Below are 113,193 nucleotides of genomic sequence, written 5' to 3'. Positions count from 1 at the left end.
TGCAGGGTTAACCGAAGTGTTGGTCACTGGAATACTGATCATGTGGATTAACGCCAACGCCAAGCCGATCGCAATAGGCGCAAACCCCTTTGGCGCCCGTGTCGATGTTGCACCCAGAATGACCACTATAAACATCATGGTCATCACCACCTCCGTCAGGAAGGCTCCAGCCATCGAATAACCTGCGGGGGAATGTTCAGCATAGCCGTTGGCTGCAAAACCGGAGGCGGCCAGATCAAACCCGGGCTTGGCATCGGCAATAAAATACAAAACAGTGGCTGCGGCAAAGCCCCCAATCAGTTGCGCAATAACGTAGGGCAGCAACTGCCTGCCCGGGAAACGACCTCCTACCCATAACCCGAGGGTTACAGCGGGGTTTAGATGGCAACCCGAGATATGCCCAATTGCAAACGCCATGGTCAACACACTCAGGCCAAACGCCAGTGCCACACCCAGATAGCCTATATCCGAACCCGCCAATACCGCACTGCCGCAGCCGGCCAAAACCAGCCAGAAGGTACCAAATACCTCTGCCGTACATTGCTTAAAAGCCGTGTTACCACTCATGCCTGCTTCCTTACGAACATGTCCCAAAGTTATGCGAACGAGCCGTTCGCATAAGCAATATCAATGGGAGATTAGTTAACTCAAAATAATCGATGGGAAGCACGTCCTTGTGCTATTTACCAAGCGCGGTAGTGATAGCTCACTCTTGCCGGTCAACATGCAACCGCCACGCGCTCTACATCTTCCCTGAGGCATCCATGCCCTGTAGCAATCCATGCTACAGCTCACGACCATCCGAGCACGCTCGGCAGCCAACGAGAATGTTGCTCCTGGTTGGGTCCGTCCAACCTCGACCCGCTCCTGCTGGAACCTGTACACAGGTCACAAGGTTCCTTATACCAATGAAAGCCACGTACCTAGATCACAATCAGCCAATCCTATCCGTGGTCAGCTAGATGCACAGGTCGTTGCTTAGCAACCCCTTTAAACGGTGGCTAAACTGGCCTTCATTCGCGGCTTCCATGCCGCTTGCTTCGATTCATTGCGCAATCCTTGAGCAATAGATCGAACCTCTTCACTGCCTGAGTGATCAGAACAGTTAATTACAAATACTCAGCACAACCCAAAACCTGAAAGGATGGATGGAAAGACCAGCATCCATAGCAGCATGGTTAATTGCGCGCCTACAGCAACGCAGGCTACATCAGGCAATTCTTGCTACCTTGCCTTGGATCATCAAAAGTGCTTGTATGCGATTTTTATGTGGCGTAAATCTAGCAAGCAGTGATGCTGCTTTTTGGCAAATCTCATATTTGTTCAGATTTCGCCTCACCCCCGCATCCGAGCAACAACCTTACTCATTAAACCCGCTCGTTAAGTTGATACGGATCATCCCAAGCTATGCGTGTAGCAATACTGGACGACGAACAAACCGAGGTAGACCGCATCACTCAGACTCTGCAGAACATTGCAAAGCGCAGTGAGGTGCCTTGGAGTTTGCACGGTTTTAGCCGCGGCGAAGAGTTGCTCAGACAATTGAAGCGCGAAACATTCGACCTGCTGATTCTTGACTGGCAGCTGCCGGACGTAAGTGGGCTGACAGTCTTGCGCTGGAGCCGCAAACATCTTGAGAAGCAGCCTCCGGTCATCATGTTGACCAGCCGCAATGGTGAGCAGGATGTTGTGCTGGCATTAAACGAAGGCGCCGATGACTACATCAACAAACCCTTCCGTAGCCAGGAATTGCAAGCGCGGGTTCTGGCCGTGTTGCGCCGCCAAGGCAACGTCGTACAAAACAAAAGCCCTTCGCTCAAGGTCTACGACCTGCTGTTTGATGACACCGAGCAGCAGGTCAAGCGTAACGACATGCCCGTCAACCTGACCGAGCGAGAGTACAGCTTGGCGAAATGCTTGATCAGTAATATCGACCGGCCACTTTCACGCGAATACCTCTATGAGCGTTTCTGGCCCCGCGAGGAAGTCCACTCGTCACGTCCGCTTGATACGCACATTTACCGCCTGCGCAGCAAACTCGGACTCACCCCGGAAAACGGCTGGAAACTGGCAACCATCTACGGTTACGGCTATCGCCTGGAGCGAATTGCCAGCGATTAATCCTGCCTGGATCAATACACTGAAACAGTTATGGCTGGCAGCTTCGCCTGGGTCTTGCTAAAGTCTCGGCCCGCTCGCCTCTGACGACAGAGTGCACGCCCCCATTTGGCAGTTACGACTCACCAAAAATGAGTCGCGACCGCCCCCTAAAGCCGGCCACAAGCCGGCTTTTTTTATGCCCGAAATAATCCTATCAAGTCCGAAACCCAAGCTGGTAGCCTAGACGAATCAAGGGCTACAACCATTTACCTGAACAACAGAGTCCGATCCAGTACAACCCCATCCGACGACAAAGTGGGGGGACAAGTGGGGGGACAAGCGGAAATGGCAATGCAGAGGGCACACAATGGGCAAGCTGAATCCGAAACAGGTAGAGAACCTGACAGAGCCCGGCACCTACGAAGATGGCGATGGCTTACGACTGGTCGTTAAGCCCACAGGACGCAAGTCTTGGCTACTACGCTTCCAGCTCGCTGGTCGCCGCCGGGAAATGGGCTTAGGTTCGTATCCTGAGATCAGCCTCAAGAGCGCCCGACTCGAAGCAAGCACCAAACGCCGCCATCTGATAGATGGTATCGACCCACTTGCCGCCCGAGATCAGGCGCGTGAAGCCCTACGCGAGGCTCAACGAGCCCAAGAGGCAAAACAGCTCAAGTTTGAAGTACTGGCAACAGATTACTGGATCGCCCACGGCGGGAGCTGGTCTGCGCAGTGGCGTAAAGGCTGGATGCGCAAGCTAGAGCTCTATGTATTTCCCCACATAGGCAAGCTGGCTGCCGAGCAGATCGACACAGCGCATATTCTCAAGGTTCTGCAGCCCATCTGGACCACCAAAACCCGTACAGCTGACGAGGTACGCGGACAGATCGAACAAATTCTGGATGCAGCAAAAGCGCGCGGACTTCGTGACGGAGAAAACCCAGCACGGTGGCGTGGCCACCTGGACAACTTACTCAGCCGGGCGGAAAAGAAAAAGGCTAGAAAGCGCGAGCACTTCCCTGCAATGCCGTGGCAAGACGTACCAAAGCTAATGCATCAATTGAAAGCGAACATGACAGCACCATCTCTTGCCGCACAATTGCTGATCATGACCGCTGCGCGCGCACACATGGTGCGATTCGCACGCTGGGATGAGTTTGATTTTGAAGCTCGTACGTGGTCACTTCCCGACGAGCGCATGAAAATGCGCGTCGCCTTCGTAATACCACTTGCTAACGAGGTTATTGACTGCCTGCGAGATATTCGACGTATAGAAGGCAGTCCATTTTTGTTCCCTGGTCAAGGTAAAAGCGGTGTAATGCATGTAAATGCGATCCGCACCCTACTACATGACATGGGATATAAATCCATTACGCGACATGGTTTCCGCTCATCATTTCGCGACTGGGCTGGTGAACGTACACACTACCCACGTGAAGTATGTGAAATGGCACTTGCGCATGATGAACGCGACCAAACTGAAGGAGCATACTCCAGGTCTGACTATCTAGATAAGCGCAGAGAACTAATGCAAGACTGGGCAGAATACCTGACAACAGAAACGACACATCTAGACAAGTAAGCAGATAACGACTTATTTATTTTTAAAACTCATATAAACATCCCTTACCTCACCATTATTCTTTAGCGACCTAATAATAAAATCGCCGACATCAATGCTAAATGAATTGAATGACGCATCCAGAAAGCTCTCAAGCTTCAATTCAAAATCCTTGATAACGTCCTCATAGCGTGACCACCCTGATTCTGGATTGCTCGGCCCACCCCTGACAAATTCGAGAAGCTTCGCATATAAAGCGTCCCTAATAATCTTGCCCGCTTGTGCGCCTTTAAGACGACCGTCATAAGAGATATTTACTACAGCCATAAACTGCTGCCAGCCATCAAACCGGCCTAGCTCAAGCGCAGACCTCGCAGCCAGAGATGCAGCTACATCTCCTCGCCCTTGATCATATTCATAAACCGCAGCCAAGTAATAAAGAGAAGCATAAAAAAACCTCTCTTTCAACTCAACAGGCCCACGAGCCGCCTCTTCCCTCAACCAACACCAAAGAATATTTTTCTCAGATATCTTCTTGTTTCCCTCTAGAAAGGTCGACACTCTCCTTAAGAAATCGCTAAACATCTCTTTAGGCCAGCGTTTAAAAAAAATGTAACGTAAGCCAGCACGCAGCCTGTGCAAACTATCCTCAAATGAAATTGACTTAATCTTCTCAAAAGAATCATACGCACTCATAAAAATCCAGCCATTTCAGTTAAGAATTACAACCCCTTTCTTACCTTCCAGCACAAGGCGAATCAACCCATCACAGACAAGCTTTTCATATATCTCCTCCAGCCTATCAGAGTCTCTAAGTCGATTGGGGCAATGACGCCTAATATAGGTTTTATCTATTCGCCATTCACCTTTTGACCTTATCCAAGCGTGAAGCTCACTTGCATCGTTTTCTAGAACTGTATCTGGACTAAACACCTTATTAAACTGACGCGAAAACCAATAACCTAGCTCAATTGACGCCCGCATCGTCGTCTCAGAAATATCCCCCTCGCGCCCCTCAAATACGTGGAATATAGCAGCTAGTCTAAGCATATTTTCTGCAAGCTTTGAAGCATGATCTGGCGCCCATCCATAAGCCCCCTCTTCCGAAATTTCTCTCTCTATCTGATTTCTAATATCTATCCAGACCATACTTGCGCGTTCCGACAATCGAATAACCTTGCGCGCACTTTCACCAAGACGACAACGATCAACATACTCTTTCAGAAGAACAACGGCCCTATCTCCAAATCTTTCACAAGCTTGCCATCCACGCTCAGTGCCATCATCAATTCTGGAGCCTTGAGTTGACCTAGGCCGACAAAATAAACAACGCGAAATAAATCCAGTCCCTCTAGCAACATCACCTTTTACTTCGTTGAAAGACTCAAAAACACTAGGCTGCATCATCAAAAAAAGCGTAAGTCTTGCATCAGGCACCTGATAAGACTCACTTGAGACACGACCTACACGCACGCCATCTCCACTCCAGACTGAATTAATTTTATCGAAATGCTGAAACGCTCCTCCTTTCAGAATCCCTGAGGCCTCACTGGACATCCACCCTGCCGACGACAACCCACCATTCATGGATTGAAACAAAGCCTGAACAGTCACATCATCATTAAGAAACAATAGATTCAACGGTGGTCTTGGCTCTTTTTCTTGATGCTCATAGATCAAACTAGAAATTTTTCCCGTATCTTCACCTCGCTGCACAAACTTTCTCAAGGTAGATTTATGTGCTTTTAAAATTTCAAACCAAACACCATGAGCAGCCTTATATTTAACATACTCAAGATCACGTTCTGCAAGGATCACTTCTTGATATTTAAATACACTTGCAGACAACGCACGAAACGTCGGTGTTTTTCCATCCCCAGAACCGGAAATCGCCATAATAGCCAGCGACAGCGGGCAGACATTACCGAGAGGCGACTTAACGTCATATAGCCCCTGAGAAACCAGGGACATTATCGCCAGCGCAGAACAAACACCAAGCTCCCTTGGGGCCTTTATGTTTCGCTGCACCTCATCAACCGCCTCGGTAAAAACTTCGAACGGCAAACCTGGGATAGGGTCCAGTACGTTATGTTTATTCGATGCTTCTTTTGGTTCGAGCGGCACCCTACCCCATGATGGCTGCCGCGCAGGCTTCTCGCCACGCATCATCTTCCCACCTGTTTTTTCAACTCAACAAATGCTCTTACCTCCCGCAGATCCCACCCAACTGCGTAGCTTCCGATCTTGAACGGTTTAGGAAAATCCGGATCAAACCATTTTGATCCTGGTTTAATACGCTCATATATAGTCGACCTACTGAGTCCTAGCATGACCTGAAGCCGATTAATGCGGATCACTCGCAATTCATCATCAAAACTTTCTGTTTGCATACGACCCTCCTTTTGACACCTCAACGGTACCTAGCCGGTGAAGTCGTAACAGCCAAACCACTAAACAGAAATTATTTTAAGCGGCCACCTTGACATTTTTGAAATCTCGAGAGTGGCAGTGCACGACACTTTTTAACCAACAGCCCCATCGCTACCTGCTAAAGCTGCTAAAGCTGTAGCAAAAGTAGCGGGCGCAGCGACGCCTACACTGCCTGAAAATTCCATTCGTTAATTTTTCAACCACACATAACTGCAATGACATCACCACCAAAGAGGTTCGTCCTATGTCATTGCAGTGCCCTCGTTGTCACTCCCCCAAAGTTGCGTCATTCCATCAAGCCATGAAAGTTGGCGCGGCCATTGGCACCGTAGGCGGTGTTGCGCGTGGCGTCAGCGCTGCGCTGGCTGGCGGCCAAGCAGGTGCGCTGATTGGCACCATCGCCGGACCTTTCGGCATAACGCTCGGCTATGTATCAGGTGCCATTCTCGGCGGCCTGGCCGGCGGTGTTGGGGGTTGTGCGCTCGGAGCGCAGCTTGGCGATACGCTCGACCGACACGTATTGGCCCATAACCTCTGCTTGCTCTGCGGTCATCGCTTCAACCTGCCGGCCTGATCTGGCCGCACTACACCTTTTCTATCCACATCGTCCGGACTGTGCTGCGCTGGGCGCGGCGCTTTATGCCGGCCTGCACCCAAAGGAATCTCAACCATGGCTCACCTCGTCGAAACTATGGCCTACGCTGGCGCTGCTCCGTGGCACGGCCTGGGCAATCAGCTCACGCAAAAACAACCTATCGAAGTCTGGCAACGCGAAGCCGGCATGGACTGGCAGATCCAGGAAAGTCCCGTGCATTTTAAATCGGATGCTATTGGCCACCTGGGCGCTATCCATTCGTTCCCTGAGCAGAAAGTGCTGTTCCGCTCGGACACCAAGGCACCGCTGTCGGTGGTCTCCAACCGCTACCACACCGTTCAGCCGCGTGAGGTGCTGGAGTTCTACCGGGATCTCACCGAGGTCTCCGGCTACGAGCTGGAAACCGCTGGCGTGCTCAAGGGCGGTCGCAAGTTCTGGGCGCTAGCTCGTACCGGTCAGGGCGCAGCAATAAAGGGTAATGACCAGGTGAACGGCTACTTGCTGCTTGCCACATCCTGCGACGGCACCCTGGCAACCACGGCAACCCCCACCACCGTTCGTGTGGTGTGCAACAACACCCTCACCATCGCCCTGGACGGTACCAGCCGCGCCATCAAGGTGCCGCACAACACGCGCTTTGATTCAACGGTGGTAAAGAAACAGCTCGGCATCGCCGTCTCGCAATGGGACGACTTTATGTACCGCATGCGTGCGCTGGCCGAACGCAAGGTGCAGTGGCATGAAGCGCTGGGCTTCTTTATGAACGTGCTGTGCGAGACCAATCCGACCGGTGCTCTGCCGGAGGTGCTTCCCAACGAGCGCGCCCTGCGCAAGGTCCAGGAGCTGTACGAGGGTCGTGGTCGTGGCAGTCAGTTGGACTCTGCCCGTGGCACTGCCTGGGGCCTGCTCAACTCCGTGACCGAGTTTGTCGATCACGAGCGCCGGGCACGCAGCAACGAGTACCGCATGGACTCGGCCTGGTTCGGCCAAGGAGCGCAGATCAAACAACGTGCCTTGGATACCGCTCTGCAACTGGTCGCCTGACCACTTACTTACCCACCCCATAACGCCCGATCAGCCTAGTTGCTGATCGGGCGTTTCTATTTCCGCAAGGTGAACGCTATGACAGCCACTCCGTTGAGCAGCACCAGCAAGCCGCGCCCGGCGCTGCGCTTGATCAGTACCAAAGAACTACCGCGTGAAGACTGGTTGGCGGTGCGCAAGCAGGGCATCGGCAGTTCTGATGCAGGCGCGGCCGTTGGCCTAAATCCCTATAAATCGCAGCTCGAACTATGGATGGAGAAAACCGGTCGTGACACTGCGTTACCGAAGGCAGATCCGCACGATGAAGAAAGCCCGATGTACTGGGGCAATGTACTGGAACCGGTTGTGGCCTGGCATTACAGCAAGCGCACAAAGAACAAGGTGCGACGCATCAACGCCGTGCTACAGCATCCTGATCCTGAGCTGCCCTGGATGCTCGCCAACATCGATCGCGAGGTGATCGGGGCCGACGATGTGCAGATCCTTGAATGCAAGACAGCCGGCATAAACGGCGCACGCCTTTGGAAAGAAGGCGTACCCGAGTATGTGCAGTTGCAGGTGATGCACCAGCTCGCCGTTACCGGCAAGCAAGCGGCAGATGTAGCGGTTCTACTGGGTGGCCAAACGCTGGAGATCCATCGCATTGAGCGAGACGAGCAGATGATCGCTCGCCTAATCGAGCTGGAGCGCAAGTTCTGGCATTACGTGGAAACGGACACCCCGCCACCGGCAGATGGCACCGCTTCCGCTGAGTCGGCGCTGCGCTGTCTCTATCCGGAGGACAACGGCCAGGTCGTCGACTTCAGCCAGCATGCTGGTCTGTCAGCGGCTTACATCGAGCTGAAGGCCGTTCGTCAGGCGATTGCCGACAAGGAAAAGCGCGAGGCCGAGCTCAAGCAGATGCTGCAGCAGGCCATGGGCGATGCCAGTCGTGCGGAGTTCTCCAGCGGCTATGTCAGCTGGCGCAAAGCCAAGGACAGCATCGGCCTCGATGTCGCTCACTTACTCAAAGACAAACCCTACCTGCAGGCCAAGTACCCACTGCTGAAACCGGGTGCTCGGCGCTTCCTGGTCGGCTGAAACCCAACCTTTCCCTCCCATACCTCCCTTGACCAGTCCATGCAGTTCGCGCTGCGTGGCTGGCTTTTTTTCATTTCCAGGAGATTCACCATGCTCAAAGGTCTGGCTATTACTCCGCCGGTGCTCGGACGGATTTCAATTGGCAAGGTCATCGAGAAGAACGGCAAGCGACTGCCGGAAAAGGATGACCAGTTCACCATCACGTCCCAGGTACAAGGCAAGGACGGGTGGCTGCTGCACCCGCTTAATGACGAGCTGCGCCAGGGTAAGGACGACAAGCTGCGTAGCATTCCGGTACGCCTTTTGTTCAACGAACCCGAGCTGAATTTCCGCACCGACTACAGCCTGTTCGACCGCCAGTCCGGACGCCCGCTGTGCGTCGGCAATGGCGAGACTTGCAAGCGCGTCACCCCGGACGGCATGCAGTCGCTGCCCTGCCCTTCGCCGGATGCCTGCTCGTTGGCCAAAGGCAATGCCTGCAAACCTTACGGCCGACTGAACGTGGTCATTGGCGACGACGACCCGTTGGGCAGCTTCGTGTTCCGAACCACCGGTTTCAACAGCATCCGCACCCTCGCCGCCCGGCTGCATTACTTCCAGGCCATCTCCGGAAACCGCTTGGCGTGCCTGCCGCTGGAGCTGCGCCTGCGCGGAAAGTCCACCCGGCAAAGCCATGGCACGCCGATATTCTACGTCGACCTGACGGTACGCGGCGGCATGGACATGGCCAAGGCGCTACTGGCCGCCAATGAGCTCGATGCGCAGCGGCAAGCAGCTGGCTTCGATCAGGCGGCGTTGGATGAAGCGGCGCAGCGTGGCTTCGGCAATGGCGCCTTCGAGGACAGCGAAGAAGACGCTGGCGCCGTCGCCGAGGAGTTCTACCCCACCGAGGAAAGCCCATCTCCAGCCATCAACACTCCCCAACGCTCTGCGAAACCCAGCCTGGCTGAGAAGCTGGACGCGCAAGCCCAGCGCCATACCCCACCGACCGATAACCCTCAAGGAGCCCACCATGCGCTTGCACAAGCTGAAGGCCAGTGAATCGACCGGCACCTACCTGGTCGAGTCGCCGGTCACCGAAACCGAAATCCTGCTGATGGCCCGACAGTTGGCGAATCTGCGTCTGCGCCGGGGGCGAGCACTGACTTCACCAAAGGAAGTGTTCGGCCACCTGCAGGCGCTGCTGGGCGACTACGAGCATGAGGTATTCGCCCTGCTTCTGCTCGACAGCCGGCACCGGGTGATCGTCTTTCACGAACTGTTCCGGGGCACTCTGGACAGTGCCAGCGTCTATCCCCGGGAAGTCGTCAAGACTGCTCTGGAGCACAACGCCGCGGCAACCGTGCTGGTTCACAACCACCCTTCCGGTGAGGCACTGGGTCTCAGGCAGATCCTTCTGCTACAAAGCGAAGTCCGCGTGGTAACGCTTGGCTGCATCAGTCGATGCGCTGCCAATGAAGCTTCTGCTGCTTCATTAGCAACCATCGAAACAGCGTTGTATAGATTATCCACAACCGAAAGTAGACGACCGGTCTATTTTTTTGATACGGTAAACCTATGACTCCCGATGCCCTATCATCAGTGCCTAGCAACAACCCTCGACATCGCGCGGAGCTTACGCTGCTTGGCGGCAACGCCTTTGGCTCGGGACCAGGAATGCAGACGAATGCCACACCAACTTGGTTGCCTTTAGAAGCAAGCTTCTAACCAATCTTCAGCTATTTGGTGCGCAATGCGCGCCGACGAGCTTCTGCAATAAAAATTTCACCAAAAAATATACGACTGGTCTACTTTTAAGGAATAGAGAAATCTATGCTCAATTTTGACTTCCACAACCCCACGCGAATTATCTTCGGTAACCAAACCATTGCCCGGTTGGATGAGCTGATTCCGACTGAAGCCCGCATTCTGCTGCTCTATGGTGGCCAAAGCGCTCGTGCGAGCGGGACGCTCCACGAAGTCCGAGAGGCATTAGGTTTCCGGGAGGTGCAAGAGTTCGGGGGTATAGAGCCGAACCCCAGCTACGAAACGCTAATCAGGGCCGTTGATACGGTTCGCATCCATCGCTTGGACTTTCTACTAGCCGTTGGTGGAGGCTCGGTCATTTATGGCACTAAGTTCGTTTCCGCCGCTGTTGGCTACGACGGTGATGCTTGGGACATCCTTGAAACGCGGGGCGCAAGTATTCGGCAAGCCTTGCCATTCGGTACCGTACTAACTCTGCCCGCAACTGGCTCAGAAATGAACAACGGCGGTGTGGTAACTCGCCGAGCGACACAAGACAAGTTGCCGTTTCGCAGCCCTCACGTGTTCCCGCAATTCTCGATTCTTGATCCTACTAAGACCCAGACCCTCCCTACCCGCCAACTCGCAAACGGCGTAGTAGATGCGTTCGTGCATGTCATGGAGCAGTACCTTACCTACCCAATCGATGCCCGCGTGCAAGACCGCTTCGCCGAAGGGCTGCTGCAAACACTGATCGAAATCGGTCCGCTGATGCTGGAGGAGTCTGCGGACTACAGCACCCGCGCCAACCTCATGTGGACGGCCACTCTGGCGCTTAATGGCTTGATCGGTGCGGGTGTGCCACAGGACTGGTCTACGCACATGATTGGTCATGAGCTGACCGCACAGCACGGCATCGATCACGCACGGACGCTGGCTATCGTGTTACCCGCAAATCTCGAAGTTCGCCGTGAAGCCAAGCGCGCCAAGTTGCTGCAATACGCCGAGCGGGTTTGGCATATAAGCCAAGGGGACGAAGAACAGCGCATTGATGCCGCCATACAACAGACCCGGACACTCTTCGAGAGTCTGGGCCTACCGACGCGCCTATCGGCCTACCAGCTTGGCGCTGACGGCATCGATTCGCTGATCAACCAGCTCGCCGCTCACCGCCTAACCGCACTCGGCGAACATGCCGACGTCAGCTTAGACGTCAGCCGCAGGGTGCTTGAAGCCAGCCTCTAAGCCGTGCCGCTAGCGTCGCACACCCACGCTAGCGGCGCATAACCAAACAGCCATAACTACTTTTATCCGCAAGGTAAATCACATGAAGATCCTCCTCGTTCTGACTTCCCACGAGCAACTTGGCAACACTGGTGAAAAGACCGGTTTCTGGCTCGAAGAGCTGGCCGCGCCCTACTACGCCTTTATCGACGCAGGCGCGACACTGACCCTGGCATCGCCCAATGGCGGCCAGCCACCGCTCCACCCAAAGAGCAATGAGCCTGACTTCCAGACCGACGCCACCCGCCGCTTCGAGATTGATTCAGTCGCCACGCACGCGCTGGCCAACACGCTAAAACTCAGCGACTTAAACGGCGCCGAATTTGATGCTGTGTTCTACCCCGGCGGCCATGGCCCGCTGTGGGACTTGGCCGAAGATGCCGCGTCCATCGCCTTGATTGAGCGCGCCATCGCCGCCGGCAAGCCTGTTGCGGCGGTTTGCCATGCGCCCGCGGTGCTGCGTCACGTCAAGGGCAGCGACGGCCAGCCATTGGTCGCCGGCAAGGCGGTCACCGGCTTCAGCAACAGCGAAGAGGAGGCTGTAGGCCTGACCCAGGTGGTGCCGTTCCTGGTCGAGGACATGCTCAAGGCTCAGGGCGGCCACTACAGCAAGACCGCCGACTGGCAGGGTCATGTCATCACCGACGGGCTGCTGATCACGGGCCAGAACCCGGCCTCCTCCGAAGCCACCGCCCACGCGCTGCTCAACGTGCTGAGCTAAGGAGGCCCGATGTCCGCCTACGTGGTTTTCACCCGCGAGCACACCACCGACGCTGCTGAACTGCAACGTTACGCGCAGGAGGCGCCTGCCGCACGAGAAGGGCACGACGTCACACGTCTGGCTTTCTACGGTCAACTGGAGGTGTTGGAAGGTCCATCGATCGAGGGAGCGGTCATTCTACGTTTCGAAGATATGACAGCCGCTCGAGCCTGGTATGCCAGCCCGGCTTACCAGGCGGCGCTAAAGCATCGTCTCTCCGGTGCGGAGTACCGAGTTTTTCTAATCGAAGGCACCGACACATCACCTAACTGACATGCGTGCACAAGTCGTTATGAGCGTATATCTCGGCTTTTGCATGTCATTGCACTGGAACAATCCATCATGAGCCTTCAAGACGAAGCACTCAAAGCCTGGCAAGCCCGTTATGGCGAGCCAGCTAACTTACCTGCTGCCGACACCGTGATCGCGCAGATGTTGCAGCATCGATCAGTACGTGCCTACAGCGATCTTCCTGTGGATGAGCAGATGCTGAGCTGGGCGATCGCGGCGGCCCAGTCAGCCTCGACTTCCTCGAACCTGCAAGCTTGGAGCGTGCTCGCCGTGCGGGATCGCGAGCGTCTCGCGAGGCTTGCCCGACTGTCCGGTAACCAGCGCCATGTCGAGCAGGCACCGCTGTTCCTGGTCTGGCTCGTGGACTGGTCACGCCTACGCCGACTAGCCAGAACCCTTCAGGCACCGACTGCAGGTATCGACTATTTAGAAAGCTACACCGTCGGTGTTGTAGATGCAGCTCTGGCCGCTCAGAACGCCGCACTAGCTTTCGAGGCCCAAGGACTGGGAATCGTTTACATCGGCGGAATGCGCAACCACCCGGAAGCGGTGTCCGAGGAGCTTGGCCTGCCAAACGACACTTTCGCTGTATTTGGCATGTGCGTCGGTCATCCCGATCCGGCACAGCCCGCCGAGATCAAGCCACGCCTGGCGCAATCAGTGGTGCTTCACCGTGAGCGCTATGAGGCCACCGAGGCAGAGGCGGTTTCAGTTGCTGCCTATGACCGAAGGATGAGCGACTTCCAACATCGTCAACAACGCGAAAACCGTTCCTGGTCCAGCCAGGCCGTGGAACGTGTAAAAGGAGCGGATTCACTGAGCGGAAGACACCGATTGCGAGATGCATTAAACACCCTAGGTTTCGGCCTGCGCTGAGATAGTGAGATATCCCATGCCTATTCCCGCCGCCCTGAACCGGAGCACTAATACCTGGCAACTTTGCTTTGCTGCGCTCTCGCCGTTCCTTGTTGAAACGGTAGTGATCCATTGGTCGACATTCACCCGACACTCAAGGTTCCAGTGGCCGGATAGCCGCGCACTGCAAGACTTCGGGCTTTATTCACAACCAACCAACTACACCGACAGACACCTTTCCAGAACGGCAAGGTCAAGCGAGTTAAACCGTAAATGATCTAAGGACTTTAGTTGGACGAGCCTACCTCTTGGTTTCCGGAGCCTCATTGCACGGTTCTATCCGAGCGATGTGGGTGAGTTCCTCCATAATTCAATCGGAGAACCATCGTGTCAGCGCTATTCGAACCGTTCGAACTAAAAAGTCATTGCTTACGTAACCGCATTGCCGTGCCGCCTATGTGCCAGTACATGGCCAACGAGGGGCTGGTCAGCGAGTGGCACCACATCCATTACGCGAGTATCGCGCGTGGCGGAGCAGGACTAGTGATAGTTGAAGCGACCGCAGTCTCACCTGAGGGGCGAATCACACCCAGTTGTGCTGGGTTATGGAGCGACAAGCAAGGCGAAGCCTTCATCCCCATTGCCCAGGCAATTAAGGCAGCTGGTTCCGTAGCGGGTATTCAGCTCGCTCATGCAGGTCGCAAAGCAAGCGCGAATCGGCCTTGGGAGGGCAATGGTCATATAGCCGAAGACGACCACCGTGGCTGGCAAAAAATCGCACCGTCTGCCATCGCTTTCGGAGCCCATTTATCAAAGGTCCCCAGGGCAATGTCCTTGAGCGATATCGCGCAGGTGCGTGAAGAATTTGTCATGGCTGCACGACGAGCCTTGTCAGCCGGTTTCGAATGGCTGGAACTACACTTCGCGCACGGCTATCTAGGCCAGAGTTTTCTCTCTGCGCATTCCAACCGACGCAGCGATGGCTACGGTGGCAACGTGGAAAACCGCAGGCGTTTTCTCATCGAAACCATGTCTGCAGTGCGCGAAGTATGGCCTGAGCACCTTCCGCTGACTGTACGCCTCGGCGTAATCGAGTACGACAACCAGGATGAGCAGACACTGCTCGAAGCCATTGCGCTGATACGGCAACTCAAGAACGCAGGTGCCGACCTAGTCAACGTTAGCACGGGCTTCAACATCCCGAACACTGACACTCCCTGGGCACCGGCATTCCTTGCACCAATCGCCGAACGCATACGCCATGAGGCGGGCATTCCCGTTGCTGCGGCCTGGGGTATCGAGTCGCCAGCCCTGGCCGACCGCTTGGTGCGCGATGGCCAGGCTGATCTGGTAATGGTCGGCCGGGCCCACCTCGCTGATCCACATTGGTCATACGCGGCAGCTCGCACCCTTGGCGTCGAGCGCCCCGCATGGGTACTGCCCCCCCCTTACGCCCACTGGCTCGAACGGTATACGCCGGTGGAGTAATCCGAGTTTCAGCCCCTGTCCCCACGTACGGAAAGGCCGGAGCTTTTCATGCCACCATGCCACGAGTAGGAGAATCACATGGCTTACGCCACTATCAACCCCTATAACGGGGAATTGCTCAAGACCTTCCCAGAAACCACCGACGACCAGGTCAATCAGGCGCTGGACGACGCACATAGCGCGTTCCTCGACTGGAAAGAACGCAGCTTTACCGAACGCAGTGCCATTCTCCAGCGGGCAGCTGAGCTGCTACGCGCCCAGGCCAGCGACTATGCCCACCTGCTAACCTTAGAGATGGGCAAGATCACCGCTGAAGCTTTGGGCGAAGTCGAGATTTCAGCGCGAATTTTAGAGTATTACGCTAAGCATGCGGAGGGGCTGCTAGCTCCAGAGAAACTCCCTGTTGCAGAACCGTCCGAGGGAGAGGCAACTTTAACTCACGAGCCGCTGGGAATCATTCTAGCCATCGAACCATGGAACTTCCCCTACTACCAAGTAGCACGCATCCTCGCTCCGCAATTAGCAGCCGGCAACACCCTACTGCTCAAACATGCGTCAAACGTACCGCAGTGTGCTGCAGCCTTCGAACAGTTGATGCTAGATGCGGGCTTACCCTCGGGAGCTTTCCGCAATCTCTACGCAACGCGTCAACAGATCGAAAGCATTATCAGCGATGATCGTGTTCATGGTGTCGCTCTGACTGGCTCTGAAGGAGCAGGCGCCATCATTGCTGCGCAGGCCGGCAAGGCGTTGAAGAAGTCGACCCTGGAACTAGGTGGTGCAGATGCCTTCGTGGTACTGCGCGATGCCGAGCTGGATAAGACTGTGAAGTGGGCCGTAATCGGGCGTCACTGGAACGCTGGACAGGTGTGTATTTCCTCCAAACGCATGATTGTGGTGGACGAGGTCTATGAGGAGTTTCTGAGTCGCTACACAGAAGGAGTGGCGCAGCTTAAGGCTGGTGATCCCTTTGCCCAGGAAACCACGCTGGCCCCTTTGTCATCGCAGGCCGCCGCCGACGAGATTCGTCAGAAGATCCAGGTGGCAGTCGCTCACGGCGCGAGAGCCACCGAAGTCGGCCCCAGAGTCCCTAGACTGGGGGCCTTCGTGCAACCAACTATCCTGACTGACGTAGAGCCCGATAATCCCGCCTATTACTGGGAGTTCTTCGGCCCAGTGTCGATGATCTTCCGTGCCAGGGACGAGCAGGACGCGGTGCGTATTGCCAACGATTCGCCGTTCGGTCTGGGCGGCTCGGTATTCACCGCCGATACCAAGCATGGCGCCGAGGTGGCCAAACGCATCTCCACTGGTATGGTGTTCGTCAACCATCCCAGCACCTCGAGGGCCAACCTACCCTTCGGTGGTATCAAACGCTCCGGCTACGGGCGCGAGCTAATCGGCTTGGGCATCAAGGAATTCGTCAATCACAAGCTGATTAGCGTCATCGATATTGACGCGCCGTTCTAACTTCATCTGCACATCAACGCAAACATCAATACCTGATGCAGCCAGCCTCCTTGATGAATAGATCAAGGGGGGCTGGACTACATAGGCAACCCTGGCGCGAAGCACGGCGCGCTCCCAGCTGATCGAGAAGTAGGCTGCAGGGTCCGGATATAAGCGTATCTGCAGGCACTTAAAACAGCATATTGACATATGTAGATATTACAAATAATCTAGATTCGAAAACCACCTCAGACTCCCCTAGAGGTGCTCCATGAAAAACTCTGCTAAGCGATTGTCAGAACTTCATTGCAATAAAATTTATGAAAAAGGTGCAACGATATGAAAGCGATTGTTTTACGCGCCCCCGGTGGCTTGGACCGTCTGGAACTGCATAACCTTCCTGATCCTGGTCAGCCAGGATCAGGCCAGATCCGCGTTGCACTGCATGCGTCTTCACTTAACTTCCACGATCTACTAGTCGCGAATGGAAGCATTGATACAGCCGATAGACGCATCCTCATGTCCGACGGCGCTGGCGTAGTCGAAGCTGTTGGTGAAGCAGTTAGCGAATTTAAGGTTGGCGATCACGTAGTTTCCTGCTTCTTTCCACAATGGCAGGATGGATTACCTTTCGCCGCCGTCGGAAACTTCCGGGGAACGCCAGGTGACGGCATCGATGGCTACGCCACCGAGTACACGGTACGACCGGCCAGTTATTTCACACTGGCTCCTCAGGGTTGGTCTCATGCTGAAGCCTCAACGATCACAACTGCAGGGCTTACAGCGTGGCGCGCGCTGGTGACTGATGGCCAGCTCAAAGCGGGCGCATCCGTACTCATACTTGGTACTGGAGGCGTCTCAGTGGCTGCCATCCAAATAGCCAAAGCTATGGGAGCACGTGTAATCAACACATCCTCCTCTGATAAAAAACTCGAACGAACACGACTCCTTGGCGTAGATGAGCTAATCAACTATCGGCAAACCCCTGAGTGGGGCGAGAAGGTTTTAGCACTAACAGGTGGGCACGGTGTTGATCACGTAGTTGAAGTCGGCGGCCCTGGCACTCTCGCACAATCGATAAAATCTGTTCGTGTTGGAGGTCATATTGCTTTGATCGGTGTACTAACCGGACGAGAAGGTGAAGTTCCAACTATGGAGCTCATGGCAAAGCAAGCGCGCATTCAGGGGCTGATTGTAGGAAGTCGTCGCCTACAACAGGAGTACATAACAGCGCTGGAGCAAAATAATATTCGTCCGATTATCGACCAGAGTTTCAAATTAGAACAACTGGCAGATGCTTTCCGCTTCCAAGAAAGCGGCAACCACTTCGGAAAAATCGTCATAGAATGGTAGTAAAACCTACTAAAGCTATCTCTTGATAGAGTTGCTGATCAACTCTTCTAAAATTTGGCCAGCCACATTATTAGCACAAATCAATTCCATATATAAATCCGTCCAAATAATATCAACATGCAGTACCTATAGGCGTCCTGACGTAATCATGTATTTTTGGCTAATTTAATCCTTCGCAGATTTTAAAGTGGAAAATTATTTGATTGCGACCAGAGCACTTATATCCTTCTTTTAGTTACAAAAATATATTTGCGTTAAGCGCCGCCCTGCTACGAAGCCTAACCGATCACCTGACACTGCAACGACTTAAAAACCAACCCTAGAGGATTTCCCAATGTCGATTCAAACCGTTGTTTACCGTGCCTATGCCGAAACCTTCGGTGGCCGTGACGGCCATACTGTCTCCTCCGATGGCGCGCTCGATGTCGCCCTAGCTACTCCGAAAGAACTCGGAGGTGCCGGCGGCAAAGGCACCAACCCAGAGCAGCTGTTTGCGGCGGGCTACTCGGCCTGCTTTATCGGCGCAATGAAGTTCGTTGCCGGTCGCGACAAGCTGGCTATGCCTGCAGACGCATCGGTTGAAGGAGTCATCGGCATCGGTGCTATCCCTGACGGTTTTGGCATCGAAGCTGAACTGCGCATCCGCTTGCCAGGCATGGACCGCGAGCAAGCACTGACTTTGATCGACCGCGCACACATAGTATGCCCTTATTCAAACGCTACTCGCGGCAATATCGACGTCACCCTGACGCTGATCGACTAGCCACTACTCACTCGGCCGCTGCCAGCCAGCGGCACGTCCAAGGGGGCTGAGCATTAACTTCAAACTCCCATTGTCGATCGACGTACTCGCCCCTGCCATCAACAGACCTTCGCTGTGACATCTCCGGGAGGTCAAGATTGAAGTGTCCGAAATCAAGGTAGCTGCCCAAGGGCTTCCAAGGCTGCAGCTCCTTCTTATACCGGACTCACTACAGGCCTAAAATTAGATGTGCTGATCAAAACGTGAGCGCTCTAATGTCGGTTCCTGGCCCAGGCTGTGTAAAAACGCGAGCACCCACCGCTTTGAGGGCTGCGTTGCCAAGTAAAATCTGTCTGTCCTTGGCTGGCCCGCAGACACAAAAAATTGCGTAGAAACGCAATTTCCTCCCAGATTGTGACAGTTACACCTGTTCTAAAACGTTTTAACACAGCCTGGTCCGGTAGCTACATTTTGTGGCCGGGCAATCGACAGAGTTCAACGACGAAGCCAGTTATGAGTGCCTGCCTTCGCAGGCACTCCAGCTTCGTATGACCGAGCAGTAGTTGAACCGCCTGCAGGCTCTTCGCCCGGCGATAGATCAGTTATGCCTTCGTACGTTTCATTGTGTGAGCGCCATACATTTCTGGATCAAGGCCAATAGCTTTCAACCAGCCCTCGACGGTACAAGCGTATTGACGAGTGGATAGGTGGTACATACACAGCGGTCAATCAGACCAATAAACTGACGCCAAACATGGCTATCCCCATCGTGCAGACGGTTGAGTAGCTCAGAGAGGACACGGGGTCTATCCGAACGCCCTAGCTGAATTGAGCGAAAAGTACTTGGAGCACATACCGGATGTGCGAGTGGCCATTTATCAGCCTGAAGTCTCATGCATTATTCTCCGAGACGAACACACCATGCTTAGAATTTCATCTGCGGCCGGCGATGCGTTCGCTAGTCACGAATACAGCTTCGAAGAGAAGCACTGGGCACACGACTAAGCGAATGGACTACATAGGCGCGCCTGGCGCGAAGCACGGCGCGTTCCCGGCTGATCCAGAAGTGAGCTGCAAGGGTGCGGAGATATGCATAAGTGCCGGAATACAAAGCTGCATATTGACATATGTGAATATTACGAATAGCCTGGATTCGTAAACCACCCTAGGCACCTCAGGAGGTACCCCATGAAAGATTCCAGCGATACCCATCCGAATCACCTTCCCGACAGCTGCTACGGCCTGTTTATCGACAACCAGTGGGTTACGGCCGAACACGGTGAAACCCTCGACATTATCAACCCCGCCAACGGAAAAATTCTCACCAACATTCCAAACGCCACAGCTGCCGACGTCGACCGCGCTGTGCAGGCCGCACAGCGCGCCTTCGTGACCTGGCGTACCACCTCACCAGCGGAACGCGCCAATGCGCTGTTGAAGATCGCCGACCTACTGGAAGCCGATGCCGATCGGTTCGCGGTTCTGGAAACCCTTGATGTAGGCAAACCCATTCGTGAAAGTCGCTCCGTCGACATCCCACTGGCGATTGATCACTTCCGCTACTTCGCTGGCGTAATCCGCAGCCAATCGGATGAGGCGGTCATGCTGGATGAGCAAACACTCAGCATCGCTCTCAGTGAACCCCTCGGCGTCGTGGGCCAAGTGATTCCGTGGAACTTCCCGCTTCTTATGGCCGCCTGGAAGATCGCTCCAGCCATCGCGGCGGGTAACACCGTAGTTATCAAACCTTCTGAGCTGACCCCGGTAACCATCCTTGAACTAGCGAAGATCTTCGCCAAGGTACTTCCGGCCGGCGTGGTCAACATCGTCACAGGCTTAGGCACCACAGTTGGACAGGCGTTACTGGATCATCCGGACCTACGCAAGCTTGCCTTCACCGGCTCGACGCGTGTCGGCGAACTCGTCGCCAATGCGGCAGCGAAGAAAATAATTCCCGCCACCCTTGAACTGGGCGGCAAGTCGGCCAACATCGTTTTCCCCGATGCGAACTGGGACAAGGCCGTGGAAGGCGCAGTCCTCCCCCTCCTTTGGAAACAAGGCCAAGTCTGCGAATCCGGCGCTCGGCTGGTTGTTCACGAATCCATCTACGAGCGATTCCTGGCTGAGCTCAAGCATAAGTTCGAAGCTGTGCGTGTGGGTGACCCATTGAACCCGGACACCATGATGGGCGCACAGGTCAGCAAGACCCAGATGGAACGGATCCTCGGCTACGTCGATATCGCCAAAGAGGAAGGTGCCGAGGTACTGATCGGCGGCGGTCGTCTTACAGGTGCCGATTACGATGCCGGCTTCTTCATCCAGCCAACGATTCTGGTCGGTGTTCGCAACGATATGCGCGTCGCCTACGAGGAAATTTTCGGCCCAGTTCTGTGCGTCATTCCTTTCAAGGATGAAGCGGAGGTCATCGCCATGGCCAACGACTCCGAGTACGGCCTAGCGGGTGCAGTCTGGACCCAAGACATCAACCGGGCGTTGCGTGTGGCACGCGCGGTGGAAACCGGACGTATGTGGGTAAATACCTACCATGAGATCCCTGCCCACGCCCCCTTTGGTGGCTATAAGAAATCTGGCCTGGGACGGGAAACTCACAAGTCAATGCTGGAAGCCTACAGCCAGAAGAAGAACATCTACGTCAGCCTCAACGAAGCACCGCTCGGGCTCTTCTGACCTCGTTGATCCATGTTTTTCAGCTTACAACATCGAATATTTTAGATATGCAGGTAAATGAAATGACACAATCAGAACTTTTCAAACCCACTCAGCTGGGCCCATACACCCTCAAGAACCGTATCGTACTGCCGCCACTGACGCGTTCGCGCAGCTCCCAACCCGGCAACATTGCGAACGACCTAATGGCCACCTATTACCGTCAGCGCAGCGGTGCTGGCTTCATGGTGACCGAGGGCACCCAGATCGAACCCCGGGGACAGGGTTACGCCTGGACACCAGGCATTCATAGCCCAGAACAGATACAAGGCTGGCGTAAGGTCACCGACGCTGTTCACGCCGAAGGGGGGGTGATCTTTGCTCAACTTTGGCATGTAGGCCGCGTGTCGCACACATCGCTGCAGCCCGGTGGTGAAGCGCCCGTCGCGCCATCAGCCATCCGCGCGGACAACGTCAAGGTGTTCATCGAAACTGGCCCCGGCACGGGTGCACTGGCCGACCCATCGACCCCACGTGCCCTGTCCACCAAGGAGGTAAAGGAACTGGTTAAGCTCTACGCCCAAGCAGCCCGAAATGCCTTGGACGCAGGTTTTGACGGGGTGGAGCTTCACTGCGCGAACGGGTACCTGGTAAACCAGTTCATTTCGGCCCATACCAACCAGCGTGATGATGAATATGGCGGCTCGCTGCAGAACCGTCTTCGCTTCCTGCGCGAAATCACCCTGGCCGTTGCTGGTGTCGTCGGCAAGGAGCGCATGGGCGTTCGCTTCGCCCCGCTGTTCGCGACCACAGACGAAGACCGCGTATACCTAGGTCTGGTCGAAGAAGATCCGCACCAAACCTACATCGAGGCCGTGAAGATCCTCGAGGAAGTGGGCATTGCCTACCTGTCGCTCGCCGAAGCCGATTGGGAAAACGCCCCCGAGCTGCCTGAGACGTTCCGGGAAGATGTTCGTAAGTCCTTCAGCGGCAAGATTCTCTATGCCGGCAAGTACACCGCTGAACGAGGAAATCGCGTGATAAAAGCTGGCTGGGGCGACCTGATCGCTTTTGGTCGCCCCTTCATTGCGAACCCCGACCTGCCCGCTCGTATCGCCAACAACTGGCCGCTTAACCCAGTTGATCCAAGCAGCATGTACGGCGGTACCGATAAGGGCTACACCGACTACCCGACTTACAAATCCTAAACGCTCAATGCCACGCCCCATAACTCAGGGGCGTGGCTCAGCGTTTGCTGACCGAGGAAGTTAAGCATGTACCAACCGAGCACGATCCCCTACCAAGAGCATAGGGGATTCAAACGAACCTTCAGGCAGGGTCATCTAAGCCTTGGGCTGTTCTTTCCCCTAGAGGCTTTCGAAGGTGATACACCGAGCATGCTAGATCAGGTAGCGCTGGCCAAACGTGCAGAGGCGCTTGGTTTTTCGGCGCTCTGGTTTCGCGACGTCCCACTCAGGGACCCAAGCTTCGGCGATGTCGGCCAGGTTTTCGACCCTTGGGTGTACATGGGATATATGGCCGCCCATACAACAAAAATCGCATTAGGCACGGCCTCCATCGCCCTTACACTGCGTAATCCCCTGCACACGGCAAAGGCCGCAGCAAGCATTGATCAGTTGAGCGGAGGTCGCTTGCTCCTGGGAGTAGCCTCTGGCGATCGTCCCGTGGAGTTTCCCGCATTCAGCATCGATCCCGAAAAGCGTGGCGAGACCTTTCAAGAAAACTGCGAGGTGATACGTCAAGCTCATCGAACACACTTCGAGCCCATTCGCTGGAGTGGAGGCGAGTTGTTGGGGGCCGATCTCATTCCCAAACCCACGACCCGTGAAATACCGCTATTCGTAACCGGACACAGCCGCCAGTCGCTCGATTGGATCGCGCGCGAAAGCCATGGATGGATCAACTATCCACGCCCACCGAAAATACAGCGACTGATCGTGGAGGATTGGCGACAGGAAATATTGAAACAGTGTGGTCCCACCAACAAGCCGTTCTTGCAGTCGCTTTATATCGACCTTGACGAACACCCGTCCACGCCGCCCTCGCATATCCATCTTGGATTCCGCCTGGGACGTGACCATCTTCGGGCCTTACTGGATACGCTTGAGGAAATCGGTGTGGACCACGTCATCCTGAACCTCAAGTACGGTAAACGCCCCGCAGCAGAGGTTATCGAGGAACTTGGCAAGCACATCATCCCGCACTTCGACACACAGACGCCCGATAGCCCGACCTGATAGGGCAATAGGATTTCAGTCCAGAGCAGCCAGTCTTTTTGACAGGCGGGCGCGCAGAGGTCACGGAGACGCCTTCCAATTTTCTACGCGAACTAGGAAAATATCTAAATATCGCAAAAAACAGGTATAGAAAAATCTATGACCATTGATGTCAACGAAGCCCTTAAAGCATTGGCGAACCCGATGCGCCTAGCCATCCTTAATTGGCTCAAGGATCCCAGGACAAACTTTCCCGAGCAGGAGGTAGATCCAGAGACGGTAGGTGTGTGCGTCAGTATCATCCAGGAACGCACGGGCCTCTCGCAGTCAACGACATCGCTTTATCTCGCAGCTCTACAGCGCGCGCAATTGGTGACATCGCAGCGGATCGGCCCCTGGACCTACTACAAACGCCACGATGAGAATATCGATGCCTTCTTCAAGGCGCTGCAAGAAAGAATCTAGGGCTGCACACCCTTGTATTTCTGACTGATTTCAGTCTTTGCCGATGTCAAAAACAGCAATCTGACCAAATAACGATCAGATCATCCGAAGCTTCGAGTGATCGAACAGCATTACCAGTGATGCGGTGCGCGGAAAAAACGCTCCTATAGCAAAACTGCCACTTGACAACGCTGAAACCAGGGGCTGTACACGCAAAAGACAGCACACTCCAGAGAGGGACGCGAAGCCCTTCAAGTGCTCTTCTACGGCCAACCTTCTTTAGGGGGCAACATAGATTTTCAACATGACAGAACCGCGCCGCAACCCTGAGTGTATTGGCCTGGTACTCGCCGCCGGCACCGGGCAGCGCTTCGGCAGCGACAAACGCTGCGCCAAGCTGGCCGACGGCAACAGCCTGCTACGCGCAACAGTGCTGCGCACGCAAGAAGCCTTCAGCGATGTTCGAGTCGTGCTAAAAGCCGAGGACGATGCCCAGGCCCTGGCTATACCGCCTGGCGTTCAGCTGGTACGTGCGGCCCACGCAAAAAAGGGCTTGGGCTAAAGCTTGGCTGCCGGCATCCAGAGCCTTGCACACTCGCAGGCCACTGCGGTGGCGGTGCTGCTTGGAATTATGCCGTGGATTTCGGCCGCCACCCTGCGGCAACTGCGAGCGCAGGCCGACGCTGAACATATCGTCGTGGCTTACTGCGAGGGTCAGCGCGGCCACCCGGTGTTGTTCGGCCGGCGCTTCTGGCCGGAGCTGATGCAACTGCAAGGCGAGAATGGGGCCAGGGGCTTGATCGCCAGCCATGCGCAAAAGGTGATTGCCGTGACGCTCGATGACCACGGCATTCTGCGGGACGTCGACAGGCCGGACGACCTCAGCCACCCACCGATTTCATAATCAGCGCGCTGCCGGTAAACGTAGCGTCCTGCTTGTCCGCCAGCGCACGGCCGAGCAACGCGGTGAGCTGCGGCTGTGCCTGCTCAGTCGGCAGATCCAACAGCGTGCCCATAAAGTGCCCGCGATTGGATGACAGACATCCGTATAAACTGCCGGTAGACGACAGGCGCAGACGGCTGCAGCTCCGGCAAAAGGGCGCGCTTTCGTTGGCAATGATGCCGAACGCCCCGCGCTCGCCAACGCTATAACGCAGCGCGGTGGAGTCTACCGGCGCCTCAGCCTGGGTGAAGGCATAACGCTCGCCGATAAGCTCCAGCAGCTCGCGCTGGCCGACGAACTGGGTACGAAAAGCCTCTGCATTCTGGGCCAGATGGCCCATGCGCATAAGTTCGATAAAACGCAATTCGTAGCCCTGCTGAAGGCAGAACGCCAACATGGGCAAAACTTGATCGAGGTTGCTACCACGCATCGGCACCATGTTGATCTTGATGCTCATGCCGGCTCGGCGCGCCTGCTCAATGCCGTTGAGCACCGTCTGCAGGTCGCCGCCCTTGGCGATCGTGCGGAAGGCACTCGGGTCGAGCGTATCGAGGGACACATTGAGCCGCTGGATGCCGGCGCTGCGCAATAACGGCAGTTTGCCGGCCAGCAACTGGCCATTGGTGGTCAGGCTAATGTCCTGCAACGCCAGCTTACCTACGCCCTGCAGAAAGGGCTCCAGCCGGTCACTCAGCAGCGGCTCGCCGCCGGTAATGCGCAGTTCCTCAACCCCGGCAACATCCCTGAGCAACTCGACGGCACGCAGCATCGACGCGGACGTCAGCTCATCGCGTGCGGCCACCAAGCGACGGCCATCGGCCACACAGTAGGTGCAGGCGTAATTGCATGCGGCAGTCAGACTCAGACGAAGTTTGCGAAAACGCCGACCATGTCGATCAACTATCACTCGACAACGCCCGTACGGGGATCAATGGCGGGGTCGATGTCCCCCGCCAGCGCTTCAAGCACATAAACCTGACGATCGCTTAGCAGCTCGCCCAAGGCATTGGCCATGGCCGTGTAATGTGGCATCTGCCGATGGCGCGCTATCGCCTCATGGCTGGCCCAGCGCTCGACGAAGACAAAACGCCCGGCCTGTTCAATACAGCGATTCAGGACGTAAGACAGGCAGCCGTCTTCGGCGCGCGATGGTTGCACACAGGCGCGCAGAATCTGCTCGACCTGCGACTCTTTGCCAGCCTTGGCTATCAGTATCGCTACAACGCGTATGGCTTGACTCATGCTGATGGGTTCCTCGGTTGATAAATTGTTAACGCTGCACGGCCACCAGCCGACAACCTTCTGCCGCAACATCCGTTTGATCCCGGCCAGCCATTAGCACAGGGTCGCTGTCATGGATGCTCGCAGATCTGAAGCGCAGGCTGCCGCCATTGCGGCCGTTGAGCACTGCCTGAATTTCCGCCAGCACCGCCATGGCCACGCTTTCCGGGGTGTCGCCACCCAGGTCCAGGCCGATCGGATAATGCAAACATTCCAGCCCCGGCAGCTCGTCCTGTGGTTTAGCCAATTGTTCGTGGATGCCGGCCAACAAGCGCTCGGTGCGCTCACGCGGCCCCAACTGCCCGACATAGCAGGGTTCACTGTGCAACATACCCTTTAGCCAATGCGCGTCTTGCACCAGGCTGTGGGTCATCACCGCCACCGCAGCCCCGCGCACCAGCTCGTGGTAATCGAAAGGCTGCTCTACATCGCCGACCAGCACCTGGTCAGCCTCGGCAAAACGCTCGGCCCGGGCAAAGTGCGCCCGGCCGTCGATCACCGTCACATGCCAACCCAACAGCTTGGCCATGCGCACCAGCGGCTGGGCATCATGGCCCGCGCCGAAGATCACCAGACGCCGCACCGGCGGCAAGTACTCCAGAAGCACTTCCACTTCGCCGAGACCATTCGGGTAGAGACCACGGGATGACTTGCCGCGCAGCAAGGTCTGCTGCAGGTCGGCGCTGATTTGCTCAACCAGCACCGAGCGCAGCAACTCGCCCGCGGCCTCCTGCCCAGGCATCAAGCACAAACACTCGCCTAAGCGTGGCGCAGCCGCGCCCGAGCTGGCGATTACCGTGGCGATGGCCGCAGGCTGCTGGCGGTCGCGCACGCTGAGCAAAGCATCGACCAAGGCGCAAGGGCCGGCCGGCAGGCGCTCGAACAGCACGTGAACCTTGCCGTTACAGCCCAGGCCGAAGCTCAGCGCTTCCTCGCTGGCGTCATCCGCCTCTGCGGTGCTGTAGCTGCGCAGCGCCGGCCCGGCTTCGGTCAGCCACCAAGCCTTTTTCGCCACTTCCGCCTCCAGGCAGCCGCCACTGATGGTGCCCTCGGGCCGGCCGAAGCGCGACACCAGCATGCGCGCACCGGGCCGCCGATACGCCGAACCTTCGACCTTGACTACAGTCGCAAGCACCGCTTCGCGGCCAGCCTCGCGCTCGGCCAGGAGCGCATCCAGCAATGTGTTCAGGCCCGACATGCAGAACCTCCGCTCAATGCAGGGACTCGGTCCGGCGCTTAGCCACAGCCGGCACCGAAACCTGCGCACCACTCTCGCCGAAACGCTGCAACATAAAGCTGCTCAACGCGGCCAACTCTTGATCGGTATAAATGTTGCCGAACGATGGCATACGCCGATTCACTGGGGCGTCGGCGGCGCCGTGGCCACTCAACAGAATGCCGAGCAAGTTGCTGGCGGCCGGATCGTTGACCGTCTTCAAGCCCAGCAGCATGGCCGTCTGGCTCTGGTTGCCCGTGCCGTCCCAGCGGTGGCAACTGGCGCAGGCTTCGGCGAACAGCTTGTTGCCGAGTGCGCTGCCGCTGCCCGGTTCTGCAAGCGTGACCTGCTGCGGGCGAGGCACGCCTTCACTGCGCGGTGGCGAGTCCTTGAGGAACACTGCAATCGCCTGACGGTCAGCGTCAGTCAGGTGGCGCAAGCTGTTTTCCACCACCTCCGCCATGGGCCCTGAAGACAAACCCAGGCCTGGCGCTGCGCCATCCTTCAAATAGCCAGCTAGCACGTCCGTGGGCCAGGCACCAATGCCGTGCACGGGGTCGGCACTGATGTTGTAGGCGTTCCAACCCTGGATCAGATTACCGGCCAGCGAGCGCTCGCTGCTGACAGCCTGAAACAGGTTGCGCGGTGAATGGCATTCGCCGCAGTGACCCGGCCCTTCGACGAGGTATTTGCCGCGATTCCACTCAGCAGAGCGCTGGCTGTCCGCCTGAAATGGCTCATCGTTAAGGAACAGCAAATTCCAGAAAACCATGCCCCAGCGCTGATTGAACGGGAAGCCGATGTGGTTTTCGCGCGGTGCTTGCTCGACCGGTTCCAGGCTATCGAGATAACCCTTGATCGCGAGGATGTCATCGCGCGACATCTTGCTGTAGGAGGTATAGGGAAACGCCGGGTAGTAGTGCTTGCCGTCACGGCCAATGCCGGTCTGCAGCGCACTGACGAACTCGTCATCGGTCCATGCACCGATGCCGGTTTGCGTGTCCGGGGTAATGTTGGGCGAAAACAGCGAGCCGAACGGCAGCTTGAACTCAACACCACCGGCGAAGGGTTGACCGCCAGACACGGTATGGCAAGCCACACAGTTGGCAGCGCGCGTCAGGTATTCGCCCTTAGCCAGCAAGTCCTCTTGCGCATAGGCCGCTTGCGCCAGCAGAGCCGCGCTGGCGAGCGTCAGTAGGTTGCTTATTAATTTCATCAAGTGCTCCTTAAACCGGGTAGTAGCCGAAGCGGCTCAGCGGCAGGCGACGGATGCGCTGACCCGAGGCGGCGAACAGGGCGTTGACCAGGGCCGGACCGATCAACGCAGTACCGGCCTCGCCGACGCCACCCGGCGCCTCCAAGCTAGGCAGCAGGTGCACCTCCACCGCCGGCGCTTCGCTGATGCGCAGCTGCCGGTAGTTGTGGAAGTTGGTCTGCTGCACCTGGCCGTTTTCGATGAGGATTTCGTTGAATAGCGAGGCGGACAGTCCGAACAGCGTGCCGCCCTCGATCTGCGCCTTAACCGAGGTCGGGTTAGTCGCAAAGCCGCAATCCACCACACTGACCAGCCGCTTGATGCGTATGCCCAAGTCGCCCTGCATCTCCAGTTCAACCAGGGTCGCCACATAGCTGCCGAACACCGCACTGACCGCCACACCACGGCCTTGCCCTGCGGGCAACGGCTTATTCCAGTCAGTCTTTTCGGCCAGCAAACGCAGCACCGCCTGAGCACGCGGCTGCTCCGCCATCAGTTCCAGGCGGTAGGCAACCGGGTCGGCCTTGGCGTTGTGCGCCAGCTCATCAATAAAACACTCCAGGGCATAGGTGCCGCGCAGCGGGCCCACGCCGCGCCACCAGGACACGGGCACAACGCTCGGCTCCTGGCGGATATAACGAACCTGCAAATGCGCCAGGCTGTAGATGGGGTCTACCGCCACTTCCACGGCATCACTATCCACGCCATTGGGCGGCAAGCTGCCGACATAACGGGCGAGAATCGAGGCGCCGGCGATGCGGTGCTCCCAACCCAGCGGCCGTCCCTGCTCGTCGAGGGCGGGCTGCATACGGTCGGCATACAGCGGCCGGTAAAGGTCGTGGGTCATGTCTTCCTCACGGCTCCAGATCAGCTTGATCGGGTAATCGGCCTGGCATGCGATGGCCACCGCTTGGGTGATGAAATCAAACTCCAGACGCCGGCCGAATGCGCCACCGATCAATTGGTTGTGCACCTGGATTTTTTCCACGGGCAACCCGGTGACTTGGGCGGCCGTCTGCTGGGCAAACACCGGTACTTGGGTGCCGACCCACAGCTCGCAGGCATCTTTGCGCACATGGGCCACACAACTCATGGGTTCAAGCGGCGAATGGGACAACAGCGCCTGCTCGTAAACCGCTTCGAACTGGCTGGCCGATTGCTGCTTGGCTTGCTCAATGTCGCCGCTGCGCTTGGCGACCACGCCATCACGGCTACTGGCGGCGAGCAGCTCCTGGTCCAACTGCGCTGAACCAATCGCGGCATGTGGGCCGAGGTCCCACTCGATCTTCAGCGCCCTGATGGCCTGCTGACAGGCCCAGAAGTTGCTCGCAGTGACGGCCACGGCATTGTCCAGGCGCACGATGTCGCGCACCCCAGGCACTCGTCGCGCCTGACTGTCATCAACGTTGAGCAGCCGCCCGCCATACACCGGACAGGTGATACTGGAGGCCACCAGCATGCCGGGGATTTGCAGGTCGATGGTAAAGTGCGCCTTGCCGTTGACCTTCGCAGGCGTATCCAGACGCTGCGCGGGGGTGCCCAGCAACTTGAACTGCTCGGGGGTTTTCAGCGGCACTGCGTCGGGCAATGGCAGCGTCGCAGCCGCCTCGACCAAGTCGCCATAGGCCGCCTGCAGGCCATTGGGGCCAAGCACCTGGCCGTTCTGCGCATGGCACAGGCTCGCCGCGACGCGCCATTGCAGAGCAGCCGCCTGGATCAACAGGATGCGCGCCGTAGCGCCCGCCCGACGCAGCGGCTCCCAGGGAACACGAGTAGAAGGCGAACCACCGGTGGCCTGAAACTGCATCAGGCTTTCGGTATACAGCGCCGAGTTCGGTGGCGCTTCCTGGATCACTACCTGATCCAGGGGCACTTCCAGCTCCTCGGCGACCATCATGGCAATACCGGTTTGCGCACCCTGGCCCATTTCAATTTTCGGCGAGATCACCGTGACCACGCCATCGGGGCCAACGCGGACAAAGGCACCGTAACCCTCCGCGGAGTGATCACCAAGCCGACCTGCCGCAGCCGCCTCGGCGGCTGCGCTTTTGGCCACCAGCGGCGGTAGCCAGGTACTCAACACCAAGCCACCGAGGGCGATACCGCTGCCCTGCAAGAGGCGGCGACGGGACATATCAACAGTCACTTCGTTAGGCTTTTTCATCTCACGCCTCCTCAACCTGGCCAACACTGTGAATGGCCGTGCGAATCCGGGTGTAGGTGGCGCAGCGGCACAGATTGCCCGCCATGGCGGCATCAATTGCCTGATCATCGGGCTTCGGCTGGCTCTGCAGCAGCGCCGTGGCGGCCATGATCTGCCCTGATTGGCAGTAACCGCATTGCACCACCTCATGCGCCAGCCATGCCTGCTGCACGGCTTGGCCCACGACCGTCTCACCGATGGCCTCAATGGTGGTGATCGCGCGGCCCGCCACGGCGGAAATCGGCGTCACGCACGAACGAATCGGCTGGCCATCGAGGTGCACGGTGCACACGCCGCACTGGGCAATGCCGCAGCCATACTTGGTTCCGGTTAGGCCCAGCACATCGCGCAGGACCCATAGCAGAGGCATATCGGGGGCAACGTCAACCTGCTGCGACTGTCCGTTGATGATTAACGTTTGCATGGTATTTCCTCTGCTTAAAGTGTTGATGCCGACAACCTTGGTTATCGCTTTGATCATGTGGGTGCGCGACGTGAGGCAGACTTAAACAGCGTCATGCCCTCACGAATCTATTCGCCTTAAACGGGCAACCAGCCACCCGGCCAATGGAAAGGAAATAAGCTGGGTGACAGGCACCAATACCAGCACTTCCACCAGCACCATTACCGGGAAACTCAGATCACGGGTCAGCGGGGCTAATACACTCAGCACCAACAAGAGTGTTGGGTAAAGCCCCAGACAACCAACCACTACACGCCAGAACATGGCGTTTATTTTATGCGAGCGCTTACTGGGTGTATGCATACCCCCCCCCTGCAGGCATTGCCTGTAACTTAGCAATCTGGATTTTTTAAATAAAAAAGCCCTACCAGCAAGGAGCTTGAGCTGGCAGAGCAATAACCTGTGTTATTCCAACAAGCGGCAATCAGTCCTCACTGACGCGAACCACTAACTTGCCAAAATTGCGCCCCTCGAGCAGGCCGATAAAGGCCTTAGGCGCCTCCTCCAGACCACTCACTAATTCTTCACGGTATTTAATCCGGCCCTGCGCAAACCAGCTCGACATATCGTTAAAGAACTCGTCGTAGCGGTGGCTGTAATCATCAAAAATGATGAACCCCTGCACATGAATACGCTTGCGCAGAATGCTGCCCATCAAAGCAGGCAAACGATCTGGCCCGTTGGGTAAAGCGGTATCGTTGTAGTGCGCAATAATGCCGCAGACGGGCACTCGGGCCTTGGTATTGAGCAGCGGCAGCACCGCATCGAAGACCTTGCCGCCGACATTCTCGAAGTAGATGTCGATACCTGCCGGGCAGGCCTTGGCCAGTTGCTCGGCGAAGTCCGGCGCACGGTGATCTAGACAGGCATCAAAACCCAGCACCTCGACCGCATGCCGGCATTTTTCCGCGCCACCGGCGACACCGACCACATGGCAGCCCTTGATCTTGCCGATCTGCCCCACAGTCGCGCCGACCGGCCCGGTGGCCGCCGCCACCACCAGGGTTTCACCCGCCTGCGGCCGGCCAATATCGAGCAAGCCCATATAAGCGGTGAAGCCCGGCATGCCAAAGATGCCCAAGGCATAAGAAGGATGCGCCGGCGACTCACCCAACGCGGTCAGATCGCTTCCATCGGACAGCGTGTAGTCCTGCCAGCCAGCAAAGGACAGCACCCAGTCACCGACCTTGTAGGCCGGGTTTTTCGAAGCCTCCACACGGCATACAGTGCCACCCACAATCACTCCACCGACTTCCACCGGCGCAGCATAGGACGGTGCATCACTCATGCGACCACGCATGTAAGGGTCAAGTGAGAGGTAAACGGTACGCAACAGAACCTGCCCTTCTGCTGGCTCAGGAATGGGGCTTTGCTCAATGCGAAAATTCGCTTCGAGAGGCGCACCGTGGGGACGTGAGGCCAGAACGACGCGCCGATTGATTAGCTTTGATTGGGGCATGTGCAAACTCCTGGGGTTGCTGAAGTTGGGGTTGTCTCGATCACCCGAATTAGACCAGTCGACTAGTTGGTCAGTGAAAAAAATGCCCACCAACAGGTGGGCAACCTCTCCACCAGATGTTGTCAGAGGTCAGAAGGGTCTGAGTTGTGGCCATGGCGTTTTTCAGCGGCCGACTATTAAGGTGTAGCTTGCTCAGAAGACTCGCACGGAGCCACAACTGGTAAAGGGCCGTCGCAGTGTGGAAAGCATCGCCCATTGTCAGAGAACCGTCTCGCTGCCCCTGCTCAATACATTCAGAAATCCGCGCAATGATTTGATCTGCACCATCGCGCAGCGTGAGGCGCATGGGCTCCGAAAGATCAGCTACCTCTGCGCTCAGCTTCACCACCAGGCACTTCTGGTCGTCGCAGGGCTCGCAGTAGCTGTCTAGCCACTTCTGCCAATACCCCATCAGGCGCTCGCGAGCCGTGTTGCCCGTGACGGCAAAACGCTCATCCATGCTCGCCAAATAATTGCGAAAGTAATCCTCAAGCAACGACTGGCCGTACTGCTCTTTGGACTTAAAATAATGGTAAAACGAGCCTTTCGGCACGTTAGCGGCCTGCAAAATCTCGTTAAGGCCCACACCAGTGAAGCCCTTAACCACCATCATGCGGTGGCCGGTATCGAGTAGATGCTGACGCGTATCGTCGTAACGTAGTTTCATCGGATTAATGTATCAATAAATAGACCAGTCGTCTATAGTGAATTTCTGAGAGAATTGTTAGCCATTCTTGATGACACCCAGACAGTATACAGACCAACCCACACACAGCGAGCTCATGGCGGCGCAGTACGGCGAAGCACCTACCTGAAGCTAACGGGGAACCTTCAAACCGCCCTTCGCTCGTGCCCAGAAGGAAAGCCGCTGGATAGAGACCTCAGTGGATCCGGAGGGAACCTAAAGGGCATCGCCGCACTCAGCTTGCCATGCCAGTAGACTGGTCGCTTAGTGATAGATAAAATTTTTGATCGCCGGTTGCTGGCTCCCCCCTGCCGAGATCCCTCATACAAAGCACACCTCCCCTCCCACGATAACTTACAAGGCGTAATAACGATGATAAAACTCCACCATCTAAATGATTCTAGGTCGTTTCGTATTCTGTGGCTACTGGAAGAAATAGGCCAACCATATGAAATCATTCGGTATCAGCGTGATAAAGAAACCCATCTGGCCCCCGAAACCCTGAAGGACATTCACCCGCTAGGCAAATCTCCGGTTATTGAGCTCGACGGCAAGATAATTGCGGAGTCAGGGTCGATTACAGAAGTTTTGATTAAAGAATTCGCCCCCCATCTAGCACCAAACGAAAAAAGTCCAGAATATATTGACTACCTACAATGGATACACTTCTCAGAGAGCTCAGCGATGCTCCCGCTCCTACTTAAAATATTCAATGAGTTCGAAACACGATCCGGAACCGACCTAAAATTCCTCAAGAACTATGCAGAAATTGAATTCAACAAAGTTTTTTCATACCTAAACAATCACTTGAATAATAAAAAATTTTTAGTCGAAGACAGACTCACAGGAGCAGACTTCATGCTGGGTTTTGTAGTGAAAGGCGCACTTAATCTGCTCAAGTCTAGCGGTGCATTTCCACATATCGAAAGCTATATTACTAATATTGAAAATCAGATAAGTTACAAGCGAGCACTGGATATAGATGCCAATTAAACCTGGCTTCGCAAAAAAAGCCTCAAAGAAACCAACGCCGGTCTGAGAGCAGCATTGCTCAATTCATACCCCAAAAGGACTCAACCGAGTGACTCAACCGAAAACCCGGGTTCGACCCGGGTTTTTGCTTTTTACAGACGCACTTTCTCTATATCAGCCAGCAAATAGCCCAACTTCTAGCTCACGGACCACCGATCATGGGATATATCTGACCCACGAGGAGAAACTTTCGAACTAACCCCTGGGCATCCCTTCAATAACACCGACGAGCATTTCAACGATATTCTGCGTTGCCACTCAGACCGTAGAATCGACACTGTTGCCCTGAGGCTAGCAGCAATATTTCAAGAACCGAATGGAGAAGGCTGAATAAAATTCTTGCGTCCCAGTTCAACACCTTCGAGGGGTGATATATCAAGCGGAAGCGGCACTAGGGCTATTTTGATGGCACCACGCATAGGTGTCGAGGCCCGTAGCTTTCATACCAGCTCAGCAAGCAGCACCGAACCATCACCGACGAGAACGACTAAGAGTCCCCTTGCGCAGACAGCGAGCCCCCGCAGGCTTCAAGCGCAGGTGCTGATCGTCCTTGACCAGGTACCTCATTGCCTCGTGGGTATTAGGCCGCTTCGACTGATCCTCCCTATGGATCTGGCCGATGCCTAGCTTGTCGCCGTACTGTTCCTTATCATGGTTGCAGCTGTGGGCATAGCCCTGACGACGAGTGATCTCCTCCCACAGCTTGCCAATCCTAGTTGCCTTACAGACATCCCGGCACACTATGTTACCATTGAAGAAGTAGGCTGCATGGATGTGGTAACCCTGACCATCATTCCGGTCACCTTGCTCCACCGAGTAGATGTAGCCGATAAGATGTTCAAAGATCGGATTTCGTTTATGCGCGGTAACTAACTGCTGCAGATCATCAAAGACGTGCTCAACTCGTAGCCTGGCCTGAGCCTCTGAACGATAGTAAAGATTGACTCTGACGATTGTAGTACGCGAATAAAGGCTCATCAGAGCATCCGTGTACCCAGTGATCTCCTTCTCCTGCTTACGCGCCTCAACGCTTCGATCCCCACTCTTGCGCCGATACCGCAGCTCACGGGTCAATTGACGGATTCGTGCCGTCAGTACGTTCATACTGTGGTGGTGATCCAGGTAAGCCGTACCCAGTTCATTCGGACAGATAGGACCGTCAAGACGACGCTCAAGGCCTACGTCCTGGCAAGCCTCCCTGAATGCTTGCAGGTGCTCGCTGTAGCTGTACTCCACCCGATCATCGAACAGGTCGACCATTTGCTTGATGTGAGTGAAGTACCGGGAGAGTTTGGTCTCTTCGAGACGCTCATAGCCTGATCGGCTTTGCGTGATTCGGAATGCTGGTGCGTCGGTCTTCTCGATAGCCTGGACGAGTGACTCGATTTGAAGGGCAATGTCGGATTGGGAGAGGTGGGTGTAGGTCTTACTATTGCTCATGGTGGGTACCTGGTTGATTGACTCATACCTAGTACGTGATGTGGATTTTTTAACCGTTCTCCTTTTCCTCTGCTGGTAGTCCATGCTGAGGGATAGCGATGATGATTGCTATTAGGAATTCATAATAGATAGTTAATAGCTATATCAATAGATGCAGCTTTACTCACTTCCGACTATCTCGGCGAGACAGGGCAATGGGGAGCAAGATTGCCAAGCCTATCGAGAGATTTTCCGCATCGCTTCTTGGGAGAGTTAGCTGAGAAACCGACCTCTAAATGCACAAGCGACATTACCAGTCGAAGCTAGTCATAGCGCATGATTATCAGTCCTATCCAGCCATGCTTTGGACTATGACACCGTGGTTGCAAGGACAAATACTCAGTAACCGACTTCTTTCTGATGCCGAAAGGCCAGTACATAAACAGCGTCATCCGCCCGCTCATGCCGATAGAGCGCAACATAACCCGAATCACCGAACTCGATTATCAGCTCACGCAGTTCCGGCAGTTCTGGGAATGGGCGACCTACTTCCGGACCTTCTTCCAGTAGCGCGAGTTGTCGCTCAATCGCCTGGGCAGCACGCCGAGCTACCTGCGGACCTTTCTCGACAAGAAACTGACGGCAACGCTCCAGCCCTTGCGCAGCGCCTTCAGTGATAATCAATCGTGGCACTTGGGAAGCTCCGCCTCAGCATCGGTGCCCCATGTATTTAGCCAGGTCCGAGTCTCTTGGCCGGTCAGATGCCGCCCCGTTTCCTGATACGCTGCCCACGACGCCAAGGCTTCCTGTTTAAAGCCCTCGCGGGCCTCTTCGCGCTCGACATACTGCGCTATCGCTTCGCGCATAATCCAGTGGGACGAACGTTGACGGAGACCAGCTAGGTGCTGAATGCGATTTTTCAGCTCGTCATCAATTTTGATAGAAGTGGCCATAGCCGAACCCTCGTTATCTAAAGGTATTACCTTTTGATAAGGTATCAGTCTCCCAGTTCATCTGTCCATACGCTCAAAAGACGGACGACTGCACGCAGAACCAGGATGGGGGGACAAGTGGGGGGATAGATACTTAACTAAAAAATAAATCCATATAAATCAACACACTGGACAATCAAAAACGCCGCCCACAAGCCGGCTTTTTAATGCCTGAAGATAGGCAGATGGGCCTCATTCGCCCATTAGTTAACCGTCCTCGCTTTCCTGCTCGGAACTAGGGTGCTTGAGCTACTCACAAAATCGACTTAATAGCCCAGAGCGTGTGTTGCTCAGCGTTTCTGGGCCAGAGTATTGCGGCTAGGCACAGGACAGCGGAATCAGCCCGACATTGTGATTCGAGGCCGTGCTCGCCAATGGTGGAGTATCTGAGTCGGTGGCTGAAACAGTGACATACCAGGTCACGGAGACAGAAGGTGAGAAAAGTGAATCACCCTGCTCTAGTCCTTACGTAGTCCACGCGGCGACTCTCCAAACCAGCGACGGCAGGCACGATTAAAGGAGCTTTGCTCACGGTAGCCAAGCAGACCCGCGACTTGGGCCATGCTCATATCTGCGCGTTTCAGGTAACTTTGCGCCAGCTCCTGGCGCACCTCATCGACCAGTTCTTCAAAGAAAACCCGCTCAACTTTCAGCCGGCGTTGCAAAGTGCGCTCTCCCATGCCGAGATGTCGCGCTACCAAGCTAAGGGTACAACGCCGTTGCAAGGGCAGAAGCTGCTGGATTAGCCGGCGCACCTTGCTAACCAGTGTATGACTGACTTCGGCCAGTGCATTAGCGACAAAGGCCTCCATCGTTTTGCACATCAGCGGATCACTCACATCAATCGGTCTGAGCAGATCTGCACTTCTGATCTCCATGCTGTTACTCGATGCCTCGAAATACACGGGGCAACCGAAATAGACACGGTAGTGACTTACCGGCAACAAGGGTGTGTGCTGGAAGCTCACACTAAGGGGCTTGAAATTGCGACCACTCAATAACCGCATGACTTGCATGGCAAACCCGAGTGACAACTCAATAGTTTGTCGCTGCTGAGTAACTTGGGTCAAGGCAATAGAAAAGAACAACTCGGGGCGTTCGCACAGCGTCGGATCCTCAATCTTCACTACCGCTGCCGGGCTATGGTAGGCCATGTATCGAGCAATTCGCTGCAAGCCATCGAGAGCGGTCTCCGAAAACTGCGCGATAAGCGCCAATGGCCCGAGAACGCCAACACTCTGCTGCTGGGCCATGCGTAAGCCAAAATCAGGGCAATCAAGATCTTGGCTGACCCTCTCCAATGTCTGAACGAACCCAGCATAGGACATGAACTGCTTGGGATCACTGATCAGCGTCTCGCTCACATTCAGTTGCGCCAGATAAGGCGCAGGATCCCGCCCCAGCTCACGCACCAGATCGGGAAAGGCCGTCAGAGAGCTACCTCTGATGAGCACATTTTCAACCATATCAATGTACCGTTGCAGTGACTGTTGCTCTAGCATACAGGCCGGTCTGAAAAGATAAAAATACGTCATATGAAGTAAAAATTGCCAGCACTACAACCGGCCATACTGGATTCCGAAATCTACAACAATAATGGAACCCATCATGTCCAATGCTGTATCTGTACTCCAGCAACCCTCAGATTGGCTGCCGCTCAACCTGCCTGGTGCAAAGGGTGTCAGCATCAAAGTGTACAAAGCCGACCCGGTTCTCAATCGAGTCATCGTTCGTGCCCGCTTCGAGGCCAATTCGCAAATGCCTCGTCATCTGCATCACTGCTATGCGGTAGCGGTAACTCTCAGCGGTAGCTGGGACTATGATGATGGACACTTCGAAGCAGGTGAAATCGCCTACGAAGACATCGGCAACGACCATGTAGCCTATAGCGAGGCAGGGTCGGACATGATCATCACCTTCGACAGCCCAAGCGGCCAATTCATCGACAACTTCCTCGAAGACGGAACGATTTTCCACTTGGGTATGCGCTTCTTCCAAGCCGTTGAAGGGATAAGCCTGGGCGCCTACGAGCAACTCGACCTTGCCTCGCTGATCGACATCCTGCCTGCGGCCCGCCCGGCGATCCGCGCTGCCTGATCCCTACGACCCAACCATCATTCAGGCGGACCTGATGCCTCTGCTGGCACACGCCTGTGCAAGGGAAAACGATGAGACTGAATAACAAAGTAGTGCTGGTCACAGGTGGCGCATCCGGAATGGGACAGGCCTTCGTAAGGCGTCTAGACCAGGAAGGTGCTGTCGTTTATTTCACCGACATCAACGAAGTCGCTGGCAAGGCGCTCGAAAGCGAAATCAATAATGACGGCGGCCATGTATTTTTCCTCCCCCAAGATGTCAGTAATGAGTCTGATTGGCACATGGTGCTAGACACTATACGAAGCCATGAAAAACGACTTGATGTGCTGATCAATAATGCCGGCATGATCATTCCAGGCAATATCGAGGAATGTTCTTTGGAACAATTCCAGCTCCATCTCGATGTGAACCTTAAAAGTGCCTTCCTAGGTTGCAAGTTATCGCTCCCGCTGATGCAGCAACACGGTGGCTCGATCATCAATATGTCGTCGATCACTGCAATCGTCGGCGAGCAGGACGCCATTGGCTACTCTGCCTCGAAGGCCGGCGTGCGGTTTCTTTCCAAGTCGGTTGCCCTGCATTGCGCCGAAAAGGGATATGCCATTCGCGTCAACAGCCTGCACCCAGGCTATATCTCCACGCCTCTGGTCACGGGCGTGATGTCCAAACTTGATGCCGACCGTCAGGCTGCGGTGCATCAGCGCCTGATGCAGGAGTTGCCGGTCAAGCGTTTCGCCGACCCTGACGAGGTTTCCGGCACAGTGGTGTTCTTGTCCAGCGATGACTCGAAGTACATCACCGGCACCGAAATCATCATCGATGGTGGCTTCAGTTGCCACTGAAACCACCCGCATTCAGTCTTTCAGCGGAAGCCAGCGTATGAATCAACCTTCAGTACTCATCGAGATGGACGGAAACGTCTGCATCATCACTCTCAATCGTCCAGAGAAACGCAACGCTGTAGATCGCGTGACTGCCAATGCATTGCGTGACGCATTCATTGCGTTTGAAGCGAATGAGCATCTGCATGTAGCAGTGCTGGCTGGCAGTGGCGACAATTTTTGCGCAGGCGCAGACCTATCTGCGATGGGAGATCCAACATTGCGCAACGAGGTTGAGCCAAGTGGTACTGGCCCGGGTCCCATGGGGCCGAGCCGTATGCTGCTTAGTAAACCGGTGATCGCCGCCGTCAGCGGCTATGCAGTGGCGGGCGGATTGGAGCTAGCGTTGTTGTGCGACCTGCGGGTAGCGGAGAAGTCAGCGGTATTCGGTGTGTTTTGCCGTCGGTGGGGCGTGCCGCTGATCAACGGTGGGACTGTGCGTCTTCCGCGTATCGTCGGACAAGGGCGAGCCTTGGACATGATGCTCACCGGGCGTCCGGTACATGCCGAGGAGGCGTTGGAAATTGGGCTGGTTAATCGCGTTGTGGAGGACGGCCAGGCCCTTGCCGCATCCCTGAAACTGGCAAAGGAGATTGCGGCCTTCCCCCAACAGTGCTTGCGTGCTGACCGCCAATCGGCCTATCTACAGTGGGACAACGAGTTGGCGTGCGCCCCGCCAATCGGCCTATCTACAGTGGGACAACGAGTTGGCGCAAGCGCTAATCAATGAAGGGGCTGGCGGTTACCCGATCGTCTTCTCCGAAGCAATCGAAGGGGCCGAACACTTCGTCAAGGGCTCAGGCCGACATGGCCGTTTTGACGGCTAATGCTCCAGTCACAGGAAGCGTCGATATGACAACAACTTATCTAGAACTTATTCACCGTGGCGCTATGGCCCACGGCCCACGTACCGCAGTGGTATTCGAAGACCAATCACTTACCTTTGATCAGGTCCAGACCCTGAGTAACCAGCTGGCCCACACCCTGATCGAGCAGGGTGTGACACGGGGTGAGCGGGTTGCAGTTTTGCTAAACAATGGCCTGCACAGTGTCCCTGTCGACTTCGCGCTGGTTAAGTGCGGGGCTAATCGAGTCCCCCTCAACTCCCGGCTGTCACTGGCTGAACACCGTCGGATGCTGGAAGAAACGCAGTGCAACTACCTCGTCTACGGTGCCGACCTGGCTGAACGCGCCCGGGAGCTGAGTGGCGAACTACCTGAGTTGATCTGCCATGGCCTGGGCGACGCCAGCAGCAGTGGCATCGACTTGTTGCACGCAGCAGCTAAAGCCAGTGCTAAAGCCCCAAAGGTCGAGGTCAGCGACGACGACGTAGTGCTGACCCTTTTTACCTCCGGCACTACCGGCACACTGAAGGCCGCACAGCATACTCAAGCCTCCTATGCAGGTATCTGCAAGAACGTACTGCTTAACCTGATCGCAGTCGAGCAGGATGATGCCATGCTGCATGCGGCGTCCTTGATTCACGCCAGCGGTGTGTTTGTGTTGCCATTCTGGTCGCGCGGTGCACGCACCGTAATCATGCGTGGTTTTGATCCTGACCAGTTCCTGCAACTGATCGAACACCATGCCATCACAGCGATCAACCTGGTGCCAACAATGCTGCAGATGCTGATGGCCTCCCCAGGCTTCGCCAGTACTGATATCAAGCATCTTCGCCAAGTAATCTACGGTGCCTCGCCGATGCCGCGTCCCGTGATCGACAAGGCCATGGAGCTGTGGGGGCGCGAACGCTTTTGGCAGTATTACGGGCAGACAGAATGTCCATTGGCTGTGGCTGTTCTACGCCCGGAGGATCATAAAGGTGAGCTACTCGGTTCCTGTGGCCGGCCTTCGATTGATGTAGAGATCCGCCTGGTCGATGAGCAAGGCAACGACGTCGCACCCGGCGAGCCCGGAGAGATTGCCGTGCGCTCGCCATCTCGCATGCTCGGTTACTTCAACGCCCCGGATTTGAACCAGAGCATGTTCTTCGATGACGGCTGGCTCCGCACTCGCGACATCGCCTGCTTTGATGCACGTGGTTTCCTGCACATCAAGGATCGCACCTCGGACATGATCATCACCGGTGGCTATAACGTCTATCCCCGTGAAATCGAAGACGTGCTCATGGCCCATCCAGCCATAGCCGAGTGTGCGGTCGTTGGCCTGAAAGACGAAAAATGGGTGGAATCCGTTACTGCCGTCGTAGCCCTGCATCCCGGAGCAGAAGTCGATGAGCAGCAGTTGATTAGCTTCGTTGCCAGCCAGGTTGCCTCCTACAAGAAACCCCACCGGGTTCTGTTTATGGAGCAAATTCCCAAAACGACCGTCGGCAAGCTCAACCGCAAAGCGTTACGAGACACTCTGAACGCTTGAAGTAACCTCGCCTTGCAGTGTTGGCTGTGAGGCGAATCATAACCAGGAAGGAAATTAGCACTCCAGAGGGTGCATCCAATGTTATGTCCGGCCAAAGATGACCAGCCCCTCCTGATCATTGTCACAACCGCCCGACAACCACCGAGCATCGTATTGAGCCCCATCGAATACACCGGATCGGTTTTCGGCCAGGCGGATGCGCCTCAAAGATCGCTGAAGCCGGGCTGCAGCAAGTTCAACTGGCGTATGACACTGTCGAGGTGTGCCCGTGCGCTGTGCGCCTCGCCGATACGCATCTGCGCGGCTGTCTTTTTAGCTATTTCAGGCACAACCGGCTGTAGGGGCACACCCGTGCTCATGGCGCGAATCTGTACCTCGGCTGCGCGCTCTAAATAGTAGAGATCGTCCCAGGCCAGGGACAGGTCAGCGCCCGTGACCATGACGCCATGGTTCTTCATGAACAGCACCTGTGCATCACCCATCGCAGCGGCAATCCGCTGCCCTTCGCACACATCCAGCGCCAAGCCATTGAAACCATCGTCCACCGCGACCCTGCCGAAGAACTTGAGCGCTGTTTGTCCCGCCCAGCGCAAGGGCTCGCCCTCAAGCATGGCCAATGCAGTGGCGTTTGGCATATGCGTATGCAACACCGCCACCGCCTTTGGCTGCAGGCGATGGACTTGCGCATGGATAAAAAAAGCTGTGGTTTCCGGCACACCGCTGCCGCACACCACCTGACCGTTGAAATCACAAATCAACAGGCTGGAAGGCGTGATTTCAGCGAAGGCCAGGCCAAATGGGTTGACCATAAACAAGTCATCATGACCCGGCACCAGCACCGAAAAGTGATTGCAAATACCTTCAGCCAATCCCAAATGAGCAGCCATGCGCAAGCAGGCGGCCAGGTCGACACGCACCGCGTGGATTTGCGGGGTGTCGAAGTCACTATGTTGCCAGGCATGGGCGGTGCTTGTATTCGATAGCGGGTTCATTGTGTTACTCCTTGATCACGGGTCCAGCCAAGGCTTGCAAAGAGCTGGCGCAGGCCATCCAGCCTTGGCAATACCGCATCGGGCTGGTAGTCGGCCGGTGCCACGCGCTGGGTACCACGGTCAATCCAGATACAGTGAAAGCCCATGTCACGCGCGGCAACCAGGTCCAGATGCGGGCTGGCGCAGATATGCAGCACCTGCGAGCGCTGCACGCCGAGGCTGGCATGGGCGAAGTCGAACAACCGCGGATCAGGCTTATAGGCCTGGGCCTGTTGCGCCGTGATCACCCGGTCGACATGCCCAGCCAACTGCGCCACGTTGCCAGCAATAATGTCGTCGTCGGTGTTGGACACGATACACAGCTTGAAACCCTGCTGTTTGAGCCAGCCCAGCGTTTCGACCACTTCAGGAAATGGCGGCATGCGTCCGATACGGGCAACAAATGCTTCGCCATCATCCGGCTCATAACTGGCGTCCAAATCGGCCAAAGTGCGGCGCAGCGCTTGCGCGGACACCTGGCGAAAGCTCATGTAGGCCGACTGCTGCTCCAGATCGTGCTCATAGTTATCGTAGACGCGAATGAAGTCCGCTTCACGGTGAGCAATTCCCTTTTGCCTGAGCAATTGGCGCACGTATTCAAGCAAGCCTTCATCCCACTGGATCAACGTGCCGTAGCAATCAAAGGTGAGCCATTGCGGTTTTGCGAAATGTTGAAGTGACATGACAAACAACCTCTTGAACAGTAAGAAGGCATCAATCGTCGCGCTGGCAGACTAAATTTGAAAATTAAATTATGATTAAAAAATAATTCACTAATCGAATTTATAACCATGCTTGATCTTGAGCTTCTCAAAACCTTCGTGAGCGTTGTCGATTCCGGTGGTTTCACCCGCGCCGGCGACCGTGTAAACCGCACGCAGTCAACCATCAGCCAGCAGATCAAAAAACTCGAAGAGCAGCTCGGTCGCCCACTGCTGATCAGGCATAGGGCCAGCAAGTCGATCCAGCTAACCGAAGACGGCGAGCGCCTGCTCAGCTACGCACGGCGCTTGGTCAGCCTGGCCATGGAAGCCAGCGATATGCTCAATTCCCAAGATATGCGCGGAGTGGCCAGCCTGGGCGTGCCCGAGGATTTTCCCCTGGATCGGCTGATCGAACTGCTGACAGGTTTTAACCAGCGCTTCCCGGACATCCGCCTGGACACGCGCAATGGCCTTAGCTGCGAGCTCAATGAACAACTGCAGCGTCGCGAGCTGGACCTGGCGCTGATCAAGCGCAATATCGACCAGTCAGCGGCTATCGCGACCTGGTCGGAGCGACTTGAGTGGGTTGCAGGAGCACAGTGGCAACTGCAGCAACAGAGCATTGCCTTGGTGGTCTACGAACAGGGTTGCCTGTATCGCGAGCGCGCCATTCGCGCTCTTGAAGCCGCTGGCCAGCGCTGGCATATCGCGTTCTGCTCGCAAAGCTTGGCGAGCATACAGGCGGCCGTAAGCGCAAATATTGGCCTGAGCCTTTTGCCAAACAGCGCGGTAAGGCCCGAGCATCGTATAGTCACCGAACAACTTGGCCTGGGCACACCGCCGCCGACGGAGCTGGCGTTGGTAGCCTCATCCAGGCTTCTCAGCAACATCCAGCAGTGCCTCGCCGATTATCTGGTTGAGCAGATGGCTGGCAATACCTGAGACGTGGCTTTAAGCCGATCCATCGCGCTTGCAAGCGCGACGGATCCGGCTCAATGCTCCAGCAATCTATAACCCACACCGGCCTCGGTGATGATAAAGCGCGGGGCGGCAGGATCATCCCCGAGCTTTTGCCGCAGATGGCCGATGACCACCCGCAGGTAATGGCTGTCATCGGCATGACTGGCGCCCCAAACATCCTTGAGCAGGTGCTGCTGGGTCACGACACGGCCAAGGTGTCGGGCAAGCACGGCCAACACCGCATACTCCTTACGGGTCAGTGCAACCTCCGATCCATCGAGCGTCACTCGACGATAAGCAAAGTCGACACTCAAGGGCCCGCTGTTGATCACGGCCGCGGCCAGTTCGCCGCTACCTGCCTGGCGCAACAATACACGCACCCGCGCCAGGAACTCCTGAATACCAAATGGCTTGGTCATGTAATCGTTCGCGCCTGCATCCAGCGCTGTCACTTTATCGCCCTCTCCTGCGCGAACCGACAACACCAGTACCGGAACCTGTGACCACTCCCTTAGCTCGCGCAGCACCTGTTGACCGTCCATATCGGGCAAGCCGAGATCAAGCACCACCATATCCGGCTTACCCAATGCAGCCTGAGCCAGACCGTCGCTGCCATCAGCACTTTCGATCACCTTGTAGCCTTTGGCCACAAGGCTGATGCGCAAGAACTTGCGGATCTGCGCTTCATCATCGATGACTAAAACAGTCGGCTGATTACTGCTCATACAGACTCATCTTCCATAACAGGTTGTGGCGACAGCGGTATGTGCAGCGTCAGGGTTGCGCCACGCCCCTCAAGCCCTTCACTTACACTCACTCGCCCGCCGTGAGCCCCCAGCATACCCTGGCAAATTGCCAAACCTAAGCCGGTGCCCTGGCCGCCGCGATCCCCTCGGGCAGCGGTGTAGAACATGTCGAAAATTTTATCGCGTTCATGTTCAGGAATACCCGGCCCTTGATCACTGACAGCAATGCGTATTTCCTGACCATCAGCTTGCACAACCAAATGCAAGCGGCCCCCGGCTGGGGAAAAACGCGCCGCATTTTCCAGCACATTGATCAACGCCTGTTCGATCAGCGCGGCATGCACATAAAGCAGCGGCAGATCATCGCCCATCGACAGCTCGACCTTCAGCGGAGCGAGCACCAGACGTAAGCGCTGCAAGGCGCGGGAGACGATATCGCATGGCGCCACCCAATCGCGGGCCAGTTTAAGCGCACCATGGCCGAGGCGAGTCATATCGAGCAGGTTCTGGATGTAGCGATCAAGACGCTCGGCCTCATCACGGGTGCCTTCCAGTAGTTCATGTCGATCTGCAGCTGGAATTTGTTCGCCAAGCGTTAGCAAGCTGTCGATCGAGCCACGCATTGCGGTCAGCGGCGTGCGTAAATCGTGAGACACAGACGCCAACAAGGCACTGCGTAGCTCTTCGGTCTGGCCGTGCAGGCGCGCCGCCTCCAAATCTTGCGCAAGCTGCGCACGGCTCAGTGCCTGTGCCAGGGGCTGGCCGAGCGCGGCAATCAAGCGGCGTTGCGCACTGGCCAGGGGTGCGCCATTTTTGGGGCTGATTCCGAGCAAGGCCAGGGGACCGTCTTCACCTTCCAGCGGCCACCACCACCAACGCCCGCCCGGCAAAGTATCGGTGCCCAGCCCGGCTGGCTGGCTGTGCTGCCAGGCCCAGTCGGCGGCGGCTCGCTCCTGATCTGTGAGCAGGCGCTGGCTACCGGCCTCGACCTTCCACACATCATCTTTACCCCGCGCCAACAGGCTGACATCCAACTCTTGCCACAATGAAAACTGCTGCATGGCAGCGCTGAGTATCGCCTGACGATCAGTGGCGGCCGTCAACTTGCTGGATAACTCAAGCAATGCGGTGGTCTGCGCCTGGGTTTCGCGCAGGGCCACCAATTGTTGACGCTGACGGCTTGCCAGGTTGCCCGTCAGTGCAGCCATCAACAGGAAAAACAGCAAGGTCAAGACATCTTCTTGCCGGGCAATGCTCAAGGTCAGCGTCGGCGGAATAAATAAAAAGTTATACGCCAGGAACGAACAACCAGCGCAGGCCAGCGCTGGTCCCAAGCTGCTGCGCACGGCTACCACCAATACGGCCGCCAGGAACAGCAGCGAGATATTTGGCAGTTCAAGCACCTGTGACAATCCCAACGCGACAAGGGCTGCCAGAACGGCGGCAACCACGGCTTGCAGGTAGTCACGCCAGATCAACGGTCGGCTGACCCGACGCAAGCGCACGGTCCTTTCCGGCGCGCAATCCAGTGCAGAAATTTCCAGCCCCTGGCCTTTTAGCATCAAGCGCTCTGCCAGCCCGCGCCCAAACCAGCGCCGCCAAAAACCAGCACGGCTGCGACCGACCAGAATCAGGCTGGCCCGTCGCTCGCGCGCATGTTCAAGCAGGGTTTTCGCACACTCGCCGCCTCGCAAGCCGACAACTTCCCCACCCAAGCGCTCGGCCAACTGCTGCGCAGCCTGCAACAAGGCCAAACGCTGCTCGTTACGAGGCTTTCCGGTATCGACATGCACCCCCGACCAGGGTAGATGCCGCCGTTCGGCGACCCGACAGGCATGGCGCACCAAAGGCTCGGCCTGAGCATCGCCGTCGATTCCCACCAGCAACCGCCCGCGCAAGGCCGGTGCATCCAGGCCTTGCAGCCGGTAACGCCGAGTCAGCTCGGCATCGACCCGCGCCGCCGCCGTTTGCATGGCCAATTCGCGCAAGGCTGTAAGGTTGGTCTGGCTGAAAAATGCATCTATCGCGGCGCGCGCTTGCTCAGGCACATAGACCTTGCCCTCGCGCAAGCGCTCGAGCAGCTCGCGAGTGGGCAGGTCGATCAGCAGAATTTCATCGGCTTCCTGCAGCACCCAGTCAGGCAAGGTTTCGCGCACCTGGATACCGGTGATATCGCGCACGCGATCATTGAGTGATTCCAGATGCTGGACATTGACCGTGGTGTACACATCAATTCCCGCATCGAGCAATTCCTGCACGTCCTGCCAACGCTTGTTGTGACGACTGCCGGGGGCATTGCTATGGGCCAGCTCATCAACCAATACCAGTGTGGGCGGCTGCGCGAGAATGGCGTCCAGATCCATCTCGCGCATCACGACACCACGGTATTCCAACTTGCGCTGGGCCTGTTGCGGCAAGCCAACCAGCATCGCCTCGGTTTCAGCGCGACCATGGGTTTCGGCAACTGCCACCCGCACATCAGTGCCCATGCGCTGCTGGGTCTGAGCAGCCTGGAGCATGGAATAGGTCTTGCCGACGCCCGGTGCGGCGCCTAAAAAAACCTTGAGCCGACCGCGCGTGCCTTTGGGTAAATCAGCCAGCAGGGCGTCAGCTTGGGTTGCATCACTCATAGCGTTACTCAGCGCGAGACAGGTCCTGATTTTCTGCCAGCGCCATGTTCAGCGCCAGTACATTGACCACTTGCGGCCCAATTAAAGGGGTTTCAAGCAGCGCATCAATCAGGCGATCAAGGCTGGCTCGAGGCATGTTGCGCGCTGCAGCAATGCGCGCCACCTGATAACGTGCGGCTGCGGGTGACAAGTGCGGGTCAAGGCCACTGCCTGAGGTTGTCACCAATTGCATGGGAACAGCGCCCTGTCCGGCGACCTGCAAGCGCTTGGCGTCTTCTGCCACACGCTTGGCCAATGCCGGATTGCTCGGTGCCAGATTGCTCGCAGCGCTGGCCACAGTGGCGTAATCCCCCGCCGAAGGCCTCGGCTGAAACCACTGCGCCCCGGCAAAGCCTTGCGCCAGTAACTGACTGCCGCGCACCTCGCCTTGCGCATCACGCACCAGGCTGCCATTGGCTTGCACCGGAAATGCGAGCTGAGCGATAGCGGTTACGGTCAAGGGGTAGACCGCGCCGGTAAGCAGCGTCATAAAAACCAGAACGCTCAATGCTGGACGGATTTGCTTAAACATCATCGACTCTCCGAATGCAATACGGCGCCGGCAAAGGCGCCAGGAAGATCAAACCAGGCCGACAGCCACCAGCAGCATGTCGATCAACTTGATACCCACAAAAGGCGCCAGCAAACCGCCCAGGCCATAGATCAGCAGATTGCGCCGCAGCAGGCTTGCAGCGTCCGTTTCCTGCACTCGAACCCCGCGCAGCCCCAGCGGAATCAGGGCCACGATAATAAGGGCGTTAAATACGATCGCCGAGAGAATCGCACTCTGCGGACTGTGCAGCTGCATCAGGTTAAGTACGCCGAGCTGTGGATAAACACCGATAAAGAGCGCAGGCAAAATTGCGAAGTATTTGGCGACATCATTGGCCACCGAGAAGGTGGTCAACGCCCCACGGGTGACCAGCAACTCTTTACCGACTTGCACCACATCAAGCAGCTTGGTCGGATCGGAGTCCAGGTCAACCAGATTGGCCGCTTCACGCGCAGCCTGGGTGCCGTCATTCATTGCCAAACCAACATCCGCCTGAGCCAGCGCCGGGGCGTCATTGGCGCCGTCACCGCACATGGCGACCATCTTGCCCTCGGCCTGTTCACTGCGAATACGTTGCAACTTTTTCTCGGGCGTAGCCTCGGCGATGACATCATCAACACCCGCCTCGGCGGCGATGGCAGCAGCGGTCAAGGGGTTGTCACCCGTGACCATCACAGTGCGAATACCCATGGCGCGCAACTCGGCGAAGCGTTCGCGAATGCCGGGCTTGACCACATCTTTAAGGTGGATAGCACCGAGCAAGCGCGCATCACTGGCCACCAGTAGCGGCGTGCCACCGCTTTGCGCAATCTTGTCGACTGTCCGCGCCAGCGCGGCAGGCATATCCGAACGGCTCATGTTTAGGTAGTCGAGCACAGCATCCACCGCACCTTTGCGATACCGCTGACTGCCATGATCGGCGCCTGACAAGCGTGTTTCAGCACTGAAGGCGATGACCTTCACTGCCGAGCGCTCAGGGGCCTGCACCGGACCAAGATTGCGAATGTACTCGACGATGGATTTGCCTTCGGCGGTGTCATCGCCCAGTGACGACAACAACGCCGCCTCGGTTAGATCCTGCTCGGCGATACCGGGCACTGCGATCAAGGCGCTGCAACGACGATTACCGAAGGTGATGGTGCCGGTCTTGTCGAGCAGCAGCACATGCACATCGCCAGCGGCCTCGACTGCGCGCCCCGACTTGGCGATGACATTAAGCCGGACCAAGCGATCCATGCCGGCAATGCCAATGGCCGAAAGCAAGCCGCCGATAGTGGTTGGAATCAGCGTTACCAACAGCGCCACCAAATACACCAGCGGCAAGTCACCTCCCGCATAGCGGGCGAATGGCTGCAATGTGGCGACCACCACCAGAAACACCAGGGTCAGGCCGATCAACAGCATGTCCAGCGCTATTTCGTTCGGCGTTTTCTGGCGGCGCGCGCCCTCGACCAGGGCGATCATCCGGTCAAGCGTTGACTCGCCGGGGTTAGCGGTAATCTTCACCAGCAACCAGTCCGACACCAGGTTGGTGTTGCCGGTGACAGCCGAGCGATCGCCGCCTGACTCACGAATAACCGGGGCAGATTCGCCAGTAATAGCCGCCTCATTGACCGCAGCGATGCCTTCAATGACTTCGCCATCACCGGGAATCTGCTCACCGGCCTCAACCCGGACTATATCGCCACGCCGCAACTCGCTCGCAGCGACTGACTCATAGACGCCCGGCTGAGTTTGCCTGCGCGCCTTGAGGCCTTGGCTTCCGGCCTTGAGGCTGTCGGCCCGGGCCTTGCCGCGCCCCTCTGCCAACGCCTCGGCAAAGTTGGCAAACAACAGGGTGAACCACAGCCACAGCGCAATCTGCACCGCCAGCCCTGTGCTCACCGCCGGGTTGGGCATAAAGCACAGCACAGTGGTGACAACCGCGGTCAGCTCAACCACCAGCATCACCGGCGCGCGTTGCAGTTGGCGCGGATCAAGCTTTGTAAAGGCCTTGCCCAGCGCAGCCTGCCAGAGTGTCGAAGCACCGGTTTTTGCCTGGGCCGCAGTCTTTGGCTGCGGGTCTTGCGTGAGAATAGGGGCATTCATCATGGCTCTCCCTTAGAAGCCCTGCAGCAGGGTCAGGTGTTCAGCGATGGGACCAAGGGCCAGCGCTGGAAGAAAGGTCAAACCGCCAACCAACAAAATCACCATTGTCAGCAGCGTCACGAACAGCGGGCCGTGGGTGGGAAAGCTGTTGCCATCTTGCGGGGCTGATTTTTTCGCGGCCAGACTGCCTGCAATCGCAAGGATTGGCAGAATGAAACCGAAGCGCCCCAGCAGCATGGCCAAGGCGATCATCACATCGTGATACGGGGTATTGGCACCAAAGCCGGCAAATGCAGAGCCATTGTTGGCAGTGCCTGATGTGTAGGCATACAAGACCTGGCTAAAGCCATGTGCGCCGGGGTTGCTGATCGACATCGCCGGGCCAGGCAAGCTCACACCCAAGGCACCAAACACCAACACACCGACCGGCATGACCAGAAGCGTCATGACCAACAGGCGTACTTCACGCGCCTCAAGCTTCTTACCCAGGTATTCGGGTGTGCGCCCTATCATCAACCCGGCAAGAAATACCGTAATCAGGACAAACAACAACATACCGTACAGGCCCGCGCCAACCCCGCCGAAGATGACCTCACCGAGCATCATATTGAGCATCGGGATCATCCCGCCGAGCGCACTGAAACTGTCATGCATGGCGTTGACCGAACCATTGGCCGCGGCGGTAGTGGCCACCGCCCATAGAGCCGAGGCGGCAATGCCCAGTCGGCTTTCCTTTCCTTCGAGCGCACCAGATTGCTCAATGGGCAAGGCCGCCAGTGCAGGGTTGGGCTGCAACTCGGCGTACAAGGTCACAGCAAAGCCAGCCACAAACAGAATCAGCATGCTGGCCAACAGCGCACGACTTTGCCGCAGATCCTTGACGTAGTGACCGAAGGTGAACAGCAACGCCGCCGGGATCAGAATGATCGAAGCCATCTCGACCAGATTGCTCCATGCCGTCGGGTTCTCGAATGGATGCGCCGAGTTGACGCCAAAGAACCCGCCGCCATTGGTGCCCAACTGCTTGATTGCGATCTGGCTGGCCGCCGGCCCCAGGGGAATGCTCTGGTCAGCACCCAACAGCGTCTTGGCATGCACGTAGGCCATGAAGCTTTGTGGCACGCCCTGCCAGACCAAAAACAGCGCCAGCAACAGGCAAAACGGCAGCAGCACATAGAGCACGCCACGCGTCATATCGACCCAGAAATTGCCAATGCTGTTACTTGAGCGGCGAGCAATACCGCGACAAAAGACGACCAACACCGCAAGGCCCACCGCCGGGCTGACAAAATTTTGCACGCCAAGCCCAAGCATCTGGCTGAAATAGCTCAGTGATGCCTCGCCGCTGTAGGCCTGCCAGTTGGTATTGGTGACGAAGCTCACCGCCGTATTGAGCGCCAGCGGCCAATCCATACCGGCAATATGCTCTGGATTGAGCCCCAAACGGCCTTGCAACATCAGGATTGCAAACAGCCCGATCAGGCACGCCAGGGTGAACATCAATAGAGCAGTGCTGTAGCCTTTCCAGTCCTGCTCGGCTTGGCTATCAACCCCCGCAAGGCGGTAGCAAAAACGCTCTATGGGCAACAGCACCGGGCTGAGCAGGGTCTTGTGCCCTTCCATTACCCGGAAGATATAGCGCCCCAGAAAAGGGGCAGGCACCAGCACCAATACAAAGAAGGCCAGAATCAGCCAATAATCTTGGATGTGCATAAGGCCTCCTAACCACGCTCGGCGCGCATCAGCGCAAGCAGCAGATAAAAGAACAGGCCAAGGGCCAAACACAGCGACAATCCGTCGAGAACACTCATAGTCATTGCTCCGAAAACGCCCCAACGGCGCATGAGTCATTCTCGGATTTCAGGCGTAAAGGTTCGATTGGGCTAAGGCGCGGACGGCGTAAAGAAAGTATAAAAATTCAGTCTTGGCCAAATCAGGCAGCACCTGCCGAGCAACATCCTGCTTGGCGAACAACCGACGATTGATTAGGCTGCGCCTTTTACTGCAAAGACGCTCCAATGCCCTGGCTTGATATAGCGATTTTGATTGCCGCAGGATTCGCCGCAGGTGCAATGAATGCCCTGGCCGGGGGCGGTACGTTTTTCTCGTTCCCCGCGTTACTTGCCACAGGCCTGGCGCCCGTCACCGCCAATGCAACCAACGCCGTTGCGCTCTGGCCAGCGAGCGTTGCGGCAGCCTGGGCTGGGCGCAAGACACTGCAACCGCTCGGCAGCTACCTGGTTCCCTTGCTATTGGCAGGACTTGGCGGCGGCTTGCTTGGCGGTATCTTGCTACTGCTTGGTGGCGATGAAATTTTTCGCGGTTTAATCCCTTGGCTCCTGCTCGGCGCCACACTTTTATTTGCCGCCAGCCCACAACTAAGTCGTGCCCTGGCCGCGCGCCGTTCAGCAAATACACAACCGCCGCACACGACATGGTCATTGGCGGCGCATGCGACGGTTTCGGTGTACGGCGGCTACTTCGGTGCGGGCATGGGCATTTTACAACTCGCCGCCTTCTCGATCGAAGGCCATGCCCTGGCACGCAGCAATGCGCTTAAAAACCTGATTTCGGCGGTGATCTACAGCGTCGCAACCGGTACCTTTATCATCGCCGGGCGGGTTAGTTGGTACGAGCTGGTCATACTCCTGGGCGGCGCAACCATTGGCGGTTATGCCGGCGGAGCGCTCGGCCAGCGCCTGCCCGCCAAGTTCCTGCGCCTGCTGGTCATTGCCGTTGGCAGCTGCATGACGCTGTATTATTTCTGGGCGACTTACCTGCGCAGTTGAAAGCGGCCCATGATTTGCCCGAAAGCCTCGTCTCTGCTAGTGTCGCGAGCGATATTCGTCCGTTGATTTCCCGCCGAGAACACCCGCCATGGCCCGCAAGAAAGCCGCTGTTTATTTTGAGCAGTCCCTGACAGAGCTGCAAAGCTTGGTCGAACGCCTAGAAAACGGCGAAATGTCGCTCGAAGACTCACTGACCGCCTTCGAACAAGGTATCCGCCTGACCCGCGATTGCCAGGCCGCGCTGGCGCAAGCCGAACAAAAGGTCAGCCTGCTGCTGGAACGTAATGGCGAGCTGGAGGAAGCGCCTTTCGACGCGGATAAACAAGCATGATCGAAGCCTATCAGGCGCAGTGCCAAAACCGTGTAGATGCCGCCCTTGAGCGTCTGTTTGTTGCACCACAGCCAGAATTGCAACGCCTGTATCAAGCCATCCGCTACAGCGTCACCAATGGCGGCAAGCGCGTACGCCCGCTACTGGCCTACGCAGCGTGCGAAGCCCTGGGCGGCAATGTCGAGCACGCCAATGGCGCCGCCTGCGCGGTCGAGCTGATCCATGCCTACTCATTGGTCCATGACGATTTGCCAGCCATGGATGACGATGACCTGCGCCGAGGCAAGCCGACCACACACAAAGCCTTCGATGAAGCCGCTGCCATTCTGGCTGGCGATGGCCTGCAAACCCTGGCCTTTGAAGTGCTCGGCAACGCTGAGTTGAACCCCCACAGTGCCGGGTTGCGCCTGGCGATGATCGCGACCCTCGCCCGTGCCTCCGGCCCGGCGGGCATGGTGGGTGGCCAGGCAATAGACCTGGGTTCGGTTGGCCAGGCACTTGACCAGGCGGCCCTGGAAAATATGCACAGGCACAAGACCGGCGCCCTGATCGAGGCCAGCGTCGCCCTTGGCGCACTGGCCAGCGGCAACGCAGACCCGGCCACACTGGCCGCCCTGCAGCGCTATGCCCAGGCGATAGGCCTGGCCTTCCAGGTGCAGGACGACATTCTCGATATCGAGAGCGATACTCACACCCTGGGTAAAACCCAAGGCAAGGACCAGGCTAACGACAAGCCAACCTACCCCGCGATACTGGGTTTGCAGAACGCTAAAGGCTATGCGCTGGAGTTACGCGACCAGGCCCTTGCGGCACTGGAAGACCTGGGCTCCCCGGCTGAGCCGCTGCGCATGCTGGCTCGCTATATTGTCGAGCGCCGCCACTAACTAGAACGGCGACCTGAGCAACTGGGTTGCCGCCTGCCTCAGGCACAATCACTCAAACAAATACCTTGTCGATCAGCAGGCAAGGCTTTGTTTACCCGCGCCGCATAGTGCATAAGATGGTCTCCAGAATAAGAATTTTGGAGCCGTTGCCATGTCCTTTTCAGCCTTGCTGATCGCCAACCGCGGTGAAATCGCCATCCGCATTGCCCGCGCCGCTGCCGATATGAATCTGCGCAGCGTTGCTATCCATGCAGAAGACGATGCGACCTCCCTGCATGTGCGCACAGCTGATCACGCAGTTGCCCTCAAGGGCCGTGGGGTTGCCGCCTATCTGGACATCAACCAGCTAATCCGTGTTGCCGTGGAAAACGGCTGCGACGCCATCCACCCGGGTTACGGGTTTCTTGCGGAAAACCCGGAATTTGCCCGCCAATGTGCCGCCGCAGGCATTTGCTTTATTGGCCCTGGTGCTGAAGTCCTGCAACTTTTTGGCGACAAGGCCCAGGCCCGGGCACTGGCCGAGCGTTGCGACGTCAAGCTGGTACCGGGTATCAACCAGGCAATAACCCTGCAACAAGCACAGGACTTTATGCACAGCCTCGGCGACTCATCGGCGGTCATGCTCAAGGCGCTGGCAGGGGGTGGCGGGCGCGGCATGCGGGCGGTATTCAACCCCACCGATTTGCCTGAAGCATTCCAGCGCTGCCAGAGCGAAGCCCAAGGCGCCTTTGGCAACGGCGCGCTGTACATAGAACAATTGGTGAACAACGCCCGCCATATCGAAATCCAGCTGTTAGGCGATGGCAGCGGAGCGGTCAGCCATTTGTGGGAGCGTGACTGCAGCCTGCAACGACGCCAGCAAAAGATCATCGAGATAGCACCAAGCCCGGACCTGTCGCCAGCCACACGCCAAGGCATGATCGACGCCGCGCTCAAACTTGCCAGCAGCGTCAATTACCAAGGCATCGGCACCTTCGAGTTCCTGCTCGATAACGATCAACCCGAGCAGTTCTACTTTATGGAGGCCAACCCCCGGATCCAGGTTGAACACAGCATCACCGAGCAAATCACCGGCGTTGACCTGGTGCAATGCCAAATCAAGCTGGCCATGGGTTATTCGCTGGCCGATCTCAATCTGCTGCAACCACCGGTGATCAATGGCTGTGCCGTGCAACTGCGAATCAACCTGGAAACCATCGACAGCGACGGCAAGACCCAACCGGCCACCGGCACCCTAAGTGCTTACCAACCGCCCAGTGGTCCTGGTTTGCGAGTGGATGGCTACGGCTACCCGGGCTACAGCATCAACCCGAACTACGACTCCTTGCTGGCCAAGCTGATTGTGCATGCCCCCGATTACCCCAGCGCATTGCGCAAAGCCTATCGTGCGCTCTGTGAGTTCAATATCGAAGGCGTGAGCAATTCAATCAGCCTGCTGCAAAGCTTGCTGCAGCTTCCAGAGGTTGCACGCAATGAGGTCAACACCCGCTTTGTCGAAAAACAAATGAGCAGGCTACTCGACTGTGCTCATCCGCACCTGTATTTCAATCACGGCGCCAGCTCGACAGCCAGTCCGCTCGCCACTCCCGTGCCCGAGGGCTGCGCAGCCTTGGGCGCACCGAGCAGCGGCGTGGTCGTCAGTCTTGAAGTCAGGCAAGGCGATAGCATCGCAAAGGGCCAGACCATTGCCGTGCTCGAAGCCATGAAAATGGAGCTTGAAGTCAGGGCAGAGCAAAGCGGCATTGTCCACAGTCTCGCGGTAGAGACCGGCAGCATAGTCAATCAAGGGGCGGCCTTGATGTTTATCGAGCCCGCCCAGGTCACCGAGCAACAGGTGCTCAATGAACAAAGTGCCGATCTTGAGCATATACGTGCGGATCTCGCCGAGGTCCTTGAACGCCACGCCCTCACCCTTGATGAAAGACGCCCGCAGGCTGTGGCCAAACGCCGTAAAACCAGGCAGCGCACCACCCGGGAAAACCTTGCGGACCTGCTGGATGATGGCAGCTTTAACGAATACGGCGCCCTGGCCATCGCAGCACAACGGCGGGGGCGCTCACTCGACGAGCTGATCGAGCAAAGTCCTGCCGATGGACTGGTTGCCGGCACCGGCACTGTTAACGCCAGTTTGTTTGGCAATAAAGCCGCGCGCTGCATGGCCATCGCCTACGACTACACGGTATTTGCCGGCACCCAGGGCGTCATGAATCACAAGAAGACCGACCGCATGCTGCAATTGGCCGAACAATGGCGCTTGCCCCTGGTGTTATTTGCCGAAGGCGGTGGCGGTCGACCCGGCGATACGGATTTCGTCGGTGTCGCCGGGCTGGATTGTCACACCTTTGTCGGCATGGCCAGGCTTTCTGGCCTGGTACCGCTGGTCGGCGTGGTGTCTGGACGTTGCTTTGCGGGCAATGCTGCGCTGCTGGGCTGCTGCGATGTGATTATCGCCACGCACAACGCCAGCATCGGCATGGCAGGCCCGGCCATGATCGAAGGTGGCGGGCTGGGCAGTTTTAGCGCCGAACAAGTCGGCCCCTCAAGCGTCCAAAGCCCGAACGGCGTGATTGACCTGCTGGTCGAGGATGAAGCCGAGGCCGTGCGCGTCGCCAAGCAATACCTGGGTTACTTTCAAGGCGCGCTGAGCACCTGGCAATGCGCGGATCAGCGCCTGCTGCGCCATCTGATTCCCGAAAACCGCTTGCGCGTGTATGACATCCGCCAAGTGATCGAAACCCTGGCGGATCAAGACTCAGTTCTGGAACTGCGTCGCGAGTTTGCGCCGGGTATGATCACCGCCTTTATTCGTATCGAGGGCCAGGCCTTTGGCTTGCTCGCCAATAACCCCGCGCATCTCGGCGGCGCCATTGACGCAGTCGGTGGCGACAAGGCCGCGCGCTTTATGCGGCTGTGCAATGCATTTGGTATTCCACTGGTATCACTGTGTGATACCCCCGGATTCATGGTCGGCCCGCAAGCAGAGCAACAAGCCACTGTGCGCCATGTATCGCGCATCTTTGTGGCTGCTGCCAGCCTGAGGGTGCCCTTCTTCACCATCGTTCTGCGAAAGGGTTACGGCCTGGGTGCGCAAGCGATGGCCGCAGGCAGCTTCCATTCGCCGCTGTTCACCGCCGCCTGGCCCAGCGCTGAATTCGGCGCCATGGGCCTTGAAGGGGCGGTTCGCCTGGGTTTTGCCAAAGAGTTGGCAGCCGCCGAGTCCGATCAAGCACGCCAGCAACTGTTCGACAAGCTGGTGGCCAAGGCCTATGCCAATGGCAAGGCAATCAATATGGCCAGCTTCCTTGAAATCGACGCAGTGATTGACCCTGAACAGACGCGTGGATGGCTGACCCGAGGTCTCAACTCGACACCGCCCACTGTCGCCGAGCAACCCCACAAACGCGGTTTTATCGACACCTGGTAGCTCCCGGCCATGACAAGCGGATGCTCAATGGCCACTTCTTATTTGGGTACTGCGCGGGGCTTCGGGTAAACTGGCGCATCTTTGTATTTATAACGATTCGCCTGATGCCGACGACTTTCCACGAGATTCCACGCGAACGACCGCTGACGCCCTTGCTTGACCGCGCGAATACGCCGACCGAGTTGCGCCGCCTGGGCGAAGCCGAGCTGGAAACCCTGGCCGACGAACTGCGCCAATACTTGCTTTACACCGTTGGCCAGACGGGCGGCCACTTTGGCGCGGGCCTGGGTGTAGTCGAGCTGACAATTGCCCTGCATTACGTGTTTGACACCCCGGACGACCGCCTGGTCTGGGATGTTGGCCATCAAGCCTACCCGCACAAGATCCTGACGGGCCGCCGCGAACGCATGGCCACCCTGCGCCAAAAGGACGGCATTGCCGCATTCCCGCGGCGCAGTGAAAGCGAGTACGACACCTTTGGCGTGGGTCACTCAAGCACGTCCATCAGCGCTGCGCTGGGCATGGCTGTTGCCGCGAAAATCCAGGGCAGCAGCCGCAAGAGTGTTGCTGTCATTGGTGATGGCGCGCTGACCGCCGGGATGGCGTTCGAAGCGCTGAACCACGCCTCCGACCTCAAGGCCAACATGCTGGTGGTGCTCAACGACAACGACATGTCGATCTCGCGCAATGTGGGCGGGCTGTCGAACTACCTGGCGAAAACTCTTTCCAGCCGCACCTATGCAAGCATGCGCGAGGGCAGCAAGAAGGTCCTCTCGCGCCTGCCCGGCGCCTGGGAAATCGCCCGCAAGACCGAAGAACACGCCAAAGGCATGCTGGTTCCAGGCACCCTGTTTGAAGAACTTGGCTGGAACTACATAGGCCCGATCGATGGCCATGACCTGCCGACAATGCTGGCTACGCTGCGTAACATGCGCGACCTTGAAGGCCCGCAGTTCCTGCATGTGATCACCAAAAAAGGCAAAGGCTTCGCCCCGGGGGAGGGGGAAAGCCGATCCCATTGGCTACCACGCCATTACCAAGCTTGAGCCAGTCAATCGCCCAGCCGCACAAGCCAAGAAAGCGTCCGGCCCCAAATACTCCAGCGTATTCGGCCAGTGGCTATGCGACATGGCAGCGCAGGACCCGCGCCTGCTCGGTATCACCCCGGCAATGAAAGAAGGCTCTGACCTGGTCGCCTTCAGCGAGCAATATCCCGATCGCTATTTCGATACGGCGATTGCCGAGCAGCACGCAGTCACACTTGCAGCGGGCATGGCGTGCGAAGGCAGCAAACCGGTCGTGGCGATTTACTCGACCTTCTTGCAACGCGCCTACGACCAACTGATCCACGACGTGGCCGTGCAGCACCTGGACGTATTGTTTGCCATCGACCGCGCGGGTTTGGTCGGTGAAGATGGCCCAACCCATGCGGGCAGCTTCGATATCACCTACCTGCGCTGCATTCCCGGCATGCTGGTGATGACCCCAAGCGATGAAAACGAATTGCGCCGCATGTTGACCACCGGGCACCTGTATAACGGCCCGGCAGCTGTACGCTACCCGCGAGGCACTGGCCCCAACGCACCGATTGAGGCCGGTCTTGAGCCGTTTGAAATCGGTAAGGGCGTAATCCGCCGCCAGGGTAGCGGCACAGCCATGCTGGTGTTCGGCGTACAGTTGAGTGAAGCGCTAAAGGCTGCCGAAGCACTGGATGCGACCGTGGTCGACATGCGCTTCGTAAAACCCATTGATGAAGCATTGATCCGCCAGCTGGCCGCTGAGCATGAACTGCTGGTGACCATTGAAGAGAACAGCGTCATGGGCGGTGCTGGAAGTGCCGTCAGCGAGTTCCTGGCGCAGAAAAACCTGCTCAAGCCAGTGTTGCACCTTGGCTTGCCCGACCTTTACGTCGAGCACGCCAAGCCGTCACAAATGCTTGCCGAATGCGGCCTCGATGCCGCCGGTATTGAGCAAGCAATTCGTCAGCGCCTGGCTGTTATCAACAAATAAGTAACCCCCTACCGCCAACTCGGTAGCGGCTGTAATCGTGATTGACCGAGGTCGCTGCCAGCCGCAAGGCTCAGCGTGAAAAGGGAAGCAGGTGCGTCCATGACAATGCCTGCGCTGCCCCCGCAACGGTAACCGACAGTGCTGCGCTCAGGCGCAACACAGCGTTTTTCGACAACCACTGGGTTCGCCCGGGAAGGTGAAAAACGCAGTCGGCAGCCCGGAGACCTGCCTCGTTGCAATTTTTGACTGGTGTTGCGGAGGGCATCACCGTCAAGTGCAGGCTTCCGTTTGCCAGTACTTGCCCCTGCCCTCCTCAAAAGCATTGCACTTTTGAGGTTGTTAAATGAAGTTTTCCCGTGTTTCCCTGGCTCTTGCCCTGGCTCCGTGCCTGGCTAACGCAGCCGAACCTGCTGGACCTTACCAAGCGTCTCCGTTGGTCATTACCTCTGGCCGCCAGGCCGAGCCGATCAGCAAGGCCACGGCTGCAATTACCGTATATGACCGCCAAGACATCGAACGTCTGCAAGCCGGCGACGTTCTGGACCTGCTCGCCCGCACCCCAGGCGTCAGCGTCCAGCGCAGCGGTGGCAGCGGCTCGCTGAGCGGGATATTTATTCGCGGCACCTCGACGGCGCAAAGCCTGGTGCTGGTCAACGGCCAACGCATCGCTGGCAGCTCAAGTGGCACGGCCAGCCTTGAACAGCTCAATCTTGATCAAATCGAGCGTATCGAAGTGGTCCGTGGCAGTCGCTCGGCGCTCTATGGCTCAGATGCAATTGGTGGCGTTATCCAGATTTTCACCCGCACAGGTGAACAAGGCTTGCACCCACGCCTGAAAGTCGGCTTCGGCACCCACGGTACCTGGCAGCGCAGCCTTGGCCTGTCTGGAGGCGATGAGCAAACCCGTTTCGACCTGGGAGCATCACTCGATGAAACCGATGGATTTGAGCGCACTAACCTGATTGGCAGTGAAGACAGCGCCTACCGCAACAAGGGCCTCAACCTGAGCCTGTCGCATAATTTCAGCGATAGCCTTGAAGCCGGGATCAACCTGCTGCGCCAAACCGGACAAAGCGAATACGACTACAGTTTGTCGCCCGCCCAAGCCGCTGATACAGACTTTGAAGAATCAACCGGTAGCGCTTACCTGCAATCGAAACTGAACGAGTACTGGACTTCGCGCCTGGAACTGGGGCACACCGAGAACCGGCAAAAATCCCACGACCCATACGGTGGCTCGGTCTTCAATACCTACCGTGACCAAGCCAGTTGGCTCAATACAATCGCCTTTGCCGAGCACCAGCAATTGTTGCTCGGCCTGGACTGGTATGAGGATCGCCTAAATAGCTCGACACCCTTCAACGAGGACTCGCGCTGGAACAAAGCCGCATTCATCCAGCACCGCTACGACAATGACCAATTCGGCACGGAGTTGGGCCTACGCCATGACGACAACCAGGCCTTTGGCAGCGAGAACAGTTGGAACGCTGCCTTCACCTGGCACCTGAACGACGATAATGACTTGATCGCCTCCTACAGTGAGTCGTTCCGAGCGCCCACCTTCAATGACCTGTACTACCCGGACGACTGCTTCCCGGGCTTCGGCTGCACGGTCTACAGCAACCCCGATCTAAAACCCGAGACGGCTCGCAGCTATGAACTGCAGTGGCGTTCGCGCCTGTCGCCGAGCAGCTCACTCGAAGTCTCGGCCTACCGCACCCGCATCGAAGACGCCATAGTCACCAACAATGCGCTGGACGGTAACCAAGCAAACAGCGTTGATGCCTTCCGCCCCGAAAACATTGACCGAGCGACCATCCACGGCCTGGAAGTCGCCCTCAAGCAACAACTGTTCGGCTGGCAGGCCAGTCTCGGCTACAGCCTGGTCGATGCCCGCAACAGCAGTGGCAGCGGCAATGACGGCAAGCGTCTGAGCCGTCGTCCGGAAAACACCTTCACCGCCGATCTGGATCGCAGCTTTGGTCAGTTCAATGTCGGCGCTAGTTGGTTGGTGGCGAGCCATAGCTACAACGACCTGGCCAATACCCAGGAAATACCGGGCTATGGCGTACTGGGCCTGCGCGCAGGCTGGAATGCCCCCAACGACCTGCGCTTCGACCTGAAGCTGGACAACCTGCTCGACCACGATTACTACCAGGCAAACGGCACCGCATTCGACAGCACTACATTCGCCCAGGTGCCCTTCCATTACGAAGAAGCCGGGCGTACCGCACTGGTTTCGATGACCTGGACACCGCAGCTGTAACCGAACACCCGGCCACTAAAAAGGACCGCTTGATGCGGTCCTTTTTATTTATGGGGCCTCAGCGCCTGGACTCAATGGCCAATTTCAACGCTTCCGTAAGCCTTGCGCGAGTATCCGTAGAGCACGGCACCCAAGATCGCCCATACGCCGACCAACAGCCACTCGACTGGCAGCAACGCCGAAGGTGAGACAGGCGTATAAAGCAGCACCAGGCCAAGCGAAAGCAGCAACGCCACATAACCAACCCAAGGACCACGCCCGGCGCGGAACGGACGCTCCATATCAGGCTCATTCCTGCGCAGCACAATGAACGAAAGCGCCACCATCGCATAGGCAACAACGATGCCCAGGCCACCGGCATCAACCAGCCAGACCAGCGCCTGGCGCCCGAACAAGGGGGCGATGATCGACAGCGCACCAATCAGGAGAATCGCATTGACCGGTGTTTTGTAGGTGGGATGCAGCTTGGCCAGGAACGCCGGCAGCATCTTGGCTTCAGCCATCGCATAGACAGCCCGCGAGCCGCCGATTAGAAACGCGTTCCAACTGGTCAAGATACCCCCCAGGCCCGCAAGAACCAAGAGTTTGCCTGCCCAGCTTCCACCCAGCACTGCTGTTGCCGCATCGGCAGTCGCCAGTTTCGAGCCCGCCAGCGCCTGGACATCCAATGCTCGACCCGTGGCGTACATGATCAAGATGTACCAGGCGACAGCCATCAAGACGGAAACGATCAGGATAATGCCGATCTTGCGAAATGGCAGATCGATTTCTTCAGCGGCCTGCGGAATGACGTCAAAGCCAACGAACAAAAACGGCGTCATGATGATGACTGAAAATACACCGCCCACTCCGCCGATGAACAAGGGCTCGGTGTTGGCGCTTGAGCCGTTAAACAGCGAACCGCTGATAAGCATGATGCCAACCGCCAGAATCAGTACCGTGATCACCGCTTGAAACAGCGCGCTGGATTTCACACCCCGGATATTCAGCCATGTCATGCCGATTGCACCGACAATACCCACCAGCGCCCAGGTGAAGTAAACCTCCCAGCCAGCGATTGAGTACATCAAGCCAACCTTGTATCCGGGAATAAGCTCCTCAAGCACAGTGGGCAAGGCAACCGCCTCAAAGGCGACCACCGAGACATAACCGAGAATGATCGCCCAGGTGCAGAAGAACGAGGCTCCGGCGCCTAATGCCCGGTGAGCGTAGACGTGCTCGCCGCCGTTTTGCGGCATGGCTGCCGCCAGTTCGGCATAGGCCAGGCCAATCATGATCACCGCAGTGCCACCAATTGCAAAAGCCAGCATAGTGCCGCCTGTGCCAGCGTTACTGATCATGGTCCCGGCAAGTACAACCCAGCCCCAGCCAACCATTGCACCGAAGGCCAACGCGATTACATCCGTTGAACCCAATACCCGGGCAAATTTCTTGTTATTGGACATGGTTCCTCCTTGAGTCCGAACCTCTAGGCAACTCTGGACAGCTGCTGAAGGCTTCATTTGAAAATATGAACCCTTAAACTGCCCGTCGGTTCAATGGCCAGATGCATGCTGCAAGATTTCTCGCACGCCACCCTGAGTTTACGGGCACACGAAACTCCCCCAGCCCCATGGGTTCCGGAAGAAGTGGCTGTGCGTTGGGGTTATTGCGCCTTTGCCAGCACTTGGCAGAGTTGCGCGGTGGCATGCAGCATCTGGAAGCTTGGGCGTTCCAGGCCTTTATCCGGCACCTGCCAAAGCTGCTTGCGCTTGACCGCAGTTATATCAGGCCAGCGTTGCCAGGGTTCAAGCTGCGCACCGCTGCCGGCCAGGATCACCTCCGGATTGCGCTGTAAAACCGCCTCGACACTGACCTGAGGCGCAGGCAAGCGAATATCGGCAAAGACATTCTCGGCGCCGCAGACACGCAGTGCGTCACTGACAATTTGCTGACCACCCAGGGTGTATAGCGGCTTATCCCAGACCTGGTAGAACACCGACAATGATTGCTGCCGATGATAGCGCTTGCGCAAATCAGCCAGCCCCTGGCGAAACTGTTGCTGCAACCGTCGGCCTTGCTGGCCCCGGCCGATGCGCTGGCCGATTTCGGCAAACTGGTCGGCAAGGCTATCGAGCGTATGCGGCTCAGCCACCAGCATCGGGATACCAAAGGCTCGCAACTGCTCGCGCTGCGCCTGGCTAACACTGCCGGGCCACAACAGGATCAAGTCTGGCTGCAAGGCCAACAGGGTTTCCAGCTCCAGCTGCCCGTAGCGGCCGACCGATGGCAATTGTGCCACGGCCGCAGGTCGTGGCCCGCCATCGAGCACGCCAACCAGTTGCTGCCTGGCGCCAAGCTCAATAACGATTTCGGTCAGTGACGGGGCAAGGCTGACGATTCGCTGCGCCGCCAGGGCTGGGGCGGATAAACCGACTGCCAGCAGCAGGGTCAACCACAGGCGAAGCATCAACCGAGCTGACGAGGAGTGCGGTAAAGGTAGAGAATGACCATGCTCGACACCGTCAGCAGGATCAGCGGGATCGCTTCAAGGCTGGTGAATACCGCTACGGCAGCAATCCAGGCCGGCAGGCTGGCACCAACAAAGGCCTTACGCCGCGTTTTGGCCAGAGCCTGCCAAGCCGCAGGCTCGGCATCGCTATCGCGGGCCTTTCCCGTGGCAATAACCGCATGTTTGTAGGCATTGAACAGCGGCAAGCTGACAAACATCGACAACATACCGGCAATAAAGAACGGCATCGCCAATATGCCTGGTTGGCGGCTGGACTCGAACAGGCTATTGAAGATGATGACCGGCAAGAGGACCAGCGCCAACTGCCACCACCACAGAATCGAAAGATGGCGACGTGCCTGAGCCCGATTCACACTTTTTCCTCGACCTCGGCCTGATGCATGCTGCCGAGCATGTGGCCAAGCTTGCCAGCCTTGGTCGCCAGGTACTTTTTGTTGTGCGGATTATGGTCAATCTGCAAAGGCACCCGTGCCGCCACATTGATGCCCATGTCGCCCAGCGCCTTCACCTTGCGCGGGTTGTTGGTCATCAGTTTCAGCTCGGTAATGCCCAGATGGTCGAGCATTGGCTTACAGATCGCATAGTCACGCTGGTCGGCTCCGAAGCCCAGGCGCTCATTGGCTTCAACGGTATCGGCACCGCCATCCTGCAATTCATAGGCACGAATTTTATTCAAAAAGCCAATACCACGGCCCTCCTGGCGCAGGTAAAGCAATACGCCGCGCCCTTCAGCAGCAATGGCGCTCAGCGCAGCTTCGAGTTGAAAACCGCAATCACAGCGCAGGCTGAACAGCGCATCGCCGGTCAGGCATTCGGAATGCAAACGCCCCAGCACGGGTGCACCGTTGGCAACATCGCCAAATGTCAGCGCGACATGCTCCTTGCCTGTGGTTTCTTCAAGGAAGCCATGCATGGTGAAGACGCCAAACGGCGTAGGTAATTGGGAGGCAGCAACGAACACGACTGGCACCCTGTGCTCCTAGAGTCAGTAAGGGATATAGGCGTGCATTGTAACAGCAGCCAATAGCCAGGGGTCAGCCTGAATTACTGATGATAAGTATCAAGGAAAATAACTCGACCGGAGCCTTTACTTGCTCACATCCATTGGTCGAAGCAATGCATCAATGCTTGGACTCCAGCACCAGCACGTCCTGATCGACCTTCCAGCCCACGCGCCCGAGGAAACTCATGCCCAGCAACGCCTCGCCACCCGTGCCCACATCCATCACGGTGCCTTCCACGCCCCGCACCTCGATGGTGCCGACCTTGACACTGTCGAGATTGATCCGCCAGCCACGGGCCACGCCATTTGCGGTACTGACCCGTATTTCTCTGCCTGTAGCCCGATAGTCTATTCCCAGCCGATCGGCTTGGGCGCCGGTCAAGGCGACCGAAGTGGCGCCGGTATCCACCAAAAACTGAATGGGGTGACCGTTAACCGAACCGGCGACCCAGTAATGGCCACTTTCACCCTTGGCAATGCTCAGGGAACGCTTCTGCGGCGCCGCCATGCCTTGGCTGTAGTCACGCGAGAGGCTGTAGTTGCGCTCTACCCCGTCGACTCGCAGCACCGCACCACGCGCATCCGCGCTCACCACCTGAACCCCGCCAGGTCCGGTCTGGCCGACTTTTACCAGCTTGCGCTGACCATCGACATTCAGCACAGCCGCACCCGGAAACAATCCGACCACTTGAATTTGCGGTGCAGCCCAGGCCAGGCTGGCGAAGGCCAAGAGCACGCTGAAGCAGAGTATTTTCATGTGCGGTTTCCAACATTCCCTGTTATCAGTCAAATGGGTAAGGCTGTTTCCAACGCTGGAAAATGGGTTTCAAGGTGCCCTGCTCGACCAGGACCTGCATGCGCTGATCGAACAAGTCAGCCAGTTGATGACCGCGCGGGTTATCGGCAAACCCCAGGTAGATCGGCAAGCGGGTCAGCACCGTCACCCGGTAATGCGCAGGATCGGGAGCGGTCATCAGCAATTGCTCGACCTCGGTGCGCGCATCAATGTAGTAATCGGCACGCCCGAAATTTAGCATCTCAAGAATGCCATTTCGGCGCTGCACTTCGCGAAAACGCGTCAAATTCGGCAAGTATTGCTGATAGGCATAGCCGCGCACCCAGACCAGTCGGTACTGGTTGAGGGTCTGCAGATTGGGCACAGGGGTAGCAAGCGTGCTCAGGGCGGTGATCTGGTCGGCATCGTAGTTCCAGTGCGGATAAAACACCCCCTGCTGGACCTCGTCGAGGTAGGAGCCAACCCAGGCATCGGCCTCGCCACGCTGGACCAGGCCAATCGAACGCGTGTATGGCATGGTCTGGATATTCAGCTTGACGCCAACAGGCTCGTAAACCGCCCGCAGGACATCCCAGGCCAAACCGCTGCCATCGGCCTCGCTGTACTGTTCCCAGACATCGCTGACCAGATTGATCTCTTTCGGCGCTGGCGGCTGCGCCTTTGCCTCGGAGCCAAGGATGCATACCAGCAATATCGCTAAACATCTCGCGATCATAGGCCTTTCAAATCCATTCGTGAGCAGCGCGACTGCGCTCAATTAGCGCGTAGCCCACGCGCCTCGACTCAAGCCACAACAACTCAGAAACCCAAGCTGGACGCAAAACCACTCGTCCAACCCCAAATTACCAACTGCATTGCGAGCCAGGCAAACACACCGGCCAGCACATCGTCCAGCATAATCCCGAGTCCGCCATGCACATGCCGATCAAGCCAACTGATCGGCCACGGCTTGAGGATGTCGAACAGACGAAACATCAGGAAGCCTAGCAGCAACCAGCCCCATCCTTCAGGAACCAGCCAAAGCGTGATCCACATGCCGACCATTTCATCCCAGACGATGCCTTCATGGTCATGCACGCGCAGGTCGGTCGCCACCTTGCCACACAGCCAGAAGCCAAACAGCATGCTGATGCCGAGCATCAGCCAATAGCCCCAGTCCGGAAGCATCTGCCACAGCGGAACAAAGGGCACGGCAGCCATCGAGCCCCAGGTGCCCGGGGCCTTGGGCAGTGTTCCGGAACCGAAACCAAAAGCGATGAAATGCCACGGGTTGCTCCACACCGAATGCGGGATTTTTTCCGGTTCAGCCACCACTGCTCCCAAAATGTTGATAGCCGCCTTTGGCCTGGATAATTTCTTGTCCCTGCGCATCGACCAGCTTAACCCCTTGCCCCGCCAGAACCTTGCCAATGACATGGATCGACAAGCCTTGCGCCTGCAGCGGCGCAAGCCTGGCTTCGGGCAAGGTGAATGCCAGCACATAATCATCGCCGCCACTGAGCGCACAGTTGCGCGCTGTCTCGGCATCGACAAAGACTTGCAGGGATGTTGATAGCGGTACTTTGGCCAACTCGATCTGTAGACAGACCCGGGATGCAGCAGCAATGTGGCCGCAGTCGGCAAGCAGTCCGTCTGAAATATCCAGCGCGGCACTGGCATTACCGCGCAATGCCTGTCCCAGCGAAAGCTGCGGCTGTGGCGACCAGTACTGCTGCAGCAAGGCCTTGGCAGCGGCAGAATCATCACTGCGCTGACCGAGCACCAGCGGCAAGGCACCAGCGGCATCGCCCAGGCACCCGCCGACACAGAGCAAATCCCCCACCTGGGCACCGCTGCGTGTCAGGGCCAGGCCGCGTGGCGTACGTCCAAATACCGTCAGCGTCAGGCTCAGCGGGCCACGGGTGGTATCACCGCCAATCAAGCTTACCGAGCAGGCTCGCGCCATTTGATCCAGGCCTTGGGCAAAAGCCCGCAACCAATCGGCATTGGCGGCTTCGAGGGTTAACGCCAGGGTAAAGCCCAGCGGTGTGGCCCCCATTGCCGCCAAGTCGCTGACGGAGACCGCCAGCGCACGCTGGGCCAGCAGGCAGGGATCAGGATTATGCGGAAAATGCACACCGGCGACCAAGGAATCGGTCGAGACGGCCAGTTGTTAACCAGAAGGCAAATCAAGCAAGGCGAAATCATCGCCAATGCCCAGCGCCACGCCGTCACCCGCCTGAGCGCATGCCGCCGAAGCGAAGTAGTGACCAATTAGTTCGAACTCACCCATGACCTTTGACGCCCGAATAGATAAGCAAAAGCCGCACTAAGGCAGGCGGCTTTTGGCTATTACAAAGCTGATTGATTAACGCCTGTGAGCGCGAACCTCATAAGCACGCAGGCGCGGTGCCAGCTTGTCGAGCACACCGTTGACGAACTTGTGACCGTCGGTAGCACCGAAGACCTTCGCCAGTTCGATGCCTTCGTTGATCACCACGCGATACGGGATATCGATACGGTTGCGCAACTCGTAGGTCGACAGGCGCAGGATAGCCAGCTCAACCGGGTCCATCTCATCCATAGGACGATCAAGCAAGGGCTCGAATGCGCTGTCTATCTCGGCCTTCTGGCGTGGAACGCCGTGCAGGATCTCGTGAAAATAGGCGCCATCAACCGCAGTGAAATCGTTATCGACACGAAATTGCGCCTCGATTTCATGGAGCGGCTGACCGGCCAGGTGCCATGAATACAATGCCTGCATGGCCAAGGTACGCGCCTGGCGACGGGCCAAGGTTTTCGGACTTGGACCTTTCTTGGCCGGGGCCGCCGACTTTGGCGGCTGGCTATTGCTATCGTTCTGGCTCACTTGGCCTCCAACTGCGCCAGCAGGCTGACCATTTCCAGGGCAGACAAGGCCGCCTCTGCACCTTTGTTACCGGCTTTGGTACCGGAACGCTCGATTGCTTGCTCGATAGAATCCACAGTCAGCACGCCAAATGCAACCGGTACGCCGAATTCCATGGACACCTGAGCCAAGCCCTTGGTGCACTCGCCTGCCACGTATTCAAAGTGCGGAGTACCGCCACGAATAACCGCGCCAAGGGCGATGATTGCATCGAAATCGCCTCGTTGAGCGACTTTCTGGGCAACCAGTGGAATCTCAAAAGCACCCGGTGCGCGAATGATTGTAATGTCGCTTTCGTTCACACCATGGCGAACCAGTGCGTCTACGGCGCCACTTACCAGGCTTTCAACAACAAAGCTGTTGAAGCGGCCAACCACCAGAGCAAAGCGGCCCTTGGGGGCAATAAAAGTACCTTCGATGGTCTTCAGGGTCATAGCGAGTCTCGTCTATTAAAGAGCCAGGCCGCCGTTAGCGGCCATGAATGAATTATTCAGAGGGCAGATATTCTACTACCTCTAGATCGAATCCGGATATCGCGTTGAACTTCATCGGTGAACTCATCAGGCGCATTTTGCGCACACCGAGGTCACGAAGTATCTGCGATCCGGCACCGACCGTGCTGTAAGTCGCCGGGCTGGCGGCTTTGCCGTCTCCACCAAGTTGACGCTCAAGGTGCGCCAGCAGGTCCGGACCAGTCAGCGGATTACCCAGCAGCAGCACCACGCCACTGCCTGCCTTGGCCACTTCACTCATGGCCGCACGCAGACTCCAGCGACCTTCCTGCTTGACCATGAACAGGTCACGCAGCGGGTCCATGTTATGCACACGCACCAAGGTTGGTTCCTCGGGGCAGATTTTGCCCAGGGTCAGCGCCATGTGCACGTCGCCTTCAACCGAGTCACGGTAGGTCACCAGGTTGGAACTGCCAAGTTCGCTGTCGAGCAATTGTTCGCTGACACGCTCGACCGTGCGCTCGTGAATCAGGCGGTAGTGAATCAGGTCGGCAATGGTGCCGATCTTGATCCCGTGTTGCGCGGCGAACTCTTCCAGTTCGGGGCGACGCGACATGGTGCCGTCATCGTTCATGATCTCGCAGATAACGCCACTCGGCTCAAAGCCGCCCATGCGCGCCAGGTCGCATGCTGCTTCAGTATGGCCAGCACGCGCCAGTACGCCGCCGGGCTGGGCCATCAACGGGAAAATATGGCCCGGACTGACAATATCGTCGGCCTTGGCGCTTTTCGATGCAGCCGCTTGCACCGTGCGTGCGCGGTCTGCTGCGGAGATACCGGTGGTGACGCCTTCTGCAGCCTCGATCGACACCGTGAACTTGGTGCCAAAGCCTGAACCGTTGCGCGGCGCCATCAATGGCAACTTGAGCAGTTCACAGCGTTCACGGGTCATCGGCATGCAGATCAGGCCACGGGCGAAACGCGCCATGAAGTTGATGTGCTCGGCGGTGACGCATTCCGAGGCGATGATCAAGTCACCTTCGTTCTCGCGATCCTCGTCATCCATGAGGATGACCATTTTGCCCTGGCGGATGTCTTCAACCAGCTCTTCGATACTATTGAGTGCCATGGTGATTTCCTTAACCTTTCAAGTAGCCGTGTTCGGCTAAAAAACCTTCGGTAAGACCTGAAGCCTTTGGCTCCGCGGCTTTATCACCCAGCAGCAAGCGCTCCAGATAACGTGCCAGCAAATCGACCTCTAGATTGACCTTACGCCCCGGGCGGTAGTCGACCATGATGGTCTCGGCCAGGGTATGCGGAACTATGGTCAGCTCAAACTCGGCGCCATTGATCGCATTCACCGTGAGGCTGGTGCCATCAACCGTGATCGAGCCTTTGTGGGCGATGTATTTGGCCAACTCGTTGGGCGCGCGCAGGGTGAACTGCACGGCACGGGCGTTTTCTTCGCGGCCGACAACCTCACCAACGCCATCAACGTGACCGCTTACCAGGTGGCCTCCAAGACGACTGCTCGGCGTCAGAGCTTTTTCAAGATTGACCCGGCTGCCTGGCTTGAGATCGACAAAACCGGTGCGCGCCAGGGTTTCACGGCTGACATCGGCCCAGAAACCATCACCAGGCAACTCGACCGCAGTCAGGCACACACCGTTGACGGCGATGCTGTCGCCCAATTTGACGTCGGATAGATCCAGCTTGCCGGTTTCAACGTAGACCCGCACATCACCGCCCTTGGGCGTCAATGCACGAATGTGACCGATAGACTCGATTATGCCAGTGAACATGGCGCCTCCCCGTCTGCGAGCACGCCGCGGCACTGATCGATCAAGCGACCAGCCTGGGCTGGGTAAATAGAATGTGGCATTTGCGAACTCCTGTTTATAAAAAACAGGGCGTTTCGATCGATAGGGCGCTTGCCAGTGCTGAGCCAGCGAAACCGTTGAGGACACCCGCCTTGCCAACCTGACCGCAGGAACGCTGTACAACGCGTTGCGAATCAATCGACAAAGCCTGGGCAACTGGCTACAGCCTGCTGTCTGGGCACCCTTCAAACAAACCCGCTCTCTCTTTATCCGGACTATTGGGCTGTGCCGGACACCGCACAAGGCAGTGCCTGCAAAGCCTGTAACCGTCGGCTCCGGAATCACACCGGATCTGCTGACCTTGGCGCCCATTGATCAAGCAAAGGCTCCAAGCGCTCGCGGGCTAGACGCGTTGCGCGCCATTACCGCCGGTGGGGAATTACACCCCGCCCTGAGAACGTTGCGAGGACCTCGGTTCTCGCGAGTGGCTTTTTACCATATTTACGCCCCATACGCACCGCAAACCTGCGCCAATATTGGCTCAGGCTCGCCCTGAATAGACGGCGATAACTGTTGCTTAGTGCGGGACAACCGCCTCGGCGGCCACGACCAGAGGCACCGCGATAATCCGCCAGTCATCACCAACGGCCCGAATATCAGTGATTTTAAGCTGTGGCGCCTCGGCCATTCGTCCCAACGGCAAGTCGAGCAAGGGCCGGGCACTGGAGCCAAGAAACTTGGCGGCGACGAATATCTGATACTCATCAACCAGCCCTTGCCGGGCAAATGCGCCCGCCAGCCGTGGACCAGCCTCGACCAGAATTTCGTTACTGCCACGGGCGGCCAGCTCAACCAGCAACTTGCGCAAATCGACATGACCATTGCTGCCGGGCACGGCCAGCAATTCGTGACCCTCGCTCAAGTAGCGATCTCTCGCCGTGGCGGCCGCACAGGTCGCGACCATTGCCGCACCGGCCTGAAAGAATGCCGCGTCGAGCGGCACGCGCAAGCGCCCATCAATCAGCACACGCAAAGGCGGCCGGGCATCGGCCAGGGCAGACAACTCCGCGTTGAGGCCAAGCTCTTCGTTGCGCACGGTCAGGCGCGCATCATCGGCCAGCACCGTATCGGCGCCGCTGAGCACCACGCTCGAGCGTGCACGCAGCCGCTGCACCGCCGAGCGCGCTGCTGGCCCGGTAATCCATTGGCTTTCGCCGCTGGCCATGGCCGTGCGCCCATCAAGACTCATTGCCAGCTTGACCCGTACAAAGGGCAAGCCTTGCTCCATGCGCTTGATGAAACCCGCATTCAACTCGCGTGCCTGCGCTTCGAGCACGCCACTTTGCACGGCAATGCCGGCCTGCATCAGCCGTAGCAAGCCGCTACCGGAAACTTGCGGGTTGGGGTCCTGCATGGCCGCGACGACCCTGGCCACGCCTGCGTCAATCAATGCGTCGGCGCAAGGCGGGGTGCGCCCATGATGGCTGCATGGCTCGAGCGTCACATAGGCCGTGGCCCCTTTGGCCCTGGCACCTGCCTGGCGCAAGGCATGTACCTCGGCATGGGGCTCACCGGAGCGGGCATGCCAGCCTTCGCCCACAATCCTGCCGTCCTGAACGATCACACAGCCCACTCGTGGATTCGGGTGCGTTGAGTACAATCCTTTACGAGCCAACTCCAAAGCACGGGCCATAAAGGCGTTATCAACTGTCATGCTTAATCCTTTGAGGGTTCTCGAGACAGGCGATCAATTTCCTCGCGAAACTCATTGAGGTCCTGGAAACGCCGATACACCGAAGCAAAGCGGATGTAAGCCACTTCATCAAGCTTTTGCAGTTCGGTCATGACCAACTCGCCGAGCACCAGCGATTTCACCTCGCGCTCACCGGTGGCACGCAGGCGATGCTTGATATGGGCGATCGCCGCCTCCACTCGCTCGATGCTCACTGGACGCTTTTCCAAAGCGCGGAGCATGCCGGCTCGCAGTTTTTCTTCATCGAAAGGCTGGCGACTGCCGTCTTGCTTGATCAGCCGAGGCATCACCAGTTCCGCAGTTTCAAAGGTCGTAAAACGTTCGCCACACGCCAGGCACTCACGGCGACGACGAACTTGCTCACCTTCGGCCACCAGACGTGAGTCAATCACTTTGGTGTCGTTGGCGGCGCAGAATGGACAGTGCATACAATGGCCTGCCTTGAACGGAAAGGCGCCATGGTAGCGCATCTCAGCGGCAAGACAAGCCGCCAGCTTTGCGGTATACAGGCGGGCAAGAATCCATTGAACGGATACACGACAAAAGGAGCACGCATGTACTTGCGCCACCTCACCCTGATCGGCCTGCTCGGTCTGCTAAGCGCCTGTGCCAGCGACCCCGCTGCGCCAATAGCCAGCCAGCCCGAAACCAAGACCGCAGCGGCCACGCCAGCACATTTACGCGAAATCAGCGGCAACCTGATCGGTGTACCGGATGGCGCCATGGCAGAAGTCGCGCTGTTGGTCATCGGCAGCAATGGCCTGCCCACCCAGTTGCTGGGCAACATCCAGCTGCGCGGCAATGGTTCGACCCTGCCCTTTCGCCTGGTATTCAATCCCGCAGCGTTCGACCATGGCATCCGGGTTGAGCTGCGCGGGCGAGCCAATCTTGAAGGTCGCCTGATTCAGCATATGCCCACCCAACTGATTCGCAGCGCGCAAAACCAGACGTTTGGCGATATCCGCATGCAGGTTGCGCCGTGACTTCACCCAGCCTGGCGCCAAGAGCGCCAGCGGAGCTGCTTGAAGCGCTCAATGCGCTGCTTGGCGATGCGCAATTGAGCATACAAACCCTGCCAGAAACGGATATCAGGCTGTGGCTGATTGATGCCGGGAACATGGATCGCCAGTTCAGCCCGGAAGAAACCCAGCGCATACTCGAAGACCCGCCCTACTGGTGCTTCTGCTGGGCCAGCGGATTGGTCCTGGCGCGCTGGCTGGCGCAGAATCCGCAGTGGGTGCGCAATAAACGGGTGCTCGATTTCGGTACCGGCTCGGGGATCGCTGCCATTGCTGCAGCCAAGGCAGGAGCCAGCGAAGTCGTGGCCTGCGATCTCGACCCGATGGCCCTGGCAGCGACAAAAGCCAACGCCGAATTGAATAGTGTAAAACTGGGTTACTCCGCAGATTTTTTTGCCGAAACGGATCGTTTTGACCTGATCATTGTGGCCGACGTGCTTTATGATCGCGCAAACCTACCGCTACTGGATCAGTTCCTCAGCCGCGGGCAGCAAGCGCTGGTTGCCGATTCACGGGTACGCAACTTCGAGCACCCGCTCTACCAGCGCCTCGGCCTCATGCAGGCCTGCACCTGGCCGGACCTGGCCGAGCCGGACGAGTTTCGCCAGGTGAGCCTGTATCACGCAGCGCGCAGTTCGGCGACGACGACTTGTTAAACTAGCCCGCAAGCCTTATTAACCTACTTATCAGCCTTTGATCCTGCGAGACAGACCATGAGCGACACCCCCTATATTTTTGATATCTCCGGCGCCGCACAGTTTGATCAACTGGTCGTTGAGAACTCGTTCAATAAGCCGGTACTGGTTGATTTCTGGGCAGACTGGTGTGCGCCATGCAAGGCGCTGATGCCGCTACTGGCACAGATTACCGAGAGTTATCAGGGCGAACTGCTGTTGGCCAAGGTCAACTGTGATATCGAGCAGGACATTGTCGCTCGCTTCGGTATTCGCAGCCTGCCGACCGTTGTGCTGTTCAAGGATGGCCAACCGGTTGACGGTTTTGCCGGCGCCAAGCTCGAGTCGGAAATCCGCGCCATGCTGCAGCCCCATGTTGCGGAGCCGGCACCGGCGCAGGAAAACCTGTTCGACAGCGCCAGCAAGCTGTTTGCCGAGGGCCAGGTGGACGCTGCCGAGGCACAACTCAAGCAACTGCTCGGTGAAGACAACAGCAACGCACCGGCATTGATCTTGTACGCACGCTGCCTGGCTGAACGCGGCGAACTGACCGAGGCGCAAACAGTGCTTGATGCCGTAAGTGGCGACGAACACAAACAAGCTCTCAATGGTGCCAAAGCCCAACTGACCTTCCTGCGCCAGGCGGCTGAACTGCCTGATGCAGCTGAACTGAAGACGCGCCTGGGACAAAACCCCGAGGATGACGAAGCGACTTACCAACTGGCCGTTCAGCAGCTTGCCAGCCAGCAATACGAGTCCGCGCTGGATGCATTGCTTAAATTATTCGTGCGCAATCGCAATTATGCTGACGGCCTGGCGCATAAAACCCTTCTCCAGGTGTTCGAACTGCTCGGCAACGACCACGCGCTGGTCACTCAATATCGTAGAAAACTCTATCAAGCGATTTATTGACTGTAATTATTCATAAGCCAAGGGCTCTAGTTAAGTAAGCACTGCTGCAGAACAACAGGTTCTGCAGCGCTCACAACTATTGACTGAAGCGTTTAAACATCATGAATAGCAAGCACTCAAGGATCGGCTTTTACATTGCGCTGTACGGCACTGTGTTTATCATCGCCTGGATTGGCGCATTCAAGTTCACCCCAGGTGAAGCCAAGGCCATCAGCCACCTGATTGAGCACTCGCCATTTCTCTCGTGGATGTACAGTGTCGGCAGTATCGAGGGCGTCTCAAAGATTATTGGCGTGGGCGAATTGAGCATCGCCGCCCTGTTAGCGCTCTACCCCATCAGCAAGAAAGCCTCGCTACTCGGCGGCTTGCTGGCGACAGGCCTGTTCCTGACAACCCTGACCTTCTTGCTGACGACACCGGGTACCTTGAACCCTGAAAGCGTCTTCCCTTCACTACTGGGCGCATTCCTGATCAAAGACGTGGTATCGCTTGGTGTTGTACTGGTGGTCGTCGCCGAATCCTGGATTGAGCTCAAGCACTCAAGGTCAAACCAGTCGGCTTGACTCCAACCAGCCGATGAGCCGCTTTAGCACTAGCCAAGCCAGTGATAAACCGGCGCATCGGCCCCGCTCTCAACCCGCACCTGCGCACAATGTCGCAAGCGCACCAGCAACTGCTTTGCAGCCAACTCCCCGCCTGCCAATCCCGTAAGCTGCTCCATCAGCAACGGCCCTTCGATGCTACCTGCCTTGCCCAGTAAAGACAGGGTGCTTTGCCAAAGCGCATCAGTCCTGGGCGCCTCAACCGGCGCAGCCTCTGTAGTCGCCGGCGGCGTACTGACTGGCAAGTTAGCGGCCAAGTGCGCCCAATCCTGAGCATCAAGCTCAACAGTCAGATCAACCGGCCAATCACCGATCTTGCCGCGTATGCGTACCATATCGCCTCCAATTTCCTGGGCGGAATGCTCCCACGGCAAGGCGCGCAATGACAACTCGCGCTAGCAATCAGCGATTTAATTCGTTATAACATTACAACTTATTTCACTATCCGCCTGGAGCCAACAATGCGTCGCGTCCTGCTAGCACTGCCTTTCGCCCTTCTTCCACTTGCCGCAATGGCGCACGACCACGATCACGACCATGCGGAACATGCCAGTCTTGGCGCCCACGAACACGGGGTTGCTCAACTCAATGTCGCGCTTGATGGCAACACTCTGGAAATCGAACTGGAAAGCCCAGCCATGAACCTGGTGGGCTTTGAGCACGCGCCCAGCTCTGATGCCGACAAAGCCGCCATCAGCCAGGCCCGCAGCCAACTTGAAAAGCCTCTGGCACTATTTAGCCTCAACACTGGCGATTGCAGCCTCAGCAGCAAGGAACTGGAAAGCCCGCTGTTTTCAAGGGCTCATGTTGAATCAGAGCATGAACATGAGCACGAAGCCGGTGAGCATGAGCATGAGCACAGCGAAATTCATGCGCACTACAGCTTCAACTGCAAGCAACCACAAGCCTTGCAACAACTTGAACTGGCCCAGCTGTTCAAGCAATTCCCCGCTACCCATAAAATCCAGCTGCAACTGATTGGCCCAAATGGTCAGCAGGGAGCGGAACTGACCCCTGAGCAGAGCAGCGCCAAGTTCTAAAATCAGCCGCTGTACAGCACAAGGGGCAAGCCCTGCGTAACAATGGCTTCGTTTACTGGAATAAAACCAGTAGGCTCTCGGCCCAGGCTGTGGCGGTACACAGGCACACCAACTCTGTTTACTCCAATATAGACCGGCCCGGGCAACCGGGCCGTTGCATTCATGACTTCAGCACTGATTAGCCTCACCGACCTCGGCTTTGCATGGCCCGGCCAACCTGAGTTGCTTGATATTCCCAGCTTTACCCTGCAACGCGGCGAGACACTGTTCCTCAAAAGCCCCAGCGGCAGGGGCAAAACCACGCTACTGGGCTTGCTCGGTGGCGTGCAAAAGCCTGACCGAGGCTTGATCAAGCTGCTCGACCAGGATCTCAGCGCCTTGTCATCCGGCGCGCGAGATCGGTTCAGGGTCAACCATACCGGCTACATTTTCCAGCAATTCAACCTGCTGCCGTTTTTATCGGTACGTGAAAACGTCGAGTTGCCCTGTCATTTCTCGGACATCAGGAATAATCGCGCTCGTCATCGCCATGGCAGTGTTGCCAAGGCGGCAGCCGGTTTGCTCGCCCACCTGGGTTTGACCGACCCCAGACTGCTCGAGCGCCGTGCCGACTCGTTATCCATCGGCCAACAACAACGCGTTGCTGCGGCACGCGCCCTGATTGGCCAGCCGGAACTGGTCATCGCCGACGAACCGACTTCGGCACTCGATGCCGATGCGCGAGAAGCCTTCTTGCAGCTCTTGTTTGCCGAATGCCGCGAAGCGGGCGCCAGCTTGTTGTTTGTCAGCCACGACCAGAGCCTGGCGCCGCTGTTCGATCGCAACCTGTCGCTTGCCGATCTTAACCACGCCTCCCGGCCACAGGAGATTTAAGGTGTATTTATTTCGTCTGGCGCTGGCGAGCTTAAGCAACCGCCGCTTCACCGCCCTGCTCACCGTTTTCGCCATCGCCTTGTCAGTCTGCCTGTTGCTCGCCGTTGAACGCGTACGCACCGAGGCTCGCGCCAGCTTTGCCAACACCATCAGCGGCACCGACTTGATCGTTGGCGCCCGTTCCGGCTCAATCAACTTGTTGCTCTATTCAGTGTTTCGCATTGGTAATGCGACCAACAACATTCGCTGGGACAGCTTCGAACAACTGGCGCAGAACCCAAGGGTCAAGTGGGCGATCCCGATTTCGCTGGGTGACTCGCACCGCGGCTACCGGGTGATGGGCACCAATACCGACTACTTCGAACATTATCGCTACGCTCGCCAACAGCCGCTGGAGCTAAGCCAGGGCCGTGAGTTTGCCGATGATCCATTCGAGGTCGTGCTCGGCGCCGAGGTTGCCGAAGCCCTGCATTACAAACTGGGCGACGAGCTGGTTCTGGCCCATGGCGTCGCCACCATCAGCCTGGTCAAACACGATGACAAACCCTTTCATGTGGTCGGCATTCTCAAGCGCACCGGCACGCCGGTCGACCGCACCCTGCATATCTCGCTAGCCGGTATGGAAGCACTGCATGTTGACTGGAAAAACGGCATGCCCGCACGAGGCGCAGACAGGATAAGCGCAGAACAAGTGCGCAGCATGCACCTGCAGCCGACGGCGATAACCGCTGTGCTGTTGGGCCTGAAAAGCAAGATCGCCACTTTCAGCTTACAACGCGATATCAATGAGTATCGTGGCGAGCCCTTGCTGGCAATATTGCCGGGCGTTGCCTTGCAAGAGCTCTGGGGCTTGATGGGAACCGCCGAGAAAGCCCTGTTTGTGGTTTCGCTGTTCGTGGTGATAACCGGCTTGATCGGCATGCTCACTGCAATCCTGACCAGCCTCAATGAACGACGCCGCGAAATGGCTATCCTGCGTTCGGTCGGTGCCCGACCTTGGCATATTGCCAGCCTGCTGATATTCGAAGCCTTCAGCCTGGCCTTGGCAGGCGTGCTACTGGGTTTGTTGCTGTTGTATGTCGGCATCGCAGCGGTGCAAGGCTATGTTCAGGCTAACTACGGTCTCTACTTGCCACTCAATGTTCCAAGTGGCTATGAGTGGATGCTGCTCGGCTGTATCCTTGGCGCTGCATTGCTGATGGGTTGCGTACCGGCATGGCGTGCATATCGACAGTCCCTGGCTGACGGTCTTTCAATTCGCTTATGAGGTCACCCATGCTGCGCACCGCCCTTGGCGCCCTGATCCTGGCCATGTCCACCTCGCTTTGGGCGGCCGAGCCCCGCGAGCTGACCTGGTCGGAGCTGATCCCGCCCAACGCGCCACCTGTTGTTCGGCAGATGGCGCCCATGCATGACCTATCGCAGCTGGGCGATACCTTGTCCGAGTCTGGCCCCGGCATGAAGCAGCTATCGCCTGCGGCGCCGGTGGTCAAGGCGCTCGATGGCGTCGAAGTAAAGTTGCCGGGTTATATAGTGCCGCTGGATGCCACGGATGAGGGACGGGTAACCGAGTTCCTGCTTGTGCCCTACTTCGGCGCCTGCATCCATGTGCCGCCACCGCCGTCCAACCAGATCGTGCATATCACAACCGAACTCGGGGTCAAGCTCGATACCCTTTACCAACCTTTCTGGGTCGAAGGTCCGCTCAAGGTCGAACAAAGCACCAGCGAACTGGCGGATGCTGGTTACCAGATGAGTGCGCAGAAGATCTATCCGTACGAGTTGCCAGAAGGCGAGTAACTGAACATTCCCCCACGGCAGACAGCGCAAAACCTGTCTGCCATGGCCCAAGCCCCGAACCGCGCAAAAGCGAGCCCGCCACCTGAGCCTATGCAGTCCAAATGGTGGGTGAACAAACGCCAATCATCCTAGGGATGCGAATCACAGCGCATTCAAGCAGCGAGCAACGCGGGGCTTGGCCGCCAGGGTTCCAGCACCGACATGCTCAAACATAAGCAAGTTGCACGACCTATGTGGCGACATGGCGGGCAAAAATTTTCGACCCGCTCAGCGGGCACTGGCCAGCCGGTCATTGGCGTCCGCATTCAACTCGGCTTGTGCCCAGTTACGCCACTCGCGCACCTGGCGTCGATCTGCACCGGCGTTTTCAGCTTGCTTCAACGCCGCCAGACCGGCTTTCCAGCGCGACTGTTCCAATTCCAGCTGGGCCACGTTCATCCAGTGCTTGCCGCTACCCGATGCGCTAGCCAGTTGGCGATAAACCTCTACCGCATGGGCGCGATCACGGGCTTGCCAGTAGAACATACCAAGGCGCTCCTGACGGGTGCTGTTATTGGCCAGCAAGCCTTGGTCAAGCATGCCCTTGAGTAGCTTGGCGCCTTGCCATGGTTGATCGGCAGCGCTGGCCAGCAGCGTCAGGTTATCCAGTTCCTTGGCACTGAAGCTCAGACCTTTGGTGCGTGCCGCCCGCAACGTTGCCAAGGCCTTGTCGTAATGGCCAGACAATTGCTGCAATGCCGCCAACTGGCGCCAGTGCTGTACATCATTCGGGCTGCGGGCGAGTAACTGCTGCTGCCACTTTTCTGCTTCTGAATAGCGTTTCAGGTCAGCGTTGACCCCTACCAGGAACTGTAGCCAACGATCCTCGGCACGCGGATTGGCGCGCACATAGCGCTCAGCCAAAGGCAATGCCTTGGCTGGTTGACCTGAAGCCTGGTAAGACTGCACCAGCATCTGCAGAACTTCTTCACTGGCCTTGGCTGGAACCGGCGTCAGTAGGCGTATTACCTCCTTGTAGCGCCGCTCGGAAAGGTTCAGTTTGGCGAGGTTGAGCTGTTCGTTTGCCTGTGCGGTCTCGTCGAGCTTGCCGCTTTTGACTGCCTTGCTGAGAAGTTCGATCGCCTTGCCGTTACGGCCCTGGGCCCAGGCAAGATAGCCATGACTGCGCCACAACAAGGTTTCCTCGAGACTCCCGGACTCAGCCTTGACAGCGTTAAGGGCGCGCTCTGCTGCGGCATAGTCACCCTTTTGCTGGGCGACCTGGGCCGTGTTCAAGGCACGCATCACGCTCGGCTCTACCGTTTGCCCGGCCGCAAAAACTTCGCTGGCCAAGCTGGCGTTGACTAGAAAACTCAAAAGCAGTGCTAGACGGATCATTTCAACTATCTCCCTGCAAGCGGAAGTACAAGGTTTTTACTGCCTCGCGCGCCACAGCCAAGCCACCTTCTGTTCGCGGCGCAAATCGCCAGCGGACAGCCGCACGACGCGCCTCACGCTCAAACACATTTTTCGGGCTTGCCTCAAGCACACGTACATTCTCAACCGCGCCGGCACGGGTGATGGTGAAGGCCAGCTTGACGTGCCCTTCAATCCCGCGCTGCAAGGCATAGCGCGGGTATTGCGGACTCACGTCATTGAGCGGCACGACCTCGCTTTCAGGCCCGCCAGACTGAGCACCCGAGTCTGCTGCAGGCGCTGGAGCCGGGGCACTGGGCGCTGCCGCTCCTGCCACCAGACCGGTCAGGTTTGGGGTTGGAGCACTATTTACCGCCACGCCACTGCTCATGGTCGGCAAGTCGATGTCCAATTTAGGCATGCTCGCATTAGGCGTCGCAGCAACCGGAGTCGGAGGCGTTGGCAGCTGCGGCGTTTGTGGTTGCGGTGGCTGCGGGGCTTGCTGCCGGGTGCGGGTTGCCGTGTCGCTTGAGCGGGTGTCCATGCGCACAAAATTTGCCACGGTCACGGGCTCATCGGATGGCTGGCTGGTTGGCGGCGCGACCATGTAAAGCATCAGCGCAAACAGCAGTACTGCGATCAGGCAGGCGCTTGCAAAGGACAATGCCACACGCATCAAAGCGCTCCCGAGGTGGCTGCCAGCGCGACATCCTGAACACCTGCAAGACGCGCCTGGTCCATCACCTGCACCACCAAGCCAGTGCGAGCATCCTGATCAGCCTGGACCACGACCGCACCTTCGGGCTGGTCGACACGCATGCGCTCAACATTTGCCCGAACGCTGCGTACATCAACCACTTTTTTATCCATCCAAACCTGCCCATCAGCGGTAATCGCGATGAGGATATTGCCTTTGTCTTGCGGACTGGCGGTTTGCGCTTGTGGGCGCTGAACCTCGACTCCAGACTCCTTGATAAAGGAGCTGGTGACGATGAAGAAAATCAGCATGATAAAGACTACATCGAGCATCGGCGTCAGGTCGATACCAGTGTCTTCGTCTTGCTGATGATGACGGCGCATTCTCATGATTAGCTATCTCAGTCGTGTCGCAGCTGGTCAGCCAGCCGCTCAATGGCCTGACGGGCGTTGCGTTCGAGGCGCGCCAGGCTGAACAATCCAGTAATCGCCAGCACCATGCCGGCCATGGTTGGCAACGTCGCCTGCCAGACACCCGCGGCCATTCCGCGCGGATTGCCGGTGCCGCTCATTGCCAGCACATCAAACACTGCAACCATGCCGCTCACGGTGCCAAGCAAGCCCAGCAGTGGATACATCGCCACCAGGGTTTTGCTCAGGCGCAATGGCCCAACCAGGTGTTGCCGTGCCTGGGCCAGCCAGGCGCTGCGAACAGCGCGCTGCCAGGTACCGGAATCATCTTGCAGAAGTTGCTGCCAGGCTTTACGACGCTCGTCGACCCACACCGGGAAGACTTTGCGCATAAACCAGAAGCGCTCGAGCACCAGCGTCCAGAACACCACGCAGAGCCCTGCCAACGCCCACATCACCACACCGCCCGCGCTCATGAAATCAAGCAACGCATAGGCGCTGTCAGTTACACGCAGCCATAAGGCGAATAGATCAGTCACGGCGCGGCGCCCCAGACAAATGCAAGGCAATCAAACCGGCGCTTTGCTGTTCGAGCAGTTGGATAAGAGCCTTGCTGCGGCTCGCCAGCAAGCTGTGCAGGAACAACAGCGGAATAGCCACCACCAAGCCAAGAACGGTAGTCACCAGGGCTTGCGAAATACCATCGGCCATCAATCGCGAGTCACCGCCGCCGCCCTGGGTAATAGCCTGGAAAGTCACGATCATGCCGGTCACGGTGCCCAACAGGCCGAGCAAGGGTGCAACCGCACTCAGTAGCTTGAGCAGGCCCTGGCCTTTCTCCAGTGGTGGCGTTTCCTGAAGGATCGCTTCGTCAAGCTTGAGCTCCAGGGTTTCCAGGTCAGACAACTGCGGATTCGGCCCCAGTACGCCAATCACACGACCCAGCGGATTGCCATCATCCGGCACGCTGATGTTGTGCAACTGTGCTTTCACACCACGATTGACCTTGGCCAGATAAACCATGCGCCAGAGGGCAAGCAACAGGCCCAGCGCGCCAAGCGCGACAATCACCCAGCCGACCAGCCCGCCTTGCTGCAAGCGATCCCATAGACCTGGCTTGCGCTGCAACTGTGCCAGAATCGTACCGCGACTTGGGTCGATCGGCAGGGTCGCCAATGGTTCTTTACTTGCGAGGTAATCACTCACCAGGCCCGAGCCCGCGGGTTGGCGTGCAGGCACCAGCAATTCATTTGAGTCGGCGTCGTAGCGCAAGAACTGGCCATCACTGTAGGCCGAGAATGCCCCAACGCGCAGCACAGGCTGCTGCTTGCGAGTGCCATCTGCGGCAACCACCGGCAATTCAACCTGTTCAACCCGGCCACTGGCGGCCAGGTCTTCAAGCAGCACCATCCAGTAATCTTCAAGGTCTTGAGCCGATGGCAATGCGCGGCTTTCTGACAGGGCCTGCAAACGCTTGATGCGTTCCGGGTATTGCGCATTGAGCAGACTGTCTTGCCATTGCCCGGCGACATCACCGGCACTTTGGCGGACTACTGCAAACAACTCACCCAGGCTTCCCGAGCGCTGCTTGAGCAAGGCTTCCTGCTCAGCCAGTTCGGCTTCCTGGCGGTCAAAATCGGCTTTCAAGCGTTCGGCTTCGGATTTCTGCTCTGCCAAAGAGGCCTGGGCCTTGGCCAGAAGCTGTGCGCGCTCACTACGCTGCGCGACAAATGCCTTCTCGCGGTCCTGCATGGCGCTGACTTCGGCTGCGCGCTCGCTACGAATACGTTGCAGCAACTGGTCTGGGCTCAGCGGCTCAGCCGCGCTGACGGTTACTGGCAGCGCACTCAATACCAGCGCTGCGATCAGCCCACGTTTAATCACAACACTCATTACTGGGCCCCTAGATTCAAAGTCTTCACTGGCAAATCAAGCATGGTTGGCGCTTGCTCTTGGCGGGCAATGGCAATGGCTTGATGAAGCGGACGCCGCGCACTGCTATCAAGCACCTGCCAGGCATGAGCCTGTGGGTTCCACCAACCGCTCTCGTGACCATCAAGGGTCTGGTAATACATCATCGCGCGACCCAGTCGCAGGAACTCAACACTGCGTACACCCTGCTCGCCATCAAGCTCACCGCGCCAGGCCTCAAGCGTACGTCCGTAATCACTTTCGACCTGGTAGGCCTCAAGAATGCGCCGGTATTTTTCAGCTAGGCTGACATCAGCACGAGGCAGCAGATCCTGCAATTGCGCCAGGCGGTCGGCCCGCTCTTCAGGCAGGAAAGGCACATCGGCATTGATGAACTCGCCGAGTACTTCGACCATTTTGCGCATCTGGGGCGTAGCCGCTTGCTGGGTGCGCTCAATACCGTCGAGCTGCGCCTGGTAACCCGCCAACTCTTTTTGTTGGGCGGCAACCAGTTCACGCAGTTGCACGTTGTAGCCCTTCAAGGCCTCAGCTTGCTCCAAGGCACTGCGGTATTGGCTGAGCATTTCGCGGCTGGCGTCATCAAGCTTTTCAATGCGGGCTTGAGAGGCTTTGGCATCTGCAGCCAGACCTTGGCTTTCATCCAGTGCGTCGCCTAAAGGTGCAGCGCTCACGGCAGCACTGGAAAACATCAGCGCGGCCGCCATTAGGCGGATGGGGTAACGGCTCATGCGGTGCAAATCCTCTGCTACGGATACGTTAAAGAGAACTATTATCATCTTTATTAGCAACCAAAGGCAATCGGTGAGTGCTCTAAAAGGCCAATCCGATGACTTATTGAGCTGGATCAATGCCTGTTTTAGATAGTTAGCTATGATTTATTCATCAGCCAGCCCCACTAACTCAATAGGAGTTATCCATGAATAAATTCACCCTTATAGCTCCGCTGCTTGCCCTTGCGATGGCCCCTACTTTTGCCCATGCCTATGAGGCCGGTGACATCATCGTTCGCGCAGGCGCTATTACTGTCGACCCGAATGAAGACAGCTCTGGGGTCAAGAGCCCACTGGGCAATCTGGGTGGCAGTGCAACCGTTGAAAGCGACACCCAGTTGGGCCTCAACTTTGCCTACATGATGACCGACCACCTGGGGATCGAACTGCTGGCGGCCACCCCATTTACTCATGACGTAGGTGTACATGGCCTGCAAGGCGGTTTAGCGGGTTTGAATGGTGGCCTTGGTGACGTTAAACAACTGCCACCGACCCTGAGCCTGGTCTATTACCCGCTGGACAAGAACTACGCCTTCCAGCCCTATGTCGGCGTGGGCATCAACTACACCGCGTTCTACGACGCCAATACCTCAAGCAGCGCCGAAGCCAAGGGTTTCAGCAATCTTGACCTGAGCGACTCATGGGGCGCAGCTGCACAAATTGGCGCTGACTACATGATCGACGATCACTGGATGATCAACGGCCAGGTGCGCTATATCGACATCGATACCAATGCCCATGTTGATCTGGCTGGTGTTGGTAAACTGAAGCTCGATGTGGATGTCGACCCTTGGGTCTACATGGTCGGCCTGGGTTATACGTTCTAACCCCACATCCGCAATGAAAAACCGGCACTCATGTGCCGGTTTTTTCGTATGGGTTTGACCTTATGCGCTGTTACCCGGCAAGCCCCAGCAACTGGCGCAAACCTTCTTTGAGTGGCGTTTCCTGCGGCATGCGATAAGCCTGCTTCAAGCGATCGTTATTGGCCCGCGAATGACGAATATCCCCCGCACGCGGCTCCAGGTAAGTCACTGCTGGCAACCCGCCAAACAACTCGCCGATAGCCTCAAGTAATTGCTTGAGACTGGTAGCCTGGTTCCAACCGACATTGACCGCATCGCTGACCACTTGCTCAGCGAACAAGCCCTGCTGCAACAACTCAATCAAGTCTGCAACGAAGAAAAAGTCGCGCGTTTGCTCGCCATCGCCGAAAACGCTGATCGGCAAGCCCTGCTGCGCACGCTGGGTGAAAATACTGATTACGCCGGAATAAGGCGAGGACGGATCCTGGCGCGGCCCGAAAATATTGAAGAAGCGGAATACAGCGGGCTCAAGGGCATGCTGGCGACGATAAAAATCGAGGTAGTACTCGCTCGACAACTTATCCGAGGCATAGGGCGTCAAGGGCGACTTGGCGGTATTTTCATCAATGGGCTGGCCAGCACCGTTATTGCCGTAAACCGCAGCGCTTGAGGCAAATACCACACGCTTGACCCTGTGCTCACGCATGGCCTCGCAAATATTCAGCGTGCCGACAAAGTTGCTCTGGTGCGTGCTGACCGGGTCATCCACCGAGGCCTGTACCGAAGCTACAGCGGCCAAATGAACCACCGCATCACAGCCCTCAACTGCCGCCGAGACACAAGCGGCATCGGCGACATCGCCCTCGATAAACTGCAGCCGAGGATTATCAGCAGGCAAGTTGCTGCGGTTGCCCATCGATAAGTTATCCAGCACGCGCACGGCATGGCCTTTAGCCAATAATGCGTCGACCATGTGCGACCCAATAAACCCGGCTCCGCCGGTGACCAGAAATAACTTAGACATGACGATAGTATTGATCCAATAGGCTCGGCAGCCCCGCACGCCATGCACGCGGTTTTATACCGTAGGTGTGGAGAATCTTTTTGCATGCAAGCACCGCATGCTGTGGTTCTTCTGCGGCGTCTGGCCGCGCAGCGTGGGCTTGCGCCGCTATATCATCGACCAGGTTACTGCGAAAACTGCGTGCTTCACTCAACAAGGCCTGCCCAAGCGCCAGGGATGTGGTCGCCTCATCCCCGCCATAGTGATAGGTGCCCCACAATGGCGCCTGGCAATCAAGCTGCTTGAGCACTGCAAGGATGACGCGCGCCGCATCATCCACAGGTGTTGGATTGCCGCGGCGGTCGTCCGCCAGGTAGAGCGTATCATCGCGCCCGGCACGCGCCAAAAAACGCCCCATCAAGCCTTCCGGCGAACTGTCGAGCAGCCAGCCGAAGCGCAGCAGCACATGCCGCGAACACACGGCGCGCACGCTTTGCTCAAGACGCCACAAGGCTTGCCCATGCAACCCCAGCGGCACGGGCTCTTCCTTTTCGCTATAGGCCGTTGCCCGCGCGCCATCGAATACCCGATAGCTGGACGGCTGGATCAAGCGAATTTCGTGGTGCTTGCACAGCTCGGCAAGGCGCTCAACGGCACGCTCCTGGCTGGCAAAGCGCGCCTCGCTCACGGTTTCGGCCTGAAACCAGTCGAAGTAATACGCAAGGTTAATCAAGGCATCGGGACGGGTGTCATCGAGCAACTGAGTCAGATTGGCGGCATCCCAGCCAGAATCAGGTGGTCGCGGCGCAAGGAAGTTAATGTCCTCCTCAGCCCCGAGACGAATCAGCGCTTGCCCCAAAGCGCTGCCGCCACCCAGCAACATCAAACGCATTCGCATAATCGATAGCTATCTCAGCAATCAGAACGGTTATAGATAAGAGAAAGCTACATAGCTTTGTAAAGTTACTTGCATACTAAAGCTCAGGCGTTGAAAAACAAAATAACGCGTACAAAAAACACCATATGGCCAATAAATCACAGCCGCGAGCCTGCAAACTGAGATTGCTCGCCTTTCTCAGCCAGGTTCGGGCGCGGCTTCACGCTGTATCTGCGCAAGCCGTTTCCCCGAGCGTCTAAACGCCCTTGGTCGATGGCAGCAGCACCGTAATAACTCCAATCAATGGCAGGAAAGAACACAGCTTGTACACATACTCAATGCCATGAATATCCGCCAGATGCCCCAATAACGCGGCACCGATACCACCAAAGCCGAACATTAACCCGAAGAACACACCCGCAATCATGCCGACATTGCCCGGAACAAGCTCCTGGGCGAAAACCACGATTGCCGAGAACGCCGATGCGAGGATAAACCCGATCACCATGCTCAACACCCCGGTCCAGAACAGGTCGGCGTAAGGCAGCACCAAGGTAAAAGGCGTGACACCTAGAATAGACACCCAGATCACCATCTTGCGTCCAATTTTGTCGCCGATTGGGCCGCCAAAAAAGGTTCCTGCGGCAACGGCCCCAAGGAACATAAACAGGTGCAGTTGCGAACTGGCTATCGACAGGTCGAACTTCTCAATCAAATAGAAGGTGAAGTAACTGGTAAAACTGGCCATGTAGAAATATTTGGAAAAAACCAGCAATGCCAGCACCACAAGCGCCAACCTCACACGCTGGCTGGAAAAGCCGTGGGTCGCCTTGCTGCCCTGCTTGAGCTTGAACAAATTCAGGTGATTGCGATACCAGCGACTCAATCCCCAAAGCACGGCGATGGCAAATATTGCAAACAGGCCAAACCAGGCAACGTGGCCTTGCCCATAGGGGATTACGATAGCGGCCGCCAATAGCGGGCCAAAAGCGCTACCGGCATTACCGCCGACCTGGAATGTGGACTGGGCCAGCCCAAAGCGGCCACCGGACGCCAGGCGCGCAACGCGTGAAGCCTCAGGATGAAAAGTCGAGGAACCGATACCGACCAGGGCAGAGGCCGTAAGGATTGCCGCGAAGCTGCCCACGAACGCCAGCATAAGAATGCCAACCAGGGTGCAGAGCGCCCCGCATGGCAGTAGCCAGGGTTTTGGATGACGGTCGGTGTAATAGCCAACCCAAGGCTGCAGTAAGGAAGCGGTAAGCTGAAAGGTCAAGGTGATCAAGCCAACCTGGGTAAAGCTCAGGCCATAGTTCAACTTGAGCATTGGATAAATCGCTGGCAACACCGCCTGGATCAAGTCGTTGATCAGGTGCGCCAGGGCGCAGGCACCAATCACCCGCATGACCAAAGGACTTGCCGGGCTAGCGGCCACATTGCTCAGGTTTGAAGCCAAGGACGAGGTGTTGCTAGACATAAGTAATTTCCGGTCAGCTAGTGCTCACGACTGCGTGCGTGTAGGTCCATGCAAAAAAGCGCCGGTAGTGTAACCCCGAATAGCCAGAGGACTCAGCCTTGTAGTTTTTTGATTGCCCACAAAACAAAAAACCCCCGCAATGCGGGGGCCTCGAGCCTAAACCTTACAAATAAGTCTAAGGTAACTCTCAGAACGGAATATCGTCATCGAAGCTGTCGTAGTCTGGCGCGGGCTGGGCTTGCGGTTGCGCCGCTGGACGTGGAGCTGCCTGCGGTTGTGGCGCACGCTGTTGCGGCGCAGGGCGCTGCTGGCGTGGGGCCGAATCACCGCCCTCATTATTGGGACGACCGCCCAGCAACTGCATGGTGCCCTGCATGTCGACCACGATCTCGGTGGTGTAGCGCTTGATGCCGTCTTTTTCCCACTCGCGGGTTTGCAGCTTGCCTTCGATATAGACCTGCGAACCTTTGCGCAGGTATTCACCGGCAATTTCAGCCACCTTGCCGAACATCGAAACACGGTGCCATTCCGTTCTTTCGACTTTCTGACCGGTTTGCTTGTCGGTCCACTGCTCGCTTGTTGCCAAGCTCAGGTTAGTAACGGCGTTGCCATTGGGCAGGTAGCGCGTTTCTGGGTCCTGTCCGCAGGTACCGACCAGAATAACTTTGTTAACCCCACGGGCCATAACGATCTCCTAAGCTGTCAGCGCGGCTCTCAGGCTTGCTCTACCAAGGCCTCAAGCGCCGCGCGATCCAATTTTTGGGTGTCCACTTTGATATAGATGGCAGCCTCTTCGGCCACCACAACCGCATCTGTTACACCGGGCAATGCCAGCAAACGCTCCGCCAGCCCAGTATCCTGCACTGCTGAAGCTGAAATCGGCATGCGCAGGCCGGTCACATAGGGTGGTTCGCGCATATTAACAGCAAAGACCAACCAAAGAACCGCCATCGCTGCACATCCGAGGAACACCCCCGACAAGCTGTAATGCTGATACAACCAACCACCGACAATACCGCCCAACGCGGCCCCAAGAAACTGGCTGGTTGAATAGACCCCCATTGCCGTTCCCTTGCCGCCCGCCGGCGCGACCTTGCTGACAAGCGATGGCAAAGAGGCTTCAAGCAGGTTGAATGCAGTAAAGAACACGATAATGCCCAGCACCAGCGCCTGTAAACTATGGCCAAACGCCCAGAAATACACCTCACAAGCCAACAGCACCGAAACAGCACCCACCAATACACGCTTCATCTGGCGCTTCTTCTCGGCGTAGATGATGAAGGGCACCATGCCGAAAAAGCCAACCAGCAAAGCCGTCAGGTACACCCACCAATGCTGTTCTTTAGCCAGGTGGCCTTCTTGGACAAGCGCCAGCGGCAGGGCCACGAAGCTGGCCATAAGGATCGAGTGCAAGGCCAGGATGCCAATATCCAGGCGCAACAGGTCACCGTTGCGCAGTGTTGGCATCAATGCCTGCTTCGCCACGCCAGACTCGCGATGCTGAAGCTGCCCCGGTGTGCCGGGCACAATCACGGCGATAATCAGTATGCCGACCAAGGCCATGACCGCCGTTACCCAAAACAGGCCAGACAAACCAAAAGCACGGGTCAAAAGCGGTCCGACCACCATCGCCACGGCAAACGACAAGCCTATGCTCATGCCAATCATGGCCATGGCTTTGGTGCGATGCTGCTCACGGGTCAGGTCTGAGAGCAACGCCATCACCGCAGCGGAAATGGCGCCTGCGCCCTGCAGTACCCGCCCGCCTATCACGCCCCAGATCGAGTCGGCATTGGCCGCCAGTACGCTACCGGCGGCGAATATGAGTAAGCCCACGTAAATCACCGGGCGCCGGCCGATGCGGTCGGAAATCATCCCGAAAGGGATCTGCAAAAATGCCTGCGTCAGGCCGTACACACCAATCGCCAGGCCGATCAGCGCGGGCGTGCTGTCTTTGAGGTCCATGCCGTAGGTTGCTAATACCGGCAAGACCATGAACATGCCGAGCATCCGAAAAGCAAAAACCATCGACAGGCCAGCTGCCGCTCGATTTTCGCTGCCACTCATGCGGTCATTGTGCAGATCGTGCATTACCAAGACTCTAAGTCAGACAAGGCCGCGATTCTAACAGCCATATGAACTGCGGCACAGGAGCACACTTTGCCGCAGGTTAGCCGAGGGTCGTATACTCGTGGGTTTCCCCCCGCCAAGCGAGGCCGCTGTTTGTGGAAAAGATTCTGATCCGTGGGGCACGTACCCACAAACCTAAAAAAAACGACCTGACCTTGCCACGCGACAAGTTGATCGTGATTACCGGCCTGTCTGGCTCGGGCAAGTCGTCGCTGGCCTTCGATACCCTGTATGCCGAGGGCCAGCGGCGCTATGTTGAGTCACTGTCAGCCTACGCCCGGCAGTTCTTGTCGATGATGGAAAAGCCCGACGTCGACACCATTGAGGGTTTGTCGCCGGCAATTTCCATCGAACAGAAATCAACATCGCATAACCCTCGCTCCACCGTTGGCACCATCACTGAAATCTACGATTACCTTCGCCTGCTCTACGCACGCGTCGGCATTCCACGCTGCCCGGATCACGATGTCCCCCTGGAGGCACAAACTGTCAGCCAGATGGTCGACCAGGTTCTGGCCTTGCCTGAAGGCAGCAAGCTGATGCTCCTGGCGCCAGTCGTCCGCGAGCGTAAAGGTGAGCACCTCTCGGTATTCGAGGAGCTGCGTGCGCAGGGTTTCGTCCGCGCCCGGGTTGACGGCAAGCTTCATGAGCTGGACGAGTTACCCAAGCTCGACAAGCAAAAGAAGCACTCCATTGATGTAGTGGTCGACCGCTTCAAGGTGCGCGAGGATTTGCAGCAGCGCCTTGCCGAGTCGTTTGAAACCGCCTTGAACCTGGCTGACGGCCTGGCCCTTGTTGCACCGCTAGACAAAGATGACGACAGCAGCGGGATCAAGGACGAGATGATTTTCTCGGCGCGCTTTGCCTGCCCACACTGTGGCCATTCGATCAGTGAACTGGAGCCCAAGCTGTTCTCGTTCAACAACCCGGCTGGCGCCTGCCCAACCTGCGACGGCCTGGGGGTCAAGCAGTTCTTCGACACCAAGCGCCTGATTCATGGCGAGATGACACTGGCCGAAGGCGCGATTCGCGGCTGGGATCGACGCAACGTCTACTATTTCCAGATGCTCGGCTCGCTGTCGGCACATTACGGTTTCAGCCTGGAAATTCCGTTCGACGACCTCAGTGCCGAGCATCAAAAAGTCATTTTGTTCGGCAGCGGCACCCAGAGTGTCGACTTCCGCTACCTCAACGACCGTGGCGACATCGTCAAGCGGGCGCACCCCTTCGAGGGCATTGTGCCGAACCTGGATCGTCGCTATCGCGAAACTGAATCGACCAGCGTACGCGAAGAGCTAAGCAAGCTGCTCAGCACTCAGCCGTGCCCGGATTGCCGTGGCACGCGCCTGCGCCGTGAAGCCCGTCACGTATGGGTTGGTGAACGCACACTACCTGCGGTGACCGGCTTGCCAATCGGCGATGCCGCCGAGTATTTCTCTGGTCTGTCACTGACCGGCCGCCGGGGCGAGATCGCCGACAAGATTCTCAAGGAGATTCGCGAGCGCCTGCAGTTCCTGGTTAATGTCGGCCTCGATTACCTGTCGCTGGACCGCAGCGCCGATACCTTGTCCGGCGGGGAAGCGCAGCGTATTCGCCTGGCCAGCCAAATTGGCGCAGGCCTGGTCGGGGTTCTGTATATCCTCGATGAGCCGTCGATTGGCCTGCATCAACGTGATAACGAACGCCTGCTCGGCACGCTCCGCCACCTGCGCGACATCGGCAACACCGTGATTGTGGTTGAGCATGATGAAGATGCTATTCGCATGGCTGATTATGTGGTCGACATTGGCCCCGGCGCGGGCGTTCATGGTGGTCGAGTGGTTGCTGAAGGCACCGCTGCCGAAGTCATGGCACATCCAGACTCACTGACCGGAAAATACCTGTCTGGACGCGTCAAGATCGAAGTCCCAGCCAAGCGCCATCCGGTGAATAAAAAGCAGCTGCTGAAAATCAAGGGCGCACGCGGCAACAACCTGCGCAATGTTGACCTGGAAATTCCTATCGGCCTGCTGACCTGCGTGACCGGCGTATCGGGCTCGGGTAAATCAACCCTGATCAACAACACCCTTTACCCGCTCAGCGCGACTGCGCTCAATGGCGCCACGACCCTGGAAGCGGCAGCCCATGACAGTTGCGACGGTTTGCAGCACCTGGACAAGGTTGTGGATATCGACCAAAGCCCTATCGGTCGCACGCCGCGCTCCAACCCGGCGACCTACACCGGTCTGTTCACCCCCATTCGCGAGTTGTTTGCCGGCGTGCCCGAGTCCCGCTCACGCGGCTATGGGCCTGGCCGCTTCTCGTTCAACGTCAAGGGCGGCCGCTGCGAAGCCTGCCAGGGTGACGGCTTGATCAAGGTTGAGATGCACTTCCTGCCGGACATCTACGTACCTTGCGATGTGTGCAAGAGCAAGCGCTATAACCGTGAAACCCTTGAGGTCAAGTACAAGGGCAAGAACATCACCGAAGTCCTGGACATGACGATTGAGGAAGCCCGGGCGTTCTTCGATGCGGTTCCTGCATTGGCGCGCAAGCTGCAGACCCTGATGGATGTGGGGTTGTCCTATATCAAGCTGGGCCAGAGCGCGACGACGCTGTCGGGTGGTGAAGCGCAGCGGGTCAAGCTATCCCGCGAGCTATCCAAGCGCGACACTGGCAAGACCCTGTACATCCTCGACGAACCGACCACTGGCCTGCATTTCGCGGATATCCAGCAACTTCTCGATGTACTTCATCGCCTGCGTGACCACGGCAATACAGTGGTGGTGATCGAGCACAATCTCGACGTGATCAAGACCGCAGACTGGCTGGTGGACTTAGGTCCCGAAGGTGGCTCCAAGGGCGGCCAGATCATTGCAGTTGGCACACCGGAAGCAGTGTCCGAGATGCCCCAGTCGCACACTGGATACTTCCTTAAAACCTTGTTGGAACGTGACCGCGCCGCGAGCTAGAGAGGGATTACATAGGGTGGATAATGCTTTTTATCCACCTTTTTTACGGTCTCGAACAAGGCAGCCTGTTTGCTGATTTCGGTATTGCATGGAGGTGGACAAGCTTCGCGTTGTTCACCTCCTAAGCAATCAATTTAGGTTGTGCCGGGTTTAAATTACATCTGCGCTTGCAGGTAGTTTTCCAGGCCCATCTTGTCGATCAGCTGCAGCTGAATCTCCAGCCAGTAGGCGTGATCTTCTTCGGTGTCTTTAAGCTGGGCCAGCAAAATATCGCGACTTGGGTAGTCCTGCAGGCGTTCGCATAGCTCAATGCCCTTACACAGGGCTGCGCGCACGTGATACTCCAGAGCCAGGTCAAGCTTGAGCATCTCAGGCACACTTTGACCAAAAACAAAGGCATCCGGCGTCATGTCAGGCTTACCTTCAAGGAACAAGATCCGCTTGAGCAACGCATCGGCGTGCTGGGTCTCTTCTTCCATCTCGTGATTGATACGCTCATACAGCTTGGTAAAACCCCAGTCTTCGTAATAGCGTGAGTGCACAAAATACTGATCACGGGCAGCCAACTCGCCTTTGAGCAGTACTTTGAAATAATCGATTACTTCCTGGTGGCCTTTCATCTACCGCTCCTGACACAAACGCTCTGAATATTTGCATATGCTCAACCCCAAGCGGACACAGGTCAAGTAAAAAAAAGGGGCCACCATCGCTGGAGGCCCCGTGGTTGCTGGCGTAAATACTAACGATTGGCTTTTAGCGCCTGTCGCACACCATTGCCGTAGTCCGCATGCACCTGGTCAAAATGAGCCAACTGGCGCTCAACAATGAAATCCGGCACACCGGCCATGGCCTCGGCAATATTGCTGAACAGACGCTGCTTTTGCCCCTCGTCAAACAAGTTGAACAAGGCCCGCGGCTGGCTGTAATCATCGTTGCCTACACGATGATTGAATCGATCAGCATCACCTTCCAGCGGCAATGGCGGCTCAGCATATTGCGGCGCCTGCGCAGGGCCATTGAACGAGTTAGGCTCGTAATAGGCATCCGGATTTGAGTTCGCCGTAAAGAAACGCATGGAACCGTCCTTGTGATAATGGTGCACAGGACTCTTCGGTGCGTTTACCGGCAATGCCTCATAGTGCGTCCCCAGGCGGTAGCGATGGGCATCCGCATAGGAAAAGACCCGCGCCTGCAGCATTTTGTCCGGCGAAAAACCAATACCAGGCACCACGTTCGATGGCGAGAAAGCTGCTTGTTCGATCTCGGCAAAATAGTTTTCAGGGTTGGCATTGAGCTCAAGCTCACCCACCTCGATCAATGGGAAATCACCATGCGGCCAGACCTTGGTCAGGTCGAACGGATTGAAGCTGGTGTGCTTGGCCTGCTCCTGTGTCATCACCTGAATAAAGAAGCCCCACTTGGGGAAATCACCCTTTTCAATACTGCCAAACAAGTCTTCCTGCGTCGTTTCCCGGCTTTTACCAACAACTGCTTGTGCCTCGGCATTGGTCCAATGCTTGTGACCCTGCTTGGTCTTGAAGTGGAACTTGACCCAGACGCGTTCATTTTCTGCGTTAAGCAGGCTAAAGGTATGCGAGCCGTAGCCATTGATATGACGAACATCCGTCGGCAAGCCGCGATCGGACATCAGGATAGTCACCTGATGCAGTGATTCCGGGGACAGCGACCAGAAATCCCACATTGCAGTGGCTGAACGCAGATTGGTTTTTGGATGACGCTTTTGCGTGTGGATAAAGTCCGGAAACTTGTAGGGGTCGCGAACGAAAAATACCGGCGTGTTGTTGCCCACCAGATCCCAGTTGCCCTCTTCGGTATAGAACTTCAGGGAAAAACCACGCACATCACGCTCGGCATCAGCCGCACCCTGCTCACCCGCAACGGTCGAGAAGCGCGCGAGCATCTGGGTCTTGCTGCCCTTCTGCAATACCTTGGCTTTCGAATAGCGGCTGATGTCATGGGTAATGGTCAGCGTGCCGTAAGCTCCCCAGCCCTTGGCATGCACGGCACGCTCAGGAATGCGCTCGCGATTCTGATGCGCGAGCTTTTCAATCAGTTGGTAGTCTTGCATCAACAGTGGGCCACGTGGGCCTGCACTAAGAGAATTTTGGTTGTCGGCAATCGGGCTACCAGCACTGGTAGTCAACATAGGCTTGCTGCTCATGAGCTCTCTCCTTATTAGATCCAATCGACCGGGCTGTCAGGCCAGCGATGAATCAAGGTTAATCTTGCCTAGAAAAGAGAGCCAATGTATTGAGCAAACCGTCCTGATAGTTAAAAACTCTTAGGCAATCAGAATAAAGCCCACAAAGGTCAGGCCTGCCGCGATCAGCGCATAGGGCAGCTGGGTAATTGCATGACTGATCAGGTTGCAACCTGAACCCTGGGCCGCCAGAACAGTTGAGTCACTGTAGAAACACGCCTGGCTGCCAAAGGCCGAAGCCGACATCAGTGCACCGATAACCAGGGGAATATTGGCGTCGAGGGCATAGGCCAGCGGCATCACTATCGGAATTGTTACCGCAAAAATGCCCCAGGACGAGCCGGTAGCAAATGCCAGCACCGCCATGCTCAAGAACACCATGGCTGGCAACAGCTGCGCAGTCATGAAAGCCTTGAGCGACTCCACGCCAAATAACGATAACTGCAACTGATCACAGACTTCTTTGAAAATAAACGCTGCGATAACAGTGCCAATGGCCGGCAACATGGTCTTGAAACCGTCCATCATCTGCTCAAGCATTTCTGCAAGAGGCATCAGGCCCTGCACCAGATAGAAGGGCACGACCAGCGCCATGGTCGCGAGCATGCCCATCCACACATCAATATCGAAATACAGGGTAAAACCAACCAGCAGCAGTAGCGGAACCAGGAAGTTATACAGCTTGCCTTCCACATCCTCGGCGCTCTTGTGCTCGGCTTCAACTGCCTTCATTGCATAGTTGTGCTCGGGACTGAACTCACTGACGTGCATTGCCCCAGCCGAGCCGTGCTGGGCGAGCATTTCAGCCTTGCGCATAGGGCCTATGGCTGGGACAACACCAGCAGCAACCAACAGCAAGAGCACAACAGACAACCAGGCATAGAACATGTAGCGAATGGCGCTCATGTAGACGGTGATCCCCTGCCCGCTCTCGGCAATACCATTGTTCTCAAGCAAACCGCCGAAGAACACCGCCCATGTCGACAACGGCACAAGCACACAGACAGGCGCAGCAGTCGAGTCGACAATATAGGCGAGCATCTCGCGGGAGACCTTGAAGCGGTCGGTCACGCGCTTCATGGTTTCACCCACGGTCAGCGCATTGAGATAGTCGTCAATGAAGATAACCAGCCCAAGTACACAGGTCATGAGCAATGACGAACGCCGCCCTTTGGCCAGTTTGATCGAGGCGCGACCAAAGGCCTGGGCGCCACCTGTGCGCACGAGCAGGGCAATAAGCGCACCGAAGCTGCCACAGACCAGGATCAGCCAGCCAATGGTTTCATCCTGCATGACCTTGAGTGATATCTCGGAAAAGCTGTGAAGTGCACTGGTGGGTGAAATCATCATCAAGCCGGAAATCGCGCCAAGCACTAAAGCAAGAATGGGGCGACGCAGCCAAACGGCGAGTACGAGAACAACAACAGGAGGGATTAAGCTCAGGGCAGTAGGTTCGGACATGTGCTTGTTCTTATGAGGAATCAGAGTTCCAAGAACATTACCTGAGGCCGGGCTTGCACACAATATTAAACACGACGTGCGGAATATTGTTCACCCGAGAAACAAAAAAACCGGGCCAGGCCCGGTTTTTTCTACAACCTACAACTTACTCTGCAGCTTCTACTGTGCCGCCGACCGGACGGTCAACCAGCTCAACATAAGCCATAGGAGCGTTGTCACCAGCGCGGAAACCGCACTTGAGGATACGCAGATAACCGCCCTGACGGGTGGCATAGCGCTTGCCCAGGTCGTTGAACAACTTACCAACGATAGCTTTCGAACGAGTACGATCGAATGCCAAACGGCGGTTAGCAACGCTATCTTCTTTAGCCAAAGTGATCAGCGGCTCGGCAACGCGACGCAGCTCTTTTGCTTTCGGAAGAGTAGTTTTGATCAGCTCGTGCTCGAACAGCGATACCGCCATGTTTTGAAACATGGCCTTGCGGTGAGCGCTTGTGCGGCTGAGGTGACGGCCACTTTTACGATGACGCATGGTTCAATTCCTTACCAAACTCTCGTTCGGTGATGATGACGATTAGGCAGTAGCCTTATCGTCTTTCTTCAGACTTGCCGGCGGCCAGTTGTCGAGGCGCATACCGAGGGACAGACCGCGAGAAGCCAGAACATCCTTGATTTCAGTCAGGGATTTCTTGCCCAAGTTCGGTGTTTTCAACAGTTCTACTTCGGTACGCTGAATCAGGTCGCCGATGTAGTAAATGTTCTCTGCTTTGAGGCAGTTTGCCGAACGAACGGTCAGTTCCAGATCATCAACCGGGCGAAGCAGGATCGGATCGATCTCGTCTTCTTGCTCGATCACAACAGGCTCGCTGTCACCTTTGAGGTCGACGAACGCTGCCAACTGCTGTTGCAGGATGGTAGCGGCACGACGAATTGCCTCTTCAGGATCCAGAGTACCGTTGGTCTCCAGGTCGATAACCAGTTTGTCCAAGTTGGTGCGCTGCTCAACACGAGCATTTTCCACCACGTAAGAGACACGACGCACCGGGCTGAACGATGAATCCAGCTGCAAGCGACCAATGCTGCGGCTTTCATCTTCATCGCTCTGACGGGAGTCAGCTGCCTCATAGCCGCGACCACGAGCTACAGTGAGCTTCATGTACAGCGCGCCAGTAGAAGCCATATTGGCAATTACGTGGTCGCCATTGACGATTTCAACATCATGATCCAGCTGAATATCGGCAGCGGTAACTACGCCCGAGCCCTTCTTCGCCAGAGTCAGTGTCACTTCGTCACGACCGTGCAGTTTGACAGCCAGACCTTTAAGGTTGAGCAGGATTTCAATAACGTCTTCCTGAACACCTTCGATTGCGCTGTACTCATGGAGCACACCGTCAATCTCGGCCTCGACTACTGCACAGCCAGGCATGGAGGACAACAAGATGCGACGCAGCGCGTTGCCCAGGGTATGGCCAAAGCCACGCTCGAGAGGCTCGAGAGTGATCTTGGCGCGGGTCGGACTAACCACCTGCACATCAATATGGCGGGGGGTCAGGAACTCATTTACCGAAATCTGCATGGATGCACCCTTTTTTCTAGCCCTTACTTGGAGTAGAGCTCGACAATCAGGCTTTCGTTGATGTCGGCGGAGAGGTCACTGCGAACTGGGACGGCTTTGAAAACGCCCGATTTCTTTTCAGTGTCAACTTCTACCCATTCAACGCGGCCGCGCTGGGCACACAGCTCAAGAGCCTGAGCAATGCGCAGCTGATTCTTCGATTTCTCGCGTACTGCAACTACGTCACCAGCTTTAACCTGGTAGGACGGGACGTTTACAGTTTTGCCGTTGATGGAGATCGCTTTGTGCGATACCAACTGACGGGATTCAGCGCGGGTTGCGCCGTAGCCCATACGGTAAACTACGTTGTCCAGACGGCACTCGAGCAGTTGCAGGAGGTTCTCACCAGTAGCGCCTTTCTTGCCGGCTGCTTCTTTTTAATAACCGCTGAACTGACGCTCAAGAACGCCATAGATGCGACGAACTTTTTGTTTCTCACGCAGCTGTGTACCGTAGTCGGACTGACGGCTACGGCGCTGGCCGTGAATACCTGGGGCTGCTTCGATGTTGCACTTCGATTCCAGGGCGCGTACGCCACTTTTCAGGAAAAGATCTGTGCCTTCACGACGAGACAGTTTGCACTTGGGACCAATGTAACGAGCCATATCTCACTGTCTCCTGATTACACGCGACGCTTCTTCGAAGGACGGCATCCGTTATGCGGGATGGGCGTCACATCGGTGATGCTGGCGATCTTTTAACCGCAGCCGTTCAATGCACGGACAGCGGACTCACGGCCGGGACCTGGGCCCTTGACGTTGACGTCAAGGTTCTTCAGGCCGTATTCCAGCGCAGCTTGACCAGCACGCTCTGCAGCCACCTGGGCAGCAAACGGGGTGCTCTTACGTGAGCCGCGGAAACCTGAACCACCAGAGGTAGCCCAAGACAGAGCATTGCCCTGACGGTCAGTAATGGTCACGATAGTGTTGTTGAAAGAAGCGTGGATATGGGCGATGCCATCCACAACTGTCTTTTTGACTTTCTTACGAGTACGAGCAGCAGGCTTAGCCATGACTTATTTCCTGTCGATTCGCGGGCGCAATTACTTGCGGATCGGCTTACGCGGGCCCTTACGGGTACGCGCGTTGGTCTTGGTACGCTGACCGCGGACCGGAAGGCCGCGACGATGGCGCAGACCGCGATAGCAGCCCAGGTCCATCAAGCGTTTGATTTTCATGTTAACTTCGCGGCGCAGATCACCCTCGGTGTTAACCTTGGCGACTTCACCACGCAGCTGCTCGATCTGCTCGTCAGAGAGATCTTTGATTTTAGCTGCTGGGTTCACACCAGTAGCAGCACAGATTTTCTGCGCAGTTGTGCGACCAACACCAAAGATGTAGGTCAGCGAGATAACAGTGTGTTTGTTATCCGGAATGTTAACGCCTGCAATACGGGCCATTCAGTGTAACTCCAATTGACAGCAACCCACGCCCCGGAAGCCAAGAAATGGGGCGCAAGATCTTAACGCTGTAAAAACAAATAATCAACCCGACAGCGCACTAGCTGTCGGGCTTATATCGCTACTATCACTCTCAGCCTTGGCGCTGTTTGTGACGCGGTTCCGCGCTGCAGATCACTCGCACGACACCTTCGCGACGAATAATTTTGCAGTTACGGCACAGCTTTTTCACTGATGCACGAACTTTCATCACCAACTCCTCGAACCTTATGGACACTTCAGCGCATCATGCCGCTGCCGTAGCCCTTCAGGTTGGCTTTCTTCATCAGGGATTCGTACTGGTTCGAAACGAGGTGCGATTGTACTTGGGACATGAAGTCCATTACAACCACGACCACAATCAGCAACGAGGTCCCGCCGAGATAGAACGGAACGTTGGCTGCAACCACCAGAAACTGGGGCAACAAACATACGGCCGTCATGTAAATGGCTCCGAACAAAGTCAAACGAGTCAATACGCTATCGATATAACGTGCCGACTGCTCGCCTGGACGGATGCCTGGAATAAAGGCACCAGACTTCTTCAGGTTTTCCGCTACGTCTTTCGGATTGAACATCAGCGCTGTATAGAAGAAGCAGAAGAAAATGATCCCTGCACTAAACAGCAGAATGTTCAACGGCTGACCAGGAGCGATAGCCTGTGAGATATCTTGAAGCCAGCCCAAACCTTCGGACTGACCGAACCAAGACCCCAGCGATGCCGGGAACAACAGAGGGCTGCTAGCGAAGATAGCGGGGATACCCCCCGCCATGTTCACCTTCAGTGGCAAGTGGCTGGTCTGCGCAGCGAAAACCTTGCGGCCCTGCTGACGCTTGGCGTAATGCACCGCAATGCGACGCTGCCCACGCTCAATGAACACCACGAAACCAATGATCGCTACTGCCAGCAAACCGATGGCGACAAGGGCGAAAATGTTGATATCACCCTGACGAGCAGACTCGAAAGACTGCCCTATCGCCCGCGGCAGACCGGCTACGATGCCTGCAAAAATCAGCATCGAAATACCGTTGCCAACACCACGTTCAGTGATTTGCTCGCCGAGCCACATCATGAACATTGCACCAGCAACGAACGTAGTGACCGCGACAAAGTAGAAGCTGAAATCAACTGCAAACGCGACGCCCTGGCTCGCCAAGCCAACGGACATGCCAATAGCTTGAACGAATGCCAGGACGAGAGTGCCGTTGCGGGTGTACTGGCTAATCTTGCGGCGACCAGATTCACCTTCCTTCTTCAACTGCTCCAGTTGCGGGCTGACAGCAGACATGAGCTGCATGATGATCGATGCCGAAATGTACGGCATGATCCCCAATGCAAAGATACTCATGCGCTCCAGCGCACCACCGGAAAACATGTTGAACAAGCTAAGAATGGTCCCCTCATTCTGTCGAAACAGATCCGCCAGTCTATCAGGGTTGATTCCAGGCACAGGGATGTGCGCGCCAACCCGGTAGACGATAATCGCCATGAACAGAAAGCGCAGACGACCCCAGAGCTCGGATAACCCGCCATTGCCTAGCGCTGAGAGAGCACCTTGCTTAGCCATTTATTCCTCGAACTTACCGCCAGCTGCTTCGATAGCCGCGCGCGCACCTTTGGTGGCGGCGATACCTTTAAGGGTAACTGCACGAGTAATCTCGCCGGACAGCATGACTTTTACACGCTGTACGTTTTGATTAATCAGGTCAGCATCCTTCAGCGCCTGCAGAGTAACTACATCACCTTCGATCTTGTTCAGCTCGGAAGTACGCACTTCTGCGCGATCCATAGCCTTCAGAGAGACGAAGCCGAATTTAGGGAGACGACGGTGCAGAGGCTGCTGGCCGCCTTCAAAACCTGGAGCAATGGAACCACCGGAACGGGAGGTTTGACCTTTGTGACCACGGCCACCAGTCTTACCCAAACCACTACCGATACCACGACCCGGACGGTGCTTCTCGCGACGGGAACCCGGCGCAGGACTCAAATCATTCAGGAACATGCGTTAACCCTCCACGCGGAGAAGGTAATAAGCTTTGTTCATCATGCCGCGATTTTCTGGAGTATCCAGAACTTCAACGGTGTGATTGATACGACGCAGGCCGAGACCCTTGACGCAAGCTTTGTGATTAGCCAGACGGCCGTTCACGCTTTTGATCAGCGTGACTTTTACGGTATTAGCCATGATTAGAGAATCTCCTCGACGCTCTTGCCACGCTTAGCCGCAACGGAGTCCGGAGACTGCATAGCTTTCAAGCCTTTGAAAGTGGCATGAACCACGTTCACAGGGTTGGTAGAGCCGTAGCACTTAGCCAGTACGTTGTGAACGCCAGCTACTTCCAGGACAGCACGCATTGCGCCACCGGCGATGATACCGGTACCTTCGGAAGCAGGCTGCATGTACACCTTGGAGGCGCCATGAGCAGACTTCATTGCGTATTGCAGAGTAGTGCCGTTCAGATCAACTGTGATCATGTTGCGACGTGCAGCTTCCATCGCTTTCTGGATAGCAGCTGGTACTTCGCGGGATTTGCCGCGGCCGAAACCAACGCGACCCTTGCCATCACCTACCACGGTCAACGCGGTGAAAGTGAAGATACGGCCACCTTTTACGGTTTTAGCAACACGGTTAACCTGCACCAATTTCTCGATGTAGCCTTCGTCGCGCTTTTGGTCGTTATTTGACATAACTTAGAACTCCAGCCCGCCTTCACGAGCAGCATCAGCCAGCGCCTTAACGCGGCCGTGGTACTTGAAGCCAGAACGGTCGAATGCAACCTGAGTTACACCAGCGGCTTTCGCACGCTCAGCAACCAGCTCGCCAACTTTCTTGGCTGCGTCGATATTGCCAGTGGCGCTATCACGCAGTGCTTTGTCCAAGGTCGACGCGGTGGCCAAAACCTTGCTGCCGTCGGCCGAGATGACCTGGGCGTAGATGTGCTGCGACGAACGATACACGCAGAGACGCACGACTTCGAGTTCGTGCATTTTCAGACGTGCTTTGCGAGCGCGACGCAGTCGAGTAACTTTTTTGTCGGTCATTTGCTAGCCCTACTTCTTCTTGGCTTCTTTACGGCGGACGACTTCGTCAGCGTAACGAACACCTTTGCCCTTGTAAGGTTCAGGACGACGGAAGTCACGAATCTCCGCAGCTACCTGACCAACCAGTTGTTTGTCGACGCCCTTGATCAGGATGTCGGTCTGGCTAGGGGTTTCGGCGGTAACGCCTTGCGGCAATTCGTAGTCGATTGGGTGGGAGAAGCCCAACGCCAAGGACAGAACCTGACCTTTAGCTTGTGCTTTATAACCAACACCTACCAACTGGAGCTTGCGCTCGAAGCCTTCGCTGACGCCGATTACCATGTTGTTAACCAACGCACGAGTGGTACCGGCCATTGCGCGAGTCTGCTGATCACCGTTGCGAGCAGCGAAACGCAGCTCACCGGAATCCTGGACCACTTCAACGGACGAGTGAACGTTCAGTTCCAAAGTGCCCTTGGCACCTTTCACCGAAAGCTGCTGACCGGCGAGTTTGATCTCTACACCAGAAGGCAGCTTGACGGGGTTTTTAGCAACGCGAGACATGCTTATCTCCCCCTAGAACACAGTACAAAGCACTTCACCACCGACACCGGCAGCGCGCGCAGCACGATCCGTCATCACACCCTTGTTGGTGGAGACGATAGACACGCCAAGACCGCCACGAACTTTCGGCAGATCTTCGACAGCTTTGTATTGGCGGAGGCCTGGACGGCTAACGCGTTTTACTTCTTCGATGACCGGACGGCCTTCGAAATATTTCAGCTCGATGGACAGCTGCGGTTTTGCTTCACCGCTGATCTGATAATCCGCAACATAACCTTCGTCCTTGAGAACTTTGGCTACGGCTACCTTCAAAGTAGAAGATGGCATGCTTACGACGGACTTTTCAGCCATCTGGGCATTACGGATACGAGTTAGCATGTCCGCTAACGGGTCCTGCATACTCATGGGCTAGACGCTCCTGATACAAAAAGAATTAGCCTTACGGCTAGAGTCACCAGACACCTTTGGGCGAACCCAGGCTCAGGCGAGCCGAACATTCTAGTGACTGATCAAAAATGAATCAAGCCCCAAAAGGGGCTTGATTCAAATTGCTTGCGATATTCACCTGATTCGCCCGGTAAACCGAGCGAAACAGGTGACTCGCTAACAGTGACTTACCAGCTGGCTTTGACCAGACCTGGAACGTCACCGCGCATAGCAGCTTCACGCAGCTTGATACGCGACAGACCGAACTTGCGATAAACGCCGTGCGGACGACCGGTAATGCGGCAGCGGTTACGCATGCGCGAGGCGCTTGCGTCACGTGGCTGCTTCTGCAGTGCTACTGTCGCTTCCCAACGCGCTTCAGGAGTTGCTTCCTGATCCACGATGATGGCTTTCAGCTCAGCACGCTTCTTGGCGTACTTGGCAACCGTTTGCTGACGCTTCAGCTCGCGGTTTCTCATGCTCATTTTGGCCATGATCCAGCTCCTATCAGTTGCGGAACGGGAATTTGAAAGCACGCAGCAATGCGCGACCTTCATCATCCGTCCGAGCAGTGGTGGTCAGGGTAATATCCAGACCGCGGAGGGCATCGATTTTGTCGTAGTCGATTTCCGGGAAAATGATCTGCTCTTTAACACCCATGCTGTAGTTGCCACGGCCGTCGAACGACTTGGCATTCAGGCCGCGGAAGTCACGCACACGCGGCAGGGAGATAGACAGCAGACGATCCAGGAACTCGTACATACGCTCACGGCGCAGAGTAACTTTAACGCCAATCGGCCAGCCCTCACGAACCTTGAAGCCTGCAATCGACTTACGGGCATGAGTCACAACGACTTTCTGACCGGTGATCTTTTCCAGGTCGGCAACTGCGTGCTCGATGATTTTCTTATCACCGATCGCTTCGCCCAGGCCCATGTTAAGGGTGATTTTGGTAATGCGCGGAACTTCCATCACGTTGCTAAGCTTCAGTTCTTCCTGGAGCTTGGGCGCAATTTCCTTCCGATAAATCTCTTTTAGTCGTGCCATGGTCTCTACCTAGCAGTGTTCAAGCATCAACCGCTTTTTGGGTCGACTTGAAGACACGAATTTTTTTACCGTCTTCAACTTTAAAACCAACACGATCTGCCTTGCTGGTTTCGCTATTGAAAATGGCCACGTTAGAAGCGTGCAATGGCGCTTCTTTCTCAACGATACCGCCTTGAACGCCCGACATCGGGTTCGGCTTGGTATGACGCTTCACCAGGTTGATCCCACCAACGACCAAACGGTCGTCAGCGAGAACCTTGAGCACCTTACCGCGCTTACCTTTGTCTTTGCCGGCGATCACGATGATCTCGTCGTCACGACGAATCTTTTGCATGTCGGATCTCCTTACAGCACTTCAGGGGCGAGCGAGACGATCTTCATGAACTTCTCAGTACGAAGTTCGCGAGTCACGGGCCCAAAGATACGGGTACCGATAGGCTCTTGCTTTTTGTTCAGCAGAACAGCAGCGTTGCCATCGAAGCGAATGATAGAGCCATCAGGACGACGAACGCCGTGACGGGTACGGACTACAACAGCAGTCATTACCTGGCCCTTCTTCACTTTACCGCGAGGAATTGCTTCCTTGACGGTTACCTTGATGATGTCACCGATGCCAGCATAACGGCGGTGTGAACCACCCAGCACCTTGATACACATAACGCGACGTGCGCCACTGTTGTCAGCAACGTCGAGCATGGATTGAGTCTGAATCATATAATTTCTCCGACCCCTAGTCCTTAGACTTCCACTGCACGTTCGATGACTTCAACCAGTGCCCAAGTTTTGGTCTTGGCTACGGGACGAGTTTCACGGATCGAAACCTTGTCACCGATGTTGCACTGATTAGTTTCGTCATGCGCGTGCAGCTTGGTCGAACGCTTAACGTATTTGCCGTAGATCGGGTGCTTAACGCGACGCTCGATCAATACGGTGATGGTCTTGTCCATCTTGTCGCTGACAACACGGCCGGTCAGCGTACGGACTGTTTTTTCGGCTTCAGCCATGATCACTTACCTGCCTGCTGGTTGAGCACAGTCTTCACACGAGCGATATCGCGCTTAACTTGCGAGAGCAGATGAGACTGCCCCAACTGGCCAGTCGCTTTCTGCATGCGCAGATTGAACTGGTCGCGCAGCAGGCCGAGCAGTTGCTCGTTCAGCTGCTGTGCTGATTTTTCACGAAGTTCATTCGCCTTCATCACATCACCGTCCGCTTAACAAAAGTGGTGGCGAGAGGCAGCTTTGCAGCCGCCAAGGCGAAAGCCTCACGCGCCAACTCTTCGGAAACGCCTTCGATTTCATACAGGACCTTGCCTGGCTGAATCTGGGCTACCCAATACTCAACGCCACCCTTACCTTTACCCATCCGCACTTCTAGAGGCTTCTTGGTAACCGGCTTGTCCGGGAAAACGCGAATCCAGATTTTCCCGCCACGCTTAACGTGACGAGTCAGAGCACGACGAGCGGACTCAATCTGACGGGCGGTGAGACGACCGCGGGCAACAGACTTCAAGGCGAATTCGCCGAAGCTGACTTTGCTACCGCGCTGTGCCAGACCACGGTTGTGGCCGGTCATCTGCTTACGGAACTTCGTACGCTTTGGTTGCAACATTTGGCGTACCCCTTACTTAGCAGCTTTTTTACGAGGCGCAGGTGCTTGTGGTTTCAGTTCTTCGTGGCGACCACCAATTACTTCGCCTTTGAAGATCCAAACCTTGACACCGATCACACCATAAGTGGTGTGCGCTTCGTACGTGGCATAGTCGATATCGGCACGCAGGGTGTGCAACGGCACACGACCTTCGCGATACCATTCGGTACGTGCGATTTCAGCACCACCGAGACGACCGCTCACTTGGATTTTGATGCCCTTGGCACCAATACGCATGGCGTTTTGTACAGCGCGCTTCATAGCGCGACGGAACATCACACGACGCTCCAGCTGCTGAGCTACGCTCTGCGCAACCAGCATACCGTCGAGCTCCGGCTTGCGGATCTCTTCGATATTGATGTGCACAGGCACACCCATTTGCTTGGTCAGGTCCTGACGCAGCTTCTCAACATCTTCACCTTTCTTCCCGATAACGATACCTGGACGAGCAGTGTGGATGGTGATGCGTGCAGTTTGAGCCGGACGAGCAATGTCGATACGGCTTACGGACGCGCTTTTTAATTTGTCTTGGAGATACTCACGCACTTTCAGATCAGCGAACAAATAGTCCGCATAAGTCCGACCGTCTGCGTACCAGACGGAGGTGTGCTCCTTGACGATTCCCAGGCGAATGCCAATGGGATGTACTTTCTGACCCATCTGATCGACTCCGTTACTTGTCCGCAACCTTGACAGTGATATGGCAAGACCGCTTGACGATGCGATCAGCGCGGCCTTTGGCACGCGGCATGATACGCTTCAGCGAACGCCCTTCGTTGACGAAAACGGTGCTGACCTTCAAGTCATCAACGTCTGCGCCTTCGTTATGCTCGGCGTTGGCTACAGCCGACTCCAGCACTTTTTTCATGATCTCGGCGGCTTTTTTACTGCTAAAAGCCAACAAGTTGAGCGCTTCGCCCACCTTTTTCCCGCGGATCTGGTCGGCGACCAAGCGGGCTTTTTGGGCGGAGATTCGAGCGCCCGACAACTTAGCGGCTACTTCCATTTCCTAACCCCTTAACGCTTGGCTTTCTTGTCTGCTACGTGCCCACGATAAGTGCGGGTACCAGCAAACTCGCCGAGTTTGTGACCGACCATGTCTTCGTTCACCAGAACTGGGACATGTTGACGGCCGTTATGCACAGCAATGGTCAGACCGACCATTTGCGGCAGAATCATAGAACGGCGCGACCAGGTTTTAACTGGCTTGCGATCATTCTTTTCAACTGCCACTTCAATCTTCTTCAGTAGGTGAAGATCGATGAAAGGACCTTTTTTCAGAGAACGTGGCACTGTCGTATCCCTCTAATTACTTGCGACGACGGACGATCATATTATCGGTGCGCTTGTTACCACGAGTCTTAGCACCCTTGGTAGGGAAGCCCCATGGAGACACCGGATGACGACCACCAGAGGTACGACCTTCACCACCACCGTGTGGGTGGTCGACCGGGTTCATGGCAACACCACGAACGGTCGGGCGAACGCCACGCCAGCGCTTAGCACCAGCTTTACCCAGCGAACGCAGGCTGTGCTCGGAGTTCGAAACTTCGCCCAAAGTCGCACGGCACTCGGCCAGAACTTTACGCATTTCACCGGAACGCAGACGCAGAGTCACATAGACGCCTTCACGAGCGATCAGCTGAGCCGAAGCACCAGCGGAACGAGCGATCTGTGCACCCTTACCTGGCTTGAGTTCAATACCGTGAACAGTGCTACCAACTGGAATGTTGCGCAGTTGCAGGCTGTTACCTGGTTTGATCGGAGCCATGATTCCAGCAATCAGCTGGTCACCAGCACTCACACCCTTAGGTGCGATGATGTAGCGACGCTCGCCGTCTGCATACATCAACAAGGCGATGTGTGCGGTACGGTTCGGATCGTATTCAATACGCTCGACAGTGGCTGGAATGCCATCTTTGTCGTTGCGACGGAAATCGACCAGACGATAATGCTGCTTGTGACCACCACCGATATGACGGGTAGTGATGCGACCATTGTTGTTACGACCGCCAGTCTTCGACTTCTTTTCAAGCAGCGGAGCGTAAGGAGCGCCTTTATGCAGCTCCTGATTGACCACCTTGACCACAAAACGGCGGCCAGCGGAAGTCGGTTTGCATTTAACGATTGCCATGATGCACCCCTTCCTTACTCAGCACTGCTGGCGAAATCGAGATCTTGGCCTGGCTGAAGCGAAATGATCGCTTTCTTCCAGTCGTTACGCTTGCCCAGACCGCGAGCGGTGCGCTTGCTCTTACCCAGAACGTTCTGAGTAGTAACACGCTCAACTTTCACGCTGAACAGGCTTTCGACGGCCTTCTTGATTTCCAGCTTGGTTGCGTCAGTCGCAACTTTAAATACGAACTGGCTTTTCTTGTCGGCCAGTATTGTGGCTTTCTCAGAGACGTGCGGACCCAGCAGCACTTTAAATACGCGTTCCTGGTTCATCCCAGCATCTCCTCGAATTTCTTCACGGCAGAAACGGTAACCAGTACCTTTTCATACGCGATCAGACTGACCGGATCGGAACCCTGTACGTCACGAACATCGACGTGCGGCAGGTTACGAGCAGCCAGGTACAGATTTTGATCAATTGCATCAGACACGATCAGGACATCAGTCAGACCCATGCCATTGAGCTTGCCCAGCAGATCTTTAGTTTTCGGAGCTTCAACAGCGAAGTCTTCAACTACAACCAGACGATCAGTGCGAACCAGCTCAGCAAGAATCGAACGGATCGCTGCGCGATACATCTTCTTGTTCAGCTTTTGGTCGTGATTCTGCGGACGAGCCGCGAAAGTCACACCACCACCGCGCCAGATCGGACCACGAGTGGTACCAGCACGAGCACGACCAGTACCCTTCTGACGCCACGGACGCTTGCCGCCGCCAGATACATCGGAACGGGTCTTCTGTTGCTTGCTGCCTTGACGGCCGCCGGCCATGTAGGCCACAACTGCTTGGTGAACCAGGGTCTCATTGTAATCGCCGCCGAAAGTCGCTTCGGAAACTTCGATCGCTTGAGCGCCATTTACATTTAATTGCATGTCAGCTTCCCCTTAACCGCGAGTCTTAGCTGCTGGACGCACAACCAAGTTACCGCCGGTCGCGCCTGGAACAGCGCCTTTGACCAACAGCAGGTTGCGTTCAGCGTCTACGCGCACAACTTCCAGGGACTGTACCGTCACACGCTCAGCACCCATGTGACCGGACATTTTCTTGCCCTTGAATACGCGACCTGGGGTTTGGCACTGGCCAATAGAACCCGGTACACGGTGGGACACGGAGTTACCGTGAGTGTTGTCTTGGCCGCGGAAGTTCCAACGCTTGATGGTACCGGCAAAGCCTTTACCCTTGGACTGACCGGTCACATCGACCATCTGTCCAGCTTGGAAGATTTCAGCGTTGATCAAGTCGCCAGTTGAGTACTCGCCTTCTTCAAGACGGAATTCCAAAAAACCACGACCTGCCGCGACGTTCGCCTTGGCGAAGTGACCGGCTTTTGCTTTGCTGACACGCGAAGCACGACGCCCACCTACAGTGACCTGCACTGCACGATAGCCATCGGACTCCTCAGTTTTGAACTGGGTGACGCGATTCGGCTCGATCTCAATGACCGTAACCGGAATGGAGACACCTTCTTCGGTGAAAATACGGGTCATACCGCATTTACGACCGACTACACCAATAGTCATGTTGTAAACCTCATGAGTGTACGGGGCTTTCACCCGCTATGGCCGCCCATTTCAGAGCGTTACACGACTAAGACCCAAGTCTTAGCCGAGGCTGATCTGCACTTCCACGCCAGCCGCAAGATCGAGCTTCATCAGCGCGTCAACGGTTTTATCCGTTGGCTGGACAATGTCCAGAACACGCTTGTGGGTTCGAATTTCAAACTGATCGCGCGCGTCTTTGTTGACGTGCGGAGAAGTAAGAACTGTGAACCGCTCTTTGCGAGTAGGCAATGGAATCGGACCACGCACCTGAGCACCAGTACGTTTCGCGGTTTCCACGATTTCCTGGGTTGATTGATCGATCAGGCGATGGTCAAAAGCCTTCAACCGAATACGGATTTGTTGGTTTTGCATTTTGACCTCAGATTCCAAGCTGCGATTCCCAACGGACGCAGTACGCCCGTTAAAAGGAGGCGCAATTCTATAGACGCTCCTTACCAGTGTCAACCCAATAAAAAAGCCCCCGCAAGCGGGGGCTTTTTCTAGACCAATCGATTACTCGATGATCTTGGCAACTACACCA

At 56.7% G+C, this 113,193-nt stretch carries 118 protein-coding genes, 7 pseudogenes and 2 riboswitches (1 of these 127 only partly in view); of the genes and pseudogenes, 42 read left to right on the top strand and 83 right to left on the bottom strand.

Features of this window, described 5'->3' with window-relative positions:
- On the bottom strand, positions 1-567 hold the 5' portion of the coding sequence (aqpZ, locus tag PSES9_RS0111880) for an aquaporin Z (RefSeq protein WP_010487190.1). Its footprint begins 135 nt before the window's first position; only the first 567 of its 702 coding nucleotides appear in the window; it begins with the start codon at positions 565-567; the stop codon falls past the left edge of the window.
- A gap of 840 nt (positions 568-1,407) precedes the next feature.
- On the opposite strand from aqpZ, the gene PSES9_RS0111875 reads away from it, so the two are divergent.
- Entirely contained in the window at positions 1,408-2,121 is a 714-nt protein-coding gene (locus PSES9_RS0111875) for a response regulator transcription factor (RefSeq protein WP_010487188.1), read from the top strand.
- 346 nt (positions 2,122-2,467) lie between these two features.
- Positions 2,468-3,682, top strand: a complete 1,215-nt coding sequence (locus PSES9_RS0111870) for a tyrosine-type recombinase/integrase (RefSeq protein ID WP_010487186.1) — start codon at positions 2,468-2,470, stop codon at positions 3,680-3,682.
- Between the two features lie 12 nt (positions 3,683-3,694).
- Here PSES9_RS0111870 and PSES9_RS0111865 read toward each other — a convergent pair whose 3' ends face one another.
- From PSES9_RS0111865 to PSES9_RS23440, 3 genes are read right to left on the bottom strand one after another with little or no spacing between them, the layout of a single operon-like run.
- Positions 3,695-4,357, bottom strand: a complete 663-nt coding sequence (locus tag PSES9_RS0111865) for a hypothetical protein (protein ID WP_010487184.1) — start codon at positions 4,355-4,357, stop codon at positions 3,695-3,697.
- A 15-nt stretch (positions 4,358-4,372) separates the two neighbouring features.
- On the bottom strand, positions 4,373-5,830 hold the full coding sequence (locus PSES9_RS0111860) for a YfjI family protein (RefSeq protein WP_029529517.1): 1,458 nt from the start codon (positions 5,828-5,830) through the stop codon (positions 4,373-4,375).
- On the bottom strand, positions 5,827-6,051 hold the full coding sequence (locus PSES9_RS23440) for a helix-turn-helix transcriptional regulator (protein ID WP_010487179.1): 225 nt from the start codon (positions 6,049-6,051) through the stop codon (positions 5,827-5,829). The genes PSES9_RS0111860 and PSES9_RS23440 overlap by 4 nt, the downstream gene beginning before the upstream one ends.
- 284 nt (positions 6,052-6,335) lie before the next feature.
- Between PSES9_RS23440 and PSES9_RS0111850 the strand changes: the two genes are divergently transcribed.
- From PSES9_RS0111850 to PSES9_RS0111790, 13 genes are all read left to right on the top strand, one after another.
- A complete protein-coding gene (locus PSES9_RS0111850) occupies positions 6,336-6,665 on the top strand; it encodes a hypothetical protein (protein ID WP_010487177.1) in 330 nt (109 codons plus the stop codon).
- Between the two features lie 96 nt (positions 6,666-6,761).
- Entirely contained in the window at positions 6,762-7,730 is a 969-nt protein-coding gene (locus tag PSES9_RS0111845) for a DUF932 domain-containing protein (RefSeq protein WP_010487176.1), read from the top strand.
- A gap of 78 nt (positions 7,731-7,808) precedes the next feature.
- Complete coding sequence (locus PSES9_RS0111840) at positions 7,809-8,810, top strand: YqaJ viral recombinase family nuclease (protein ID WP_010487175.1); 1,002 nt, start codon at positions 7,809-7,811, stop codon at positions 8,808-8,810.
- A 90-nt stretch (positions 8,811-8,900) separates the two neighbouring features.
- Positions 8,901-9,851 carry a recombination directionality factor gene (locus PSES9_RS0111835; RefSeq protein ID WP_010487174.1) on the top strand — a complete coding sequence of 317 codons (951 nt, stop codon included), beginning with the start codon at positions 8,901-8,903 and terminating at the stop codon, positions 9,849-9,851.
- Positions 9,823-10,371 (top strand): JAB domain-containing protein, encoded by a 549-nt coding sequence (locus tag PSES9_RS0111830; RefSeq protein WP_010487172.1) that lies wholly within the window; start codon positions 9,823-9,825, stop codon positions 10,369-10,371. The genes PSES9_RS0111835 and PSES9_RS0111830 overlap by 29 nt, the downstream gene beginning before the upstream one ends.
- A 251-nt stretch (positions 10,372-10,622) precedes the next feature.
- Positions 10,623-11,780: an iron-containing alcohol dehydrogenase gene (locus tag PSES9_RS0111825; RefSeq protein WP_010487171.1), complete on the top strand. Its 1,158-nt coding sequence runs from the start codon at positions 10,623-10,625 to the stop codon at positions 11,778-11,780.
- An 82-nt stretch (positions 11,781-11,862) separates the two neighbouring features.
- Positions 11,863-12,540, top strand: a complete 678-nt coding sequence (locus PSES9_RS0111820) for a type 1 glutamine amidotransferase domain-containing protein (RefSeq protein ID WP_010487169.1) — start codon at positions 11,863-11,865, stop codon at positions 12,538-12,540.
- Between the two features lie 9 nt (positions 12,541-12,549).
- Positions 12,550-12,852 carry a DUF1330 domain-containing protein gene (locus tag PSES9_RS0111815; protein ID WP_010487168.1) on the top strand — a complete coding sequence of 101 codons (303 nt, stop codon included), beginning with the start codon at positions 12,550-12,552 and terminating at the stop codon, positions 12,850-12,852.
- Between the two features lie 69 nt (positions 12,853-12,921).
- The gene (locus PSES9_RS0111810) at positions 12,922-13,746 is read left to right on the top strand and encodes an NADPH-dependent oxidoreductase (protein ID WP_010487167.1); all 825 of its coding nucleotides are present in this window, start codon (positions 12,922-12,924) and stop codon (positions 13,744-13,746) included.
- Positions 13,747-14,112: 366 nt separating this feature from the next.
- Positions 14,113-15,213, top strand: coding sequence for an NADH:flavin oxidoreductase/NADH oxidase (locus PSES9_RS0111805; protein ID WP_010487165.1), 1,101 nt, complete (start codon positions 14,113-14,115; stop codon positions 15,211-15,213).
- 78 nt (positions 15,214-15,291) lie between these two features.
- Positions 15,292-16,683, top strand: coding sequence for an NAD-dependent succinate-semialdehyde dehydrogenase (locus tag PSES9_RS0111800; protein WP_010487163.1), 1,392 nt, complete (start codon positions 15,292-15,294; stop codon positions 16,681-16,683).
- 318 nt (positions 16,684-17,001) lie between these two features.
- Positions 17,002-18,015: a zinc-dependent alcohol dehydrogenase family protein gene (locus PSES9_RS0111795; RefSeq protein ID WP_010487160.1), complete on the top strand. Its 1,014-nt coding sequence runs from the start codon at positions 17,002-17,004 to the stop codon at positions 18,013-18,015.
- A gap of 334 nt (positions 18,016-18,349) precedes the next feature.
- A complete protein-coding gene (locus PSES9_RS0111790) occupies positions 18,350-18,778 on the top strand; it encodes an organic hydroperoxide resistance protein (RefSeq protein WP_010487159.1) in 429 nt (142 codons plus the stop codon).
- Positions 18,779-19,293: 515 nt separating this feature from the next.
- Here PSES9_RS0111790 and PSES9_RS25310 read toward each other — a convergent pair.
- Positions 19,294-19,467, bottom strand: a pseudogene (locus tag PSES9_RS25310) (integrase); the annotation flags it as partial.
- Between the two features lie 478 nt (positions 19,468-19,945).
- Between PSES9_RS25310 and PSES9_RS0111785 the strand changes: the two are divergent.
- The 5 genes and pseudogenes from PSES9_RS0111785 (at position 19,946) to PSES9_RS23435 (ending at position 25,009) form a co-directional block, all read left to right on the top strand.
- Entirely contained in the window at positions 19,946-21,445 is a 1,500-nt protein-coding gene (locus PSES9_RS0111785; RefSeq protein WP_010487157.1) for an aldehyde dehydrogenase family protein, read from the top strand.
- Between the two features lie 62 nt (positions 21,446-21,507).
- The gene (locus tag PSES9_RS0111780) at positions 21,508-22,632 is read left to right on the top strand and encodes an alkene reductase (RefSeq protein WP_010487155.1); all 1,125 of its coding nucleotides are present in this window, start codon (positions 21,508-21,510) and stop codon (positions 22,630-22,632) included.
- Positions 22,633-22,698: 66 nt separating this feature from the next.
- Entirely contained in the window at positions 22,699-23,682 is a 984-nt protein-coding gene (locus PSES9_RS0111775) for an LLM class oxidoreductase (RefSeq protein ID WP_010487153.1), read from the top strand.
- A 138-nt stretch (positions 23,683-23,820) separates the two neighbouring features.
- The gene (locus PSES9_RS0111770) at positions 23,821-24,126 is read left to right on the top strand and encodes an ArsR/SmtB family transcription factor (protein WP_010487150.1); all 306 of its coding nucleotides are present in this window, start codon (positions 23,821-23,823) and stop codon (positions 24,124-24,126) included.
- 283 nt (positions 24,127-24,409) lie between these two features.
- Positions 24,410-25,009 (top strand): annotated as a pseudogene (locus PSES9_RS23435) (nucleotidyltransferase family protein).
- Here PSES9_RS23435 and PSES9_RS0111760 read toward each other — a convergent pair.
- The 9 genes from PSES9_RS0111760 to PSES9_RS0111720 form a co-directional block, all read right to left on the bottom strand.
- Positions 24,987-25,955 carry a GTP 3',8-cyclase MoaA gene (locus PSES9_RS0111760; RefSeq protein ID WP_010487148.1) on the bottom strand — a complete coding sequence of 323 codons (969 nt, stop codon included), beginning with the start codon at positions 25,953-25,955 and terminating at the stop codon, positions 24,987-24,989. The pseudogene PSES9_RS23435 and the gene PSES9_RS0111760 sit on opposite strands and share 23 nt — an antisense overlap.
- On the bottom strand, positions 25,952-26,290 hold the full coding sequence (locus PSES9_RS0111755; protein WP_010487146.1) for a putative quinol monooxygenase: 339 nt from the start codon (positions 26,288-26,290) through the stop codon (positions 25,952-25,954). The genes PSES9_RS0111760 and PSES9_RS0111755 overlap by 4 nt, the downstream gene beginning before the upstream one ends.
- Positions 26,291-26,318: 28 nt before the next feature.
- Positions 26,319-27,527 (bottom strand): XdhC family protein, encoded by a 1,209-nt coding sequence (locus PSES9_RS0111750; protein WP_010487145.1) that lies wholly within the window; start codon positions 27,525-27,527, stop codon positions 26,319-26,321.
- A gap of 13 nt (positions 27,528-27,540) precedes the next feature.
- On the bottom strand, positions 27,541-28,761 hold the full coding sequence (locus PSES9_RS0111745; protein WP_010487144.1) for a cytochrome c: 1,221 nt from the start codon (positions 28,759-28,761) through the stop codon (positions 27,541-27,543).
- Between the two features lie 10 nt (positions 28,762-28,771).
- Positions 28,772-30,964, bottom strand: a complete 2,193-nt coding sequence (locus PSES9_RS0111740) for a xanthine dehydrogenase family protein molybdopterin-binding subunit (RefSeq protein WP_010487143.1) — start codon at positions 30,962-30,964, stop codon at positions 28,772-28,774.
- A gap of 1 nt (position 30,965) precedes the next feature.
- Entirely contained in the window at positions 30,966-31,427 is a 462-nt protein-coding gene (locus PSES9_RS0111735; RefSeq protein WP_010487142.1) for a (2Fe-2S)-binding protein, read from the bottom strand.
- 99 nt (positions 31,428-31,526) lie between these two features.
- Positions 31,527-31,769, bottom strand: a complete 243-nt coding sequence (locus PSES9_RS0111730; RefSeq protein ID WP_004574300.1) for a hypothetical protein — start codon at positions 31,767-31,769, stop codon at positions 31,527-31,529.
- Between the two features lie 121 nt (positions 31,770-31,890).
- On the bottom strand, positions 31,891-32,925 hold the full coding sequence (locus PSES9_RS0111725; protein WP_010487136.1) for an NADP-dependent oxidoreductase: 1,035 nt from the start codon (positions 32,923-32,925) through the stop codon (positions 31,891-31,893).
- A gap of 70 nt (positions 32,926-32,995) precedes the next feature.
- Entirely contained in the window at positions 32,996-33,631 is a 636-nt protein-coding gene (locus PSES9_RS0111720; RefSeq protein ID WP_010487134.1) for a TetR/AcrR family transcriptional regulator, read from the bottom strand.
- Positions 33,632-33,916: 285 nt separating this feature from the next.
- On the opposite strand from PSES9_RS0111720, the gene PSES9_RS0111715 reads away from it, so the two are divergent.
- Entirely contained in the window at positions 33,917-34,642 is a 726-nt protein-coding gene (locus tag PSES9_RS0111715; protein ID WP_238530386.1) for a glutathione S-transferase family protein, read from the top strand.
- Positions 34,643-35,152: 510 nt separating this feature from the next.
- Here the strand turns inward: PSES9_RS0111715 and PSES9_RS0111710 are convergent.
- The 4 genes from PSES9_RS0111710 to PSES9_RS0111695 form a co-directional block, all read right to left on the bottom strand.
- The gene (locus PSES9_RS0111710; protein ID WP_010487125.1) at positions 35,153-36,121 is read right to left on the bottom strand and encodes a YagK/YfjJ domain-containing protein; all 969 of its coding nucleotides are present in this window, start codon (positions 36,119-36,121) and stop codon (positions 35,153-35,155) included.
- A gap of 378 nt (positions 36,122-36,499) precedes the next feature.
- A complete protein-coding gene (locus PSES9_RS0111705; RefSeq protein ID WP_010487124.1) occupies positions 36,500-36,793 on the bottom strand; it encodes a type II toxin-antitoxin system RelE/ParE family toxin in 294 nt (97 codons plus the stop codon).
- On the bottom strand, positions 36,781-37,053 hold the full coding sequence (locus PSES9_RS0111700; RefSeq protein ID WP_010487122.1) for a CopG family ribbon-helix-helix protein: 273 nt from the start codon (positions 37,051-37,053) through the stop codon (positions 36,781-36,783). Before PSES9_RS0111700 ends, PSES9_RS0111705 begins: the two co-directional genes overlap by 13 nt.
- A gap of 497 nt (positions 37,054-37,550) precedes the next feature.
- Positions 37,551-38,558, bottom strand: coding sequence for an AraC family transcriptional regulator (locus PSES9_RS0111695; protein ID WP_157998245.1), 1,008 nt, complete (start codon positions 38,556-38,558; stop codon positions 37,551-37,553).
- Positions 38,559-38,700: 142 nt separating this feature from the next.
- Here PSES9_RS0111695 and PSES9_RS0111690 point away from each other — a divergent pair, with 142 nt between their 5' ends.
- The 4 genes and pseudogenes from PSES9_RS0111690 (at position 38,701) to PSES9_RS0111675 (ending at position 42,446) form a co-directional block, all read left to right on the top strand.
- The gene (locus PSES9_RS0111690; protein WP_029529513.1) at positions 38,701-39,189 is read left to right on the top strand and encodes a cupin domain-containing protein; all 489 of its coding nucleotides are present in this window, start codon (positions 38,701-38,703) and stop codon (positions 39,187-39,189) included.
- A 71-nt stretch (positions 39,190-39,260) separates the two neighbouring features.
- Positions 39,261-40,031 (top strand): SDR family oxidoreductase, encoded by a 771-nt coding sequence (locus PSES9_RS0111685; protein ID WP_029529512.1) that lies wholly within the window; start codon positions 39,261-39,263, stop codon positions 40,029-40,031.
- A 37-nt stretch (positions 40,032-40,068) separates the two neighbouring features.
- Positions 40,069-40,897 (top strand): annotated as a pseudogene (locus PSES9_RS0111680) (crotonase/enoyl-CoA hydratase family protein).
- Between the two features lie 25 nt (positions 40,898-40,922).
- Complete coding sequence (locus PSES9_RS0111675; protein ID WP_010487113.1) at positions 40,923-42,446, top strand: class I adenylate-forming enzyme family protein; 1,524 nt, start codon at positions 40,923-40,925, stop codon at positions 42,444-42,446.
- 203 nt (positions 42,447-42,649) lie between these two features.
- Here PSES9_RS0111675 and PSES9_RS0111670 read toward each other — a convergent pair whose 3' ends face one another.
- Positions 42,650-43,438 carry an aldolase gene (locus PSES9_RS0111670; protein ID WP_010487111.1) on the bottom strand — a complete coding sequence of 263 codons (789 nt, stop codon included), beginning with the start codon at positions 43,436-43,438 and terminating at the stop codon, positions 42,650-42,652.
- Positions 43,435-44,160, bottom strand: coding sequence for a haloacid dehalogenase type II (locus tag PSES9_RS0111665; protein ID WP_010487109.1), 726 nt, complete (start codon positions 44,158-44,160; stop codon positions 43,435-43,437). Before PSES9_RS0111665 ends, PSES9_RS0111670 begins: the two co-directional genes overlap by 4 nt.
- 108 nt (positions 44,161-44,268) lie before the next feature.
- Between PSES9_RS0111665 and PSES9_RS0111660 the strand changes: the two genes are divergently transcribed.
- On the top strand, positions 44,269-45,123 hold the full coding sequence (locus tag PSES9_RS0111660; protein WP_010487108.1) for a LysR substrate-binding domain-containing protein: 855 nt from the start codon (positions 44,269-44,271) through the stop codon (positions 45,121-45,123).
- Positions 45,124-45,173: 50 nt separating this feature from the next.
- Here PSES9_RS0111660 and PSES9_RS0111655 read toward each other — a convergent pair whose 3' ends face one another.
- The 6 genes from PSES9_RS0111655 to kdpF are packed head-to-tail and all read right to left on the bottom strand — an operon-like array spanning position 45,174 to position 53,008.
- Positions 45,174-45,866 carry a response regulator gene (locus PSES9_RS0111655; protein WP_010487106.1) on the bottom strand — a complete coding sequence of 231 codons (693 nt, stop codon included), beginning with the start codon at positions 45,864-45,866 and terminating at the stop codon, positions 45,174-45,176.
- Positions 45,863-48,517: a sensor histidine kinase gene (locus PSES9_RS0111650; protein WP_010487105.1), complete on the bottom strand. Its 2,655-nt coding sequence runs from the start codon at positions 48,515-48,517 to the stop codon at positions 45,863-45,865. Before PSES9_RS0111650 ends, PSES9_RS0111655 begins: the two co-directional genes overlap by 4 nt.
- Before the next feature lie 4 nt (positions 48,518-48,521).
- Entirely contained in the window at positions 48,522-49,088 is a 567-nt protein-coding gene (kdpC, locus tag PSES9_RS0111645; protein WP_010487103.1) for a potassium-transporting ATPase subunit KdpC, read from the bottom strand.
- 48 nt (positions 49,089-49,136) lie between these two features.
- Positions 49,137-51,197 carry a potassium-transporting ATPase subunit KdpB gene (gene kdpB, locus PSES9_RS0111640; protein ID WP_010487101.1) on the bottom strand — a complete coding sequence of 687 codons (2,061 nt, stop codon included), beginning with the start codon at positions 51,195-51,197 and terminating at the stop codon, positions 49,137-49,139.
- Between the two features lie 12 nt (positions 51,198-51,209).
- Entirely contained in the window at positions 51,210-52,910 is a 1,701-nt protein-coding gene (kdpA, locus tag PSES9_RS0111635) for a potassium-transporting ATPase subunit KdpA (protein WP_010487099.1), read from the bottom strand.
- Between the two features lie 8 nt (positions 52,911-52,918).
- On the bottom strand, positions 52,919-53,008 hold the full coding sequence (kdpF, locus tag PSES9_RS24560) for a K(+)-transporting ATPase subunit F (protein ID WP_138943099.1): 90 nt from the start codon (positions 53,006-53,008) through the stop codon (positions 52,919-52,921).
- A 207-nt stretch (positions 53,009-53,215) separates the two neighbouring features.
- Between kdpF and PSES9_RS0111625 the strand changes: the two genes are divergently transcribed.
- The 6 genes and pseudogenes from PSES9_RS0111625 to PSES9_RS0111600 all read left to right on the top strand — a co-directional run bounded on the left by PSES9_RS0111625 (position 53,216) and on the right by PSES9_RS0111600 (position 62,901).
- On the top strand, positions 53,216-53,986 hold the full coding sequence (locus PSES9_RS0111625; RefSeq protein ID WP_010487097.1) for a sulfite exporter TauE/SafE family protein: 771 nt from the start codon (positions 53,216-53,218) through the stop codon (positions 53,984-53,986).
- An 88-nt stretch (positions 53,987-54,074) separates the two neighbouring features.
- A complete protein-coding gene (locus tag PSES9_RS0111620; RefSeq protein ID WP_010487095.1) occupies positions 54,075-54,317 on the top strand; it encodes an exodeoxyribonuclease VII small subunit in 243 nt (80 codons plus the stop codon).
- Positions 54,314-55,201 carry a (2E,6E)-farnesyl diphosphate synthase gene (gene ispA, locus PSES9_RS0111615; protein ID WP_010487094.1) on the top strand — a complete coding sequence of 296 codons (888 nt, stop codon included), beginning with the start codon at positions 54,314-54,316 and terminating at the stop codon, positions 55,199-55,201. The genes PSES9_RS0111620 and ispA overlap by 4 nt, the downstream gene beginning before the upstream one ends.
- Positions 55,202-55,352: 151 nt before the next feature.
- The gene (locus PSES9_RS0111610) at positions 55,353-58,625 is read left to right on the top strand and encodes an acetyl-CoA carboxylase family protein (RefSeq protein ID WP_010487092.1); all 3,273 of its coding nucleotides are present in this window, start codon (positions 55,353-55,355) and stop codon (positions 58,623-58,625) included.
- A gap of 104 nt (positions 58,626-58,729) precedes the next feature.
- A pseudogene (gene dxs, locus PSES9_RS23430) lies at positions 58,730-60,635 on the top strand (1-deoxy-D-xylulose-5-phosphate synthase).
- A 31-nt stretch (positions 60,636-60,666) separates the two neighbouring features.
- Positions 60,667-60,882, top strand: a riboswitch (cobalamin riboswitch).
- 96 nt (positions 60,883-60,978) lie between these two features.
- A complete protein-coding gene (locus PSES9_RS0111600) occupies positions 60,979-62,901 on the top strand; it encodes a TonB-dependent receptor domain-containing protein (protein WP_010487091.1) in 1,923 nt (640 codons plus the stop codon).
- 71 nt (positions 62,902-62,972) lie between these two features.
- Here PSES9_RS0111600 and PSES9_RS0111595 read toward each other — a convergent pair whose 3' ends face one another.
- From PSES9_RS0111595 to nrdR, 14 genes and pseudogenes are all read right to left on the bottom strand, one after another.
- The gene (locus tag PSES9_RS0111595) at positions 62,973-64,346 is read right to left on the bottom strand and encodes an APC family permease (protein WP_010487090.1); all 1,374 of its coding nucleotides are present in this window, start codon (positions 64,344-64,346) and stop codon (positions 62,973-62,975) included.
- Between the two features lie 200 nt (positions 64,347-64,546).
- Positions 64,547-65,350: a cobalamin-binding protein gene (locus PSES9_RS0111590; protein WP_010487089.1), complete on the bottom strand. Its 804-nt coding sequence runs from the start codon at positions 65,348-65,350 to the stop codon at positions 64,547-64,549.
- On the bottom strand, positions 65,350-65,766 hold the full coding sequence (locus tag PSES9_RS0111585) for a hypothetical protein (RefSeq protein WP_010487087.1): 417 nt from the start codon (positions 65,764-65,766) through the stop codon (positions 65,350-65,352). Before PSES9_RS0111585 ends, PSES9_RS0111590 begins: the two co-directional genes overlap by 1 nt.
- Positions 65,763-66,383 carry a GTP cyclohydrolase II gene (gene ribA, locus PSES9_RS0111580; protein WP_010487085.1) on the bottom strand — a complete coding sequence of 207 codons (621 nt, stop codon included), beginning with the start codon at positions 66,381-66,383 and terminating at the stop codon, positions 65,763-65,765. Before ribA ends, PSES9_RS0111585 begins: the two co-directional genes overlap by 4 nt.
- 151 nt (positions 66,384-66,534) lie before the next feature.
- Positions 66,535-67,173: a retropepsin-like aspartic protease family protein gene (locus PSES9_RS0111575; RefSeq protein ID WP_010487084.1), complete on the bottom strand. Its 639-nt coding sequence runs from the start codon at positions 67,171-67,173 to the stop codon at positions 66,535-66,537.
- 25 nt (positions 67,174-67,198) lie between these two features.
- The gene (locus PSES9_RS0111570; RefSeq protein ID WP_010487083.1) at positions 67,199-67,927 is read right to left on the bottom strand and encodes a substrate-binding periplasmic protein; all 729 of its coding nucleotides are present in this window, start codon (positions 67,925-67,927) and stop codon (positions 67,199-67,201) included.
- A gap of 83 nt (positions 67,928-68,010) precedes the next feature.
- On the bottom strand, positions 68,011-68,523 hold the full coding sequence (locus PSES9_RS0111565) for a phosphatidylglycerophosphatase A family protein (protein WP_010487082.1): 513 nt from the start codon (positions 68,521-68,523) through the stop codon (positions 68,011-68,013).
- Positions 68,516-69,484 (bottom strand): annotated as a pseudogene (gene thiL / locus PSES9_RS23425) (thiamine-phosphate kinase). The gene PSES9_RS0111565 and the pseudogene thiL overlap by 8 nt, the downstream one beginning before the upstream one ends.
- Before the next feature lie 75 nt (positions 69,485-69,559).
- Positions 69,560-70,060: a transcription antitermination factor NusB gene (gene nusB, locus PSES9_RS23420; RefSeq protein WP_010487078.1), complete on the bottom strand. Its 501-nt coding sequence runs from the start codon at positions 70,058-70,060 to the stop codon at positions 69,560-69,562.
- A complete protein-coding gene (gene ribH / locus PSES9_RS0111550; protein ID WP_010487077.1) occupies positions 70,057-70,533 on the bottom strand; it encodes a 6,7-dimethyl-8-ribityllumazine synthase in 477 nt (158 codons plus the stop codon). Before ribH ends, nusB begins: the two co-directional genes overlap by 4 nt.
- Before the next feature lie 52 nt (positions 70,534-70,585).
- On the bottom strand, positions 70,586-71,680 hold the full coding sequence (gene ribBA, locus PSES9_RS0111545) for a bifunctional 3,4-dihydroxy-2-butanone-4-phosphate synthase/GTP cyclohydrolase II (RefSeq protein ID WP_010487075.1): 1,095 nt from the start codon (positions 71,678-71,680) through the stop codon (positions 70,586-70,588).
- 10 nt (positions 71,681-71,690) lie between these two features.
- Positions 71,691-72,353 (bottom strand): riboflavin synthase, encoded by a 663-nt coding sequence (locus PSES9_RS0111540; RefSeq protein WP_010487072.1) that lies wholly within the window; start codon positions 72,351-72,353, stop codon positions 71,691-71,693.
- Positions 72,354-72,624: 271 nt separating this feature from the next.
- A riboswitch (FMN riboswitch) is annotated at positions 72,625-72,834 on the bottom strand.
- Positions 72,835-72,948: 114 nt separating this feature from the next.
- On the bottom strand, positions 72,949-74,085 hold the full coding sequence (gene ribD / locus PSES9_RS0111535) for a bifunctional diaminohydroxyphosphoribosylaminopyrimidine deaminase/5-amino-6-(5-phosphoribosylamino)uracil reductase RibD (protein WP_010487070.1): 1,137 nt from the start codon (positions 74,083-74,085) through the stop codon (positions 72,949-72,951).
- Positions 74,086-74,087: 2 nt separating this feature from the next.
- Positions 74,088-74,552 (bottom strand): transcriptional regulator NrdR, encoded by a 465-nt coding sequence (nrdR, locus tag PSES9_RS0111530; RefSeq protein WP_010487069.1) that lies wholly within the window; start codon positions 74,550-74,552, stop codon positions 74,088-74,090.
- A gap of 126 nt (positions 74,553-74,678) precedes the next feature.
- Between nrdR and PSES9_RS0111525 the strand changes: the two genes are divergently transcribed.
- The 4 genes from PSES9_RS0111525 to PSES9_RS0111510 all read left to right on the top strand — a co-directional run bounded on the left by PSES9_RS0111525 (position 74,679) and on the right by PSES9_RS0111510 (position 77,292).
- The gene (locus PSES9_RS0111525; RefSeq protein WP_010487067.1) at positions 74,679-75,107 is read left to right on the top strand and encodes a hypothetical protein; all 429 of its coding nucleotides are present in this window, start codon (positions 74,679-74,681) and stop codon (positions 75,105-75,107) included.
- Complete coding sequence (locus PSES9_RS0111520; RefSeq protein WP_010487065.1) at positions 75,104-75,799, top strand: class I SAM-dependent methyltransferase; 696 nt, start codon at positions 75,104-75,106, stop codon at positions 75,797-75,799. Before PSES9_RS0111525 ends, PSES9_RS0111520 begins: the two co-directional genes overlap by 4 nt.
- A 57-nt stretch (positions 75,800-75,856) precedes the next feature.
- Positions 75,857-76,729: a thioredoxin gene (gene trxA, locus PSES9_RS0111515; RefSeq protein ID WP_010487063.1), complete on the top strand. Its 873-nt coding sequence runs from the start codon at positions 75,857-75,859 to the stop codon at positions 76,727-76,729.
- Positions 76,730-76,830: 101 nt separating this feature from the next.
- Positions 76,831-77,292 carry a DUF417 family protein gene (locus tag PSES9_RS0111510; protein ID WP_010487061.1) on the top strand — a complete coding sequence of 154 codons (462 nt, stop codon included), beginning with the start codon at positions 76,831-76,833 and terminating at the stop codon, positions 77,290-77,292.
- 29 nt (positions 77,293-77,321) lie between these two features.
- On the opposite strand, the gene PSES9_RS0111505 is transcribed toward PSES9_RS0111510, so the two are convergent.
- The gene (locus tag PSES9_RS0111505; RefSeq protein WP_010487058.1) at positions 77,322-77,666 is read right to left on the bottom strand and encodes a hypothetical protein; all 345 of its coding nucleotides are present in this window, start codon (positions 77,664-77,666) and stop codon (positions 77,322-77,324) included.
- Between the two features lie 126 nt (positions 77,667-77,792).
- On the opposite strand from PSES9_RS0111505, the gene PSES9_RS0111500 reads away from it, so the two are divergent.
- The 4 genes from PSES9_RS0111500 (at position 77,793) to PSES9_RS0111485 (ending at position 81,044) form a co-directional block, all read left to right on the top strand.
- Positions 77,793-78,371, top strand: a complete 579-nt coding sequence (locus PSES9_RS0111500; protein ID WP_010487055.1) for a DUF2796 domain-containing protein — start codon at positions 77,793-77,795, stop codon at positions 78,369-78,371.
- Between the two features lie 162 nt (positions 78,372-78,533).
- A complete protein-coding gene (locus PSES9_RS0111495) occupies positions 78,534-79,244 on the top strand; it encodes an ABC transporter ATP-binding protein (protein WP_010487053.1) in 711 nt (236 codons plus the stop codon).
- Between the two features lies 1 nt (position 79,245).
- Entirely contained in the window at positions 79,246-80,511 is a 1,266-nt protein-coding gene (locus PSES9_RS0111490) for an ABC transporter permease (RefSeq protein ID WP_010487052.1), read from the top strand.
- Complete coding sequence (locus tag PSES9_RS0111485; RefSeq protein ID WP_036988200.1) at positions 80,508-81,044, top strand: DUF3299 domain-containing protein; 537 nt, start codon at positions 80,508-80,510, stop codon at positions 81,042-81,044. Before PSES9_RS0111490 ends, PSES9_RS0111485 begins: the two co-directional genes overlap by 4 nt.
- A gap of 267 nt (positions 81,045-81,311) precedes the next feature.
- Here the strand turns inward: PSES9_RS0111485 and PSES9_RS0111480 are convergent, their stop codons facing one another.
- The 6 genes from PSES9_RS0111480 to PSES9_RS0111455 are packed head-to-tail and all read right to left on the bottom strand — an operon-like array spanning position 81,312 to position 86,206.
- Entirely contained in the window at positions 81,312-82,421 is a 1,110-nt protein-coding gene (locus PSES9_RS0111480; protein ID WP_010487049.1) for a tetratricopeptide repeat protein, read from the bottom strand.
- A gap of 1 nt (position 82,422) precedes the next feature.
- The gene (locus PSES9_RS0111475) at positions 82,423-83,115 is read right to left on the bottom strand and encodes an energy transducer TonB (protein WP_010487047.1); all 693 of its coding nucleotides are present in this window, start codon (positions 83,113-83,115) and stop codon (positions 82,423-82,425) included.
- A complete protein-coding gene (locus tag PSES9_RS0111470) occupies positions 83,115-83,525 on the bottom strand; it encodes an ExbD/TolR family protein (RefSeq protein WP_029529509.1) in 411 nt (136 codons plus the stop codon). Before PSES9_RS0111470 ends, PSES9_RS0111475 begins: the two co-directional genes overlap by 1 nt.
- Positions 83,526-83,536: 11 nt before the next feature.
- Positions 83,537-84,085, bottom strand: a complete 549-nt coding sequence (locus PSES9_RS0111465) for a MotA/TolQ/ExbB proton channel family protein (protein ID WP_010487043.1) — start codon at positions 84,083-84,085, stop codon at positions 83,537-83,539.
- On the bottom strand, positions 84,078-85,439 hold the full coding sequence (locus tag PSES9_RS0111460; protein WP_010487041.1) for a MotA/TolQ/ExbB proton channel family protein: 1,362 nt from the start codon (positions 85,437-85,439) through the stop codon (positions 84,078-84,080). The genes PSES9_RS0111465 and PSES9_RS0111460 overlap by 8 nt, the downstream gene beginning before the upstream one ends.
- Positions 85,439-86,206 (bottom strand): DUF3450 domain-containing protein, encoded by a 768-nt coding sequence (locus tag PSES9_RS0111455; RefSeq protein WP_010487039.1) that lies wholly within the window; start codon positions 86,204-86,206, stop codon positions 85,439-85,441. The genes PSES9_RS0111460 and PSES9_RS0111455 overlap by 1 nt, the downstream gene beginning before the upstream one ends.
- A 188-nt stretch (positions 86,207-86,394) precedes the next feature.
- Between PSES9_RS0111455 and PSES9_RS0111450 the strand changes: the two genes are divergently transcribed.
- Positions 86,395-87,075, top strand: a complete 681-nt coding sequence (locus tag PSES9_RS0111450) for an OmpW/AlkL family protein (protein WP_010487038.1) — start codon at positions 86,395-86,397, stop codon at positions 87,073-87,075.
- A 70-nt stretch (positions 87,076-87,145) separates the two neighbouring features.
- Here the strand turns inward: PSES9_RS0111450 and PSES9_RS0111445 are convergent, their stop codons facing one another.
- The 5 genes from PSES9_RS0111445 to PSES9_RS0111425 form a co-directional block, all read right to left on the bottom strand.
- Complete coding sequence (locus tag PSES9_RS0111445) at positions 87,146-88,078, bottom strand: SDR family NAD(P)-dependent oxidoreductase (protein ID WP_010487037.1); 933 nt, start codon at positions 88,076-88,078, stop codon at positions 87,146-87,148.
- A complete protein-coding gene (locus PSES9_RS0111440) occupies positions 88,071-88,955 on the bottom strand; it encodes a sugar nucleotide-binding protein (protein ID WP_010487035.1) in 885 nt (294 codons plus the stop codon). Before PSES9_RS0111440 ends, PSES9_RS0111445 begins: the two co-directional genes overlap by 8 nt.
- A 235-nt stretch (positions 88,956-89,190) precedes the next feature.
- On the bottom strand, positions 89,191-90,411 hold the full coding sequence (locus PSES9_RS0111435) for an MFS transporter (protein WP_010487033.1): 1,221 nt from the start codon (positions 90,409-90,411) through the stop codon (positions 89,191-89,193).
- A gap of 187 nt (positions 90,412-90,598) precedes the next feature.
- Positions 90,599-91,096, bottom strand: a complete 498-nt coding sequence (locus tag PSES9_RS0111430; protein WP_010487031.1) for a single-stranded DNA-binding protein — start codon at positions 91,094-91,096, stop codon at positions 90,599-90,601.
- 29 nt (positions 91,097-91,125) lie between these two features.
- Positions 91,126-92,502 (bottom strand): MFS transporter, encoded by a 1,377-nt coding sequence (locus PSES9_RS0111425; protein WP_010487029.1) that lies wholly within the window; start codon positions 92,500-92,502, stop codon positions 91,126-91,128.
- A gap of 134 nt (positions 92,503-92,636) precedes the next feature.
- Here PSES9_RS0111425 and uvrA point away from each other — a divergent pair, with 134 nt between their 5' ends.
- On the top strand, positions 92,637-95,492 hold the full coding sequence (gene uvrA / locus PSES9_RS0111420; protein ID WP_010487027.1) for an excinuclease ABC subunit UvrA: 2,856 nt from the start codon (positions 92,637-92,639) through the stop codon (positions 95,490-95,492).
- A 155-nt stretch (positions 95,493-95,647) separates the two neighbouring features.
- Here the strand turns inward: uvrA and bfr are convergent, their stop codons facing one another.
- The 31 genes and pseudogenes from bfr to rpsJ form a co-directional block, all read right to left on the bottom strand.
- A complete protein-coding gene (gene bfr, locus PSES9_RS0111415) occupies positions 95,648-96,112 on the bottom strand; it encodes a bacterioferritin (protein WP_010487025.1) in 465 nt (154 codons plus the stop codon).
- Positions 96,113-96,231: 119 nt separating this feature from the next.
- Positions 96,232-97,674, bottom strand: coding sequence for a catalase (locus tag PSES9_RS0111410; protein ID WP_010487023.1), 1,443 nt, complete (start codon positions 97,672-97,674; stop codon positions 96,232-96,234).
- A 120-nt stretch (positions 97,675-97,794) separates the two neighbouring features.
- Positions 97,795-99,174 carry a Na+/H+ antiporter NhaC family protein gene (locus PSES9_RS0111405; RefSeq protein ID WP_010487021.1) on the bottom strand — a complete coding sequence of 460 codons (1,380 nt, stop codon included), beginning with the start codon at positions 99,172-99,174 and terminating at the stop codon, positions 97,795-97,797.
- Between the two features lie 145 nt (positions 99,175-99,319).
- On the bottom strand, positions 99,320-99,706 hold the full coding sequence (rplQ, locus tag PSES9_RS0111400) for a 50S ribosomal protein L17 (protein WP_010487018.1): 387 nt from the start codon (positions 99,704-99,706) through the stop codon (positions 99,320-99,322).
- Between the two features lie 42 nt (positions 99,707-99,748).
- A complete protein-coding gene (locus PSES9_RS0111395) occupies positions 99,749-100,750 on the bottom strand; it encodes a DNA-directed RNA polymerase subunit alpha (RefSeq protein ID WP_010487016.1) in 1,002 nt (333 codons plus the stop codon).
- 23 nt (positions 100,751-100,773) lie between these two features.
- Positions 100,774-101,394 (bottom strand): annotated as a pseudogene (gene rpsD / locus PSES9_RS0111390) (30S ribosomal protein S4).
- A gap of 17 nt (positions 101,395-101,411) precedes the next feature.
- Positions 101,412-101,801, bottom strand: a pseudogene (gene rpsK / locus PSES9_RS0111385) (30S ribosomal protein S11).
- Between the two features lie 30 nt (positions 101,802-101,831).
- A complete protein-coding gene (gene rpsM, locus PSES9_RS0111380) occupies positions 101,832-102,188 on the bottom strand; it encodes a 30S ribosomal protein S13 (protein ID WP_010487012.1) in 357 nt (118 codons plus the stop codon).
- A gap of 133 nt (positions 102,189-102,321) precedes the next feature.
- Positions 102,322-102,438: a 50S ribosomal protein L36 gene (gene rpmJ, locus PSES9_RS0111375; protein ID WP_002555468.1), complete on the bottom strand. Its 117-nt coding sequence runs from the start codon at positions 102,436-102,438 to the stop codon at positions 102,322-102,324.
- Positions 102,439-102,466: 28 nt separating this feature from the next.
- Entirely contained in the window at positions 102,467-103,795 is a 1,329-nt protein-coding gene (secY, locus tag PSES9_RS0111370) for a preprotein translocase subunit SecY (RefSeq protein WP_010487010.1), read from the bottom strand.
- On the bottom strand, positions 103,796-104,230 hold the full coding sequence (gene rplO, locus PSES9_RS0111365) for a 50S ribosomal protein L15 (protein WP_010487008.1): 435 nt from the start codon (positions 104,228-104,230) through the stop codon (positions 103,796-103,798). It lies immediately after the preceding gene.
- A 3-nt stretch (positions 104,231-104,233) separates the two neighbouring features.
- Positions 104,234-104,413 (bottom strand): 50S ribosomal protein L30, encoded by a 180-nt coding sequence (gene rpmD, locus PSES9_RS0111360; protein WP_010487007.1) that lies wholly within the window; start codon positions 104,411-104,413, stop codon positions 104,234-104,236.
- A 2-nt stretch (positions 104,414-104,415) separates the two neighbouring features.
- On the bottom strand, positions 104,416-104,916 hold the full coding sequence (rpsE, locus tag PSES9_RS0111355; protein WP_010487004.1) for a 30S ribosomal protein S5: 501 nt from the start codon (positions 104,914-104,916) through the stop codon (positions 104,416-104,418).
- Positions 104,917-104,919: 3 nt separating this feature from the next.
- A complete protein-coding gene (gene rplR, locus PSES9_RS0111350; RefSeq protein ID WP_010487002.1) occupies positions 104,920-105,270 on the bottom strand; it encodes a 50S ribosomal protein L18 in 351 nt (116 codons plus the stop codon).
- Between the two features lie 9 nt (positions 105,271-105,279).
- Complete coding sequence (gene rplF / locus PSES9_RS0111345) at positions 105,280-105,813, bottom strand: 50S ribosomal protein L6 (RefSeq protein WP_010487001.1); 534 nt, start codon at positions 105,811-105,813, stop codon at positions 105,280-105,282.
- A 12-nt stretch (positions 105,814-105,825) separates the two neighbouring features.
- Positions 105,826-106,218 (bottom strand): 30S ribosomal protein S8, encoded by a 393-nt coding sequence (gene rpsH / locus PSES9_RS0111340; RefSeq protein ID WP_010486999.1) that lies wholly within the window; start codon positions 106,216-106,218, stop codon positions 105,826-105,828.
- A gap of 209 nt (positions 106,219-106,427) precedes the next feature.
- Positions 106,428-106,733 (bottom strand): 30S ribosomal protein S14, encoded by a 306-nt coding sequence (gene rpsN / locus PSES9_RS0111335; RefSeq protein WP_010486998.1) that lies wholly within the window; start codon positions 106,731-106,733, stop codon positions 106,428-106,430.
- A gap of 13 nt (positions 106,734-106,746) precedes the next feature.
- Positions 106,747-107,286, bottom strand: coding sequence for a 50S ribosomal protein L5 (gene rplE / locus PSES9_RS0111330; RefSeq protein ID WP_010486996.1), 540 nt, complete (start codon positions 107,284-107,286; stop codon positions 106,747-106,749).
- A gap of 19 nt (positions 107,287-107,305) precedes the next feature.
- The gene (gene rplX / locus PSES9_RS0111325; RefSeq protein WP_010486994.1) at positions 107,306-107,620 is read right to left on the bottom strand and encodes a 50S ribosomal protein L24; all 315 of its coding nucleotides are present in this window, start codon (positions 107,618-107,620) and stop codon (positions 107,306-107,308) included.
- Positions 107,621-107,631: 11 nt separating this feature from the next.
- Entirely contained in the window at positions 107,632-108,000 is a 369-nt protein-coding gene (gene rplN / locus PSES9_RS0111320; RefSeq protein WP_010486992.1) for a 50S ribosomal protein L14, read from the bottom strand.
- A 23-nt stretch (positions 108,001-108,023) separates the two neighbouring features.
- The gene (gene rpsQ / locus PSES9_RS0111315; RefSeq protein WP_010486991.1) at positions 108,024-108,290 is read right to left on the bottom strand and encodes a 30S ribosomal protein S17; all 267 of its coding nucleotides are present in this window, start codon (positions 108,288-108,290) and stop codon (positions 108,024-108,026) included.
- A gap of 2 nt (positions 108,291-108,292) precedes the next feature.
- Entirely contained in the window at positions 108,293-108,484 is a 192-nt protein-coding gene (gene rpmC / locus PSES9_RS0111310) for a 50S ribosomal protein L29 (protein WP_002555481.1), read from the bottom strand.
- Positions 108,484-108,897 carry a 50S ribosomal protein L16 gene (rplP, locus tag PSES9_RS0111305; protein WP_003243901.1) on the bottom strand — a complete coding sequence of 138 codons (414 nt, stop codon included), beginning with the start codon at positions 108,895-108,897 and terminating at the stop codon, positions 108,484-108,486. Before rplP ends, rpmC begins: the two co-directional genes overlap by 1 nt.
- A gap of 12 nt (positions 108,898-108,909) precedes the next feature.
- Positions 108,910-109,596, bottom strand: a complete 687-nt coding sequence (rpsC, locus tag PSES9_RS0111300; RefSeq protein ID WP_010486985.1) for a 30S ribosomal protein S3 — start codon at positions 109,594-109,596, stop codon at positions 108,910-108,912.
- A 13-nt stretch (positions 109,597-109,609) separates the two neighbouring features.
- On the bottom strand, positions 109,610-109,942 hold the full coding sequence (rplV, locus tag PSES9_RS0111295; protein ID WP_003103908.1) for a 50S ribosomal protein L22: 333 nt from the start codon (positions 109,940-109,942) through the stop codon (positions 109,610-109,612).
- A gap of 11 nt (positions 109,943-109,953) precedes the next feature.
- Positions 109,954-110,229: a 30S ribosomal protein S19 gene (gene rpsS / locus PSES9_RS0111290; RefSeq protein WP_010486981.1), complete on the bottom strand. Its 276-nt coding sequence runs from the start codon at positions 110,227-110,229 to the stop codon at positions 109,954-109,956.
- A 16-nt stretch (positions 110,230-110,245) separates the two neighbouring features.
- On the bottom strand, positions 110,246-111,070 hold the full coding sequence (gene rplB, locus PSES9_RS0111285; protein WP_010486979.1) for a 50S ribosomal protein L2: 825 nt from the start codon (positions 111,068-111,070) through the stop codon (positions 110,246-110,248).
- 14 nt (positions 111,071-111,084) lie between these two features.
- A complete protein-coding gene (gene rplW, locus PSES9_RS0111280; protein WP_010486977.1) occupies positions 111,085-111,384 on the bottom strand; it encodes a 50S ribosomal protein L23 in 300 nt (99 codons plus the stop codon).
- On the bottom strand, positions 111,381-111,983 hold the full coding sequence (rplD, locus tag PSES9_RS0111275) for a 50S ribosomal protein L4 (RefSeq protein WP_010486975.1): 603 nt from the start codon (positions 111,981-111,983) through the stop codon (positions 111,381-111,383). Before rplD ends, rplW begins: the two co-directional genes overlap by 4 nt.
- 12 nt (positions 111,984-111,995) lie before the next feature.
- On the bottom strand, positions 111,996-112,631 hold the full coding sequence (gene rplC, locus PSES9_RS0111270) for a 50S ribosomal protein L3 (RefSeq protein WP_010486973.1): 636 nt from the start codon (positions 112,629-112,631) through the stop codon (positions 111,996-111,998).
- An 81-nt stretch (positions 112,632-112,712) separates the two neighbouring features.
- On the bottom strand, positions 112,713-113,024 hold the full coding sequence (gene rpsJ, locus PSES9_RS0111265) for a 30S ribosomal protein S10 (protein WP_010486970.1): 312 nt from the start codon (positions 113,022-113,024) through the stop codon (positions 112,713-112,715).
- Positions 113,025-113,193 lie beyond the last annotated feature (169 nt).

The organism is Pseudomonas sp. S9, assembly GCF_000222125.1.
In the GTDB taxonomy this organism is placed as follows: Bacteria; Pseudomonadota; Gammaproteobacteria; order Pseudomonadales; family Pseudomonadaceae; genus Aquipseudomonas; species Aquipseudomonas segetis.
This window is presented reverse-complemented; position numbering and strand designations above follow the sequence as displayed.

Coding starts and splice junctions, on each gene's coding strand:
- PSES9_RS0111575 (WP_010487084.1), bottom strand. CDS start 67,173: ATGAAAATACTCTGCTTCAGCGTGCTCTTGGCCTTCGCCAGCCTGGCC.
- PSES9_RS0111395 (WP_010487016.1), bottom strand. CDS start 100,750: ATGCAGATTTCGGTAAATGAGTTCCTGACCCCCCGCCATATTGATGTG.
- rplV (WP_003103908.1), bottom strand. CDS start 109,942: ATGGAAGTAGCCGCTAAGTTGTCGGGCGCTCGAATCTCCGCCCAAAAA.
- rplC (WP_010486973.1), bottom strand. CDS start 112,631: ATGACTATTGGTGTAGTCGGTCGTAAATGCGGTATGACCCGTATTTTC.
- rplW (WP_010486977.1), bottom strand. CDS start 111,384: ATGAACCAGGAACGCGTATTTAAAGTGCTGCTGGGTCCGCACGTCTCT.
- PSES9_RS0111860 (WP_029529517.1), bottom strand. CDS start 5,830: ATGATGCGTGGCGAGAAGCCTGCGCGGCAGCCATCATGGGGTAGGGTG.
- PSES9_RS0111775 (WP_010487153.1), top strand. CDS start 22,699: ATGTACCAACCGAGCACGATCCCCTACCAAGAGCATAGGGGATTCAAA.
- PSES9_RS0111725 (WP_010487136.1), bottom strand. CDS start 32,925: ATGCCCCAATCAAAGCTAATCAATCGGCGCGTCGTTCTGGCCTCACGT.
- PSES9_RS0111445 (WP_010487037.1), bottom strand. CDS start 88,078: ATGTCTAAGTTATTTCTGGTCACCGGCGGAGCCGGGTTTATTGGGTCG.
- rplO (WP_010487008.1), bottom strand. CDS start 104,230: ATGTTCCTGAATGATTTGAGTCCTGCGCCGGGTTCCCGTCGCGAGAAG.
- PSES9_RS0111655 (WP_010487106.1), bottom strand. CDS start 45,866: ATGAGCAGTAATCAGCCGACTGTTTTAGTCATCGATGATGAAGCGCAG.
- PSES9_RS0111590 (WP_010487089.1), bottom strand. CDS start 65,350: ATGCTTCGCCTGTGGTTGACCCTGCTGCTGGCAGTCGGTTTATCCGCC.
- rpsC (WP_010486985.1), bottom strand. CDS start 109,596: ATGGGTCAGAAAGTACATCCCATTGGCATTCGCCTGGGAATCGTCAAG.
- rplF (WP_010487001.1), bottom strand. CDS start 105,813: ATGTCTCGCGTTGCTAAAAACCCCGTCAAGCTGCCTTCTGGTGTAGAG.
- nrdR (WP_010487069.1), bottom strand. CDS start 74,552: ATGCACTGTCCATTCTGCGCCGCCAACGACACCAAAGTGATTGACTCA.
- PSES9_RS0111675 (WP_010487113.1), top strand. CDS start 40,923: ATGACAACAACTTATCTAGAACTTATTCACCGTGGCGCTATGGCCCAC.
- PSES9_RS0111785 (WP_010487157.1), top strand. CDS start 19,946: ATGAAAGATTCCAGCGATACCCATCCGAATCACCTTCCCGACAGCTGC.
- PSES9_RS0111770 (WP_010487150.1), top strand. CDS start 23,821: ATGACCATTGATGTCAACGAAGCCCTTAAAGCATTGGCGAACCCGATG.
- PSES9_RS0111735 (WP_010487142.1), bottom strand. CDS start 31,427: ATGCAAACGTTAATCATCAACGGACAGTCGCAGCAGGTTGACGTTGCC.
- PSES9_RS0111830 (WP_010487172.1), top strand. CDS start 9,823: ATGCGCTTGCACAAGCTGAAGGCCAGTGAATCGACCGGCACCTACCTG.
- PSES9_RS0111595 (WP_010487090.1), bottom strand. CDS start 64,346: ATGTCCAATAACAAGAAATTTGCCCGGGTATTGGGTTCAACGGATGTA.
- PSES9_RS0111750 (WP_010487145.1), bottom strand. CDS start 27,527: ATGTCGGGCCTGAACACATTGCTGGATGCGCTCCTGGCCGAGCGCGAG.
- PSES9_RS0111610 (WP_010487092.1), top strand. CDS start 55,353: ATGTCCTTTTCAGCCTTGCTGATCGCCAACCGCGGTGAAATCGCCATC.
- PSES9_RS0111500 (WP_010487055.1), top strand. CDS start 77,793: ATGCGTCGCGTCCTGCTAGCACTGCCTTTCGCCCTTCTTCCACTTGCC.
- PSES9_RS0111780 (WP_010487155.1), top strand. CDS start 21,508: ATGACACAATCAGAACTTTTCAAACCCACTCAGCTGGGCCCATACACC.
- PSES9_RS0111435 (WP_010487033.1), bottom strand. CDS start 90,411: ATGTCTAGCAACACCTCGTCCTTGGCTTCAAACCTGAGCAATGTGGCC.
- ribH (WP_010487077.1), bottom strand. CDS start 70,533: ATGACCCTGAAGACCATCGAAGGTACTTTTATTGCCCCCAAGGGCCGC.
- PSES9_RS0111810 (WP_010487167.1), top strand. CDS start 12,922: ATGAGCCTTCAAGACGAAGCACTCAAAGCCTGGCAAGCCCGTTATGGC.
- PSES9_RS0111840 (WP_010487175.1), top strand. CDS start 7,809: ATGACAGCCACTCCGTTGAGCAGCACCAGCAAGCCGCGCCCGGCGCTG.
- PSES9_RS0111870 (WP_010487186.1), top strand. CDS start 2,468: ATGGGCAAGCTGAATCCGAAACAGGTAGAGAACCTGACAGAGCCCGGC.
- rplX (WP_010486994.1), bottom strand. CDS start 107,620: ATGCAAAAGATTCGTCGTGACGACGAGATCATCGTGATCGCCGGCAAA.
- PSES9_RS0111710 (WP_010487125.1), bottom strand. CDS start 36,121: ATGAGCAATAGTAAGACCTACACCCACCTCTCCCAATCCGACATTGCC.
- rpsE (WP_010487004.1), bottom strand. CDS start 104,916: ATGTCAAATAACGACCAAAAGCGCGACGAAGGCTACATCGAGAAATTG.
- PSES9_RS0111470 (WP_029529509.1), bottom strand. CDS start 83,525: ATGAGAATGCGCCGTCATCATCAGCAAGACGAAGACACTGGTATCGAC.
- rplR (WP_010487002.1), bottom strand. CDS start 105,270: ATGACCGACAAAAAAGTTACTCGACTGCGTCGCGCTCGCAAAGCACGT.
- PSES9_RS0111405 (WP_010487021.1), bottom strand. CDS start 99,174: ATGTCCGAACCTACTGCCCTGAGCTTAATCCCTCCTGTTGTTGTTCTC.
- rpmJ (WP_002555468.1), bottom strand. CDS start 102,438: ATGAAAGTTCGTGCATCAGTGAAAAAGCTGTGCCGTAACTGCAAAATT.
- kdpA (WP_010487099.1), bottom strand. CDS start 52,910: ATGCACATCCAAGATTATTGGCTGATTCTGGCCTTCTTTGTATTGGTG.
- PSES9_RS0111825 (WP_010487171.1), top strand. CDS start 10,623: ATGCTCAATTTTGACTTCCACAACCCCACGCGAATTATCTTCGGTAAC.
- secY (WP_010487010.1), bottom strand. CDS start 103,795: ATGGCTAAGCAAGGTGCTCTCTCAGCGCTAGGCAATGGCGGGTTATCC.
- ribD (WP_010487070.1), bottom strand. CDS start 74,085: ATGACAGTTGATAACGCCTTTATGGCCCGTGCTTTGGAGTTGGCTCGT.
- PSES9_RS0111835 (WP_010487174.1), top strand. CDS start 8,901: ATGCTCAAAGGTCTGGCTATTACTCCGCCGGTGCTCGGACGGATTTCA.
- PSES9_RS0111505 (WP_010487058.1), bottom strand. CDS start 77,666: ATGGTACGCATACGCGGCAAGATCGGTGATTGGCCGGTTGATCTGACT.
- rplP (WP_003243901.1), bottom strand. CDS start 108,897: ATGTTGCAACCAAAGCGTACGAAGTTCCGTAAGCAGATGACCGGCCAC.
- PSES9_RS0111695 (WP_157998245.1), bottom strand. CDS start 38,558: ATGGTTGAAAATGTGCTCATCAGAGGTAGCTCTCTGACGGCCTTTCCC.
- PSES9_RS0111440 (WP_010487035.1), bottom strand. CDS start 88,955: ATGCGAATGCGTTTGATGTTGCTGGGTGGCGGCAGCGCTTTGGGGCAA.
- PSES9_RS0111660 (WP_010487108.1), top strand. CDS start 44,269: ATGCTTGATCTTGAGCTTCTCAAAACCTTCGTGAGCGTTGTCGATTCC.
- rplD (WP_010486975.1), bottom strand. CDS start 111,983: ATGCAATTAAATGTAAATGGCGCTCAAGCGATCGAAGTTTCCGAAGCG.
- PSES9_RS0111875 (WP_010487188.1), top strand. CDS start 1,408: ATGCGTGTAGCAATACTGGACGACGAACAAACCGAGGTAGACCGCATC.
- PSES9_RS0111670 (WP_010487111.1), bottom strand. CDS start 43,438: ATGAACCCGCTATCGAATACAAGCACCGCCCATGCCTGGCAACATAGT.
- PSES9_RS0111650 (WP_010487105.1), bottom strand. CDS start 48,517: ATGAGTGATGCAACCCAAGCTGACGCCCTGCTGGCTGATTTACCCAAA.
- PSES9_RS0111755 (WP_010487146.1), bottom strand. CDS start 26,290: ATGAGTCAAGCCATACGCGTTGTAGCGATACTGATAGCCAAGGCTGGC.
- kdpC (WP_010487103.1), bottom strand. CDS start 49,088: ATGTTTAAGCAAATCCGTCCAGCATTGAGCGTTCTGGTTTTTATGACG.
- PSES9_RS0111685 (WP_029529512.1), top strand. CDS start 39,261: ATGAGACTGAATAACAAAGTAGTGCTGGTCACAGGTGGCGCATCCGGA.
- trxA (WP_010487063.1), top strand. CDS start 75,857: ATGAGCGACACCCCCTATATTTTTGATATCTCCGGCGCCGCACAGTTT.
- PSES9_RS0111845 (WP_010487176.1), top strand. CDS start 6,762: ATGGCTCACCTCGTCGAAACTATGGCCTACGCTGGCGCTGCTCCGTGG.
- PSES9_RS0111815 (WP_010487168.1), top strand. CDS start 12,550: ATGTCCGCCTACGTGGTTTTCACCCGCGAGCACACCACCGACGCTGCT.
- PSES9_RS0111720 (WP_010487134.1), bottom strand. CDS start 33,631: ATGAAACTACGTTACGACGATACGCGTCAGCATCTACTCGATACCGGC.
- PSES9_RS0111495 (WP_010487053.1), top strand. CDS start 78,534: ATGACTTCAGCACTGATTAGCCTCACCGACCTCGGCTTTGCATGGCCC.
- rpsM (WP_010487012.1), bottom strand. CDS start 102,188: ATGGCCCGTATTGCAGGCGTTAACATTCCGGATAACAAACACACTGTT.
- PSES9_RS0111455 (WP_010487039.1), bottom strand. CDS start 86,206: ATGAGCCGTTACCCCATCCGCCTAATGGCGGCCGCGCTGATGTTTTCC.
- rplQ (WP_010487018.1), bottom strand. CDS start 99,706: ATGCGTCATCGTAAAAGTGGCCGTCACCTCAGCCGCACAAGCGCTCAC.
- PSES9_RS0111430 (WP_010487031.1), bottom strand. CDS start 91,096: ATGGCCCGTGGGGTTAACAAAGTTATTCTGGTCGGTACCTGCGGACAG.
- PSES9_RS0111795 (WP_010487160.1), top strand. CDS start 17,002: ATGAAAGCGATTGTTTTACGCGCCCCCGGTGGCTTGGACCGTCTGGAA.
- PSES9_RS0111700 (WP_010487122.1), bottom strand. CDS start 37,053: ATGGCCACTTCTATCAAAATTGATGACGAGCTGAAAAATCGCATTCAG.
- PSES9_RS0111745 (WP_010487144.1), bottom strand. CDS start 28,761: ATGAAATTAATAAGCAACCTACTGACGCTCGCCAGCGCGGCTCTGCTG.
- PSES9_RS0111540 (WP_010487072.1), bottom strand. CDS start 72,353: ATGTTCACTGGCATAATCGAGTCTATCGGTCACATTCGTGCATTGACG.
- PSES9_RS0111480 (WP_010487049.1), bottom strand. CDS start 82,421: ATGATCCGTCTAGCACTGCTTTTGAGTTTTCTAGTCAACGCCAGCTTG.
- bfr (WP_010487025.1), bottom strand. CDS start 96,112: ATGAAAGGCCACCAGGAAGTAATCGATTATTTCAAAGTACTGCTCAAA.
- ispA (WP_010487094.1), top strand. CDS start 54,314: ATGATCGAAGCCTATCAGGCGCAGTGCCAAAACCGTGTAGATGCCGCC.
- PSES9_RS0111665 (WP_010487109.1), bottom strand. CDS start 44,160: ATGTCACTTCAACATTTCGCAAAACCGCAATGGCTCACCTTTGATTGC.
- PSES9_RS0111475 (WP_010487047.1), bottom strand. CDS start 83,115: ATGCGTGTGGCATTGTCCTTTGCAAGCGCCTGCCTGATCGCAGTACTG.
- rpmC (WP_002555481.1), bottom strand. CDS start 108,484: ATGAAGGCGAATGAACTTCGTGAAAAATCAGCACAGCAGCTGAACGAG.
- rplN (WP_010486992.1), bottom strand. CDS start 108,000: ATGATTCAGACTCAATCCATGCTCGACGTTGCTGACAACAGTGGCGCA.
- ribBA (WP_010487075.1), bottom strand. CDS start 71,680: ATGGCACTCAATAGTATCGAAGAGCTGGTTGAAGACATCCGCCAGGGC.
- PSES9_RS0111425 (WP_010487029.1), bottom strand. CDS start 92,502: ATGCACGATCTGCACAATGACCGCATGAGTGGCAGCGAAAATCGAGCG.
- PSES9_RS0111865 (WP_010487184.1), bottom strand. CDS start 4,357: ATGAGTGCGTATGATTCTTTTGAGAAGATTAAGTCAATTTCATTTGAG.
- rplB (WP_010486979.1), bottom strand. CDS start 111,070: ATGGCAATCGTTAAATGCAAACCGACTTCCGCTGGCCGCCGTTTTGTG.
- PSES9_RS0111410 (WP_010487023.1), bottom strand. CDS start 97,674: ATGAGCAGCAAGCCTATGTTGACTACCAGTGCTGGTAGCCCGATTGCC.
- rpsH (WP_010486999.1), bottom strand. CDS start 106,218: ATGAGTATGCAGGACCCGTTAGCGGACATGCTAACTCGTATCCGTAAT.
- PSES9_RS0111510 (WP_010487061.1), top strand. CDS start 76,831: ATGAATAGCAAGCACTCAAGGATCGGCTTTTACATTGCGCTGTACGGC.
- PSES9_RS0111625 (WP_010487097.1), top strand. CDS start 53,216: ATGCCCTGGCTTGATATAGCGATTTTGATTGCCGCAGGATTCGCCGCA.
- PSES9_RS0111790 (WP_010487159.1), top strand. CDS start 18,350: ATGTCGATTCAAACCGTTGTTTACCGTGCCTATGCCGAAACCTTCGGT.
- PSES9_RS0111450 (WP_010487038.1), top strand. CDS start 86,395: ATGAATAAATTCACCCTTATAGCTCCGCTGCTTGCCCTTGCGATGGCC.
- PSES9_RS0111460 (WP_010487041.1), bottom strand. CDS start 85,439: ATGAGTGTTGTGATTAAACGTGGGCTGATCGCAGCGCTGGTATTGAGT.
- rpsQ (WP_010486991.1), bottom strand. CDS start 108,290: ATGGCTGAAGCCGAAAAAACAGTCCGTACGCTGACCGGCCGTGTTGTC.
- PSES9_RS0111820 (WP_010487169.1), top strand. CDS start 11,863: ATGAAGATCCTCCTCGTTCTGACTTCCCACGAGCAACTTGGCAACACT.
- PSES9_RS0111600 (WP_010487091.1), top strand. CDS start 60,979: ATGAAGTTTTCCCGTGTTTCCCTGGCTCTTGCCCTGGCTCCGTGCCTG.
- PSES9_RS0111620 (WP_010487095.1), top strand. CDS start 54,075: ATGGCCCGCAAGAAAGCCGCTGTTTATTTTGAGCAGTCCCTGACAGAG.
- kdpF (WP_138943099.1), bottom strand. CDS start 53,008: ATGAGTGTTCTCGACGGATTGTCGCTGTGTTTGGCCCTTGGCCTGTTC.
- PSES9_RS23440 (WP_010487179.1), bottom strand. CDS start 6,051: ATGCAAACAGAAAGTTTTGATGATGAATTGCGAGTGATCCGCATTAAT.
- PSES9_RS0111690 (WP_029529513.1), top strand. CDS start 38,701: ATGTCCAATGCTGTATCTGTACTCCAGCAACCCTCAGATTGGCTGCCG.
- PSES9_RS0111740 (WP_010487143.1), bottom strand. CDS start 30,964: ATGAAAAAGCCTAACGAAGTGACTGTTGATATGTCCCGTCGCCGCCTC.
- PSES9_RS0111850 (WP_010487177.1), top strand. CDS start 6,336: ATGTCATTGCAGTGCCCTCGTTGTCACTCCCCCAAAGTTGCGTCATTC.
- PSES9_RS0111570 (WP_010487083.1), bottom strand. CDS start 67,927: ATGATCGCGAGATGTTTAGCGATATTGCTGGTATGCATCCTTGGCTCC.
- rpsJ (WP_010486970.1), bottom strand. CDS start 113,024: ATGCAAAACCAACAAATCCGTATTCGGTTGAAGGCTTTTGACCATCGC.
- rpmD (WP_010487007.1), bottom strand. CDS start 104,413: ATGGCTAATACCGTAAAAGTCACGCTGATCAAAAGCGTGAACGGCCGT.
- PSES9_RS0111800 (WP_010487163.1), top strand. CDS start 15,292: ATGGCTTACGCCACTATCAACCCCTATAACGGGGAATTGCTCAAGACC.
- PSES9_RS0111485 (WP_036988200.1), top strand. CDS start 80,508: ATGAGGTCACCCATGCTGCGCACCGCCCTTGGCGCCCTGATCCTGGCC.
- rplE (WP_010486996.1), bottom strand. CDS start 107,286: ATGGCACGACTAAAAGAGATTTATCGGAAGGAAATTGCGCCCAAGCTC.
- rpsN (WP_010486998.1), bottom strand. CDS start 106,733: ATGGCCAAAATGAGCATGAGAAACCGCGAGCTGAAGCGTCAGCAAACG.
- kdpB (WP_010487101.1), bottom strand. CDS start 51,197: ATGAATGCCCCTATTCTCACGCAAGACCCGCAGCCAAAGACTGCGGCC.
- PSES9_RS0111525 (WP_010487067.1), top strand. CDS start 74,679: ATGTACTTGCGCCACCTCACCCTGATCGGCCTGCTCGGTCTGCTAAGC.
- PSES9_RS0111730 (WP_004574300.1), bottom strand. CDS start 31,769: ATGCATACACCCAGTAAGCGCTCGCATAAAATAAACGCCATGTTCTGG.